Annotated in this window: 106 protein-coding genes, 1 tRNA gene and 1 pseudogene; 45 read left to right on the forward strand and 63 right to left on the reverse strand. The window is 71.0% G+C overall.

The genetic code is table 11. The features are described from left to right. Positions 1-164 precede the first annotated feature (164 nt). From QSK36_RS33565 to QSK36_RS33580, 4 genes and pseudogenes are all read left to right on the forward strand, one after another. Positions 165-425: a hypothetical protein gene (locus tag QSK36_RS33565; protein ID WP_030509616.1), complete on the forward strand. Its 261-nt coding sequence runs from the start codon at positions 165-167 to the stop codon at positions 423-425. Between the two features lie 496 nt (positions 426-921). Beyond that, on the forward strand, positions 922-1,890 hold the full coding sequence (locus QSK36_RS33570) for a mechanosensitive ion channel family protein (protein ID WP_285785153.1): 969 nt from the start codon (positions 922-924) through the stop codon (positions 1,888-1,890). Positions 1,891-1,942: 52 nt separating this feature from the next. Beyond that, a pseudogene (locus QSK36_RS33575) lies at positions 1,943-2,302 on the forward strand (globin); the annotation flags it as partial. Between the two features lie 36 nt (positions 2,303-2,338). Continuing rightward, positions 2,339-3,889 carry a glycoside hydrolase family 13 protein gene (locus QSK36_RS33580; RefSeq protein ID WP_285785154.1) on the forward strand — a complete coding sequence of 517 codons (1,551 nt, stop codon included), beginning with the start codon at positions 2,339-2,341 and terminating at the stop codon, positions 3,887-3,889. Positions 3,890-3,937: 48 nt separating this feature from the next. Here the strand turns inward: QSK36_RS33580 and QSK36_RS33585 are convergent, their stop codons facing one another. From QSK36_RS33585 to QSK36_RS33635, 11 genes are all read right to left on the reverse strand, one after another. Continuing rightward, complete coding sequence (locus tag QSK36_RS33585; RefSeq protein WP_285785155.1) at positions 3,938-4,375, reverse strand: acyl-CoA thioesterase; 438 nt, start codon at positions 4,373-4,375, stop codon at positions 3,938-3,940. Between the two features lie 85 nt (positions 4,376-4,460). Continuing rightward, positions 4,461-6,125 (reverse strand): energy-dependent translational throttle protein EttA, encoded by a 1,665-nt coding sequence (gene ettA, locus QSK36_RS33590; RefSeq protein WP_139576501.1) that lies wholly within the window; start codon positions 6,123-6,125, stop codon positions 4,461-4,463. A 10-nt stretch (positions 6,126-6,135) separates the two neighbouring features. Further along, positions 6,136-7,437 carry a GGDEF domain-containing protein gene (locus QSK36_RS33595; protein WP_285785156.1) on the reverse strand — a complete coding sequence of 434 codons (1,302 nt, stop codon included), beginning with the start codon at positions 7,435-7,437 and terminating at the stop codon, positions 6,136-6,138. Positions 7,438-7,705: 268 nt separating this feature from the next. Then, a complete protein-coding gene (locus QSK36_RS33600; protein WP_182900139.1) occupies positions 7,706-8,299 on the reverse strand; it encodes a pyridoxamine 5'-phosphate oxidase family protein in 594 nt (197 codons plus the stop codon). Positions 8,300-8,735: 436 nt separating this feature from the next. Continuing rightward, positions 8,736-9,536, reverse strand: coding sequence for a single-stranded DNA-binding protein (locus QSK36_RS33605; protein ID WP_285785157.1), 801 nt, complete (start codon positions 9,534-9,536; stop codon positions 8,736-8,738). Between the two features lie 157 nt (positions 9,537-9,693). Beyond that, entirely contained in the window at positions 9,694-11,325 is a 1,632-nt protein-coding gene (locus QSK36_RS33610; protein WP_285785158.1) for a GTPase, read from the reverse strand. 58 nt (positions 11,326-11,383) lie between these two features. Beyond that, positions 11,384-13,588 carry a dynamin family protein gene (locus tag QSK36_RS33615; protein ID WP_285785159.1) on the reverse strand — a complete coding sequence of 735 codons (2,205 nt, stop codon included), beginning with the start codon at positions 13,586-13,588 and terminating at the stop codon, positions 11,384-11,386. Next, a complete protein-coding gene (gene cobA, locus QSK36_RS33620) occupies positions 13,585-14,817 on the reverse strand; it encodes a uroporphyrinogen-III C-methyltransferase (RefSeq protein ID WP_183544290.1) in 1,233 nt (410 codons plus the stop codon). The genes QSK36_RS33615 and cobA overlap by 4 nt, the downstream gene beginning before the upstream one ends. 126 nt (positions 14,818-14,943) lie before the next feature. Next, positions 14,944-16,029: a nicotinate-nucleotide--dimethylbenzimidazole phosphoribosyltransferase gene (cobT, locus tag QSK36_RS33625; protein WP_285785160.1), complete on the reverse strand. Its 1,086-nt coding sequence runs from the start codon at positions 16,027-16,029 to the stop codon at positions 14,944-14,946. 36 nt (positions 16,030-16,065) lie between these two features. Then, positions 16,066-17,259, reverse strand: a complete 1,194-nt coding sequence (locus QSK36_RS33630; protein ID WP_285785161.1) for a sirohydrochlorin chelatase — start codon at positions 17,257-17,259, stop codon at positions 16,066-16,068. Between the two features lie 214 nt (positions 17,260-17,473). Then, positions 17,474-18,562 (reverse strand): GNAT family N-acetyltransferase, encoded by a 1,089-nt coding sequence (locus tag QSK36_RS33635; RefSeq protein ID WP_285785162.1) that lies wholly within the window; start codon positions 18,560-18,562, stop codon positions 17,474-17,476. Between the two features lie 134 nt (positions 18,563-18,696). Between QSK36_RS33635 and QSK36_RS33640 the strand changes: the two genes are divergently transcribed. Both QSK36_RS33640 and QSK36_RS33645 read left to right on the forward strand, forming a co-directional pair. Beyond that, positions 18,697-19,116, forward strand: coding sequence for a DUF2795 domain-containing protein (locus QSK36_RS33640; RefSeq protein ID WP_183544293.1), 420 nt, complete (start codon positions 18,697-18,699; stop codon positions 19,114-19,116). Positions 19,117-19,125: 9 nt separating this feature from the next. After that, positions 19,126-20,199 carry a baeRF2 domain-containing protein gene (locus QSK36_RS33645; protein ID WP_183544294.1) on the forward strand — a complete coding sequence of 358 codons (1,074 nt, stop codon included), beginning with the start codon at positions 19,126-19,128 and terminating at the stop codon, positions 20,197-20,199. Between the two features lie 22 nt (positions 20,200-20,221). Here the strand turns inward: QSK36_RS33645 and QSK36_RS33650 are convergent, their stop codons facing one another. The 3 genes from QSK36_RS33650 to QSK36_RS33660 are packed head-to-tail and all read right to left on the reverse strand — an operon-like array spanning position 20,222 to position 22,979. Further along, positions 20,222-20,833 carry a LutC/YkgG family protein gene (locus QSK36_RS33650; RefSeq protein ID WP_285785163.1) on the reverse strand — a complete coding sequence of 204 codons (612 nt, stop codon included), beginning with the start codon at positions 20,831-20,833 and terminating at the stop codon, positions 20,222-20,224. Beyond that, positions 20,830-22,245 (reverse strand): lactate utilization protein B, encoded by a 1,416-nt coding sequence (locus QSK36_RS33655; RefSeq protein WP_285785164.1) that lies wholly within the window; start codon positions 22,243-22,245, stop codon positions 20,830-20,832. Before QSK36_RS33655 ends, QSK36_RS33650 begins: the two co-directional genes overlap by 4 nt. After that, positions 22,242-22,979, reverse strand: coding sequence for a (Fe-S)-binding protein (locus tag QSK36_RS33660; RefSeq protein WP_285785165.1), 738 nt, complete (start codon positions 22,977-22,979; stop codon positions 22,242-22,244). Before QSK36_RS33660 ends, QSK36_RS33655 begins: the two co-directional genes overlap by 4 nt. 91 nt (positions 22,980-23,070) lie before the next feature. Here QSK36_RS33660 and QSK36_RS33665 point away from each other — a divergent pair, with 91 nt between their 5' ends. Further along, complete coding sequence (locus QSK36_RS33665) at positions 23,071-23,799, forward strand: FadR/GntR family transcriptional regulator (RefSeq protein ID WP_285785166.1); 729 nt, start codon at positions 23,071-23,073, stop codon at positions 23,797-23,799. Between the two features lie 20 nt (positions 23,800-23,819). Next, complete coding sequence (locus QSK36_RS33670; RefSeq protein WP_182900149.1) at positions 23,820-24,833, forward strand: LLM class F420-dependent oxidoreductase; 1,014 nt, start codon at positions 23,820-23,822, stop codon at positions 24,831-24,833. On the opposite strand, the gene QSK36_RS33675 is transcribed toward QSK36_RS33670, so the two are convergent. Then, positions 24,802-25,512 (reverse strand): CTP synthase C-terminal region-related (seleno)protein, encoded by a 711-nt coding sequence (locus QSK36_RS33675; protein WP_285785167.1) that lies wholly within the window; start codon positions 25,510-25,512, stop codon positions 24,802-24,804. The two genes, QSK36_RS33670 and QSK36_RS33675, sit on opposite strands and share 32 nt — an antisense overlap. 75 nt (positions 25,513-25,587) lie before the next feature. Here QSK36_RS33675 and QSK36_RS33680 point away from each other — a divergent pair, with 75 nt between their 5' ends. Beyond that, on the forward strand, positions 25,588-26,430 hold the full coding sequence (locus QSK36_RS33680) for a LysR family transcriptional regulator (protein ID WP_285785168.1): 843 nt from the start codon (positions 25,588-25,590) through the stop codon (positions 26,428-26,430). 111 nt (positions 26,431-26,541) lie between these two features. Here the strand turns inward: QSK36_RS33680 and QSK36_RS33685 are convergent, their stop codons facing one another. Next, on the reverse strand, positions 26,542-27,012 hold the full coding sequence (locus QSK36_RS33685) for a hypothetical protein (protein WP_183544304.1): 471 nt from the start codon (positions 27,010-27,012) through the stop codon (positions 26,542-26,544). A 165-nt stretch (positions 27,013-27,177) separates the two neighbouring features. Here QSK36_RS33685 and QSK36_RS33690 point away from each other — a divergent pair, with 165 nt between their 5' ends. Continuing rightward, on the forward strand, positions 27,178-27,729 hold the full coding sequence (locus tag QSK36_RS33690) for a DUF4760 domain-containing protein (RefSeq protein WP_183544306.1): 552 nt from the start codon (positions 27,178-27,180) through the stop codon (positions 27,727-27,729). Positions 27,730-28,636: 907 nt separating this feature from the next. Here the strand turns inward: QSK36_RS33690 and QSK36_RS33695 are convergent. The 4 genes from QSK36_RS33695 to QSK36_RS33710 all read right to left on the reverse strand — a co-directional run bounded on the left by QSK36_RS33695 (position 28,637) and on the right by QSK36_RS33710 (position 34,688). Next, complete coding sequence (locus QSK36_RS33695) at positions 28,637-32,182, reverse strand: DNA polymerase III subunit alpha (protein ID WP_285785169.1); 3,546 nt, start codon at positions 32,180-32,182, stop codon at positions 28,637-28,639. A gap of 79 nt (positions 32,183-32,261) precedes the next feature. Continuing rightward, positions 32,262-32,528, reverse strand: coding sequence for a DUF6504 family protein (locus QSK36_RS33700; protein ID WP_139576521.1), 267 nt, complete (start codon positions 32,526-32,528; stop codon positions 32,262-32,264). 161 nt (positions 32,529-32,689) lie between these two features. Further along, positions 32,690-33,916, reverse strand: a complete 1,227-nt coding sequence (locus tag QSK36_RS33705; RefSeq protein ID WP_285785170.1) for a hypothetical protein — start codon at positions 33,914-33,916, stop codon at positions 32,690-32,692. 73 nt (positions 33,917-33,989) lie between these two features. Further along, the gene (locus QSK36_RS33710; protein ID WP_183544314.1) at positions 33,990-34,688 is read right to left on the reverse strand and encodes a GntR family transcriptional regulator; all 699 of its coding nucleotides are present in this window, start codon (positions 34,686-34,688) and stop codon (positions 33,990-33,992) included. Positions 34,689-34,876: 188 nt separating this feature from the next. Between QSK36_RS33710 and QSK36_RS33715 the strand changes: the two genes are divergently transcribed. Genes QSK36_RS33715 through QSK36_RS33735 form a run of 5 tightly spaced genes read left to right on the forward strand, consistent with a single transcriptional unit; the run spans position 34,877 to position 39,255 of the window. Then, entirely contained in the window at positions 34,877-36,118 is a 1,242-nt protein-coding gene (locus QSK36_RS33715; protein WP_502883385.1) for an NRAMP family divalent metal transporter, read from the forward strand. 16 nt (positions 36,119-36,134) lie between these two features. Next, the gene (locus QSK36_RS33720) at positions 36,135-36,902 is read left to right on the forward strand and encodes a LamB/YcsF family protein (protein ID WP_183544625.1); all 768 of its coding nucleotides are present in this window, start codon (positions 36,135-36,137) and stop codon (positions 36,900-36,902) included. Next, positions 36,899-37,513 carry a 5-oxoprolinase subunit B family protein gene (locus QSK36_RS33725; protein ID WP_285785171.1) on the forward strand — a complete coding sequence of 205 codons (615 nt, stop codon included), beginning with the start codon at positions 36,899-36,901 and terminating at the stop codon, positions 37,511-37,513. Before QSK36_RS33720 ends, QSK36_RS33725 begins: the two co-directional genes overlap by 4 nt. A 39-nt stretch (positions 37,514-37,552) precedes the next feature. Then, positions 37,553-38,470 (forward strand): 5-oxoprolinase subunit C family protein, encoded by a 918-nt coding sequence (locus QSK36_RS33730; protein WP_285785172.1) that lies wholly within the window; start codon positions 37,553-37,555, stop codon positions 38,468-38,470. Next, positions 38,470-39,255 (forward strand): putative hydro-lyase, encoded by a 786-nt coding sequence (locus QSK36_RS33735; protein ID WP_285785173.1) that lies wholly within the window; start codon positions 38,470-38,472, stop codon positions 39,253-39,255. The genes QSK36_RS33730 and QSK36_RS33735 overlap by 1 nt, the downstream gene beginning before the upstream one ends. A gap of 26 nt (positions 39,256-39,281) precedes the next feature. Here the strand turns inward: QSK36_RS33735 and QSK36_RS33740 are convergent, their stop codons facing one another. Continuing rightward, a complete protein-coding gene (locus tag QSK36_RS33740) occupies positions 39,282-40,019 on the reverse strand; it encodes a GntR family transcriptional regulator (RefSeq protein WP_183544322.1) in 738 nt (245 codons plus the stop codon). A 112-nt stretch (positions 40,020-40,131) separates the two neighbouring features. Between QSK36_RS33740 and QSK36_RS33745 the strand changes: the two genes are divergently transcribed. From QSK36_RS33745 to QSK36_RS33780, 8 genes are all read left to right on the forward strand, one after another. After that, positions 40,132-41,283, forward strand: coding sequence for an ABC transporter substrate-binding protein (locus tag QSK36_RS33745; protein ID WP_285785174.1), 1,152 nt, complete (start codon positions 40,132-40,134; stop codon positions 41,281-41,283). Positions 41,284-41,287: 4 nt separating this feature from the next. Further along, positions 41,288-42,124, forward strand: coding sequence for an ABC transporter permease (locus QSK36_RS33750; RefSeq protein WP_285785175.1), 837 nt, complete (start codon positions 41,288-41,290; stop codon positions 42,122-42,124). Next, complete coding sequence (locus QSK36_RS33755; protein ID WP_285785176.1) at positions 42,112-42,990, forward strand: ABC transporter permease; 879 nt, start codon at positions 42,112-42,114, stop codon at positions 42,988-42,990. Before QSK36_RS33750 ends, QSK36_RS33755 begins: the two co-directional genes overlap by 13 nt. Then, positions 42,987-44,081: an ABC transporter ATP-binding protein gene (locus QSK36_RS33760; protein WP_285785177.1), complete on the forward strand. Its 1,095-nt coding sequence runs from the start codon at positions 42,987-42,989 to the stop codon at positions 44,079-44,081. The genes QSK36_RS33755 and QSK36_RS33760 overlap by 4 nt, the downstream gene beginning before the upstream one ends. After that, complete coding sequence (locus tag QSK36_RS33765; RefSeq protein ID WP_285785178.1) at positions 44,071-44,754, forward strand: HAD family hydrolase; 684 nt, start codon at positions 44,071-44,073, stop codon at positions 44,752-44,754. Before QSK36_RS33760 ends, QSK36_RS33765 begins: the two co-directional genes overlap by 11 nt. A 24-nt stretch (positions 44,755-44,778) precedes the next feature. Further along, positions 44,779-45,141 (forward strand): winged helix-turn-helix transcriptional regulator, encoded by a 363-nt coding sequence (locus QSK36_RS33770; RefSeq protein ID WP_285785179.1) that lies wholly within the window; start codon positions 44,779-44,781, stop codon positions 45,139-45,141. A 137-nt stretch (positions 45,142-45,278) separates the two neighbouring features. Then, positions 45,279-46,313 carry a zinc-binding alcohol dehydrogenase family protein gene (locus QSK36_RS33775; protein WP_285785180.1) on the forward strand — a complete coding sequence of 345 codons (1,035 nt, stop codon included), beginning with the start codon at positions 45,279-45,281 and terminating at the stop codon, positions 46,311-46,313. An 88-nt stretch (positions 46,314-46,401) separates the two neighbouring features. Beyond that, positions 46,402-47,364, forward strand: coding sequence for a quinone oxidoreductase family protein (locus tag QSK36_RS33780; RefSeq protein WP_285785181.1), 963 nt, complete (start codon positions 46,402-46,404; stop codon positions 47,362-47,364). 49 nt (positions 47,365-47,413) lie between these two features. On the opposite strand, the gene QSK36_RS33785 is transcribed toward QSK36_RS33780, so the two are convergent. The 8 genes from QSK36_RS33785 to QSK36_RS33820 all read right to left on the reverse strand — a co-directional run bounded on the left by QSK36_RS33785 (position 47,414) and on the right by QSK36_RS33820 (position 53,989). Next, positions 47,414-48,625, reverse strand: coding sequence for a glycosyltransferase (locus QSK36_RS33785; protein ID WP_285785182.1), 1,212 nt, complete (start codon positions 48,623-48,625; stop codon positions 47,414-47,416). A 176-nt stretch (positions 48,626-48,801) separates the two neighbouring features. Further along, complete coding sequence (locus QSK36_RS33790) at positions 48,802-49,854, reverse strand: PucR family transcriptional regulator (protein WP_183544328.1); 1,053 nt, start codon at positions 49,852-49,854, stop codon at positions 48,802-48,804. Further along, positions 49,854-50,654, reverse strand: a complete 801-nt coding sequence (locus QSK36_RS33795; RefSeq protein ID WP_285785183.1) for an ABC transporter permease subunit — start codon at positions 50,652-50,654, stop codon at positions 49,854-49,856. Before QSK36_RS33795 ends, QSK36_RS33790 begins: the two co-directional genes overlap by 1 nt. Further along, complete coding sequence (locus QSK36_RS33800) at positions 50,635-51,543, reverse strand: ABC transporter ATP-binding protein (RefSeq protein WP_182900166.1); 909 nt, start codon at positions 51,541-51,543, stop codon at positions 50,635-50,637. Before QSK36_RS33800 ends, QSK36_RS33795 begins: the two co-directional genes overlap by 20 nt. Positions 51,544-51,635: 92 nt before the next feature. After that, entirely contained in the window at positions 51,636-52,019 is a 384-nt protein-coding gene (locus tag QSK36_RS33805) for a thiol-disulfide oxidoreductase DCC family protein (RefSeq protein ID WP_285785184.1), read from the reverse strand. 10 nt (positions 52,020-52,029) lie between these two features. After that, a complete protein-coding gene (locus QSK36_RS33810) occupies positions 52,030-52,176 on the reverse strand; it encodes a hypothetical protein (RefSeq protein ID WP_285785185.1) in 147 nt (48 codons plus the stop codon). Beyond that, on the reverse strand, positions 52,173-53,129 hold the full coding sequence (locus tag QSK36_RS33815) for a cobalamin biosynthesis protein (protein WP_285785259.1): 957 nt from the start codon (positions 53,127-53,129) through the stop codon (positions 52,173-52,175). The genes QSK36_RS33810 and QSK36_RS33815 overlap by 4 nt, the downstream gene beginning before the upstream one ends. A gap of 41 nt (positions 53,130-53,170) precedes the next feature. Further along, a complete protein-coding gene (locus QSK36_RS33820) occupies positions 53,171-53,989 on the reverse strand; it encodes a phosphotransferase (protein ID WP_285785186.1) in 819 nt (272 codons plus the stop codon). Positions 53,990-54,309: 320 nt separating this feature from the next. Between QSK36_RS33820 and QSK36_RS33825 the strand changes: the two genes are divergently transcribed. Beyond that, positions 54,310-54,383 (forward strand) — tRNA-Arg (locus QSK36_RS33825). A 656-nt stretch (positions 54,384-55,039) separates the two neighbouring features. On the opposite strand, the gene QSK36_RS33830 is transcribed toward QSK36_RS33825, so the two are convergent. After that, entirely contained in the window at positions 55,040-55,660 is a 621-nt protein-coding gene (locus QSK36_RS33830; RefSeq protein ID WP_352241376.1) for an amidohydrolase family protein, read from the reverse strand. Between the two features lie 443 nt (positions 55,661-56,103). Further along, the gene (locus tag QSK36_RS33835; protein ID WP_285785187.1) at positions 56,104-56,973 is read right to left on the reverse strand and encodes an NmrA family NAD(P)-binding protein; all 870 of its coding nucleotides are present in this window, start codon (positions 56,971-56,973) and stop codon (positions 56,104-56,106) included. A gap of 77 nt (positions 56,974-57,050) precedes the next feature. Between QSK36_RS33835 and QSK36_RS33840 the strand changes: the two genes are divergently transcribed. Beyond that, positions 57,051-57,674 (forward strand): TetR/AcrR family transcriptional regulator, encoded by a 624-nt coding sequence (locus QSK36_RS33840; protein WP_183544356.1) that lies wholly within the window; start codon positions 57,051-57,053, stop codon positions 57,672-57,674. A 106-nt stretch (positions 57,675-57,780) separates the two neighbouring features. Here QSK36_RS33840 and QSK36_RS33845 read toward each other — a convergent pair whose 3' ends face one another. The 6 genes from QSK36_RS33845 to QSK36_RS33870 all read right to left on the reverse strand — a co-directional run bounded on the left by QSK36_RS33845 (position 57,781) and on the right by QSK36_RS33870 (position 65,621). Continuing rightward, positions 57,781-59,073, reverse strand: a complete 1,293-nt coding sequence (locus tag QSK36_RS33845; protein ID WP_285785188.1) for a ricin-type beta-trefoil lectin domain protein — start codon at positions 59,071-59,073, stop codon at positions 57,781-57,783. Positions 59,074-59,595: 522 nt separating this feature from the next. Next, positions 59,596-60,543, reverse strand: a complete 948-nt coding sequence (locus QSK36_RS33850; RefSeq protein WP_285785189.1) for a PaaX family transcriptional regulator — start codon at positions 60,541-60,543, stop codon at positions 59,596-59,598. Between the two features lie 200 nt (positions 60,544-60,743). Beyond that, complete coding sequence (locus QSK36_RS33855; protein ID WP_285785190.1) at positions 60,744-62,471, reverse strand: IlvD/Edd family dehydratase; 1,728 nt, start codon at positions 62,469-62,471, stop codon at positions 60,744-60,746. A gap of 49 nt (positions 62,472-62,520) precedes the next feature. Continuing rightward, positions 62,521-63,402: a carbohydrate ABC transporter permease gene (locus QSK36_RS33860; protein WP_182900181.1), complete on the reverse strand. Its 882-nt coding sequence runs from the start codon at positions 63,400-63,402 to the stop codon at positions 62,521-62,523. Further along, positions 63,402-64,343, reverse strand: coding sequence for a carbohydrate ABC transporter permease (locus QSK36_RS33865; RefSeq protein WP_183544363.1), 942 nt, complete (start codon positions 64,341-64,343; stop codon positions 63,402-63,404). Before QSK36_RS33865 ends, QSK36_RS33860 begins: the two co-directional genes overlap by 1 nt. 72 nt (positions 64,344-64,415) lie before the next feature. After that, on the reverse strand, positions 64,416-65,621 hold the full coding sequence (locus tag QSK36_RS33870; RefSeq protein ID WP_221264557.1) for an ABC transporter substrate-binding protein: 1,206 nt from the start codon (positions 65,619-65,621) through the stop codon (positions 64,416-64,418). A 16-nt stretch (positions 65,622-65,637) separates the two neighbouring features. Between QSK36_RS33870 and QSK36_RS33875 the strand changes: the two genes are divergently transcribed. Then, on the forward strand, positions 65,638-65,865 hold the full coding sequence (locus tag QSK36_RS33875; RefSeq protein ID WP_221264558.1) for a hypothetical protein: 228 nt from the start codon (positions 65,638-65,640) through the stop codon (positions 65,863-65,865). 136 nt (positions 65,866-66,001) lie between these two features. Here the strand turns inward: QSK36_RS33875 and QSK36_RS33880 are convergent, their stop codons facing one another. The 3 genes from QSK36_RS33880 to QSK36_RS33890 all read right to left on the reverse strand — a co-directional run bounded on the left by QSK36_RS33880 (position 66,002) and on the right by QSK36_RS33890 (position 71,850). After that, entirely contained in the window at positions 66,002-68,185 is a 2,184-nt protein-coding gene (locus QSK36_RS33880) for an alpha/beta hydrolase (protein ID WP_285785191.1), read from the reverse strand. Positions 68,186-68,343: 158 nt separating this feature from the next. After that, complete coding sequence (locus QSK36_RS33885) at positions 68,344-69,366, reverse strand: LacI family DNA-binding transcriptional regulator (RefSeq protein ID WP_183544366.1); 1,023 nt, start codon at positions 69,364-69,366, stop codon at positions 68,344-68,346. 135 nt (positions 69,367-69,501) lie between these two features. Then, a complete protein-coding gene (locus tag QSK36_RS33890) occupies positions 69,502-71,850 on the reverse strand; it encodes a glycoside hydrolase family 3 N-terminal domain-containing protein (protein ID WP_285785192.1) in 2,349 nt (782 codons plus the stop codon). Between the two features lie 424 nt (positions 71,851-72,274). On the opposite strand from QSK36_RS33890, the gene QSK36_RS33895 reads away from it, so the two are divergent. The 5 genes from QSK36_RS33895 to QSK36_RS33915 all read left to right on the forward strand — a co-directional run bounded on the left by QSK36_RS33895 (position 72,275) and on the right by QSK36_RS33915 (position 76,153). Further along, complete coding sequence (locus QSK36_RS33895; protein ID WP_285785193.1) at positions 72,275-73,144, forward strand: fumarylacetoacetate hydrolase family protein; 870 nt, start codon at positions 72,275-72,277, stop codon at positions 73,142-73,144. 37 nt (positions 73,145-73,181) lie between these two features. Continuing rightward, positions 73,182-73,475, forward strand: coding sequence for a hypothetical protein (locus tag QSK36_RS33900; RefSeq protein WP_285785194.1), 294 nt, complete (start codon positions 73,182-73,184; stop codon positions 73,473-73,475). A gap of 140 nt (positions 73,476-73,615) precedes the next feature. After that, a complete protein-coding gene (locus QSK36_RS33905; RefSeq protein ID WP_285785195.1) occupies positions 73,616-74,872 on the forward strand; it encodes a low temperature requirement protein A in 1,257 nt (418 codons plus the stop codon). A 94-nt stretch (positions 74,873-74,966) separates the two neighbouring features. Beyond that, the gene (locus QSK36_RS33910; protein ID WP_285785196.1) at positions 74,967-75,722 is read left to right on the forward strand and encodes an SDR family oxidoreductase; all 756 of its coding nucleotides are present in this window, start codon (positions 74,967-74,969) and stop codon (positions 75,720-75,722) included. 200 nt (positions 75,723-75,922) lie between these two features. Then, positions 75,923-76,153: a hypothetical protein gene (locus tag QSK36_RS33915; protein ID WP_183544376.1), complete on the forward strand. Its 231-nt coding sequence runs from the start codon at positions 75,923-75,925 to the stop codon at positions 76,151-76,153. Positions 76,154-76,159: 6 nt separating this feature from the next. On the opposite strand, the gene QSK36_RS33920 is transcribed toward QSK36_RS33915, so the two are convergent. After that, positions 76,160-76,819 (reverse strand): sigma-70 family RNA polymerase sigma factor, encoded by a 660-nt coding sequence (locus QSK36_RS33920; protein WP_183544643.1) that lies wholly within the window; start codon positions 76,817-76,819, stop codon positions 76,160-76,162. 357 nt (positions 76,820-77,176) lie between these two features. On the opposite strand from QSK36_RS33920, the gene QSK36_RS33925 reads away from it, so the two are divergent. The 3 genes from QSK36_RS33925 to QSK36_RS33935 all read left to right on the forward strand — a co-directional run bounded on the left by QSK36_RS33925 (position 77,177) and on the right by QSK36_RS33935 (position 82,533). Beyond that, a complete protein-coding gene (locus QSK36_RS33925; RefSeq protein WP_285785197.1) occupies positions 77,177-79,948 on the forward strand; it encodes an ATP-binding protein in 2,772 nt (923 codons plus the stop codon). A gap of 212 nt (positions 79,949-80,160) precedes the next feature. Then, entirely contained in the window at positions 80,161-81,267 is a 1,107-nt protein-coding gene (locus tag QSK36_RS33930) for a cytochrome P450 (RefSeq protein ID WP_183544380.1), read from the forward strand. 270 nt (positions 81,268-81,537) lie between these two features. Next, positions 81,538-82,533, forward strand: coding sequence for a ferritin-like domain-containing protein (locus tag QSK36_RS33935; protein WP_285785198.1), 996 nt, complete (start codon positions 81,538-81,540; stop codon positions 82,531-82,533). Here the strand turns inward: QSK36_RS33935 and QSK36_RS33940 are convergent. The 3 genes from QSK36_RS33940 to QSK36_RS33950 form a co-directional block, all read right to left on the reverse strand. Next, on the reverse strand, positions 82,528-85,296 hold the full coding sequence (locus tag QSK36_RS33940) for an AAA family ATPase (RefSeq protein WP_285785199.1): 2,769 nt from the start codon (positions 85,294-85,296) through the stop codon (positions 82,528-82,530). The two genes, QSK36_RS33935 and QSK36_RS33940, sit on opposite strands and share 6 nt — an antisense overlap. A 152-nt stretch (positions 85,297-85,448) precedes the next feature. Then, positions 85,449-85,775, reverse strand: coding sequence for a cupin domain-containing protein (locus QSK36_RS33945; RefSeq protein ID WP_182900191.1), 327 nt, complete (start codon positions 85,773-85,775; stop codon positions 85,449-85,451). Then, on the reverse strand, positions 85,772-86,212 hold the full coding sequence (locus QSK36_RS33950; RefSeq protein WP_182900192.1) for a cupin domain-containing protein: 441 nt from the start codon (positions 86,210-86,212) through the stop codon (positions 85,772-85,774). The genes QSK36_RS33945 and QSK36_RS33950 overlap by 4 nt, the downstream gene beginning before the upstream one ends. Before the next feature lie 394 nt (positions 86,213-86,606). Between QSK36_RS33950 and QSK36_RS33955 the strand changes: the two genes are divergently transcribed. Next, entirely contained in the window at positions 86,607-87,002 is a 396-nt protein-coding gene (locus QSK36_RS33955) for an FAD-dependent oxidoreductase (RefSeq protein ID WP_285785200.1), read from the forward strand. 91 nt (positions 87,003-87,093) lie between these two features. Here QSK36_RS33955 and QSK36_RS33960 read toward each other — a convergent pair whose 3' ends face one another. The 4 genes from QSK36_RS33960 to QSK36_RS33975 form a co-directional block, all read right to left on the reverse strand. Next, a complete protein-coding gene (locus QSK36_RS33960; protein WP_285785201.1) occupies positions 87,094-87,939 on the reverse strand; it encodes a MerR family transcriptional regulator in 846 nt (281 codons plus the stop codon). 59 nt (positions 87,940-87,998) lie between these two features. After that, the gene (locus QSK36_RS33965) at positions 87,999-88,490 is read right to left on the reverse strand and encodes a VOC family protein (RefSeq protein ID WP_285785202.1); all 492 of its coding nucleotides are present in this window, start codon (positions 88,488-88,490) and stop codon (positions 87,999-88,001) included. 167 nt (positions 88,491-88,657) lie between these two features. Beyond that, positions 88,658-89,185 carry a hypothetical protein gene (locus QSK36_RS33970; protein WP_285785203.1) on the reverse strand — a complete coding sequence of 176 codons (528 nt, stop codon included), beginning with the start codon at positions 89,183-89,185 and terminating at the stop codon, positions 88,658-88,660. 366 nt (positions 89,186-89,551) lie between these two features. Further along, positions 89,552-90,466, reverse strand: a complete 915-nt coding sequence (locus QSK36_RS33975; protein WP_285785204.1) for a DNA-3-methyladenine glycosylase family protein — start codon at positions 90,464-90,466, stop codon at positions 89,552-89,554. Positions 90,467-90,592: 126 nt separating this feature from the next. Here QSK36_RS33975 and QSK36_RS33980 point away from each other — a divergent pair, with 126 nt between their 5' ends. Together QSK36_RS33980 and QSK36_RS33985 are read left to right on the forward strand one after the other, a co-directional pair. Next, entirely contained in the window at positions 90,593-90,862 is a 270-nt protein-coding gene (locus QSK36_RS33980; RefSeq protein WP_183544397.1) for a DUF6191 domain-containing protein, read from the forward strand. A 237-nt stretch (positions 90,863-91,099) separates the two neighbouring features. Continuing rightward, positions 91,100-92,512 carry a condensation domain-containing protein gene (locus QSK36_RS33985; RefSeq protein ID WP_285785205.1) on the forward strand — a complete coding sequence of 471 codons (1,413 nt, stop codon included), beginning with the start codon at positions 91,100-91,102 and terminating at the stop codon, positions 92,510-92,512. Here the strand turns inward: QSK36_RS33985 and QSK36_RS33990 are convergent. Continuing rightward, positions 92,472-93,104 (reverse strand): LysE family translocator, encoded by a 633-nt coding sequence (locus QSK36_RS33990; protein WP_183544401.1) that lies wholly within the window; start codon positions 93,102-93,104, stop codon positions 92,472-92,474. The two genes, QSK36_RS33985 and QSK36_RS33990, sit on opposite strands and share 41 nt — an antisense overlap. 69 nt (positions 93,105-93,173) lie before the next feature. Between QSK36_RS33990 and QSK36_RS33995 the strand changes: the two genes are divergently transcribed. Further along, entirely contained in the window at positions 93,174-93,728 is a 555-nt protein-coding gene (locus tag QSK36_RS33995) for a PM0498 family protein (protein ID WP_285785206.1), read from the forward strand. A 173-nt stretch (positions 93,729-93,901) separates the two neighbouring features. Next, complete coding sequence (locus tag QSK36_RS34000) at positions 93,902-94,099, forward strand: hypothetical protein (RefSeq protein WP_182900201.1); 198 nt, start codon at positions 93,902-93,904, stop codon at positions 94,097-94,099. A gap of 7 nt (positions 94,100-94,106) precedes the next feature. On the opposite strand, the gene QSK36_RS34005 is transcribed toward QSK36_RS34000, so the two are convergent. From QSK36_RS34005 to QSK36_RS34020, 4 genes are all read right to left on the reverse strand, one after another. After that, positions 94,107-94,961 (reverse strand): sulfotransferase family protein, encoded by an 855-nt coding sequence (locus tag QSK36_RS34005; RefSeq protein WP_285785207.1) that lies wholly within the window; start codon positions 94,959-94,961, stop codon positions 94,107-94,109. A gap of 94 nt (positions 94,962-95,055) precedes the next feature. After that, positions 95,056-95,580 carry a hypothetical protein gene (locus QSK36_RS34010; RefSeq protein WP_285785208.1) on the reverse strand — a complete coding sequence of 175 codons (525 nt, stop codon included), beginning with the start codon at positions 95,578-95,580 and terminating at the stop codon, positions 95,056-95,058. Positions 95,581-95,706: 126 nt separating this feature from the next. Further along, positions 95,707-96,507 carry an IclR family transcriptional regulator gene (locus QSK36_RS34015; protein WP_221264565.1) on the reverse strand — a complete coding sequence of 267 codons (801 nt, stop codon included), beginning with the start codon at positions 96,505-96,507 and terminating at the stop codon, positions 95,707-95,709. Between the two features lie 99 nt (positions 96,508-96,606). Continuing rightward, a complete protein-coding gene (locus QSK36_RS34020) occupies positions 96,607-96,966 on the reverse strand; it encodes an ArsR/SmtB family transcription factor (protein WP_183544413.1) in 360 nt (119 codons plus the stop codon). Between the two features lie 51 nt (positions 96,967-97,017). Between QSK36_RS34020 and QSK36_RS34025 the strand changes: the two genes are divergently transcribed. Continuing rightward, complete coding sequence (locus QSK36_RS34025) at positions 97,018-97,785, forward strand: SDR family NAD(P)-dependent oxidoreductase (protein ID WP_502883389.1); 768 nt, start codon at positions 97,018-97,020, stop codon at positions 97,783-97,785. 57 nt (positions 97,786-97,842) lie between these two features. On the opposite strand, the gene QSK36_RS34030 is transcribed toward QSK36_RS34025, so the two are convergent. The 6 genes from QSK36_RS34030 to QSK36_RS34055 all read right to left on the reverse strand — a co-directional run bounded on the left by QSK36_RS34030 (position 97,843) and on the right by QSK36_RS34055 (position 106,227). After that, positions 97,843-99,174 carry a family 2B encapsulin nanocompartment shell protein gene (locus tag QSK36_RS34030; RefSeq protein WP_285785210.1) on the reverse strand — a complete coding sequence of 444 codons (1,332 nt, stop codon included), beginning with the start codon at positions 99,172-99,174 and terminating at the stop codon, positions 97,843-97,845. Further along, positions 99,171-101,474, reverse strand: coding sequence for a terpene synthase family protein (locus QSK36_RS34035; protein WP_285785211.1), 2,304 nt, complete (start codon positions 101,472-101,474; stop codon positions 99,171-99,173). Before QSK36_RS34035 ends, QSK36_RS34030 begins: the two co-directional genes overlap by 4 nt. Next, positions 101,474-102,847: a family 2B encapsulin nanocompartment shell protein gene (locus QSK36_RS34040; protein WP_182900397.1), complete on the reverse strand. Its 1,374-nt coding sequence runs from the start codon at positions 102,845-102,847 to the stop codon at positions 101,474-101,476. The genes QSK36_RS34035 and QSK36_RS34040 overlap by 1 nt, the downstream gene beginning before the upstream one ends. A gap of 279 nt (positions 102,848-103,126) precedes the next feature. Then, a complete protein-coding gene (locus QSK36_RS34045; protein ID WP_285785213.1) occupies positions 103,127-104,239 on the reverse strand; it encodes a polyprenyl synthetase family protein in 1,113 nt (370 codons plus the stop codon). A 150-nt stretch (positions 104,240-104,389) separates the two neighbouring features. Beyond that, on the reverse strand, positions 104,390-105,244 hold the full coding sequence (locus QSK36_RS34050; protein WP_139576674.1) for an ABC transporter permease: 855 nt from the start codon (positions 105,242-105,244) through the stop codon (positions 104,390-104,392). Continuing rightward, on the reverse strand, positions 105,241-106,227 hold the full coding sequence (locus QSK36_RS34055; protein ID WP_285785214.1) for an ATP-binding cassette domain-containing protein: 987 nt from the start codon (positions 106,225-106,227) through the stop codon (positions 105,241-105,243). The genes QSK36_RS34050 and QSK36_RS34055 overlap by 4 nt, the downstream gene beginning before the upstream one ends. A 72-nt stretch (positions 106,228-106,299) precedes the next feature. Between QSK36_RS34055 and QSK36_RS34060 the strand changes: the two genes are divergently transcribed. Next, entirely contained in the window at positions 106,300-106,935 is a 636-nt protein-coding gene (locus QSK36_RS34060; protein ID WP_183544419.1) for a TetR/AcrR family transcriptional regulator, read from the forward strand. Positions 106,936-106,937: 2 nt separating this feature from the next. Here QSK36_RS34060 and QSK36_RS34065 read toward each other — a convergent pair whose 3' ends face one another. Continuing rightward, entirely contained in the window at positions 106,938-108,260 is a 1,323-nt protein-coding gene (locus QSK36_RS34065; RefSeq protein WP_285785215.1) for an MFS transporter, read from the reverse strand. A 177-nt stretch (positions 108,261-108,437) separates the two neighbouring features. Between QSK36_RS34065 and QSK36_RS34070 the strand changes: the two genes are divergently transcribed. The 3 genes from QSK36_RS34070 (at position 108,438) to QSK36_RS34080 (ending at position 110,573) form a co-directional block, all read left to right on the forward strand. After that, a complete protein-coding gene (locus QSK36_RS34070; RefSeq protein ID WP_183544423.1) occupies positions 108,438-108,950 on the forward strand; it encodes a VOC family protein in 513 nt (170 codons plus the stop codon). A 76-nt stretch (positions 108,951-109,026) separates the two neighbouring features. Then, on the forward strand, positions 109,027-109,449 hold the full coding sequence (locus tag QSK36_RS34075) for a Zn-ribbon domain-containing OB-fold protein (RefSeq protein ID WP_285785216.1): 423 nt from the start codon (positions 109,027-109,029) through the stop codon (positions 109,447-109,449). After that, positions 109,446-110,573 carry a thiolase C-terminal domain-containing protein gene (locus QSK36_RS34080; RefSeq protein ID WP_139576680.1) on the forward strand — a complete coding sequence of 376 codons (1,128 nt, stop codon included), beginning with the start codon at positions 109,446-109,448 and terminating at the stop codon, positions 110,571-110,573. Before QSK36_RS34075 ends, QSK36_RS34080 begins: the two co-directional genes overlap by 4 nt. A gap of 157 nt (positions 110,574-110,730) precedes the next feature. Here QSK36_RS34080 and QSK36_RS34085 read toward each other — a convergent pair whose 3' ends face one another. Beyond that, positions 110,731-110,976 (reverse strand): hypothetical protein, encoded by a 246-nt coding sequence (locus QSK36_RS34085; protein ID WP_285785217.1) that lies wholly within the window; start codon positions 110,974-110,976, stop codon positions 110,731-110,733. Continuing rightward, positions 110,973-111,278: a DUF6247 family protein gene (locus tag QSK36_RS34090; RefSeq protein WP_285785218.1), complete on the reverse strand. Its 306-nt coding sequence runs from the start codon at positions 111,276-111,278 to the stop codon at positions 110,973-110,975. Before QSK36_RS34090 ends, QSK36_RS34085 begins: the two co-directional genes overlap by 4 nt. Before the next feature lie 178 nt (positions 111,279-111,456). Here QSK36_RS34090 and QSK36_RS34095 point away from each other — a divergent pair, with 178 nt between their 5' ends. Next, complete coding sequence (locus tag QSK36_RS34095) at positions 111,457-112,083, forward strand: Uma2 family endonuclease (protein ID WP_285785219.1); 627 nt, start codon at positions 111,457-111,459, stop codon at positions 112,081-112,083. Between the two features lie 342 nt (positions 112,084-112,425). Here the strand turns inward: QSK36_RS34095 and QSK36_RS34100 are convergent, their stop codons facing one another. Next, positions 112,426-112,818 carry a cellulose binding domain-containing protein gene (locus QSK36_RS34100; protein ID WP_183544432.1) on the reverse strand — a complete coding sequence of 131 codons (393 nt, stop codon included), beginning with the start codon at positions 112,816-112,818 and terminating at the stop codon, positions 112,426-112,428. Positions 112,819-112,859 lie beyond the last annotated feature (41 nt).

Genomic DNA, 112,859 nt, shown 5'->3' on the forward strand with positions numbered 1-112,859 from the left:
ATAGGGGTTTTCTTTCAACCGACATGGGTTTTCCTCCACCACGGCCGCTTCTCGCCCTCGTTGACCCGAGCACTTCCGTGAGCCATCTTGGGCGCACCAGAGTGAACAGACGGGAACGCAAAGTACACATTCCGCCCGCGAACGGAAATGAAGGAGGACCTACGGTGGGGGAGGACGATTTCCGGCGCCTGGAACATTTGGTGGCCGAACTCGACGCGCGGGGTCTACTCGCGCGAGTCGTGCGCACCCCGTCGGGCCGCGCCTACGTACGCGTGATCAACCCCGACGCGACGAGCCTCACGGAGAACGTGGTCTGCCAGGCGGCCGACTACTGGTGGTCCTGGGGCGAGCGGATGCACCGGGCGGACGACCCCGCCGGAGCGGCCACGAAGGTGGCCCGCGTGCTTGCCGCGGTGAGCGAGTAGGGGAAGGCGGCGGCCCGGGTGAGAGTGCAGTCGCCGTGGGCCGCCGCATCCACCGCGGCCTCAGGGGGCGGGCAGGACGCCCGGTGCGGAGCGTGGCCGTCGCGCCGCCCCGGCGCGACGGCCACGCTGCGGCGTCCCGCCCGCCCCGACCCCGTCCGAATCTCGCGGCCGACCGGCTCGCCGGTCGTCATTGACCGCCGTCCGGCCCTGTCGAGCAGGTGGGGCCGGACGGTGATCGAGGGGGATCCCCGCTTGGAGAACGGCGCCGGGCGCGCTTCCGGGTGCGCGCCCGCGCCCTGCCACACCGTCACTGGAGCGAGTCCGGTCCGCCCTCCGCGGCCCCGGACGGGACACGCTTCCGTCTTCCCCGGCGATGTGACGGAGGCCGGATCAGTCGGCAGTATTGGCTACGTTCAAGAACTGCCGTTGATCCGATCCGGGGGGGATCCACCTCGTGTTACCGCTGTCACCCGCGACGCCCAGCCCAGAGCCGACCGTGCCGGATCTCGATGTGATCGGCCAGCAGGTGGCGAAGGCGTGCGACAACAACGACGGCATCTTCTGCACTGTCTTGAACAGCGCCTTCCCGGAGAAGGACTTCCCCGCCTGGGTGCAACTCGTGGCGGGCATCGTGGACGTGCTGCTGCTGATCGCCCTCATCCTGGCCGGAGCGCTGATCGTCCGGAACGTCGTGCACCGGCTGATCACCCGGCTCACCGTACGAGCCAGCGTCGGCGTGCTGCCGGAGCGGCTACGCGGCAAGTCCGTGCTGACCAGCACGGAAGCCGCTGCGGCGATCATGACGGAGCGCCGCAGGGCACGCGCCGAGACGATGGGCTCGGTGCTGCGGAGCCTCGCGTCCGTCGTGATCCTCGGCACCGCGGCGTTGATGATCTTCGCGAAGCTCGGGGTCGAGCTGGCGCCGCTGCTCACGAGCGTCGGCATCATCGGTGTGGCGGTCGGCTTCGGCGCCCAGGAGCTGGTCAAGGACTTCATCGCCGGCATGTTCATGCTCCTGGAGGACCAGTACGGCGTGGGCGACGTGATCGACACCGGAGTGGCCGTCGGCACGGTGGAGGCCGTCACGCTCCGCATCACCCGCCTGCGCGACGCCGACGGCAAGGTCTGGTACGTGCGCAACGGCACGATCACCCGGATCGGCAACGAGTCGCAGGGCTGGTCGAGGGCCCTGGTGGACGTGCCGGTGCCGTACGACAGCGACGTGGCGACGGTCCGCGAGCTGCTCAACGGCCTCGCACACGACCTGTGGGAGGACCCGGAGTACCGGGACACGGTCATCGTCGAGGAGCCGCAGGTCTTCGGCCTGGAGTCGGTCTCGGGCTCGTCCGTCATCTTCCGGATCAGCGCGAAGACCGTGCCGGCGCGGCACCTGGAGGTCGCCCGTGAGCTGCGCCTTCGGGTGAAGCGGGCCTTCGACGAGAAGAGCCTCGCCTTCGCCGCCTGACCTTACCGATCGGTAGCTGACTTAGGCTGAAACCGTGACCAGCGAGCAGACCCTGTCCTTCTACGAGGCGATCGGCGGTGAGGAGGCCTTCGAGCGCCTCGTCCGCCGGTTCTACGAGGGCGTCGCGGAAGACCCCCTACTGCGCCCGATGTACCCCGAAGAGGACCTCACCGGCGCGGAGGAGCGGCTGCGCCTGTTCCTCATCCAGTACTGGGGCGGCCCGAGGACCTACAGCGAGCAACGCGGCCACCCCCGGCTGCGGATGCGGCACGTGCCGTTCGTCATCGACGAGGCGGCACGAGATGCCTGGCTCAGGCACATGGGCGACGCCGTGCGTTCCCTCGGCCTGCCGGCCGAGCGCGAGAAGGAGCTGTGGGACTACCTCGTCTACGCCGCCCACAGCATGGTCAACGCATAAGTAACGGAAGCAGCGGGCAGCCAAAGACTCATGGAAACAACCCCCTGGTGGCGTGATGCCGTTGTCTATGAGATCTACGTCCGCAGTTTCGCCGACGCCTCCGGCGACGGTACGGGCGACCTGGCGGGAATCCGCGACCGCCTGCCGTACCTCGCCGAGCTCGGCGTCGACGCGATCTGGCTGACCCCCTTCTATCCCTCCCCCATGGCCGACGGCGGCTACGACGTGGCGGACTACCGCGACGTCGATTCGTTGTTCGGGTCGCTGGCCGACTTCGACGACCTGGTCGCCGACGCGCACGCGCACGGCCTGCGGCTGATGGTGGACATCGTGCCGAACCACAGCTCGTCGGCCCACCCCTGGTTCCAGAAGGCCCTGGCGTCCCCCAGGGGCTCCCAGGAGCGCGAGCGGTACATGTTCAGGGACGGCGGTCCCGAGGGCGGCGGAAGCGGCCATGGAGAGCCGAACAACTGGCTGTCGACCTTCGGGGGCCCGGCGTGGACCCAGGTGCCCGACGGGCAGTGGTACCTCCACCTGTTCGCGCCCGAGCAGCCCGACTTCAACTGGCGCAACCCCGAGGTGCGGGAGGAGTTCCTCGACGTCCTGCGGTTCTGGCTCGACCGGGGGGTGGACGGCTTCCGGATCGACGTCGCGATGGGCCTGATCAAGGCGGAAGGGCTGCCCGACACCGATCCGGGCTTCACCTCGAGGTCGCCGATCTGGAGTCAGCCGGAGGTGCACGACATCTATCGCGACTGGCGGCGGGTGCTCGACTCCTATCCCGGCACCCGTGTCGCCATCGGCGAGGTCTGGACCGACTCGGCCGAGGACCTCGCGTTGTACGTGCGGCCCGACGAACTGCACCAGAGCTTCAACTTCGCCTGGCTGGAGGCCCCCTGGTCGGCCACGGCCTTCAGGAAGGTCGTCGACGACACCCTCAAGGCCGTCACCTCGCCGACCTGGGTGCTGTCCAACCACGACGTCGTGCGGCACGTGACCCGCTACGGCCAGGGGTCGCTCGACCCGGAGGCCGGTCTGGCCCGGGCCCGCGCGGCGTTGCTCGCCATGCTCGCCCTGCCGGGGTCGGCCTACCTGTACCAAGGTGAGGAGCTCGGGCTGCCCGAGGTCACCGACCTGCCTCCGGAGGCGCGGCAGGACCCGATCTTCGCGCGGTCGAACGGCGAGCTGCCGGGCCGCGACGGTTGCCGGGTGCCGCTGCCCTGGTCGGGCACCGAGCCGCCGTACGGCTTCGGGTCCGGCGGGTCGTGGCTGCCGCAGCCGGCGAACTGGGCGGACCTCACGGCCGAACGGCAGGCGGCCGACCCGTCCTCGACGCTGTGGTTCTACCGCCGGGTGCTGCAGACGCGGCGGGAGCTGCGCGGCACGCTGCCCGACGCGATCACCTGGCTGGAGTCGCCGGAGGAGACGCTGTTCTTCCAGCGGGGCCGGCTGCTCTGCGTGATCAACTGCGGCGAGGGCGCGGTGGCGCTCCCGCCCCACGACCAGGTGCTGATCACCAGCGGCCCGCTCGACGGCACCGCTCTTCCCGCCGACACTGCGGCCTGGCTGCTCACCGGCTGACCTCGCCCCGCCTCCGGACCGGCCGCCGGCTCCGGCCGTCGCGGCCGGTCACGGAGCGAGGGCGGAGAACCGCTTGAGGTACGCGAGCTCGTCCTCGTCGAGCCTGCGGGGGCGGGCCGCCGCGGCGTCGTAGGCGACCATGACCGTGCGCGCCTCGACGTAGAGCGTCTCGTCGTCGCGAATCTCGTACGCGAGGGTGAAGCGGACCCTGGAGATCTCGGTGACCCACACCTCGACGCGGACGGGATCGGAGCGGAAGGTCAGGGGCCGCCGATAGTCGATCTCATGTCGCGCGACCACCAGGTCCTGCCGGCGGCCGGTGATCTCACGCGGCCGCTCCCACAGCATGGACACCCGCGCGTCCTCGAGGTAGTCGAGGAAGCGGACGTTGTTGACGTGGCCGAAGCTGTCGATGTCGGCGAAGCGCACCTTGCGCTCAAAGATGAAGCGGGTCAGCCGCTCTGGAGGATGGCGTAGCTCGGTCACCGGTCAAACCTAACGGGCCCCCGTCCCCCGCCCGGCGGCGGGGGACGCAGGCGGCAGGCCCGCGAACAGCGGAAGGGGACCCGGCTCAGTCGCGGGTGAGCTTGCGGTAGGTGACGCGGTGCGGGCGGGCGGCGTCCGCGCCCAGCCGCTCGATCTTGTTCTTCTCGTAGTCGGCGTAGTTGCCCTCGAACCAGAACCAGTTCGAGCCCTCTTCCCACGCCAGGATGTGGGTGGCGATGCGGTCGAGGAACCACCGGTCGTGCGAGGTGATCACGGCACAGCCCGGGAAGTCGAGCAGCGCGTTCTCCAGGCTCGACAGCGTCTCGGTGTCGAGGTCGTTGGTGGGCTCGTCCAGCAGCAGCACGTTGCCGCCCTGCTTGAGGGTGAGCGCGAGGTTGAGCCGGTTGCGCTCGCCGCCGGACAGGACGCCCGCGAGCTTCTGCTGGTCGGGGCCCTTGAAGCCGAACGCGGCGACGTACGCCCGCGAGGGCATCTCGACGTTGCCGACCTTGATGTGGTCGAGCCCGTCGGAGACGACCTGCCAGACGTTCTTGTTCGGCTCGATGCCGGCCCTGCTCTGGTCCACGTAGGAGATCTTGACGGTCTCGCCGACCGTGATGGACCCGGTGTCCGGATTCTCGGACCCGGTGATCATCCGGAACAGCGTGGTCTTGCCGACGCCGTTCGGGCCGATGATGCCGACGATGCCGTTGCGCGGCAGGTCGAAGGACAGCTCGTCCATGAGCAGCCGGTCGGCGAAGCCCTTGCTCAGCTTCTCGGCCCGGATGACCGTCGTGCCCAGGCGCGGACCCGGCGGGATCTGGATCTCCTCGAAGTCGAGCTTGCGGTACTTGTCGGCTTCGGCGGCCATCTCCTCGTAGCGCTGGAGACGGGCGCGGCTCTTGGTCTGGCGGGCGCGCGCGTTGGAGCGCACCCACTCCAGCTCCTCCTCCAGGCGCTTCTTGCGCTTGACGTCCTTCTGGCCCTCGACCTTCAGACGCGCGGCCTTGGCCTCGAGATAGGTGGAGTAGTTGCCCTCGTAGGCGTAGCACCGGCCGCGGTCGAGCTCCAGGATCCAGCCGGCCACGTTGTCGAGGAAGTAACGGTCGTGGGTGACGGCCAGGACGGTGCCGGGATACTTCTCCAGGTGCTGCTCCAGCCACTGGACGCTCTCGGCGTCGAGGTGGTTGGTGGGCTCGTCGAGCAGCAGCAGGTCGGGCTGCTCCAGCAGCAGCTTGCACAGCGCGACCCGGCGCCGCTCGCCACCGCTGAGCTTGGTCACCTCGGCGTCGGGCGGCGGGCAGCGCAGCGCGTCCATGGCCTGTTCGAGCTGGCTGTCGAGGTCCCACGCGTTGCGGTGGTCGAGCGCGTCCTGCAGACGGCCCATCTCCTCCAGCAGCTCGTCGCTGTAGTCGGTGGCCATCTGCTCGGCGATCTCGTTGAACCGGTCGAGCATCGCCTTGGTCTCGGCGACGCCCTCCTCGACGTTCCCGAGCACGGTCTTCGACTCGTTGAGCGACGGCTCCTGCAGCAGGATGCCGACCGTGAAGCCGGGCATCAGCCGGGCCTCGCCGTTGGACGGCTGCTCCAGCCCCGCCATCATCTTGAGCAGCGTCGACTTGCCCGTGCCGTTCGGGCCCAGGACACCGATCTTGGCCCCCGGCAGGAACGACAGCGTGACGTCGTCAAGGACCACCTTGTCACCGTGCGCTTTGCGCACGCGCTGCAACGTGTAGATGTACTCCGGCATACCTTCAAGCCTAGGGGATCGCACCGGCAGCGCCGTCCGCGCTGCGGGGAGGTGGGGCCACTGGGGCGGCGGGGAGACAGACCCTGTCCCTGCCGAGCTCCTTGGCACGGTAGAGCGCGAGGTCGGCTGCCGCCAGCAGCTCGATCAGGTCCTCACCGTGAACGTTCATGATGGCCACCCCGGCGGAGACCGTGACCGTGACCGTCGCCTGCTCGGCGGGGACCACCATCCGGCCGACCCGGGTGCGCAGCCGCTCGGCCACCCGCCTCGCCTCGTGCGCGTCGGCGCCGGGCAGCAGCACGACGAACTCCTCGCCGCCGAACCGCCCCACCACGTCGTACTCGCGCAGCTGCGTACGGAGGGTGGCCGCCACCTGGGCGAGGACCTGGTCGCCCACCAGGTGGCCGTAGGTGTCGTTGACCTTCTTGAAGTGGTCGATGTCCACCAGGACCAGCGCGAGGGCGTCCCCCGTCCGCTGGGCCCTGACGATCTCCGTGTCCGCCTCCCGCTGCCAGGCGGCCGCGTTCAGCAGGCCCGTCTTCGGGTCCGTGCGGGCCGCGGCCTGGAGCTGGGCGTGCAGCAGGCTCCGCTGGAGCAGCACGACGGGCGGCAGCACGAGCAGCAGCAGCGCCAGGTTGAGGCCGCAGACGACCGCGACGAGGACGCCGAGGCAGAGCTCGACCGCGTCGAGCAGAACGCGTTCGCGGTCCCACAGAACCTCGCCCCAGCGGCCCTCCGGGTCGGACGCGTGCGCCGCGACCGCGATCAGCGCGGTGTTGAGCACCGTGAACAGCACCGCGCAGGCCGCCGCGACCGCGATCGGCTCGCCCTCCCCCGCGGACAGGTGCACGGGGACGGGGACCCAGCGATGGAAGACGGCCGAGGCGGAGGCCGCCGCGAGCCCGATCGCCGCCGCGCTGAACACGCGGCGATACAGCACGGTCGCCCGGACCCTGAGCTGCAGCAGGATCTGCATCGGTATGGGCGCGAGCAGGGCATAGACCGGCGGAAGCAGGAACGCCACCGGCAACCACCAGGCGGACAGCAGGTCACGGGACACACCGGCGGGCATGCCGAGGCGACGGGTCGCCTCGATGCACACCGCACCGCACACGGTGAGCGCCCCGAACATGGCGAGGTGGTGGGTGTGGAACGCGGTCGACTTCGCCAGCACCGCGATCAGGACCGCGTCGAACGCCACGATCGCGCACACGTAGGACACGAGGGCGGGCGGCTGGGCGAGCAGCGGCCAGCGACTTCGCGAGTAGATCGCGCTTCGCGGCCTGGCCGAGGTCTGACCGGTAGCCGTCATCCCGCCCCCCAGTAGCCGAAGCCCATCTCACGATGCGTAACACAATAGTTGCGGAGTGTGCGATGCGCGACGGGAACCGCTACCTTGGCACGATGGCCATCTGTATCTGATGGGCTAAGGAGGCATCTGCGGCGGATTGCCCGACCCGGGATTCACGCAGCTCCCGCCGAGCCCGTGGTGTCGCTCGGAGGGGTAGTCGCCCGGGGGGTAGTCGCCCGGGGGGGTAGTCGCCCGGGGGGAGAGCAGGCCGGCTCCACCCGGCCGGGTGTCATGCGGTGTGTGGAAGCGGCGGCAGCGGCAGCGGCAGACCTGGCAGGCCGTCGATACTGGTCGCGACGTGCTCCTTCTTGTGGAAGTACGCGTCGAGCGACTCGTCGGTCTCGCGTTCGAACCGCGAGCCGTGCAGCGGGCGGTCCTCTTCATAGGTCATGAACGGGACGGCGTACCCGCACGTATCACGGATCTTCTCGGCGGTCACGACGATGATCGCGCGCAGGCCGTGCCGGGTCGGGTCGATGTCCGGGAAGTAGCGCATCAGGCCGGCCCAGCGTGGATCGTCGCGGAAGACAGGCTCTCCGCGACCGTGCACGCGCACGATGTTGGGAGGGCCGTCGAAGGCGCACCACATCAGGGTGATGCGGCCGTTCTCGCGCAGGTGGGCGATCGTCTCGGCGTTGCTGCCGGCGAAATCCAGGTAGGCCACGGTGAGTTCGTCGATCACGGCGAACGAGCCGGTCAGGCCCTTGGGTGAAAGGTTGACGGTGCCCTCGCCGTCCAGCGGCGCGGTCGCGGTGAAGAAGATGTGCTGCGCCTCGATGAAAGCACGCAATCTACCGTCTATCCGCTCATAGCTCTTCCCCATGACCTGATTATGACCGGGGTGATCCGGCAGGGCAGGAGCGGGGATGGGGCAGCGGGAGCGGGGACGGCGCAGCGGGAGCGGGGGACGGCACAGCGGGAGCGGCGCAGCGGGAGCGGCGCGCGGCGACCCGTCGGGTGGCGGGCCGTTCAGCGGCGGGCCCGCAGGCAGGCTCTGCGCGCCTCGACGAGCTGCTCACGGATGTTGTGCACGTTCGCTCCCGGCACGTTGGCCGGGTTCTGCCCTTTGGCGCGCCGGGGCCCATTCTGCCCTTTGGCCCGCTGGGTCCCGGCGGGCCAAAGGGGCGAACAGCTCAGCGGCGAACATCTTCAGCCGCTGCCGGACATGCGTGAGTCGTTCGGGGATCACGCCCGCATCGCACCGCTACCTGTCCGAACCGAGTACCTGTCCGAACCGAGTACCTGTCCGAACCGAGCTGCTAAGCCGCCAGTGCGGGCGGGAGCCAGGCGGCGTCGCCGCTTTCCCGCAGGCCGCGCTCCGGGTCCGTCGCCTTGTCCTTCGCCCCGTCCGGCGCCCCGTCCGGCGCCCCGTCCGTCGTGCTTTCCGTTGTGCCTTCCTCCGTGCCGGTCTCGTCCGTGCCGCCGGTCTGCGGTGTCTCGTCGCCCTGCCACGCTCGGCCGGCGTGGCGGGCGCCCGCGGTCGCCCGCGCTCCGGCGACCGGCGGAGCAGCGTCGTTCGTGCCTCGTTCGCCGACGAGGGCGTCGAACGCCTCGTCGTCGCCCCCAGTGACGCCCCCAATGACGCCTCCGTCGACGACGGACTCCGCACCGGGGCCGGTGGGACCGGTCAGCTCCCATTCCCGCGTCGCGTCTTCCATCGCCTGGCGCTCGTCGTCACTCGGCGCGCCCGCCGAGTAGGCCCGGACCGGCTTCTCGAACGTGGCGATGCCCCACTTGAGGTCATGGCCCACCGAGCCGGCCTCGATCTCCGCCCAGAACCGCTGCTCGCCGTCACGCTCGAACTGCTTGATCCGCAGCTTGCCGTACACCACGACCGGGTGGCCCTTGCGGATCGACTGCTGCACGTTGTCCGCCAGGCCGCGATAGCAGCGCACGGTGTAGTAGGTGGTGTCCCTGGTCTGCCAGGTGTTGGTCTGCTGGTCGAGGACGCGCCTGTTGACGGCCATCCGCATCGAGGTGACACGCGAGCCGTCGCGGAACCGGTACTGCCGGGGGTCGTCGGTGACGTTCCCGCTCAGCGTGACGTAGATGTCGTTCATCGAAGTGCCTCCCCGGCCCGGTCACTCGCCGGGCTCGGGGGACAGACTGGCCGCGCGCCCCGCCGCCCCACGGGCCAGAAACCCGTTCTGTGGACGAAGCCACGCCTGTGGACAACGCTCCGGTCGCCTGCTCGTGCGCAGTCGGGCGGCGGGCCGTTCAGCGCCGGGCGGCCGCCATCGCGCCGAAATACTCGTTGTAGCGGGTCAGCTCGCGCTCGACCGGCTGGACGACCATGTCCTGCGCCAGGACGCCCACCCGGCGTCTCATGTCGTGCTCCAGCCGGTCGCGTTCCTTGCCCGCGGCGAGCACCACGAAGTTCCTGCTCGCCATGGCCGAGAACAGGCCGAGCCCGAGGACGCTGATCGTCATCAGCCCCACCCATGGCAGTACGGCCACGTCGCCGAGGACCTCGGCCGGCGGACGGCCAGCCTTGAACACGCCGTACGCCAGGATCGCGCCCGCCCAGGCGAGGCTCGCGACGAACATGACCACCAGGAGGTACTGCCAGATCTTCAGGAGCCACCACCAGACGGGCACCCGGTCGAGCGGCGGAGCCACCTCAGACAGCTCGTCAGACAGCGCCTCGGGAAGCTCGTCCACCCGTGAGCGGGCCGCCTCGCGCACGCCGTCGCGCCACACCTCCGGCATGCCGGCCGTCAGCCCGTCGGCGAGCGCCTGCACCGCGTTGTCCACCTCGGCGGGCTGAGCGGTGACCGAACTCGCGACAAGGCCGCGGATGTCGTCCTTCACGGCCCCCAGACGCAGGCTCTTGAGCGGGTCGGGCCGCAGCCGGGCCGCCCAGCGCGCGTACGGCCACCCGACCCAGTCGGCGGACCGGACGGCGTACACGTTCTCGAGGGCCTCGCCGAGAGCGGAGACGCCGATGGCGTCGCACAGCGCGTCGACCAGCCCCGCGCGCCGCGCGCCGTCCAGCGTGGGCTCCACCCGCAGCAACTCCGGCACGTCCTTCACCAGGCGCAGCACCAGCCGGTCGAGGTCGGCCTCCAGGCGCTGGTAGGCCGCACGCCGGGCGGCCACGGACTCGGCCAGGACGGCCTTCAGGCTGTCGACGCCCCTGCCGGTGGTGGCGGACGTCGCGACCACCCGGGGATGGGCGACGCCCTCACGCCGGAGAAGGTCCTCCAGGTCGGCCACGCACTCCGCCTGCTCCTCCGGGGTGAGCCGGTCGGACTGGTTCAGCACGAAGACCGTCACCGCGTCGTGCCCGGTCAGCTCGGTCACGTAACGCCGGTGCACCGAGGCGTCGGCGTACTTCTGCGGGTCGAGCACCCACACGATGAGGTCGGCCATCTGGATCAGCCGGTGAGCCTCGTGGTCGGTGAGCGCGCGGATCGAGTCGTGGTCGGGCAGGTCGAGCAGGATCAGCCCGTGCAGCTGGCTCTCGCCCTTGTCGAGGGCGCTGGCGCGGGCGAACCGGTGCCGCCACTGGATCTGCAGCCAGTCGAGCAGCGGGCCCGCGCCGTCGATGCCCCACACGCAGGCGTGGGTGCGTGCCGTGGTCGGCCTGCGTACGCCGATGGGCGAAAGCTCCAGCCCGGAGACGGCGTTGAACAGGGACGACTTGCCGCTGCCCGTGCCACCGGCCAGCGCGACGACCGTGTGGTCGGACGACAGCTTGAGCCGGTCGCCCGCGCGCAGCAGGAGCTGGGCGGCCTCCGTGACCAGCGCCGGGTCGAGCCGGCCCTGTCCCAGCTCGACGATCTTGGCCAGGGCGGCGAGCCTGGGGCCGAGCCCGTGCTGCGTTTCGGCGGTGCTGACAGCCGTCATGGATTCCTCACCGTGGTGCCGTAGACGTACCCGGGCGTGATCTGCCGGATCGGCTGCGTCATCGTGCGACCTCGAGGTTGTACGTTGCCTGGTAGAGCCGCGTCGCCGCGGCCTCGTCCGGGATGCCGGCGCTGTCGAGCGCGTCGACATACCGGAGGGTCTCCTCGTCGAAGAGCAGGCCGACGCGGGCGCGCAGGTCGCTGCGGGCCTTGGCGCTGATGTTGCGCAGCGACTCGGCGCCCAGCAGGCCGCGCAGCAGCCGCTGGGGCAGCGCGCCGGCGCCCGCGCCCGCCGGCGCGTCCGTGGCGCCGTAGCCGAGCAGGCCGATCATGAAGATCAGCGAGAGCGACTCCACGTCGAAGGAGATCAGCTTGGCCACCGACCGCTTGGTCACGCCCTCGGTGCGGATCAGCTCGGTGACGTGGTCCTGCCAGGCGGTGATGGTCCTGGTGGTCCTGCGGGCGATCTCCTCCGCCGGGCGGCCGAGCCCCGGAGTCGCGGCCAGGCGGTCGCCCGCGCCCGCCCGCTGCCGCCAGCGCGCCACGGCCTCCTCGGCGGCCTGCTGGACGGCCGAGTTGACCAGCGCTTCGAGGCCCGCCCGCAGGGCGGCCCTCAGCCCGCGCACCCGCTCGGGGCCCTGCTGGTGGCCCTTGACGCCGCGGCGCAACCGGAGGGTGCGCATGAGGTCGCCCGAGCCGGCGAAGTCCTGCCACCGGGCGAGCACCTCCCCGCGCAGCAGCGAGCCGTCCCTGGTCGCCTCGTCGATCCGCGCCAGGGCGCCCATGTAGGCCGCGTCGACGTCGGAGCGCAGATCGGCGCGCAGGGCGACCTGGGTCTCGAGATGCCGGGCGAGCGCGGGCAGCCGGGTGCGGAAGCTGTTCAGCACGCCGTTCAGCGTCGCCTTGACCGCCGCGTCCCGCCGCTCGTCGTCGACGGACAACGCGGACAGCCACATGCGGAGATCCGCGATCTCGATCTCGGGCAGCCGCCCGCCCTGTACGGACGTCTCCTTGATGACGAAGCGTTCGACCTCGCCCAGGCCGTACTCGTGCAGCATCCGGCCGAAGTGCTTCACGACGACCTCGCGGGACCTCGGCGGCACGCGGGACAGCACGATGACCAGGCGCGCCCCGCGTTCCTTGGCCCGGCGCAGCAGGCTCCAGGACGGCGCGTCGGCGTACCGGGACGCCGTGGTGACGAACACCCACAGGTCGGCGGCGTCCAGCATGCGGTGCGCGATCTCGTGGTGCTCCTCCACGACCGAGTCGATGTCGGGCGTGTCGAGCAGCGCGAGTCCCCGGGGCAGGGACGGGCTCGACGTCAGCACCACGCTGCCGGGCGGGGCGTCCCGCGTGGGTTCTTCGAGCCTTTGCACACCTCCGAGGAGGTCGCCCCGCGCATACCACTCGTGGTCGTCGGGGTGGCAGACGATCACGGGCGTCGCCGTGGTCGGGCGGCGCACTCCCGTGGCCGAGACCTTCCCTCCGGCGAGCGAGTTGACGATGGTGGACTTGCCCGCCCCCGTCGAACCGGCCACGGCGATCAGCGCGGGTGCGGTGCTCATGTGGACGCGCGGGATGACGTAGTCGTCGAGCTGCGCCAGGACCGCCGCCTGTGCCTTGCGCGCCTCCTCGGAGCCCGGCACGTCGAGACCGAAGTGCAGGCCCTTCACCGCCGTGCGGAGCTGGTTGAGCGCCTCGGTCAGCGCCGCCGAGACCGGCTCCGGCATCGGGAACGAACGGGCCCGATCGCCGTCAAGCTCGTCGGCGGCGTCCTCCGTGCCCTCCGTGCCTTCGGTGTGCTCGGTGTGCTCGGCGTGCTCGGCGTGCTCCGCGTCTTCAGCGCCCTTCGAGTCGTCCTCAGCGTCCGCCGAGTCCTCAAGGTCCTCCGCGTCCTCGGCGTCTGCTGAGTCTTCGGCGTCTGCGGCGTCTGCCGCGCCCTGTTCGCCGTCGCCGTCCGCCGGCCCGGCCTCGGTCTTATCGGTCTTATCGGTCTCCTCGGCCGCCGCGTCGTGCGAGGCCCCGTCGGGCTCGGCGGACCGCACGGGGTCGTCCGCGGCGGACCCGGCGGACGGGCGCCCGCCCGAGCCCGAGGGAGACGAAGCGGGCTCCGGCGCGGGCTCGTCGTCGCGGATCGGGCGGAACGCGATGGTCTGCTCCCCCGGCGACTCCGGGTGCTCCTCGATGTCCGGCTCCTCGGTCACGGCGTCGCCGGAACCCGCACCGGTCCCGTGGTCGGGCGTGTTCCTGGCTGCCGATCTCACGGGATCCGCTCCGCTCGCACCATTTCGATCTCCTGGCCGACCTTGACGACCTCACCGACGATCACGATCGCCGGAGGCCGCACTCCGGCCGCGGTCACCCGTTCCGCCACGGTCGACAACGTCGCGGCAACGGCTCGCTGGGTCGGAAGAGTACCGTCCTGTACCACCATCACGGGAGTTTCCGGTGAACGTCCGTCTCGAACCAGCGTTTCGGCGATCTCCTTGATCCGTTCGACCGCCATGAGAAGTATCAGGGTTCCCGTCGATCTCGCCAATCCGGGCCAGTCGACGGTGGACGCGGGGTCGCCGGGCGCGACGTGCACGGAGATGACGTGGAACTCCTGGCTCACCCCGCGATGGGTGACCGGGACTCCGGCCGCCCCGGGCACCGCGACCGCGCTGGTGATCCCGGGCACCACGGTCACCGGGATGCCCGCCCGGGCACAGGCGATCATCTCCTCGCCGCCCCGGCCGAAGACGAACGGATCGCCGCCCTTCAGCCGTACGACGAATCTGCCCTTGCGGGCGTGCTCGATGAGCAGTTCGTTGATCTTCTCCTGGGGCAGCGACCGGCCGTACGGCACCTTCGCCGCGTCGATCAGCTCGACGTCGGGCGACAGCTCGTCCAGGAGCGCGCGCGGCGCGAGGCGGTCGGCCACGACCACGTCGGCCTGGGCCAGGAGCTGGCGCCCCCGCACGGTGATCAGGCCGGGGTCGCCGGGACCGCCGCCCACCAGCGCGACGCCGACCGGCTTGGTGCGGTGCCGCCGGGCGTCCACGGTGCCGTCGCGCAGCGCGCCCACGATCGCGTCACGGATGCCGGCCGCCCGGCGGGGGTCGCCACCGGCGGTGACCGCCACGCCGACCTCGTCCACCCGCCCGCTGGCGGGGGTCCAGGCCGCGGAGGCGTCCTTGTCGTCGGCCCGCACGCACCAGATGCGCTTGGCCTCGGCCTCGGCGGCGACCGCGGTGTTGACGTCGCGGTGGTCGGTGCAGGCGTGCACCAGCCAGGCGCCGTCGCAGTCGCCGACCTGGTAGGGCCGCCGCTCCCAGGTCACCCGGCCCGTGGCGATGAGGTCGTCCAGCGCCGGGGTGACACTGGGCGAGACCAGGGTGACGGAGGCTCCGGCGTCGAGCAGTGCGGGGACCCGTCGCTGAGCGACGCGTCCGCCTCCGACCACGAGCACACGCCGCCCGTCGAGGCGGAGGCCGAGCAGGTAGGGCGCCATGACCCCTGTCTCCCTATTGCGTCAAGCGTGCATTGTTAGGAGGCAAACCTACCCGCTGGGCTCGGGCGACATTCACAGGATGAGACTTGTGAGTCCACGGGGCGGTCGCCCGCGGGCCCGCGCGGCTCATTCGCCCTTGTCCGCCACGCCCGCGGAGTCGAAGGTGGCGACCTCGTGCATGACCCGCGCCGCCGCGCTGACCAGAGGGTGGGCGAGCAGCCCGCCGGTTCCCTCTCCGAGGCGCAGCCGCAGGTCGACGAGCGGGTCGAGGCCCAGGTGGGCCAGCGCGGCCGCGTGGCCGGGCTCGGCCGAGCGGTGCCCGGCCAGGCAGTAGCCGATCGCGTCGGGCGCGAGCGCGCCGGCCACCAGGGCCGCGGCTCCGGCGATCACCCCGTCGAGGATGACGGGCACCCGGGCCGCGGCGGCGCCGAGCACGAAACCGGCGATCGCCGCGTGCTCCAGGCCGCCGACCGCCGCGAGCACGCGCAGCGCCTCGTCGGGCCCGCCGGGTACGGCTTCCGCCTCGGTGATCCCGTTGGCCCGCAGGCCCCGCCGTACAATTTCGATCTTGTGCTCGTAGGTGGCGTCGTCGACGCCGGTCCCCCGGCCGGTGACCCCGGCGGCGGGCCTGCCGGTGAAGGCGCAGATCAGGGCGGCCGACGCGGTGGTGTTCGCGATGCCCATGTCGCCGGTGACCAGGCAGCGCCCGCCCGCGTCCACCAGCTCGCGGGCGACCTCGATCCCGGCCGTCAGGGCGGCGGTGGCCTGCTCCTGCGTCATCGCGGGCCCCTGCGACAGGTCGGCCGTGCCGTACGCGACCTTGCGGGCGAGCAGCCGGGGCGCGGGCGGCAGGTCGGCCGCGACGCCCACGTCCACCACGGTCACCGACGCGCCCACCTCGGCGGCGAAGGCGTTGGCGACCGCTCCTCCCGCCGTGAAGTTGGCCACCATCTGCGCGGTGACCTCCTGCGGCCAGGGGCTCACCCCTTGCGCGTGCACGCCGTGGTCGGCGGCGAAGATCGCCAGGGCGGCCGGGACCGGGAGCGGCGGCGGGCACGTCCCGGCGATGCCGGCGAGCCGCACCGCGACGTCCTCGAGCACCCCGAGCGAGCCGCTCGGCTTGGTGAGCCTGTCCTGGTGGGCCCTGGCCTCCGCCATGGGGCCGGGCTCGACCGGGCGGATGGCGCCGATCGTCTCGCCGAGGGACGTCATGCTTTCTCCTTCTGCGCGGCGGCTACACCACGCTGGCTACACCACGCTGGCGACTCCGGGCTGGGCGAGCGGCCCGTCCGGCGCATCGCCGCGGGGCTCCTCCCCCGCCTCGCCGCGGCCGGCCACGCCGATCATGCTATCGGCCTCGATCTCGCCTTCCGTTTCCGGTTCCAGGGTCTCGGCGTCGAGCGCCTCCACGTCGAAGGCGTCCACGTCGAGCGATTCCAGCTCCAGGGACGCGGGGTTCAGAGGCTCAGGGCTCAGCGGCTCGGCGTCGGCGTCCCGGGTCGTGTTCAGCCGCGCGGCGAGGGCGGTCACGAGGCCGGCGCCGTTCTCGGCGCCCGGGCCCATGTCCGGCGTACTCCTGGCGGGGAACGGCCGGGTCACCGGCAGCACCGTGGACGGGCGGCGCGCGGCCGGCGCCGAGGACTGGCCGCCCCCGGCGAGCGCCTCCTCATACCTGTCGATCACCACGTCGGCGAGGCCCTCGCAGTCGCCGATCACCTCGGCGCAGCGGATGTCGAGGCCCTCGTGGTTGGCGCCGTACGCCAGCGCCTGCGCCCAGATGCGTTCGAGGACTCCGCCGGCGAACAGGACGTACGGCAGGACGATCACGCGCTTGGCGCCGAGCCTGCGGCAGCGCTCCAGGCCGCCCGGCACGCCGGGGCGGGTGTGTGACACGTACGCGGTCTCCACGGTCAGCAGGTCGGCGGCGTGGGTCTCCCAGAACAGCCGCGAGACCCGGTGGACCTCGGCGTTGACGGCGGGGTCGGTGGAGCCGTGCCCGACCAGGACGACCGCGGTCTCGCCGGGCGCGATCTCGGCGGGCGGTTCGTCGGTCACGAACCGCGGCATCTCGGCGCGGGCGTCGGCGAGCCGCTCCGCGAGCAGCTTGAGCACCCGCGAGTCGGGCCCGAGGGGGCGGCCGAGGTCGTATTCGAGCGTGGGGTGCCGCTCCTGCTCCAGGGCCATGGTGCCGGGGATGTCCCCGAGCGCGCGCCGGTCGCCGGTCAGACTGAGCGGCACCGCGATCAGGTGGTGATGCCCCCGGGCCACGAGAGAGGCGATGGAGTCGCCGAGCGGGGGGCGGGCGTTCGTGATGAAGCCGCCGCTCACCTCGGCGGGAAGCCCGTCGAGGCGGCAGCGAAGGCGGTGAACGAACCTGCCGAACTCGGCGACGCCGGTCTCATCGTGGGTGCCGTGGCCGATGAGCAGCAGCGGCGGTTTCATCTAGCTGATCTCCCCTGCAGTTGACCTGCGTGTCGTTCACAATCCCCCGCCCGTCGGGCCGGCGCCGCCCGTGCGCATGCGGGGACCGGGTCTCCCGCTTCTGGACGCGCGCTCACCGGCCGGCGGGAGGCTCACGGCTGGCGAGGATAGCCTTCCGGCCCCCAATCATGGTGGCCACTTGACCGGTGGCACAGCGACTAGGGGGATTCTTTACCTAATGCCAGGAAATTTCCCCGTTGAGCATGCCGAACAGGACGGCGTCGGCCCAGCCCCCCGGGATCGGCAGCGCCTGCCGCATGATGCCCTCCTCGATGAACCCGGCCTTCCTCGCGACCGCCTGGCTGGCGCGGTTGCCCGTCGCCACCAGCAGGTGGACCCGGTGGAAGCCGAGGTCGAACAGGTAGGCCGTGGCCAGTTGCGTGGCCTCCACCGCGTACCCCCTGCGGCGGGCCCACGGCGCGATCCAGTACCCCAGTTCGGCGTCCCCGCGTTCGTGGTCCTCACGCTGCACGCCGATGGCTCCGGCGAGCCGTTCCCCGTCCTTCGGCTGTATCGCGAAGTTGCCACCATAGCCGGGGCCGTTCGCGTGCGCGAGCCGGGTGCACCACTCCAGCGCGCGCTCCAGCGTGTAGCCCTCGGCCCACGGCATCCAGCGGGCGATCTCGGAGTCGCCCTTCACCGCGTCGACGACGTCGAAGGCGTCCTGCCGGGCGAACGGCCGCAGGACCAGCCGCTCGCTCTCGATCCTGCGGCGCGGAACCCACCGATCGTCGCCGCGCAGCCGGCCGAAGACCACCAGGTCGTGCGGGCCGTCGTCTTCGAATCCCGCGCCGCGGAGCAGTCCCTCACGGGTGAAGCCCGCCTTCTCCGCGACCCTGATCGACGCGAGGTTGTCGGCGTTGGCCCGCAGTTCGATCCGCCTCAGCGGGCCCTCCCCGAGCAGGCGGCCGACGAGCCCGCGGACCGCCTCGGTCGCGTATCCCCGGCGGCGGTAGGCGGGGTGCACGCCGTATCCCACCTCGGCGGTGCCCACGCCCCACTGGGCCTTGAAGACGCTGATCGACCCGACCACGCCGTCCCGCGCGTGCATCGCGAGGTGGATCCCCTGGCCCGAGCGCCACAGCTCGTGCACGCCGTGCGACAGCCACTGCGCGATCCCGGACGCGTGCCCGGGCGCGCCCGGCGGCAGCGCGGTGGAATGCGCGCCGTCCTCGATGACGGCCCGCACCTGGCCCGCGTCCCCGGGGCCGAACGGCCGCAGGATCAGCCGTTCGGTGTTGATCGTCAGCCGCTCGTCGAACAATGCGTCACTCCATCACATAAGCGGATTTTTCGGCCGCCGCAGATTATGTGGGACACGGCCTCATCGCTCCCGATGTTTGGGGCAGGCGGTCCGGGTACGAGGCACGACAGTGACCCTAATCGGGAGGTGAGGTCATGAGTATCCAACGCGGCAGCGACAAGCACGGCCGCCGGCTCGACGAGCAGCAGAAGCACGAGACGCAAGGCCTCGTGCAGGGCACCGGAACCACCCGGGCGGAGGAGTGGCGCGAGCCCGAGCCGACGCAGCAGCCCGAGGAGGACATGTCGCCGCCGCGCCGGCAGCCGCCCGGCCGCGAACCCGGGACGCCGCTCGGCATCACCCCCGCCGACGTGGAGCGCCGCAGCCACCTCGCCACCTGGCTCAGCGACGCCGGTTTCCCCGCCGACCCGGCCAAACTGCTCGCCCACGCGGAACGCAAGAACGCCCCCGACGCCGTGATCGACGCCGTACGGCGACTGCCCGAGATGAGGTTCCACAACATCGGGGAGGTGGCGGAGGCACTCGGACTCGGAGTGGAACGGCAGCGCTGGTAGGGAGGGCCCGTGAGACTGGACTTCATTCGCCGGCTGTACGAGCGGGGCGGCCCGTATGCCTCCGTATATGTGGATACCGACCGGTCGTCCGAGGGCGCGGCCAACGTCATCCAGCGGCGGTGGGCCCATCTCAGGGAGCGGCTCACCGAGGAAGGAGCGCCCGCCTCGGCCCTCGATCCCATCGGCGAGCTGATGCTCGACCCCGGGTGGGTCGCGCCCGGACGCGCCGCCTTCGCCAGGGAGGGCGAGGTCGTGTTCACCGAGCCGCTCACCCACCGGCCGCGCCGCCAGACCGCGCGGTGGTCGCCGCTCCCCCACGTGGTGCCGCTGCTCGCGCAGCGCGGCGAGCACGTCCCACATATCGAGGTGCTGGCCGACCGGGCCGGGGGCGACGTCGCCGTCGTGGCCGACGGGCGGCGGCGCGAGCTGACGGTGGAGGTGGCGGACCCGGACCGGTCGCTCCAGAAGACCGGCCAGGGCGGCTGGTCGCAGGCCAACTTCGACCGGGAGGTCGAGGAGGGCTGGCGCCGCAACGCCGTGGCCGTCGCCGAGGTGGTGGAGAAGGAGGCGCACGGCATCGGCGCGGAGGTCGTGGTGCTGGCCGGCGATCCCAAGGCCCGCGCGCTCGTGACCGACTACCTCGCCAAGGACGTCGTACGGCGGCTGACGGTTGCCGAGCACGGCAGCCGCGCCCCGGGCGCCGACCTGGACCACTTCCGGCAGGAGGTCGAAGGGGCCTGCCGCGCCTGGACCGATCGGCGCTGCGAGGAGCTGCTGAACACGTACGCGGCGGGCAACGCCGTGGCGGGCCTGGCGGAGACGGCACGCGCGCTGCGCGACCGGCGGGTGGGCGCGGTGCTGATGCACGACGACCCGTCCTCCACGGCCATGATGTGGATCGGCCCCGAGCCCACGCAGTTGTCCACCGACCCGGCGGAGCTGGCCGCCTGGGGGGTGGAGGAGCCCATGCGGGAACGCGCGGACGCCGCCCTCGCGCGGGCGGTGGCCGCGACCGACGCCGAGCTGTGGTTCGTCCCGCGCCTCGATTCGCCCGACGGCATCGGCGCGCTGCTGCGCTTCTGACGCGCAGGAATCGGGATGGGGTTCAGACCACGATCAGCACTTCGAGCGTGCGGGGGCCGTGGACGCCCTCGACCCGGTTCAGCTCGATGTCGCTGGTCGCCGAGGGGCCGCTGATCCAGGTCAGGGGCCGCGCGGGGGCGAGCCGGGCGACGGCGTCCGGCACCCCCGCGACGACCTGGGCGGCCCGCACCACGCACAGGTGGTGATCGGGCACCAGAGTGAGCGCCCGCCGGCCCTGGCCCGGCCCGGTGTCGAGGACGATCGTGCCGGTCTCCGCGATCGCGACCGCGCAGGTGGTGAGCACGCCGTCCACGGCGTCGAGGTCGGCGGCGCTCAGCGGCGGGTCGTCGGCGACCGCCTCCACGTCCGCGGCGGCGAGCCATCGCGCGGGGAACCCGGCGGGCACGACGACCCGCCGCGCCCCGCGCCCGGCGAGAGACAGCGCGACGCGCTCCGCCACGCCCGCCTCGTCCACGAGGTGGACCACGGCGCGGTAATCGCGGACCCGCTCCTCGAACAGGCGGATCTCGCCCGGCGTCTGCGAAGGCCCGCGGTAGCCGCGGGTGATCTCGACGTCGGGCACGCCCGCCAGGGCGCGGCGGACCCGGGCGAGGATCAGGTCGCGGGAGCTCATCGGCGTCCTCCGTCCGTGCGGTCCCACCATGCGCGGAACGACTCTTCCGGCACCTCGGGGAGGTCCCTTGTGTCGGTCCAGCCGCCGAGAGGCCCGGGCAGCCGGCGGGGCACGAGCCGGCGCAGCCGGCCCCCGGCCCGCTGCAGGCGCGCCAGCCGTCCCGACCGCTCGAACACCCATCCGGCCGCCGCCATCCCGGCGCGCTCCGGCCAGGGGTGGCGGGCCCGGGCCCGCAGGTCCAGCAGTACGGACGGGATGTCGATGGCCACCGGGCAGACCTCGTAGCAGGCCCCGCACAGCGAGGAGGCGTACGGCAACGAGCGGTCGAGCTCGGAGCCCATGCCGCGGAGCTGTGGCGTAAGGATCGCCCCGATCGGCCCGGGATAGACCGACCCGTACGCGTGGCCGCCCGCCCGTTCGTACACGGGGCAGACGTTGAGGCAGGCCGAGCAGCGGATGCAGCGCAGGGCCTGCCGCCCCACCTCGTCGGCGAGGACGCGGGTGCGGCCGTTGTCGAGCAGCACGAGGTGGAACTCCTGACCCTCGGCGGCGCCGGTCCACGTCGAGGTGTAGGGGTTCATCCGCTCCCCGGTGGAGCTGCGGGGCAGCAACTGCAGGAAGACCTCCAGGTCGCGCCAGGTCGGCAGCACCTTCTCCACGCCGACCACGCTGATCAGGGTGCGCGGCAGGGTGAGGCACATGCGGCCGTTGCCCTCGGACTCCAGCACGACCATCGTGCCGGTCTCGGCGATCGCGAAGTTGGCGCCGGAGATCGCCACCTTGGTCTTCAGGAAGCGCTCGCGCAGATGGAGCCTGGCCGCCTCGGCCAGCGCCTCGGGGTCGTCGGTCAGGTCCTCGGGGGCGGGCCTGCCCCAGCCGGACATGTGCTCGGCGAAGATCTCCCGGATCTCCGCGCGGTTGCGGTGGATCGCCGGGACGAGGATGTGCGAGGGCCGGTCGTCGCCCAGTTGCACGATGAGCTCGGCGAGGTCGGTCTCGTACGCGGTGATGCCGTGCTCCAGCAGCGCCTCGTTGAGCCCGATCTCCTGGGTGGCCATCGACTTGACCTTGACGACCTCGGTCTCGCCCGTGGCCTTCACCAGCCCGGCGACGATCCGGTTGGCCTCGGCCGCGTCGGCGGCCCAGTGCACCTGGCCTCCGGCCGCCGTGACGGCCTCCTCCAGCTGCACCAGGTATCTGTCCAGGTTGCGGAGCGTGTGCTCCTTGATCGTCCGGCCGGCCTCGCGCAGCTCGGCCCAGTCGGGCGCCTCCGCGACGACGCTCGCCCGCCTGGCCCTGATCGTCCGAGTCGCCTTGCGCAGGTTGAACCGCAGCTGCGAGTCCCGCAGGGCTCTCGCGGCGTTGCGGGAGAAGGACCGGGTCGCCGGCATGCCGAGGAAGGTGACGCTCATCGGACCCCCGCCGTCTCGGTCGAGCAGAGGATCTCGGCCAGGTGCGTCACCCGCACACCCGACCTCTGCCGGCCGAGCATGCCGCCGATGTGCATCAGGCACGAGTTGTCGGCCGCGCACAGCACCTCGGCACCGGTGTCGAGGACGGCCCGCACCTTGTCGGCGCACATCGCCGCCGACACCTCGGCGTTCTTCAGCGCGAAGGTGCCGCCGAAGCCGCAGCACTCCTCCGCGCCCGGCAGTGGCACCAGTTCGAGCCCCTTGACGTGGCGTAACAGCGTCAGCGGGCGGTCGCCCAGGCGGATGCCGCGCAGGGAGTGGCACGTCGGGTGGTAGGTGACCCGGTGCGGGAAGTAGGCCCCCACGTCGGTCACCCCCAGCACGTCGACCAGGAACTCGGTCAGCTCGTACGTCTTCGGCACGACCTGCGCCACCGCGTCGGCGAAAGGTCCGGACGACCCGGCCAGCTTCGGGTACTGCTCACGGATCATGGCCGCGCACGAGCCCGAGGGGACGACGACCGCGTCGTAGCCGCGCAGCGCCGCCACGCTCCGCCGGGCCAGCCGTACGGCCTCGTCCCGGTAGCCGGTGTTGGCGTGCATCTGGCCGCAGCAGGTCTGGGCGCGGGGGAAGTCGGCCTCGACGCCGAGGCGGCGCAGCAGGCGCACGACCGCCCGGCCGGTGTCCGGGAAGAGCGTGTCGTTGACGCAGGTGACGAACAGGGCTACCCGCACATGCCCTCCCGGCGTGTATGGTCAGACCAAATATGGTCAGACCATACATCCTGGTTCGCCCCCGGCGACACCGGCATCGGGAGGAGCCGCGGTGACCACCGAAGAACGCCGGCGTCCGGACGCCCGCCCGCGCGCCTTCGAGGAGGTGCTCGCCCGCATCGAGGAACGGATCGCGGCCGACGGCCTGACCGTGGGCGACCGGCTGCCGGGGGAACGGCAGCTCGCCGAGCAGCTCGGCGTGGGCCGGTCGTCGGTCAGGGAGGCGCTGCGCGTGCTGGAGACCCTCGGGGTGGTCGCGTCGCAGGCCGGGCGGGGCCCGGACGCCGGGGCGGTGCTCACCTCCCGCCCGGGAAACGCGCTCACCGACCTGCTCCGGCTGCATCTCGGCCTCGCGACGCTCTCGATGCGCGAGGTGATCGACACCCGGCTGATGATCGAGCAGTGGGCCGCGGCCCGCGCGGCGGCGGCTTCCACGCCGGCGGCTTCCGCGCGCACGGCGACGGCGCGGATGGCGGAGGCGATCGCGGCCATGGACGCCGCCGGCGATCCCGCCGAGTTCGTCGAGCACGACATCGCGTTCCACCTGGCCCTCGCGGAGGCGGCGGGCAACCGGCTGATCGTGGCGGTCATGCGGGCGCTGCGCGACGCCCTGCGCCGCTACGCCGTGGACGCGGTCGTACGGCTCGGCGACACCGGCGGCCTGCAGGACGACCACCGGCGCATCCACCGGGCGATCGAGGACGGCGACGCCGGGGCGGCGGCGGCCGCGGTCGCCGAGCACCTTGCCCGCGCCTATCCGGACTCTGGCCGGGATTCATAGAACGTGTTCTAATCACGCCTGTGGCCGATGATCTGAGACTCGGGCTGAACCTCGGGTACTGGCAGCGGAACGCCGACGACGCGACCGAGGTCGTGCAAGCCGCCGAACGGCTGGGCTACGAGTCGGTGTGGACCGCCGAGGCGTACGGCAGCGACGCGTTCACCCCGCTGGCCTGGTATGGCGCCAGGACCAGCCGCATCAAGCTCGGCACCAGCGTCGCCCAGCTGTCCGCCCGGCCCCCGGTGACGACCGCGATGACCGCGATGACGCTCGACCACCTGACCGGCGGGCGGCTGCTGCTCGGCGTCGGCGCCTCGGGCCCGCAGGTCGTCGAGGGCTGGTATGGCCAGCCGTTCGCCGCGCCGCTCGCCCGCACCCGCGAGTACGTCGAGATCATGCGCAGGGTGTGGCGGCGGGAGGAGCCGGTGACCAACCCCGGCCCGCACTATCCGCTGCCGCTGCCCGGCGGCCTCGGCAAGCCGCTCAAGCTGATCACCCGTCCACTCCGGCCCGACATCCCGGTCTACCTGGGCGCGGAGGGCCCGAAGAACGTCGCGCTCGCCGCCGGGATCGGGCAGGGCTGGCTGCCGCTGTTCGCCTTCCCCGAGAAGATCGAGGCGATGTACGGCGACGCGCTGTCCGGCGCGAAACCGGGGTTCGACGTCGCCGCCATGGTCATGGTGGTCGTCACCGACGACCTGCGGGCCGCGCTCGACGGCGTGAAGATGATGCTGACGCTCTACATCGGCGGCATGGGGGCCAGGACCCGCAACTTCCACGCGGACATCATCGGCCGCATGGGCTACGCCGAGCAGGCCCGCCGCATCCAGGAGCTGTATCTGGCCGGCCGCCGCGACGAGGCGTTCGCCGCCATTCCCGACGAGCTGGCCGACGGCATCGCGCTCCTCGGGCCGCTCGGCCGCATCCGGGAGCGGCTGGAGCTGTGGCGCCGCAGCCCGGTCACCACGCTGCTCGTCATGGGTCCCCGCGACGAGCCCACGCTCAGAGCCGTACGGGATCTGGTCCTCGGCTGAGCGCCGCCCGGTCGGCGGCAGCGGCGGCGAACGCGCGCACGAGCGGATGGGGCCGGCTCTCGGCCAGCTCGGGCTGGAACAGCGTGACCAGATAGAAGGGGTGGCCGGGCAGTTCGGCCACCCGCGTCTCCCCCTCCTCGTCGTGGCCGGTGAAGCGCAGGCCGTGGGCCTCCAGGGTCTCCAGATAGGCGGGATCGGGGCCGTAGGAGCAGAAGTACCGCTCCACGGTCCGGTCGGCGCCGACGATCCGCTCGGCGAGCGAGCCGGGGACGAGCCGCACCGCCGCCTCGTGACCGGCGAGGGAGCAGGCGAGCTGCCTGATCAGCGGGTTCGGGGCGTCCGGGTCGTTCTCCGCGTGGCTCACGCTCAGCCCGCACACGTGGCGGGCGTACTCCAGCAGGGCGTGCTGGAAGCCGGCGCAGGTGCCGAGCAGCGGGATCGCGTTCTCCCTGGCGGTCCGCGCGGCCGTGATCGCGCCCTGCTCGCTGCGGTAGGGGCTGCCGGGCAGGATCCAGACGCCGTCGAACCCGCCGAGATCGGCGACCTCGTCGGTCCTGATCCAGTAGGCGTCGAGGTCCAGCCCCTCGCGCTCGCGCAGCGCGTCGAGGATGAGCGGGATGCGGGTGTGGGAGCGGACGGCGGGTGACCGGTCGCCCACCAGCGCGATGCGGGGTCTCATGACCTCCATGCTGGAGACGTGCGAACTTAATGACAAATGATGATTTCTGAGGTCTGCATAAGCGATGCTGATGTCGTGGACCCTCATCTGCTGCGCACGTTCGTGACCGTGGTCGCCGAGGGGTCGTTCTCGGCCGCCGCGGATCGGCTCGGCTACACCCAGCCCGCGGTGTCCCAGCAGATCGCGGCGCTGGAGGCCGACCTCGGGGTGCCGCTGCTCACCCGCCGTCCCGTACGGCCGACCAGGGCGGGCGAGCGCCTGCTGGAGCACGCGGGTCCGCTGCTGCTGCGGCTGCGGGCCGCGCGGGCGGACGTGGCGCGGCTGGCCGCGCAGCCGCGGACCCTCACCGTCGCCGCCGGCCCGCTCGCCCTCACGGCGGGTACGGCGGCGGCGCTGGCGGGGGTGACGACGCTGCGCATCGCCGGCGCGGCGGCGGCCGTGGCGCTGGTGGCCTCGGGCGAGGCCGACCTCGCGCTGGCCGACGGCCCGGCCGCGCCCTCCGACCCGCTGAACCTCCCCGAGGCGGGGCCGCTCACCACCGTCGGCGTACGGGAGGAGGAACTGGTCGTCGTGCTGCCGGAGGGGCATCCGCTGGCGGGCCGGACCGGTCTGCGGCTGGACGACCTGGCCGACGCCCTGTGGGTGGACGCCCCGGAGGTGATGCCGCTCGACCGCCTGCGCGCGGTTGCGCGGCTCGACGGGCTGCGGCCCGGCATCCGTTACGAGGGCCACGACCCGGCCGTCGCGGCGCGCCTGGCCGCGGCCGGGCACGGCCTGACCCTGCTGCCCGCGTCCGCCGCGCCGTGCGGGGTGCGGGTGCCGCTGGTCGCGCCGAGGATCGTGCACCGGGTCGAACTGGTGCACGCGGCCCTCCCGCCGGGCCCCGCCGCCGAGGTCGTCCGCGCGCTCACGTCCTGAGCCCCTCCAGACCGCCGGCGGCAGGACGGAGAAGACGCCGCGGACACCGGACAGCCGCTGTCCGGTGTCCGCGCCCGAGAACGCGGAGAAGTGCTCGCGTGGCAACGGATATCAACCGGACAGGTCGCCCACCGCGTCGGCGTAGTAATCCGACCCGCCGAGGTGGAAGGCGACCTGGCGGAGCGTCCAGCCCTCCCCCGGCGAGTGGTCGAGCTGCTCCGGGGTCAGCACCTCCAGGCGGGCCGTCCAGATCCGGGCGAGCCGGGTGAGCCTGCTGCGGGCCTCGTCGAGGTCCTGCTCGGTGAACGGGGCGAGGTCGGCCGCAGTAGTGATCATCGACGCGTGCCAGTGGTCCGGCAGGGGCATGCGACCGGCCAGCCGGTCCTCGACCTCCGCCAGGTGGTCCACGAGATGGTCGGCCACCCGGCGGATCGCCTTGTGCGGGGTGTAGATCCGGTCGCCCGACGGCACCGGACGGCCGTCCCAGGCGGTCCAGGTCGCCGCCAGGCGGAGAACGTGGTCGATCATCTCGGTCACGACCCGCGCGGGCTCGCGGTCGTCGGTCAGCGGGGTGTCGGTCATGTGCGGCCTCCGGGGTGCGAGGGGATGTGCCGCGCAGGCTAGACCCCCGGCGTTTCGACGCCCGCCGAAACGTCCCGTCGAGCGTTTTCCGGAAATGAGCGAACCATTCGGAGAACCCGGGCGTTGGCATCGGATGAAGGGTCCCGAATATCACCGAGGAGATCGATGGACCTGTCCGATATCGCCGCGTTGGCGGTCTCCCTGCTCGCGCTCGTCGTGTCCGTCATCACGGCCCTGCGGCAGACGACGATGATGCGGCACTCGAATCAGCTCCCCGTTCTGGTCGAGCTTTTTCAAGAATTCCGGTCGACGGAATGGCAGCGCGCCGAGGCCTACGTCCTGGGACGCCTCCGGGCCGAGCACGACCCGGAGATCGGCTGCTCAGCCCTGCCGGACGAGGCGAGGATCGCCGTCAACAAGGTGATCGGGTACTTCAGCGGATTCGGCTACTTCGTCTACAAGAAAATGGCGGCCGAAAGTCTCGTCGTCCCGCTGATCGGATATCGCGCGAGCAGGGCGTGGGACGCCGTAGAGCCGTTCGTCCGGCGCGAGCGCGAGATTCGCGGATCCGACGACCGATACGCGGGCATGTTCGAGGATTTCGTGGGGCGAGTCCGCGCGCACATGCCGCTGCACACCAGTTATGGACTCCGTCTCAAAACTCTCCCAGTGACACCGAATCAGGTACGAGCTGAAGAAAAGCCGCAAATGCCCTGAACCATCCTTCCCCGCCGGGTGGTCCCGGACCGGATTAGCGCGATCGCGGACGGGATAAGAGTGAGGCAGGTCACACACCCGGCGCGGGGGGAGAACACATGCGGTCCACGTCGTCAGCGGTGAGCCGGGCGGCCGCCGGCGTGTACGCGGCCCTCGCCGCCCAGGTCGTCTCGGTGGCCGCGCTCGCCGTGTTCGAGGAGACCCGGGGCAGGCGGCTGGCCACGCAGATCGCGGCCTTCGGCGGCGATCCCGCCTCTCCCGCCGCCCGGACCGTCAGCGGCGCGGCGACGGCGTTCGCCGTGCTGGTCCTGGTGATGATCGGCGCCACCGTGGCGTGCGCCGCCGCCTACCTGTCCTGGCTGCGGCGGGTGCGCCCGGCCACGCCGCCCGTCGCGCTCGTGGCGGCGTGCCTCGTGCCCGGAGTCAACCTCGTGGTCCCGCCGTTCCTCGCCGACCTGGCCTGGCGCGAGGGCCCGGCGGGCCGCACCCGTCGAAGCGGTGGCCCCGCGCGAAGCGGCATCGTGCGAAGCGGCGGCACCATGCGGAGCGAGCCGTACGGCGGCTGGGACCGGACGCGGTGGCTGATCGTCCTCGCCTGCTGGTGGGTGAGCTGGCTGGCCGCGCTCGGGCTGGTGTTCGCCGACCGGGCCCGGGACGGGCTGACCGGCCTCGGCACGCCACAGGCCGCCGCGGTCGCCGTCGCGGCGCTCCTGTGCGCCTCGGCCGTCCACGAGGTCACCGCCCGGCACACCGGCGCCGGACGGAAGCGGGCGGCGCGGCCCGCCGTCCGGCCGCAGGTCCGCCTCGGCCACGGCGAACGGCCGTCCGGCATGCCTTCGTCCGGCACCCCTGATACGGCATCGGTGGGTAGCCAGGCAGCCGCCCTCACGGACGGCGGCGGGGAGGATCACCGGCCGGGCGGCGGTCCCGAACTGCCGGAGCTGGCGTGCCAGAGCCGCCGCTGGGGCGCGGACGGATGGCCGGGGAACCGCCCCTCGCGTACGGCCGGCGGGGCGCCGTTGTCGGAGTAGGGCGACACCCGGAAGCCGTTGCCGTACTCGATGGGCCGTCCGCCCACCCCCGCGCCGGGCGCGGGGACCTCGCTGATCACGGCGCGTACGGCGTCGAGTCCCTGGTCGCGCCACACGCGGTCGAGGTCGGCGAGGTTCCAGCAGTGGACGGCGCGCAGCGAGACCGCCCTGGCCCCGGTGCGCCGCACCACTCCCCTGGCGGCGAGCAGCCACGACCCGAACACGGTCGCGGCCGTGTGCGCCTGCACCGACTCGAAGAACGTCAGGTCGATCGGGCCGGTGGAGTCGTCCAGGGTGGTGAAGATGACCCGCTGTCCCGACCGCACGGCGGGCGTCTGGGTGGCGACCTTCACTCCCGCGACCAGGATCTCCGCACCGTTGCGCTGCCGGACCAGATCCCTGGCCCGCGTCACGCCGAGCGCGTCGAGCAGGTCGCGGTAGAAGTCCATGACGTGGTGGCTCACGTCCATGCCGAGGATCTCCAGCTCGGCCTCGACGGCCTCGGCCTCGGTCATCTCCGGCAGTTCGCCTGGCGTGACCCGATCGGTGAACCCCATCGGAAGCTGCCCGGCCGCACCCACGGGAGAGCCGCGGTCGAGCGCGCCGACCTGGGCGATCAGGTCGCGCCTGGTCAGCCGTCCCGGCCGCCAGCGCGGCTCCCCCGGCCGCAGGCCGTGCAGCGCGTCGAACCCGCCGACCTCCACGATCCGTTCGGTGATCGGTCGTGAGGGCCGGGCCCGCTCCCAGAAGTCGGCCAGCGAGGTGTAGGGCCGGGCCGCGACCATGCGGTCCACCTCGGCCTCGCTCACCCCCCGGACGGCCGAGAACGGCACCCGCAGGCCGTACCCGCGGCCGAACTCCCCGGGACCGCCCTCCACCGGACCCGTACGCTCGACCAGCCAGGTCTTCCCCGAGCGGTTGACGTCGAGGGGCAGGACGTCCACCCCGCACTGGCGGGCCTCGTCGAGGATGACCCGGCTCGGGTACATGCCGGGGTCGTGGGTGAGCACGCCCGCGAGGAACGCGGCCGTGTGGTGCCGCTTCAGCCAGGCCGACTGGTAGGTGGGCAGCGCGAACGCCGCCGCGTGCGCCTTGCAGAACCCGAACCCGCCGAACGCGTCGAGCACCTTCCACGCCCGCTCGACGACGTCGGGGGCGTAGCCGTTCCCCCTGGCGAGCGGCACGAACCAGGCGCGTACGGCCTCGCGGCCCTCCGGCGTCCCGAGGGCGCGGCGGGCCCGGTCGGCCTCCGACAGCCCCGAACCGGTCATGATGTCGATGACCTTCATGACCTGCTCGTGGAAGACGACCACCCCGTTGGTCTCCCTGAGCGCGTCGCGCAGCGACTCGTGCGGGTAGCGCGCCTCACGGAAGCCGTGCCTGGTCTCCAGATAGGGCGTGACCATGTCGGAGTTGACCGGTCCCGGGCGGAACAGCGAGATGTCCACGATCAGGTCGTGCATCGTGCGCGGCTCCAGCTTCGCGACCAGTTCGCGCTGCCCCGGCGACTCGATCTGGAAGCAGCCGATCGTGCGGCTGAGGCGGATCATGTCGTAGGTCTCCCGGTCGTCGCGCGGGACGGCGTCCAGGTCGATCCGCCGCCCCTCGACCCGCTCGACCTCCTGGAGGGCGTACGCCAGGGCGGACTGCATGCGCACGCCGAGCACGTCGAGCTTGAGCAGGCCCGCCTCCTCGACGTCGTCCTTGTCGAACTGCGACATCGGGAACTCCAGCAGGCTGCGCTCGACCGGCGTGCGGTCGCGCAGCGTGGAGTTGCCGATCAGCACGCCGCAGGGGTGCAGCGCGATGTGCCGGGGCAGCCCGTCGAGCCGCTCCGCCAGGCGGAACACGGTCTCCAGCGACCGGTCGTTGAGCCCGCTGTCGCGCAGCTCCGGCAGGTCGGACAGCGCGGCCCTGATCTGCCTGGCCCGCACCTGCGGGAACGCCTTGGCGATGACGTCGATCTCGTGCGGCGGCAGGCCCATGGCGGCGCCGACGTCCCTGATCGCGCTGCGGGCGCGGTAGGTCTCCATCATCGACACGCAGGCCACCCGCTCCTCGCCGTACCTGTCGAGGATCGCGCGGTAGCAGTCGAGGCGGCGGGCCGACTCCACGTCGATGTCGATGTCGGGCAGGCCCTTGCGGCCCTCCGACAGGAAGCGCTCCATCAGCAGGCCGTGTTCGAGCGGATCCACCTCACCGATGCCGATCAGGTAGTTGACCAGGCTGCCCGCCCCCGAGCCGCGGATCGCGCACCGCACGCCCATCGTCCGGATCATGTCCGTGATGCCGGCGACGGACGTGAAATAGCCCGACAGCCGCTTCTTCTCGATGACGCGGAGTTCGGCGGCGAGCCGGTCGCGGGCTTCGGCCGAGCGCTCCAGGCCCCGCCGGGCCAGCCCCTCCTCGCAGCGGCGCCGCAGCAGGGGCACCGGGTCCTCGCCGACCTCGGGCAGGTGGAGCCGGGGCCGCTCGGGTTCGAGCAGGGGCACGACCTCGACGGGGTCGAGCACGCACCTGCCGGCCACGCGGCGCGTCTCGGCCAGCAGCCGCGCGGCCCGGCCGGTGTCGCCGCCGCAGATCCGCGCGGCCACCCGCGCCATCTCGGCGCCGTCCTTCAGGTACGCGTGAGCCGTGGGGTCGTCGAGGTGCCGCCCGTCGAGGGGCACCAGCTTGCGCGCCGCGTCGAGCACGTTGCCGATCTGGTGATCGGCGGCGTCCAGGTAGCGGACCGCGTTGGTCAGCACGACCGGCACGCCCATCGAGTCGGCCAGCCCGATCATGCGGGCGGCGGTGTTCGCGTCGCGGTAGCCGTACAGGTCGGACACCTCGACGACCAGGTCGGGGACCACCGCGCGCCAGGCGGCCAGCAGGGCCCTGGCCTGGTCGTCGCGCCGCTCGGCCACCGCGCGGCCGACGCCCGAGCGGGGCCCGAGCAGCACGGTCAGCCGCGGCCCGCCGTCCGGGCCGGTCGCGTGCTCGGCCACCATCCCCGGCGTGACGTACGGCGCGCCGCGCTCCCCCACCTGGTGGGCGGCCGTGACCAGGCGGCACAGCGAGGCCCAGCCGTCCGAGCGCGCGAGTACGACGACCCGCGCCGGCTCGGCCGCCGTCCCCCGGCCACGCCCGTGCCCGTGCCCGTGCCCGGTGCGGCGGCCGGACGGCAGGCCGCCTCCGAACAGGTCGTCCGACGTGGAAGAACCTTGGTCGAGGGCGAGATCGACCCCGACGACCGGGCGGACGCCCTGCTCATGGCAGGCGATGACGTGCTTGATCGCGCCGTAGAGGCCGTCGCGGTCGGTCAGCGCCAGCGTGTCCATGCCGTGCTCGGCGGCCCGCCGGACGAGGGCGGCCGGGAACGCGGTGCCGTACCGCAGCGAGAAGGCGGACGCCACGTGCAGGTGGGCGAAGGCGTGCGTCATAGGCGCGCCCCCGTCCGTCCCCCGGTCCGTCCTCCAGCGGCCCGTCCCCCGGTCGTCGTGGGGAGCTGGAGCGTTCCCATCAGTCCCAGGCCCTCAGCAGGAGCCAGCCGCCGCTGGCGGTGTCGAAGCGCAGTTCATAGGTCCCGACCTCCTTGCCGGCCGCGGCCCCCACTCGCCAGAAACGCCGCTCGCCGGGATCGGCGTCCGAGGTCTTCCACCATTCCCTGGCGACCACCCAGTGGTCCTGGATCTCGCGGACGGTGTAGAGCCGGTCACGCCAGACGAACTGAGCAGGGTGCCCGCCCCGGACCCACACCTCGATCGGATCGCCGTAAAGTCTGCTCAAGACTCCTTCTCCCTGTGGCTTCGTGGCCACCCGGGGGAAGACGGGCGGATGATTCGGGCAGAATCGCCGCTACTTCGAACATACGTTCCCAGCGGAGTGAACGCAAGTCGGCACGGCCCGTTTCCGGGAACAAAACCCCAGGAAGCGCGTCCGCCGGCGGATCACTCGCCGAGCCAGATCCCGCCGCCCCGGTAGGGCGGCTCCTCTCGTTCGGTGGCGTCCGCCACCGCCGCCCAGACGCGCGCCGTCCCCGGCCCCCTGACGACGGCCGCCACCCGGGTGTGCCCGAGCGGACCCGCCGGAAACGTCCCGTGCGTCCACTGGCCGCCCGACAGGTGACCGAACGCCGTGCTCCACTCGTTCTTCGCGTAGAACAGCCAGAACCCGCCCCGGCCGTCGGCCTCCAGCCGCAGGTGGGGGTCGAGCTCGGGCTCGCCAGGCAGGCTGTAGCTCCACCGTCCGTTCTCCCGCCGCAGGAACAGCGTGCGGCCGCAGTAGGTCACGTCCTCCTCCTCGGTGCCGCAGACCCATGCGACCCAGCCGACGGCCGCCACTCCGCCCGACTCGTCCACCGCGAGGTCCACGAGCTCGGAGAGCTGCCCCCGGTGTAGCGCGGGGACCGCGGGGAGCGGGACCGTGCTCCAAGACCAGCCGTTCCATCGGGCGACGGCGGCCCGGCCACGGCTGGAACCGGCCGCCCAGACCTCACCGCCGGGCAGGCCGTCCACGCCCTTGACGACCAGCGGCGGCCGTGCCGTGCGCCAGCCCGTGCCGTCCCAGTGCCGCAGATCCGACCAGGAGCTCCAGGGCTCCTCGGCTCCCCCTGCCCCGTCAAGGAAGTTCGCGTTGAGGATCGCCCAGACGTCGCCGGGGGCCGCCGCGTGCACCCGCTTCGGCTCCGCGCCCGGGCTCGGCGCCGCGGTCCACCTCCGCCCGTTCCAGCGCGCGGCGGTCTTCTCGCCAAACAGCCACACGTCGCGGTCGGAGGAGGCGGCCACGGCGCGCGGCTCGGACAGCGGCGGGGCCGGAGCCTCGCGCCACCGCCCGCCGTCCCCGCGCAGCAGCAGCGGCGCGTTCGTCTCGGGCCCGCACGGCTCGGGCACGCGCGTGCCGGCCGCCCACACGGTCCCCTCGCGGGTCACGGCCAGGCCGGTGATGCGGTCACGGTAGTCGTAGTAGGCGACGCGCCACCCGCCGCCCCGGACCGGGCTCGGTTCCGGCGTGGGCAAGCCGGTCAGACAGGAGGGCGAAGGCCGCTCCCGCGCGGTGGCCGTGGCGGCCGCGGCGTCGGTCTCGTTCCAGGTCTCGAGATCGCGAGGCGTGGTCGACGCGCACGCCGCCGGCAGCACCATCGCGGCCAGCGCCGCCGTCACACCCAGAATCCGCATCCGCATATCCGTAGGACGCGGCGGGCCGGCATCCGGTTCTGCCGAGCCCGCCTGCCGGCCGTGCCCCCTGGGCTCAGACGGCGCGTTCCGCGTAGGCGGCCAGCAGCTGGGCCTCCGCGGTGTCGAAGTACGCGAGCAGCTCCCGCTCGGCCCGCTCGTGGTCGCCGTCGATCAGCAGCGTGGCGATGCGCGCGTTGTCTTCCAGATAGGGCTCGTGGAAGGTCCTGAGCTCGCCCATCACGTGGAAGGCCAGCCGCAGCTCGGCGAGCAGGCGCGCCATGGTCTTGTCCACACGGGGACTGGCGAGCAGCGCGGCGATCGCGCGGTGGAACCACATGTTCGCGGTGCCGACGGCCGCCCAGTCGCCGTTCTCCGCCGCCGTCTGACCCTCCTCGACGTGGCGCCGCACCTCGCCCACGGCCTCGGGCGGGGCCGTGACGACCGCCCGTACGCCCGCCGTCTCGAGGATGCGCCGCATCGCGTAGATGTCCGCCACGTCGGCCGCGGCGAGCTTGCGGACGAAGACACCGCGGTGCAGCTCGTGCACCAGCAGGTTCTCGTGCGACAGCAGCCTGAACGCCTCTCGGAGCGTGTTGCGGGAGACGCCGAGCAGGTTGCCGATCGTCTCCTCCGACAGGCGGGTGCCCGGGGGCAGGGAGCCGTCGATGACGTTCTCCCGCAGGACGTCGGCGACCAGTTCGGCGGCGCTGGCCCGATCGAGCACCGGCCGAGCCGCGCTCAACCGTGCCGCCCAGTCCGCCATAGCCGTCATCGCCGCAACCCCTTCTCGACCGCCCGATCACTCCCAGCTTAGGCCGCGGGACGTCGCCGGAATCCAGCGATCACCATCGGGCTTCGCGCGATCACACCCGGTTGTAGCGGAGAAGTAACCTACAAGAGTCTTGATGAATCGTTGAACAATCCTCTAACTTCCAGGGGAGGTGAGCAAAGGAGTCTCGCATGAACCGACCCCCCGACACCCAGACGGCTTCATCCGCGGGCATCACGAGCGGAGGGCGGCGCTCGGCGCTGCTCGGCGCGATGTTCCTCATGGCCACAAGTGCCATCGGCCCCGGCTTCATCACTCAGACGACGACGTTCACGGCGCGGCTCGGCGCGGCGTTCGCGTTCGTGATCGTCGCTTCGATCCTCGTCGACATCGCCGTCCAGCTGAACGTCTGGCGGGTGATCGGCGTCTCGGGGATGCGCGCCCAGACGCTGGGCAACCGGGTGCTGCCCGGTTCGGGATATCTCCTGGCCGTCCTCGTGGCCTTCGGCGGCCTGGTGTTCAACATCGGCAACGTCGGCGGCGCGGCGCTCGGCCTGAACGCCCTCGCGGGGATCGACGTCAAGATCGGTGGCACGGTGTCCGCCCTGATCGCCGTCGCCATCTTCCTCAGCAGGCGGGCCGGGGTGGCCGTCGACCGGATCGTCGTCGTCCTCGGCGTCGTGATGGTGGCGCTGACGCTGTACGTGGCGATCGTCTCCCACCCGCCGGTGGGCGAGGCCCTGCGGCAGACGGTCCTGCCGGACACGGTCGACTTCCTCGCCGTCACGACGCTGATCGGCGGCACGGTCGGGGGTTACATCACCTACGCGGGGGCGCACCGGCTCATCGACGCGGGCGTGACCGGGCCGCGGAACGCCGGGCAGATAACCCGCGGCTCGGTCACCGGCATCCTCGTCACCGGAGTCATGCGGGTGATCCTCTTCCTCGCCTCGCTCGGCGTGGTGGCCGGAGGATTCCGGCTCGCCGCGGACTCGGCGAACCCGGCCGCCGACATCTTCCTGAGCGCGGCGGGCGAGCTGGGCCTGAGGTTGTTCGGAGTCGTCCTGTGGGCCGCGGCCATCACCTCGGTCATCGGCGCCTCGTACACGTCGGTGTCGTTCCTCGCCAGCTTCTCGCCCCGGACGGACCGCTACCGCTCGTGGATCACGGTGGCCTTCATCGTGGTCTCGACCGCGGTCTTCCTCCTCCTCGGCAAGGCTCCGGCCAACCTCCTGATCCTCGCCGGAGCACTCAACGGCCTCATCCTGCCCGTCGGTCTGGCGGTGATCCTCTGGGTCGCCGCACGCCGTCGTGATCTCATGGGCGGGTACCGCTACCCTGTCTGGCTGCTCGGCATCGGTGTGCTCGCCTGGGCGCTGACCATCTACCTCGGCTGGAACTCCCTCAGTGGGATCAGCGCGCTCTGGAGCTGACGTGCCCTACCCGACCATGTGCATCGACCTCAACTCCGACCTGGGCGAGGGCTTCGGCCAGTGGACGCTCGGCGACGACGACGCGCTGCTGTCGATCGTCACGAGCGCCAACGTCGCCTGCGGGTTCCACGCGGGAGATCCGGTGATCATGCGGCGCACCTGCGAGACCGCGGCCGCGCGCGGCGTGGTGATCGGCGCCCAGGTCGGCTACCGCGACCTGGCGGGCTTCGGGCGGCGCTTCGTCGACGTGCCGCCCGTCGAACTCGCCGACGACGTCATCTACCAGATCGGCGCTCTGGACGCCTTCGCGCGGGTGGCGGGCACCAGGGTCAGGTACGTCAAGCCGCACGGCGCGCTCTACAACGCGATCGTGCACCACGAGGCGCAGGCCGCCGCGGTGGTCGCGGCCGTGCGGGCCTACGACCCCGGCCTGCCCGTGCTCGGCCTCCCCGGCTCTGCGTGGCTGCGCCAGGCCTGCCGGGCCGGCCTCACCACGGTCGCCGAATGCTTCGCCGACCGCGCCTACACCCGCGAGGGCAGGCTGGTGCCGCGCGGCGTGCCCGGCGCCGTCCTGCACGACCCCGCCCGGGTCGCCGAGCGCAGCGTGCGCATGGCCAGGGGCGAGCCGGTCGAGGCCGTCGACGGGACGCCGCTCACCATCACGGCGGACTCGATCTGCGTGCACGGCGACAGCCCCGGCGCCGTGACCATGGCGCTCGAGGTCCGCGACGCGCTCAAGGAGAACGGCATCGGCCTGGCGCCGTTCGTCGAGGACAAGCCGTGAACGCACGGCTGCACCGCTGTGGCGAGCACGCGGTCCTGGTCGAGCTCGACCGTCTCGAGGAGGTGGTCGCCCTCTACGACGCCCTCGCGGCCGACCCCCCACGGGGCATCGTCGACATCGTCCCCGCGGCGCGCACGCTGCTCGTCCGGTTCGAGCCGCCGGCACGCCACAATGAGGTGGAGTCCGCCGTCCTGGCCGTACGGCCGGCCGCAGGCCGCCTCGCGACGAGCGAGGAGGTGGTGATCCCGGTGGAGTACGACGGCGACGACCTCGCCGACGTGGCCCGGCTGACCGGGCTCACCGAACGCGAGGTCGTGGCGGCCCACACCGGGACAGCGTGGACGGTCGCCTTCTGCGGGTTCGCCCCCGGCTTCGGCTATCTGATCGGCGGCGACCCCCGGCTGGCCGTGCCCCGGCGGCCGGAGTCGCGCGTGCGCGTGCCCACCGGCTCCGTGGGGCTCGCCGGGGAGTTCAGCGGCGTCTACCCGCGCGAGTCGCCGGGCGGCTGGCAGCTGATCGGGCGTACCGAGACCGTGGTGTGGGACATCGCGGCCGACCCGCCCGCCCTGCTGCGCCCGGGGGTGCGGGTGCGATTCGCGGAGGCACTGTGAACGAGGCGACTCTGAGCGAGGCACTGTGAGCGAGGCACTGTGAGCGGGCTTCGGCGGGCGCTGGTGGTGCTGGCTCCCGGTCCCCTCACCACGGTGCAGGACCTCGGGCGGCGCCGGCACAGTCATCTCGGCGTCGGGCGCTCCGGCGCCGCCGACCGGGGCGCGCTGCGGCTGGCCAACCGCCTGCTGGCCAATCCCGAGGACGCCGCCTGCCTGGAGGTCACCCTGGGCGGGCTGAAGGTGCGCGCCACCGGCGACCTGCTCGTGACGCTCACCGGCGCGCCGTGCCCCGCCACCGTCACCTACCCCGACGGGCGCACGGGCGGCATCGGGCACGCGTCGGTCGAGCGCCTGCCCGACGGGGCGACGCTGCGGCTCGGCGTGCCGCCCCGCGGGCTGCGGACCTACCTCGCGGTCCGCGGCGGGATCGACGTCCCCGAGGTGCTGGGGTCACGGGCCACCGATCTGCTCTCGGGACTCGGCCCGGAACGTCCGGCGCCCGGATCGGTGCTCCCGGTGGGGCCGGCGCCTGCGGAGTTTCCCGCGGCCGATCTCGCGCCGGTGCCCGAGCCGGAGTCGGGCGTCCTCATGCTGGACGTGCTGCCGGGACCACGCCACGACTGGTTCGCGCCCGGGGCGCTGACGGCCCTGGGCGCGGAGCCGTACGAGGTCACCGCGCAGAGCGACCGGGTCGGCATGCGGCTGCGCGGGCCGCGCCTCGAACGCGCGCGCGACGGGGAGCTGCCGAGCGAGGGCATGGTCCCCGGCGCGCTGCAGGTGCCGCCGTCCGGACAGCCGACGCTCTTCCTCGCGGATCACCCCGTGACCGGTGGATATCCCGTCATCGCGGTGGTGCGCGATCACCACATCGACCGGGCGGCGCAGGCCCGCCCCGGGCAGCGCATCCGTTTCCGGGTGGCCGGCGACCACCGGCCCATTCGTCCGAGGAGGTTCTGATGGAACTCGACCCCGCACGTCTGACCCCCCGCGAGGCGCGGGCGCTGTTCCGGGGTGGGCTCGTCACGCCCACGTCCGGCTGGGCGGCGGGATGGGCGCAGGCCAACCTGATCGCGCTGCCGATGGACCGGGCGTACGACTTCCTGGTGTTCGCGCAGCGCAACCCGCGCCCCTGCCCCGTGCTCGCCGTCACCGAGCCGGGTGAGCCGTTCGCGTCGATCTTCGACGGCGACCTGCGCACCGACCTGCCCGCCTACCGCGTCTACCGGGACGGCGAGCAGGTCGCCGAGGTCACCGATGTGACGTCCTACTGGCGCGACGACCTCGTGGGCTTCCTCATCGGCTGCAGTTTCACGTTCGAGGCCGCGTTGCTGGAGGCCGGCGTCCCGATCCGCCACATCGAGGCGGGCACGAACGTGCCGATGTACCTGACCGACCGGCCGTGCGTCCCGGCGGGCGAGCTTTCCGGCCCCCTCGTGGTGTCGATGCGCCCGATCCCCGCCGAGCTGGTGCCGGTCGCCGTACGGGTCACCTCGCGCTATCCGGCCGTGCACGGCGCACCGGTGCACGTCGGCGACCCCGCCGCGCTCGGCATCGCCGACCTCGGCACGCCCGACTTCGGCGACCCGGTCGAGGTGCGCGACGGCGAGCTGCCGGTCTTCTGGGCCTGCGGGGTGACGCCGCAGGCCGCGGTGATGCGGTCGCGCCCGCCGTTCGCCATTGGCCACGCGCCCGGCCACATGGCGATCACCGACGCCCGCGACAGCGCCTACCTGGTCCCCTGAGCCAGCGCTTGCCTGATCTGGCGGAGTCATTCGCCGGCGCGGCGGACGAGGGGGTTGGCGGCGGTGGAGTTGCGGATGCTGAAGGTCACGCTCCCGGCGCGGTAGCGGTCGTCGGAGCACTCGACGGGCCGGCCCTCCTGGGTGGTGGTGACGCGGCGCTGGCGCAGCAGAGGGCTGCCCCGCCGCACGCCGAGCAGCCGGGCGTCCTCGCTGCCGGCCGCCACCGCGTCGATCAGGTGCTCGCCGTACGCGAAGACCAGGCCGACGGACTCGTAGAGCTCCTGGGTCACCGACTCGCAGTCGGGGTCGAGCCGCTCGACGGCGGGGGCGATCCAGCCGGCGTAGACCGTGCGCTCGACCAGCACCGGTTCGCCGTCGAGCCGCCGCAGCCGCAGCACGTCGAGCACCTCCTCCCCCGGGTCCAGCGACAGCCGTACGGCCTCGGAGGGCGAGCACGGGCGGCGCCGGGAGGACAGCACGGTGCCGCTGGCGCGGTAGCCCATCGACCGGGCCCACTGGGCGAAGCTGTGCAACTCGGCGAAGCTCTGGCTGCGCTCGCTGCCGAGCACGATGCGCCGCGCGCCCTGCCGGGACCCGACCAGCCCCTCGGCGGCGAGCAGGGCGACGGCCTGGCGAACGGTCCCGCGCGCCGCCGAATAGCGTAAGGCCAGCTCAGCCTCGGAGGGGAGCTGAGCGCCTATCGGATAGTCCCCCCGGACGATGGCATCCCGCAAGTCACTCGCGATCTGTTCGTAGCGCGCCATCGTGCTGAGCCCTTCCGTTCACGCGACCGACATCGATATGCGACTTACTAGCTCTGGCTTGTTTGTACAAGTTCGCCTAAGTTCGATCCACGCACCACAGTGGGAGGGACCGTTGTCCACACGTACCGCCGGCCTCGTGGCCGCGCTCACGATAACCACCTCAGTGATCGCGGCGTGCGGCGCCGCCCCCACGACCGCCGGCGGCGGCTCGGGATCCGGTGACTCCAAGGCGGCCACCGCGACCTCGGCCCAGGACTTCGGCGGGCTGGACAAGCTGGTGGAGGCCGCCAAGAAGGAGGGCCAGCTCAACACCATCGCGCTGCCGCCGGACTGGGCCAACTACGGCGAGGTCATCAAGGCGTTCGAGGCCAAGTACGGCATCAAGATCACCAATGACAACCCCGACGGCTCCAGCCAGGACGAGATCAACGCGGTCAAGACCCTCAAGGGCCAGGGCCGCGCTCCCGACGTGCTCGACCTCGGCAGCGCCTTCGCGCTCAGCGGCGCCCAGGAGGGCCTGTTCGCGCCCTACAAGGTGCAGAGCTGGGACAAGATCCCCGACGGGCAGAAGGAGACCGGCGGCGCCTGGTACTACGACTACGGCGGCTACATCTCCATCGGCTGCGACGCCAAGCGGGTCAAGACCTGTCCCCAGACGTTCGCCGACCTGCTCAAGCCCGAATACAAGGGCATGGTCGCGCTGAACGGCGACCCGACCAAGGCCGGCGCCGCCTTCGCCGGCGTGTACGCCGCCTCGCTCGCCAACCAGGGCTCGTTCGACGACATCCAGCCCGGCATCGACTTCTTCAAGAAGCTCAAGGGGAACGGCAACTTCAACCCGGTCGAGGCCACCCCCGCCACGGTGGAGAAGGGCGAGACCCCGATCACCCTCGACTGGGACTACCTGCAGGCCAGCTACGCCAAGGAGTTCTCCTCCAAGGGCGTGGACTGGAAGATCGCCATCCCCGCTGACGGCCAGTACGCCAACTTCTACGCCCAGGCGATCAACAAGTGGGCGCCGCACCCCGCCGCCGCCCGCCTCTGGCAGGAGTTCCTCTACAGCGCCGAGGGCCAGAACCTGTGGCTGAAGGGCTACGCCCGCCCGGTGCTGCTGCCCTCCATGCAGCAGGACGGCAGCGCGGACGCGGCCATGGTGGCCCAGCTCCCCAAGGTCGAGGGCACCCCGACGTTCCCCACGCCCGACCAGGTCAACAAGGCCAAGGAGGTCCTGGCGAGCGGGTGGGGCGCGGCGGTCTCGGGCTGAGATCGTGCGCGACAGCCGTACGCGATCGAAGAGCCGGTGGGCGGCCGTGCCGCTGCTGGTCTTCGTCGTCATCGTCTTCGGCGTGCCGATGCTGGTCCTCCTCGGTGGCACGTTCACCAAGGAGGGCACGTTCAGCACCGCCAACCTCACCGAGTCGCTCCAGGGCGCGTACCTGACCGCCCTGCTCGGGAGCGTCAAGATCTCGGCGCTCGTGGCGGTGCTGGGCGGGGTGCTCGGCACCTTCCTCGCCCAGGCCGTGGTGACCTCCAGGTCCCGCACGCTGCGCGAGGCGGTGCTGACCGCCTCCGGGGTGCTGGCCAACTTCGGCGGCGTGCCGCTGGCCTTCGCCTGGATCGCCACGCTCGGCAACGCGGGCGTCGTCACCACCACGCTCGGTCTCGGCGGCCACGGATGGAGCCTGTACAACTTCTGGGGCCTCACCCTGGTCTACCTGTACTTCTCCATCCCCCTCCAAGTGCTCACGGTCGTGCCCGCGCTCGACGGGCTGCGCCCGCAGTGGCGTGAGGCCGCGCAGAACAACGGCGCGAGCACCTGGCAGTTCTGGCGGTACGTCGGGATTCCGGTGCTGACCCCGGCGCTGCTCGGCGGGGTCGTGCTGCTGTTCGGCGGCGCGTTCTCGGCCTACGCCACGGCGCAGGCCATGGTCGGGTCCACCGTCCCGCTGGTCACGCTGAAGATCGCCGACGCGCTCACCGGCAACGTCCTGATCGGCCACGAGAACGTCGCGCTGGCCCTCAGCCTCGACATGATCGTGGTCGCGGGCCTGGTCATGGCCGTCTACCTCCCGCTGCAGCGAAGGAGCGCCCGATGGCTTCGCTGACCCCTCAGGTGACGCCCGGGACGGTGCCCGGCGCCGCCCCGGCCCCCGCACCCTCCCGGCCGCGGCGTCCCCGGGTGTGGCGCGGGGCGGTCCTCGTGCTCGCCGCCGTCTACTTCCTCGTCCCGCTGATCGCGTCGTTCGTCTTCACGGTGAAGGTGCCGGGCCAGGGCTTCTCGCTCGACGCGTACGGCCAGATCTTCTCGGCCGAGGGCTTCGGCGGCAGCCTCCTGCTGTCGCTCGGGCTCGGCGTCGCCACGATCGTGCTGGTCCTGCTGCTGACGCTGCCCGCCGCGGTGGCCGTACGGCTCGGCGCGCCGCGGCTGCGGCCGGTGCTCGAGGTGGTCTGCACGCTGCCGCTGGTCGTTCCCCCGATCACGTTCGTGGCCGGGATCAGCACCGTGCTGCGGTGGGGGCCCGACTACCTGGCGAGCACGCCCTTCTACCAGACGATGATCGCGGTGCAGAACCCGGACTTCCCGGTGGTGCTCGTGCTCGCCTACGTCGTGCTGGCGCTGCCGTTCGCCTACCGCTCGCTCGACGCGGGCCTGGGCGCGATCGACGTGCGCACGCTGTCTGAGGCGGCCAGGAACCTCGGGGCTTCGTGGCCCCACGTGCTGCTGCGGGTGATCATCCCCAACATGCGGTCGGCGATGGCGAGCGCGTCGTTCCTCACGCTGGCGCTGGTGCTCGGGGAGTTCACGATCGCCCGGCTGCTCAGCTTCGAGACCTTCCCCAACTGGATCTACCGGATCTCCGGCTCACAGGCGCAGGTGTCGGTGGCCGTCTCGGTGTTCAGCCTGCTGATCACCTGGCTGCTGCTGCTCGCCCTGTCGTCCGCCGGCGCGAGGCAAAGGAGTGGATCATGAACGGCGCCCGGGTCGAGTTCCGCGGCCTGCGGCGGCGGTTCGGCAGCACGGTCGCGCTGGACGGGCTCGACCTCACGGTGGAGCCCGGCGAGCTGATCGCGCTGCTCGGCCCGTCGGGGTGCGGCAAGACCACCGCGCTGCGCTGCCTCGCCGGCTTCGAGCAGCCCGACGAGGGCGAGGTGCTGGTGGACGGCGCCGACATCACGCGCGTGCCGGCCAACCGGCGCGACGCCGGCATGGTCTTCCAGTCCTACAGCCTCTTCCCCAACCTCAACGCGCGGGACAACGTGGGCTTCGGCATGCGGGTGCGCAAGGTGCCCGCCGCCAAGCGGCATGCCCGCGCGCAGGAGCTGCTTGAGCTGGTCGGCCTGCCCTCGGTCGGCGACCGATACCCCCACCAGTTGTCCGGCGGCCAGCAGCAGCGCGTGGCGCTGGCCCGCGCGCTCGCCCTGGAGCCCAGGGTGCTGCTGCTGGACGAGCCGCTGTCGGCGCTCGACGCCAAGGTGCGGGTCACGCTGCGCGAGGAGATCCGCCGCCTGCAACTCTCCCTCGGCATCACGACGATCTTCGTGACGCACGACCAGGAGGAGGCGCTGTCGATGGCCGACCGGGTCGCCGTGCTGCGCGACGGCCGCCTGGAGCAGGTCGCCGACCCCGCCACCCTGTACGACCGGCCGGCGACCCCGTTCGTCGCCGAGTTCGTCGGCGCGATGAACCACCTGCCCGGCCTGGTGTCGGACGACCGGGTCACCGTCCTCGGGCAGACACTGCCCGTGGAGGGCCGGGCGCCGGGCACGGCGCAGGCGGATGTGCTGGTGCGGCCCGAGGCCGTGGTGGTCACGCCGGTCGACGCGTCCGGCGCCGAGGGCGCCGGGATCGTCATGGTGTCGTCGTTCCGCGGCTCCACCACCCGCCTGCGGGTCCGCCTGGGCGACGGCACCGAGGTGCTGGCCGACGTCCCCGGCCACGACTCGGCGCGCTTCGCGCCCGGCACCGCCGTACGGATCGGGCTGGTCGAGCGGCCGGTGCTCGTGTCGGCGCGTTCGGAGACCGGAGCCGCGGCGGCGGTCCCCGAACCCGATGTCGTCTAGGGAGAGCCCGGCGGCGGTCCTGTTCGACATGGACGGCACGCTGGTGGACACCGAGGACCTGTGGTGGGACGCCTGCGTGGAGGTCGCGGACGGCCTGGGCTCCCCTCTCGGGGAGGCCGACCGGGAGGCGCTGTTCGGCCTGTCGGTCGAGGACGCCGCCCTGCACATCACAGCCGCCCTGGACTCCACCGGGGGTCCCGGGGCACGGGCCGTCGAGACCATGCTGACGGACGCGTTCACCGGCCGGCTGGAGAACGGGGTGACCACGCTTCCCGGCGCGGTCGCGCTGCTGGAGGCCCTGCGCGCGGCCGGGATCCCGGCCGGGCTGGTCAGCGCGTCCCCCCGGCCGGTCGTGGACCTGGTGCTCGAGACCGTCGGCGAGCACCGCTTCCGGCTGTCGGTGGCCGCCGGGGACAGCGCCAGGAACAAGCCCGCGCCCGATCCGTACCTGGCCGCCGCCGCGCGGCTCGGCGTCGACCCGGCCGCGTGCGTGGCGATCGAGGACAGCCCGACCGGCGTCGCCTCGGCCCGGTCCGCCGGGTGCGCCGTCATCGCGGTCGGCCCCTCAGTCGCTGTCGACGGTGTGACGGCGGTGCCGACGCTGGAGAGCGTCGACCTGCCGCTGCTGCGCCGGCTCGTCTCCGCCCCCGGGGCGGTCACTCCTCGAACCTAAGTTCCTTCTGGGTATCGTCGCAGCATGAACGCTACGAAGACGGTTTGCGACGACCCCAAGGACGTCTACTCGGCCGCCTGCCCGTGCCGCAACATGCTCGACCTGCTGGCCAACAAATGGAGCGCGCTGGCCCTCGGCGCCCTGGAGGACGGGCCTCAGCGCTTCGGTGCGCTGCGCGCACGTCTCCAGGGCGTCAGCCCCAAGGTGCTCACCCAGACCCTGCGCCGCCTGGAGGACCACGGTCTCGTCGACCGCGACGTGTATCCCGAGGTGCCGCTGCGCGTGGAATACAGCCTCACCCCGCTCGGCCGCGACGCCAACGTCCCGCTCGCCCACCTGCGGACGTGGGTGGAGCGCAACATCGACCGCTTCCCCGACCCGGACTAGCCCGCTGACCTCGATGGTTCCCGATGGGTAGTCGTGTCCCTTGCGGGTAACCAGGCGTCGGTGGATACCGTGCGGGTCATGCCGCCGAGCCGTACGACCGGCTTCGGCACGGGATCCATGAAGCGCAGGGGACAGACATGACTGAGAACCAGAACGGGACCATGCCCGCCGTCGCCTTCCGGCGCAGCCTCCCCGTCGACGACCCGGAAAGCCTCCTTGACGTGGAGCTGCCGGTGCCGCACCCCGGCCCGCGCGATCTGCTGGTCCGGGTGGAGGCGGTCGCCGTGAACCCGGTGGACTACAAGGTCCGGCGGAACAGCGATCCGGGCGGCGAGCCCAAGGTGCTCGGCTGGGACGCCGCCGGCACCGTGGTCGCCGTGGGAGACGAGGTGGAGCTGTTCGAGGTCGGCGACGAGGTCTACTACGCCGGCGCGATCGACCGGCCCGGCGCGAACTGCCGCTTCCATGTGGTGGACGAGCGCATCGTCGGCCGCAAGCCCGCCACGTTGTCCTTCACCGAGGCCGCCGCGCTGCCGCTGACCTCCCTCACGGCCTGGGAGGGCCTGTTCGAGCGGCTGGGCCTGCGCGGCGACGCCCTCGACCAGACCGGAACGCTGCTGGTGACCGCGGCCGCGGGCGGCGTCGGCTCCATCGTCGTGCAGCTCGCACGCGCCCTGACCGGGCTCACCGTGATCGGCACGGCCTCCCGCCCCGAGACGGTGGAGTTCGCCCGCCGGATGGGCGCCCACCACGTCGTGGACCACCGGGGACCGCTGGCGAAGCAACTGGCCGAGGTCGCGCCCGACGGCGTGGACTACGTCTTCAGCACGACCGGCACCGACCGCAACCTCGCGGCCTACGCCGAGGCGCTCACCCCCTTCGGTCAGATCGTCGCCATCGACGACCACGACTCCCTCGACATCGGCGTGCTCAAGTCGAAGAGCATCTCGTTCCACTGGGAGCTCATGTTCACCCACTCGCTGTTCCGGACCCCGCACCAGGTGAACCAGCACCGCATCCTCGACCGGGTCGCACGGCTCGTGGACGCGGGAGTCGTCACCACCACCGCCACCCGCGACCTCGGCCCGGTCAACGCCGCCAACCTCCGCGAGGCCCACCGGATCCTCGAATCGGGCACCGCGATCGGCAAGATCACTCTTACGGGCTTCTGAGGCCCGCCCCACCGGGCCGGGGAACAACGGGTACGGCCCGGCCGGTTGGGGACCACAGGAACCGAGCCGAAGACAACAGGAGTCGCGCATGCATGCCATCGTCATCCCCGCTTACGGTGATTCCTCGGTGCTGGAGTACGCCGAGCGGCCCGACCCCGAGCCCGGTCCCGGTGAGGTGCTGGTCGAGGTCGCGGCGACAGGCGTCAACTTCATCGACGTCTACCACCGCGAGGGCCGCTACCCGCTGCCGCTCCCGCTGATCCCGGGCTCGGAGACGGCCGGGACCGTCACGGCGGTCGGGCCCGGCGTGACCGACGTCGTGCCAGGCGACCGGGTCGCCTCCGCCTCCGCGATCGGCGCGTACGCGACCAAGGCCGTGGTCCCGGCGGAGAAGGTGGTCCGGCTGCCCGAGGGGCTGTCACCGGACCTCGCGGCGGCCGTGCTGCTGCAGGGGCTGACCGCGCACTACCTGACCCACTCCACGTACGCGGTCCGGTCGGGCGACGACGTGCTCGTGCACGCGGCGGCCGGCGGCATGGGCCTGCTGCTCGTCCAGATGGCCAAGCTCCGCGGCGCCCGCGTGATCGGCACGGTCTCCAGCGCCGAGAAGGAGAAGCTCGCCCGGCAGGCGGGCGCCGACGAGATCGTCGGCTACGAGGGCTTCCCCGAGGCCGTCAAGGAGATCACCGACGGCGCCGGTGTGCACGTCGTCTACGACGGGGTCGGCGCCGCCACGTTCGAGGGGTCGCTCGCGTCGCTGCGGCCGCGCGGCTTGATGGCGCTGTACGGCGCGGCCAGCGGCCCCGTCCCGCCGTTCGACCCGCAGCGGCTCAACGCGGGCGGCTCGCTGTTCCTGACCCGGCCCACGCTCGCGCACTACACGGCCACCCGCGAGGAGCTGCTGTCGCGGGCGAACGACCTGCTCGGCTGGGTCGCCTCCGGCGCGCTGAAGGTGCACGTCTCCCAGCGCTACCCGCTCGCCGAGGCCCGGCGCGCCCACGACGACCTGGAAGGCAGGCGGACGACCGGCAAGCTGCTGCTGATCCCCTGAACCGCTGATCTCCTGAGCCGCTGATCTCCTGAGCCGTGGGGAACCGTCCTCAGGCCGCCATGGCGACCAGCCGCCGCGCGGCGGCCGCGGCGCCGTCGGTGCGCACCTCGCCCGCGACGGCCGCGGCACGGGCCGCTACGTCGGGGTGGAGGACCCGGTCGAGAGCCGTGGCCGGCGACTCGGCGGCCGGCGCGGCGGGCGGGTGCGCGATCCCGATCCCGAGATCGGCGACCCGCCCTGCCCAGTAGTGCTGGTCGTAGTGCTGCGGCAGGACGACCTGGGGTGCCCCGGCCAGCGCGGCGGCGGTCGTGGTGCCCGCGCCGCCGTGGTGGACGACGGCGGCGACCCGGGGGAACAGCGCCTGCTGGTTGACCTCGTCGATCGACAGGCAATCGGGTCCGCCGTCCGCCGGGGACAGGCCGGCCCAGCCGCGGAGCACGATCACGCGGCGTCCGAGCGCGCGGGCCGCCTCCACCGTGGTCTGGGCGATGTCCCGGGGAGCGCGGACGCTGCCGAAGCCGACGCAGACGGGCGGCTCGCCGTCGTCGAGGAACTTCTCCAGTTCCGGTGGCAGCGGGCGCCGGTCCGGCAGGATCCAGGCGCCCGTCTGCACGACGCCGACGTCCGCGGGCTCGGGCCAGGGCCCCAGCGTCGGGTCGGCGGCCAGCCAGGGCCGGTCGGTGAACATGTGACCTCGCGTGTCCGCCACCGGAGCCAGGCCGGCCGCGGCCCGGTGGGCGTTGAGCGCGGCGCCGACGGTGCCGTTCCAGCGCCGCGCGTCCTCGGCCCAGCGCGCGCGGTTGCCGGCCGTCGCGTCCGCCGGGGGCTGCCCCCAGACGGGTACGGGCGCGTGATGCGGCGACGGCAGCGTGACGGGGCAGTAGCTCACGTAGACGTAGCCGATCCCCAGTTGCTCCGCCACCGAGTGGGCGGCCATCGACATGGCTCCGCCTCCCACGATGACGTCGCAGCCCTCGGCCGCCGCGGTGATGGTGGCGAACTGGACGGCGACCGTGCCCTCGATCATCCGCCGGCGTTGCTCGGGCGTGGGCGGTGCCTGGACCCGTGGGGCGGCCGACGCGGTCGGGCGCAGCTCCGGCCCGATGGGCACGACGGGGAATCCGAGGCCCTCGACCCAGTCGCGGAAGTCGGGAGGCACGCACAGGCGGGCCTCCTGCCCAAGTCCCCGCAACGCCATGGCCAGTGCCACCATCGGCTGGACTTCCCCCCGCGTTCCGATCGTGGACAACAGCACGCGCATGTGCACTCCCTGTGACGGCCCCTGTGACGGCATGGTGAACGTGAGCGTGCTCGCGGCTCGGTACGGCGTCCACCGTGGGCCGGCCCGGCTCACGGCCCCCGATTGTGCGCCGTCACCGGGGCCTTGCCGCAAGTCCCCCCGTGGCCTATACGTTGAAAGTGGCGGGGATGCCTCGATCAGGCCAGCGGGTGGGCCGGCCACTCCAGGAGGCGGGCCCCGAGCACGGCCGTCTCCAGCGTGAACCGCTGTGTGGGGTCGCTCGGCGAGAAGCCGGTCAGCCTCCTGATCCGCTCCAGCCGGTAGGTGATCGCCCGGGTGCTGACGCCGAGCCGGCGCGCCGCCGCCGTGTGGTTGCCCTGGGAGGCGAAGATCGCCTCCAGCGTCTCCAGCAGCGGCTCGGGGCCGCCGCGGGCGGAGGTCAGCGGCCCGAGCACCGTGGAGACGAGGTCCACGATCGCCTCCCTGTCCCGCAGCAGCACCGGGAAGACCAGCAGGTCGGCCGCCTTCAGCACCTGGGCCCGCAGGCCGAGCCGCTCGCCGAGGTCGATCGCGTTGACCGCTTCCCGATAGGAGGTGACGATGCCGCCGGGGCCCTGGTGGGGGCGGCCCACCCCGGCCCGCCAGTCCGTGAGCGCGGAGCGTACGTGGTGGGTGAACTCCCCGCTCGCGGCGGTCAGCCCGCCCGGGGACACGCACACCAGAAGGCCGTCGCGGACGGCGACCAGGATGTTGTGCGAGCCGAATCTCGCCACCAGCGCCTGCTCGATCCTCCCGGCCAGCGGGTCGCCCGCCGTCACCGGGGTGCCGGGCCTCGCCACGGTCACGACGTACGCCCCGGCGAGCCGCAGGCCGAAGTGCTCGGCCCGCTCGGCGTCCGCCCTGCCCTGCAGCAGGTCGTCGACGAACAGGCGGCGGGCCTCCTCCTCCTGCCGGAGGGCGGCCCGCTGGGCCTCCTCGTATCCCTCGATGTAGGCGGCCATGCCGCGGCGTACGGCGCCGAAGGCCCCGCCGGCGGTGATCTCGGCGGCGTGCAGGCAGGCGTCGGCGAGCACCCGCAGCGGGATGCCGCGTTCGGCGGCGAGGGCGCCGCACTCACGCAGGCCGTCCATGTCGGCGCGGCCGGGCAGCCTGCCGGTGGCGGCCGACGCGGCCAGAACCGACAGGAACCCGCCGAGTAAGTCGGCGGGCACCCCGGTCGCCTCGCTCACGCGAGCGAGAACGCTGTCCATCAGACTCCTACGTCACGCCGTTCGAAAGCGAGCAGCGCCGTCATGAGGAGGACGGCCGTCGCACCCAGCAGCACAAGGTAGTCGCCGTACGGCCAGCCCTGATAGAGCGGCCTGCCGTCGAGGTAGTAGTGGACGGGCGAGATCCAGCGCAGCCAGGAGATCGCGTCGATGCTCCTGCCCATGGTCTCCACGATGTACCCGGCGACGCCCCAGACGCCGACCACGGCGAGCGCGATCTGCTTGCGCCCGAAGGCCGCGCCCACACACAGCGTCAGCGTCCCGAAGAACAGCACGAGCAGGAACAGCCCGGTGTGCGCGGCGAGAATGCTGCCGAACGGCACGTCCATGTCGGCGGCGGACGAGGCCCCGGCGGCGACGGCCAGCGTCACCAGCGCCACCCCGAGCAGGCCGAGCGTCAGCGCGGCCCAGCGCTCCAGGAGCAGCCGCCTGCGGTCGATCGGCAGCGTCAGCGTGAGCTCCAGCGTCTTGGCCTCCTCCGGACCGGCGATGGCTCGGTTGCCGAGGATCGCGGCGCACATGGTGAACAGCAGCGGGCCGAGGAGCTGGTAGGCGACCGCCTGCAGGTAGCCGCGCCCGGTCGCGATGTCGGTCATGCCGCCCATCAGGTCCCTGAACGCGCCGGGATACTTGGCGATGGCCTGTTTGCTGAACGTCTCGGGGTCCTTCATCATGCTCGCGTAGATCGAGATGTACATCCCGAGGAACGCGCACAGCCCGACCGTCCACCCGATGAGGGCGCGGCGGTACTCTCCGAGGCTCTTACGCACCAGCGTGGGCATGACGGCCCTCCTCCTCGCTGTAGTAGGTCAGGAAGATCTCTTCGAGGTCCGGCTCCGCGCTGACCATGTGGACCACGGTGTAGCGGGCCGCCGCCTTGATCAGCGCGTCCGGCCTGCCGTCGATCGTGCAGCGCAGGCTCGCCCCCTGGACGACCACGTCGCGTACGCCCGGGAGCCCGTCGAACGACTCCTTGGGGACCGGCGCGTCGAAGTGGAGCTCCACGTGCCGTACGGCCCGCTCGCGCAGGGCGGCGATGTCCTCGACCGCGACGAGGCGGCCCGCGCGCACGATGCCCACCCGGTCGGCCACGTGCTCCACCTCGGCGAGCACGTGCGACGACATCAGGATGGTGTGGCCGGCCGTGCGCGCCTCCCGGACCATGGCCAGGAACTCCTGCTGCACCAGCGGGTCGAGCCCGCTCGTCGGCTCGTCCAGGATGAGCAGCTCGGGCTCGTGCATGAACGCCTGGATGAGGCCGACCTTCTGCTTGTTGCCCTTCGACAGTTCACCCATCCTGACGGACAGGTCGGCGTCGAGCCGCTCGGCCAGTTCGTCGATCCTGCCGCGGCTCACCCCGCCGCGCACGTCGGCGAGGAACTGCAGGTAGTCGCGGGCCCGCTCCCTGCCCTCCAGGGCCAGCTCGCCCGGGAGGTAGCCGATCCGGGCGCGTACGCGCGGATCGCGGGTGTCGGCGCCGAGGACGGTCGCCCGGCCGGACGTCGGCCGGATCACGTCGAGGAGCAGCCGGATCGTCGTCGTCTTGCCGGCGCCGTTGGGGCCCAGATAGCCGAAGACCTCGCCCGGCCGGATTTCGAGGGTGAGGTCCTCGAGGCCCCGTCTCGTACCGTAGAACTTCGTCAGTCCTTCGGTCTCCACCACTGCTGTCATGCCGCAATGGTGGCGCTCCCGTCAGGCGCGGGGTATGCCCGCTTCCGGACACTTCCCGGTCGTGTTTGTTCGCACCTTCGGCAAAGCGGAGGTCAAGACGTGCCGCAGGTGGTGGAGCCGGGCAGCAGGTGGCGGTAGCGCGAGACCAGCCGGTAGCCCGCCTCCGCGAGCCAGCTCACCGGCGGGGTCAGCATCGCCCGGCCGGCCGCGCGCCAGGCCGCGCTCGGCTGCAGCGCGAGGAGCAGTGCGACGGCGCGCGCGCCGTGGGCGCGCAGCCCATCCGGGCCCAGGAGCTGCACGGACGTCGCGACCTCCTCGCGCGTCAGGCCCACCGCGCCGAGGTCGAGGCCCTGCCACGCCCGCACGGCGGGCATGTACGGCAGGAGCCGATGCCCAGTGTTCACGCACGTCTGGCAGAAGGCGCAGTCGCCGTCGAAGACCAGCAGGACCCGGTTCTCTTCGCTTTCTCCGCCCATACCGTCGAACCTACCAATCCTGGGACGGATCATTCCGGTCTCGTGGTGGCGGCGCCGGCCGCCGTGACGCGCGCATGATCAGCACGGCGACCACGATCACCGCGACCGCGACGCTGAAGACGACCGCGAAGACCAGCAGCAGGACGAGTGCACTCATCGTCGATCCCTTCGGCGGTTCCGGGTGAGGGCGAGCCGGGCGGCGACGGCCAGGCCGACCGACGCGTACGACACCGCGCGCGCCAGCCGTACGGACCTGGGGATGTCGGAGACGGCCGGGCGGGGACCGTCGCCCAGCTCCGGGCGGTGCTCCACCCTGCCGCCGTAGTCGTTGGCCCCGCCGAGGCGTACGCCGAGGGCGCCAGCGAAGGCCGCCTCGCAACGTCCGGAGTTGGGGCTGGGATGGCGGTGGCCGTCCCGCACGAGGACGGCCGCCGCGCGGCGCGGGGAACCGCCCGCCAGACCGGCGAGGCCCACGGTGAGCAGGGCCGTCAGCCGGGCCGGCACGTAGTTGGCCACGTCGTCCAGCCGGGCCGAGGCCCAGCCGAACCTCGCGTAGCGCGGCGACCGGTGGCCCACCATCGCGTCGAGCGTGTTCACCGCGCGGTAGCCGAGCAGGCCGGGCACACCGAAGAGCGCGCCCCACACGAGCGGGGCGACGACGGCGTCCGAGGTGTTCTCCGCGATGGACTCGACCGTGCCCCGCGCGAGCTCCGCGGCGTCCAGCCCCGACGGGTCGCGCCCACACAGGTGCGGAAGGCGTGCGCGGGCGGCGGCCAGGTCGCCCTCCTTCAACGAGTGGGCCATCAGCGCGCCCTCCCTGCCCAGTGTCGTGCCGCCGAGCACCGCCCACGTGGCGGCGGCGGTGACCGCGGCCCGCGCGATCGGGCTCGACCTGGTCATTCGCTCGGCGAGCAGCCCCGCGGCCGTCGCCACGCCGACACAGAGGGTGGTGTAGGCCAGGCCCGCCAACCGCGAATCACGATATATGCGCTTTTCGAGGGCGGCGGCCCGGCTGCCGAACACCGCGACGGGATGACCCCGCCGGGGATCCCCCACCGCGGCGTCGATCGCGGCCCCGGCGAGCAGCCCCGCCGCCGTGGCACCGTCCATGATCCGGGTCACGCACGCATTCTGCCGTACGTGCGCATTTGTCACGCGATGGGCTCGTCGCCGAGGAGACGGCGCTGGATCGCGTCCTCGTTCGCGTCGAGCCAGGCCGCGGCGCGCCTGATCCGTCCGCCCGCGCCGCCGTCCCACATGCGCGCCCAGCCGCCGCCGAGCGTCCTGGCCCGGTCCCGCATGAGCGCGTAGGAGCGGCCGAACCGCACCCTGGCCGTCTCCACCAGCATGAGCCGGTCCCGCGCCGGCAGGCCGTACGCGTCGCAGAACGACCGCACCCGGGCCGCCGCGTCCAGGGACCGCTGCAGCGGGTCGCGGTCCAGCGGATCGGCGAGCGGGGCCCAGTGCCGCAACGTGGTGACCACGTCGAACAGCCGCGTGGTCGGCCTGGCCATGTCGAAGTCGATCAGCGCGTACGGCAGGAGTCCCGAGCCGGGCCGCTCGCGGAAGACGACGTTGGCCGGGGTGACGTCGCAGTGGCCCACGAGCTCGGCAGGGCCCTCCGGCGCCGAGCCGTCCTCCCAGACGGCGCCGGGAGGCGCGCTGAACGAGGCCGCCGCGTCGTGGAAGCGCCGCAGCAGCCGGGCCAGCGCGGTCAGCGCCTCGTCGCCCACCGCGTACGCCGGCAGGGGATGTGCGGGCACCACGCCCTCGACGTACGTGAGGATCGCCCTGCCCCGCTCGTCGATCCCGAGAACCCGCGGCGCCCGGTCGAACCCGGCGGACTCCAGGTGCCGCAGCAGCGCGTGGACCGACGGCGACGTGGGCCGCATCGGCCGCCGCACCGTCGCCCCCACCCGTACGACCCCCTCGGAGACGTCTCCGATGAGCGGGATCTCGCGTACGGACATGGCGATGCAGTGTAGCCGCGCGATCACTCGACCGCAGTCGCGCGGACGACTTCCCTATCGTTCCCCTGACGGGCTTCTCAGAGCCTCGTATGGCGGCCGGCGGCGCCGGACGCGACACGATCGGAACATCGGGGACGCCCTCGCGCGCAGGGTCCTGGACGAGGGCCTGAGCGAGGGCCTGAGCGACGTCGGCGCAGGCCGACCGGCCATCTCCGACGAGCACGGACACCGGTATCGGGGCCCGTGCGAGGCGCGGTCCGGCCCATGTCCGGGAAACCGGGTGTGTACCCGGTCCCCGGATCATGCAGAATTAGGCACGAGCGCCCTTAGCTCAGCTGGATAGAGCATCGGACTTCTAATCCGACGGTCGGGGGTTCGAATCCCTCAGGGCGCGCTCCCCCATCCAGCCCAGATGCCCTCTGAGCTGGCCCTTCTCTTGATCGGCCTGTCGCCGAGGATGCAGCCGGACGCCGCCAGATGCAGCCCCAGGCGCCCACTCCCGGAACATATCCGAAATGATCTTGGCCACGTTTTCCCAGGTCGGCGCAGAGATTCCGCACGCGTCCGGAATGATTCCGAGCTTCCCCGGGTATGGCGAAGGGCCCCCGGCGTGAACCGAGGCGCGAAGAAACGCCTCACGGCCCCACCCGTCAGCAGGTCGCCTTACCGGCTACGCGCTGACGCGGCATCGCTCGGCGGGCGAAGACGTGCGCTCCGTCTGCCAGGCCTCCCCCCACTGCCGCTGGCCTTCTTACGGGCCACGGCGGACAATCCTTGCGAGAGGATTCCTTCTGCATTGTGGGGGTCGAGTGTGATCACGAGTAGACGTGGCGTCTCGACCTTAGGCGTACTCATCATGCTGGCCGCCGGGTGCTCGGCGGGTGGACCGACGCCAGGGGCACAAGGCACCGGGCGGTCGTCCGGCGCATGCGTTTCCACCGTCACCCGGGACGCGCTGCCCACCTGGGCGAGGGCGGGGTTCAGCGATGACGGATCGGGCGCCCCCCACGTGTTCAGCGAGCACGGCGACATCATCGCTGTGCTGTTCAACTATCCGCCGGTGGCCTCCCCCGAGCCTGACGTCTCGAACAAGATTCTCTGGGTCTCGCGGCTGCCGCAGCAGCCGATGCGGCCGTTGACGATCGAAGCCGTGCTGGACGGGACGACTACGTCGGTGGTCCGCGAGATCGCCGGCGGCCCCGGGCCCTCGTCCGTCAACCTGCCCAAGGCGGGATGCTGGCACCTGAGGTTGAGCTGGTCCGGGCACACCGATGCCATGACACTCAGGTTCACCTGACTACCGCCGTGCGGCGGCGGAGGGAGGGCATCAGGAGACGGGCGTTGACTCCAGCGGCACCCGGAATCTGCACTTCCCTTCCCGCTTGTGGTAGTCGTCACGGCATCGTCGAGGAACCCGGCACCGGGGCGCCCCAGGATCAGGACCCCGCGCAGGCCGAGGTCGGTCACGGCGCGGTCGAGCTCGTCCACGGCGGCGGCCGGCTGTTGCCACGGCAATGCCGCCATCCCCTGGAGCCGATCGGGGTGGGCGGTGACCGCCTTCGAGAGCCTGTCATTGGCCGACCGGCACAGGGCGATCGCCTTGTCGTCGGGGACCAGTTGTATCGGACTGGTCCAGGAGACGATCTGCATGTCGATGCCGTGCTCGTCCATCCGCCGGATGCGTTCCCACCCGAGGTCGGCCCCGAGTCGGAGCGCTTCCTCGATGTCGACGGCGGGCCGTCGACCAGGCCCTGGGTGCACAGGGGAGGAGCTGGAGCTCTGCATGCGCATGTACGGTGCCTCACGGGCGAGGACCGGGTTGGCCGCTTCGGCGATCGACTGATCGATCGCATGCTCTTCGATACAGATCAGTGTCATGATCTTCCCTGATACGAGTCGAATGTGAACTCCGCCGTACCGTTTATTTCCTGGACAGCAAGGTGAGAGGCGAGCAGCCGCGCAGCACGTCCGCCGGACGGTCGCGCGGGACATCCGTGATCACGGGTCAGCGAGCCGGTTCCCTTGCCCTGCGTCAGGGACCAGTCGTGGGGCAACGGGCGGGGTCACTGCGCTTCCGGCCGTACGGCGGAGCGCTGGGACGCCGACGGCGCCGCTCATTCGGCCACTGCCGGCTTGATGGCTTCTTCGGCGAACTCGCGGAAGGTGGTGGGCGTGGTGGACTCAGCGGTGCGCGGCGTGGCGTTGTTGATGCCGCGTTCGCCGGCGAGGTCCATATCCATCATGGACTGGGCCATCGCCTCGGAGAAGCCACGGCTGACGAGGAACTGTCTGACGGCAGCGCGGTCTCCGAACTCGAACCGGACGGGTGTGCCGAGAACGTCGGTCAGGATTTCGGCGATGTCGTGGTACGAGAGGTCCTCACCGCCGAGGACCTCGACCGAGTCCTGCCCGGTCCAGGTGTGGTCGAGAAGGTACTTGGCGGCGAGCGCCGCGATGTCCTTCGTCGCGATCCACGGCATCGTGAAATCGGCTGGGAGAGTGCCCGAGATGACCCCGTTCTTGATCGTGGCTGTCTGCCGGAGGATGTTGTCCATGAAGGTGGGCAGAGCCAGAGCGCGCACGTGCGCGCCGGTGCTGCGGAAGAGGTCCTCCATCGCGTGCGATGCGGAGACATGGCCGGCATAGATCTGTGATCCGCGCCCGAGCGCGGAGATGATCACGACGCGCGGAACCGCGTGGCGCACGACGGCATCCGCGCCCGGGACGGAGGCAGTGACGTACGCCTCGTAGGGGCTGCTCGCCGTCGCGTCCGCCGGCATGAGCCAGAACAGCGCGTCTGCGCCCTCGAGCGCGCGGTCCAGGACGTCGCGATCCCGGTGCGATCCGACGACGATCTCGGCTCGCTCTCGCACCTCGGCGGGGAGCTTGCCGGGGTCCCGGGTGATGAGGCGGACCGGCTCGCTCTGCTGGAGCAGCGTGGCGACGAGCTTGCTGCCGATTTGCCCGGTCGGGGCGGTAATCACAATCATGGATGATGACTCCAATCAGCACTGAGGGCGAAGTAAACTCTACTGTACCGTATACTTTAAGGTGAGTGCCAATGGCCCGACGCGGGCAAGAGTTGCGCGAGCACATCCTCGACACGGCGAAGCTCGCGTTCCTGGAGGACGGCTTCGAGCGGACCTCCATGGATGCGATCGCGGCGCGCGCGGAAACGTCGAAGCGTTCCCTGTATGCGCACTTCCCGACCAAGGACGCGCTGTTCCTCGCGGTCGTCGAGCGCATCCGTGTCCTGTTCGGTGCCCGGATGCGCACACCCGCCGAGTACTCCGGGCAACCGTCGGAAGCGGTCGTGCAGTACTGCGGGCGCTTCGTACAGCTGTTGCGGTGGTCCTCGGTTGCCCGGATGCTCCGTCTCGGCATCGCCGAGGCCGACCGACTACCGGATCTGGCAGCGGGCCTCTACGACGTCCTCTTCGGGATCACGGTCCGCGATCTCGCCTCACATTTGGCGACAGCCCTGGGGCTCGCGGCTGACAAGGCCGAGGTCGTGGCGAACGAACTGATCGGCCTCGTCATCCACCCGACGCTCCCCCGCCTGCTGTTCGGAGTCGAACCCCTCGTGGACGAGATGCCAGAGGAGGCCCGGCTGGCGACCGACGTCGACCTTGACAGAATTCGGCGACTCCTCCACATCGTCATGCCGCCGCCGACTGCAGCGTGACACGCCATGGTCGTCGACGAACGTGAGCCCCTGACCTGCGACAACGCAGGTCAGGGGCTCTTCTTTGGTCCGGTGGTGTTCGGCTGACACCGGCCCCGGGCGCGGGCTATCCGTTCCAGGCCCACTTCTGGTTGGTGCCGCCCCAGCAGGAGTAAAGCTGGATCTTGGTGCCGTTGCCGGTGCCGGCTCCGGCGGCGTCGAGGCACAACCCGGACTGGACGCCCTGGATGGTGCCGTCGGAGTTCACCCGCCACTTCTGGTTGTCGCCGCCCCAGCAGGAGTAGATCTGGACCTTGGCGCCGTTGCCGGTGCCGGCCGCGTCGAGGCACTTGTTGCCGTACACCCGGAGCTCGCCCGCGGAGGTGGAGGTCCAGGTCTGGTTGGTGCCGCCGTTGCAGTCCCACAGCTGCACCTGGGTGCCGTCGGCGGTGCTCGCGCCGGGCACGTCCAGGCAGCGGCCGGAGGCCGCCCCCTTGATCGACCCACTACCACCACCGGAGGTAGGAGTCACGGTCGGGCTGGGGGACGGGCTGGGGGACGGAGACGAGGTACCGCCGTCGAGCGTGAGGTTCTTCTGCTGGACCTGCCACTGGGTGTTGCACAGGCCGCAGTTGGGGCCGACGAAGTTGGCGCCGGCCGTCGTGTCGCCCTTCAGCCGCCACTTGAGGTACAGCACCGCCACTCGGCCGAACTCTCCGCCGTTGGTCTGGTCGTAGGTGCCGCCGTGTCCGACGTTCAGATTGCCCATGAACGCGGGCAGCCCCGCCGGCAACTTGCCCCAGTCGTCGATGGCGTTCGGGTAGGCGATGTCACTCGGCCCGCCGATGAAGTAGGCGATCGGCTTCGTCAGCCGGCGGAGCTGGTAGTCGTCGGAGTCGTTCAACAAGCCGCTACTGAAGATGGTGGTCGTGCTGATACGTGAGTCGTTGGAGACGGCGTAGGCCTCCAGCCCTCCACAGGACCAGCCCCCTACAGCGATCTTGCTGGTGTCGAGCCTGCCGTTGTATTTGCTGCCCTGGCGGCTGTTCTCCGCGACCGCCCAGTCGATGGACTGGGTGAGCATCTGGGACGTCGTCGAACCAGAGCCGTTCGGGCTGCCGCTGGCGATGACCAGGAACCCGTACGAGGCGATCTCGCGGAGGAAGTTCAGCTGCCCCGTCCCGTTGGCGGAGCAGCCTCCGTTGCCCCATACGAAAATGGGGAGCTTCTCGGACGGGAGGGTTCCGGGCCGGTAGATGGTGTGATTGGGCAGGCCGGTGGAGGTCTCGTAATCGGCCGGGTAGGGGCCCGAGCCGCCGACCGCCGCGGCGGCCGGCGTCGTGGTCAGCGCCACTATTCCGGCGCAGAGTGGGGCGACCGCGGCCGCCAGCACTGCGCTGATAATCGAGCGTTTTCTCATTTCGCCCTCCGAGGTGTCACGACGGCGCTCTATGTCGGATGTGGCATGCGCGGCGCACGCCGACGGAGCCCGACAACGGCGCAACAACTCCCACCACAGTCGGGCTGGTCGGCGCCAACCGAATTTCGAGATCGATATGGCGGACCATCGACTGCGAGTTTGCGCCCGTACCGGGCGGAACGAGCCGATGCAGAACAGCGTGCAGTTACTATCACTGCGGTAATAAAAAGTGTCAAGGGACCACACTCGGCACGTAAAGTGCTGCGCGTAGACCGGAATCGCCCCTGACGCACTCGGGTCCGGGCGTAGACCGGCCAACCTCCGGGCCGGCGCCGCCGGCCCCCTGTCCGGCGCCGCGGGGACGGGCCGGCGCAGACGGCTCCGGCGCAGGTCACAATGCCTGGCAGGCCCGACGCTCCGGTGGGATCTCGCGGGCGGCGGCCAGTCGGGGAGCTACGCGCCGCAGCGGTCGCGAGACGCGCCCCGGCGGCCAGGCGGTCGTTCGAGTGCGTGAAAGTTTCTTCAGCCGTCCCCGCCGGCCGGGGCCGAAACGGAATTCTCCGATGCCTGGAAATGGGTGATCCAGGACGCGGCGTCCGGCCAGTACGGTGTCGCGACCTGGATGAGCCGCGCCTCGGCGAGCGAGCCGAGAGCGGAATGGATCTCCAACATGAGGTCCCTGGCAGCCTGGCGGGGCCACGGCGCCGGCAGGAGGTGCTCGGGAAGGTTCGGGTCGATGTCCGGGAACTTCCGCCAGGAATCCATGACAGAGGTCCGGGCCACCAGCGCCCGTGTCGCGTCGATCTCCCCGTCGCGGACGGCCACCCGCAGGTCCGAGTACTGCGCGATGAAAGCCTCGTAGGCCGAGGCGAGGCCGGCCAGATCGTAGGCGGCGGCCGGACCATGCGGGCCGGCCTCCTCGTCGAACCGCGTGTGCATGACCGACCATCGACCACCGTCGACGTCGTCCAGGACGTCACACAGCGCCCGAGTCACCGGACCGGAGTCGGATCCAGGCCGGATCCACACGCTGTCGTACAGCCGCGCGAATCCCAGCGACCCCAGAGCCTTGCGGACCGCGTGCCGTGTGGCCTGGCCTGACTGGGGAACCGAGAAGGAGACGGTCACCCAGTCTCCCGTCCATCGCGGCGGGCGTGCGCCGAAGCTCAGGAAATGATCCATCCGGGAGCGGTGCCTGGCGACCGCCTGAGGCGTGAGGTGGTACACGGGCGGCCGTCCAGATCCCCGTACGGCGATCAGGCCTCGCTTGGTCAGCCGGGACAACGCGGCCCGTGCGCTGGACTCGCTGATGCCGAACTCCCCGAGCATCGCGACCACCGCCATGGAGGGAAGGCCCGCATCCGAGGAGTCGAGGTACTCACCGAGCAAGGTCGTCAGCAGGTGCTGCGGGTTGGGGCCGACCTGCGCCCGTGGGGCTCCGACATCGTCCGAAGGTACATGGACACTCACGTCATCAGCCTGCCTCACGACAACGCCTTCGCCGCACGACTCCGGGCAGAAGGGCCTCGGCGTGGACCGAGACCCTTCGTCGACGCGTGCTCGTGCGGCCTCATACGGCGAGCGCCTGGCCGGCCCGCTCGGCGGCTTTCGGCGCGTGGACCTCTGCGTTCAGCCACAACGAGACGGCCCGCGTGGCGCAGGTCGTACGCTCAGTGCGAGTGGCGGGGCGGGGCGCTGCCGCTGCCGCCGATGAGGAAGTCCAGGTCCGCGCCCTTGTCGGCTTGCAGCACGTGCTCGGTGTACAGCCGTACCCATCCCCGGTCGGCGGCCGGTTGCGGAGGCTGCCAGGCGGCGCGACGGCGCTCGAGTTCCGCGTGGTCGACCAGCAGGTCCAGACGCCGTGTCGGGACGTCGAGCCGAATCACATCGCCGGTACGCACGAGTGCGAGGGGGCCGCCCACCGACGCCTCCGGGGCCACGTGGAGGATGCAGGTGCCGTATCCCGTGCCGCTCATGCGGGCGTCGGAGATCCGCACCATGTCGGTGACCCCGTCGGTGAGCAGCCGTCGCGGCATCGGCATGTTGCCCACCTCAGGGAAGCCGGGGTAGCCGCGCGGTCCGGCGTTCTGCACCACGATGATCGTGTCAGCGGTGACGTCCAGGTCCGGGTCGTCGGCCGCGGCGATGTAGTCCTCGATCCGGTCGAACACGAGCGCCTGTCCGGTGTGCTGGAGCAGGTGGGGCGAGGCGGCGGAGACCTTCAGCACGGCCCCGGACGGCGCGAGCGACCCGCGCAGCACGACGGTCCCCGACCCGGCGGGCTGGAACGGCTCCTCCATCGTGCCGATGACCTCTCGGTTCCAGCACTCGGCACCGCTGATGTTGTCGGCCACGCTCTTCCCGCTGACGGTGACTTGGTCCAGGTGCAGCAGGGAGGCGATCTCCTTCATCACCACCGGGAGTCCGCCCGCGTACGCGAAATCCTCCATCAGGTGCGTGCCGGAGGGCATCAGGTTCACCAGCATGGGCACATCGGCGGTGAGCGTGTCGAAGTCCTCCAGCGACAGGGGGACGCCGAGGCGTCCGGCGATCGCGAGCAGGTGCACCACGGCGTTGGTGGAGCCGCCGATCGCGGCGTTGACCCGGATGGCGTTCTCGAAGGCCTCCCGGGTGAGCACTGTGGACAGCCGCTGGTCCTCTTCGACCATGGCCACGATCCGGCGCCCGGCGGCGTGCGCGAGCGCGTATCGGCGGGAGTCGACCGCGGGTACGGCGGCGGCCCCCGGCAACTGGACGCCGAGCGCCTCGGTCACACAGGCCATCGTGGAGGCGGTCCCCATGGTCATGCAGTGCCCGCGGCTGCGGGACATGCAGACTTCCGCCTCGGCGCAGTCGGCCGCGGTCATCCGGCCGGCGCGCTGTTCCTCGGTGAAGCGCCACACATCGGTGCCCGACCCGATGTCCCGCCCACGGAATTTGCCGTTGAGCATAGGACCGCCGGTGATCATCAGAGTCGGCAGGTCGACACTGGCCGCGCCCATGAGCAGCCCGGGCGTGGTCTTGTCACAGCCGGACAGCAGCACCACCCCGTCGAGCGGGTTGGCCCGGATCAGTTCCTCCGCCTCCATCGCCAGCAGATTGCGGTAGAGCATGGTCGTCGGCCGCATCAGCGGCTCCCCCAGGCTCATCGCCGGGAACTCCAGCGGCAGGCCACCGCTCTCCCACACGCCGCGCTTCACCGACTCGGCCAGGTCGTGCAGGTGGGCGTTGCACGGCGTCAGCTCCGACCACGTCGTGGCGATGCCGACCACCGGCCGGCCGTCGAAGACGTCGTCCGCGAATCCCTGGTTGCGCATCCACGATCGGTGGATGAACCCGTTGCGGCCCTCCGCTCCGAACCACTGCTGGCTGCGCAGCGGGCGATTCGTCATCGACATCGGCACACCTCTCTGTCATTTTGATCGACTGCTGGACGACCGGCCGCGGCTACCTCAGGCCTCCGACGGACAGTCCGCCGCGCCAGTGTCGCTGGAGAGTGAAAAAGGCGATGATGAGCGGGACCACCGACACGAGCGCGCCCAGGATGATGAGGCTCCAAAGGGAGGTACTGCCCGCGTTGTTCGCCGAGGCGATGCCCTGCCAGAGGCCGAGCCCGACGGTGACGGGGAAAAGGCGGTTGTCGGAGAGCATGGCGAGGGGCAGGAAGTAGTTGTTCCAGGACGCCACGGCGGACAGGAGCAGCACTGTGACCACCGCCGGTCGCATCAGCGGGAAGGCGACCTGGAGGAACGTCCGCACTTCACCCGCGCCGTCGACCCGCGCCGCGTCCAGGATCTCGTCGGGAACCGCGTCACGCGCGTACACGTGCATCAGGTAGACGCCGAACGGGTTGAGCAGTGACGGGAGGATCACCGCCCAGATCGTGTTCGTCAGGCCGAGCCCGGAGAACATCATGAAGGTGGGAATCACCAGGGCGGTCGCGGGCACCATCAACGCGCCGAGCAGGATCGAGAAGCTGAAGCGTCTGCCGGCGAACCGGTATTTGGCGAATCCGTAGCCGGCCATGACGGCCAGGATCGTGGCGCCGATCCCGCCTGCGAACGCGTACAGCGTGGAGTTGAGGATCCACCTGCCGTAGATGCCGCCGTCGTAGGTGAACAGCCGCTGGAGATTCCCGAAATAGTCGACCCGATCGGCGAACCACAGCGTGTTGCCGCCGCCGAACAGGCCGGGGGCGTCTTTGGAACTGTTGACGGTGACCCACCAGAACGGCACGAGGAAGTACACGACCAGGAACCCGAGGAAAATCTGCAGGGGGAGGTGGCGTTGGGGACGGCGGCGTGCGCCGGCGCCGGAGCTGCCGGTCATCAGAAGAAGCTCCTCCGCTTGCGGGTGAAGAACAGGAAGGCGTAGACGCAGACGAACACGATCCCGCCGAGAGCGAAGGAGATCGCCGATCCGTAGTTGAAGTTCGCGAGCCCGAACGCCTGCTGGTACGCGTACATGTTGGGGGTGAATCCCGGTGCGATCGTGCCGGCCGCGAGGTATCGCAGAATCTGTGGTTCGTTGAAGAACTGCAGGGTGCCGATGAGTGAGAAGACCAGGATCAGGAGCAGCGCGGGGGCGATCAGCGGGATTTTGATCCGAAGCGCGATCTGCCATTTGCCGGCGCCGTCCATGCGGGCGGCCTCGTAAAGTGTCGGGTCGATGCCCTGGAGCGCCGCATACAGAATGATCATGTAGTAGCCGGCCCACTGCCAGGTGACGACGTTGATCAGACCGTAGAAAATCAGATTGCTGCTGAAGAAGTCGGGCGCGGTGGCGCCGAACAACCCGAAGATGTCGGAGAGCGGCCCGAAGCTCTTGCTGTACAGGAATCCCCACATGACCGCCCCGATGACCGTGGGAATGGCATAGGGGAGGAAAATCATGAGACGGGAGAAGCGGGTGAACAGCGAGGTCACCGCGTCCAGGATGAGGGCCATCGCGAGCGCGATGAGGATCTGCAGCGGGATGGCGACGAGCGAGAAGCGGATGACGAACCACGCCCCGGAGAGGAAAGTCGGGTCGGTGAACGCCTTCACGTAGTTGCCGAGGAAGACGAAGCTGGTGCCGCCGATCAGCTTCTTCTGCCAGAGGCTGAGGTAGAACGCGTACGCGAGCGGCGCGATGAGAAGCGCCAGGAAGACGATCCCGAATGGCCCGACGAAGAGCCACCCCATCAGGTGCTCACGGAGGCGCACCTTGCCGCGGACCTTGTGCGCTTTCTCTTGGGTGCTCGCCGCACTCTTCTCGGTCAGGAGGGTCATCTTGGGCTCCGCAAAGTCGATGCCGGGGGTCACGGGTGGGCCGGCCGGGGACGGACCGGCCCACCCGTGTTGTCACTGAACGGTGAACCCTTGCTCCTTGGCGTAGCCCACCACGTCCTCCTGAATTCGGTCAGCGGCCTGCGCACCGGTGACGGAGCCCTCGATGAGGGCACTGACCTGCTTCGTCATGGCGTCGAAGTAGTACTGGCCGAACGGGCTGTAGGTCATGCCCTTGTAGGCGTTCGCCGCGGGGACGTAGACCTCCTTGTTCGCCTGCTGGCCGTCGAAGAACGACACCTTCAGGTCCACGAACTTGGGATCGTTGAGCGCCTTGAGGTTCAGCGGGAAGATGATCTGGTTGGTCCAGCCGTCGGTGAGCGACTCGTCGTCGGCGTAGAGGCCGTACGCCGCCTTCGCCGCGAGTTCGGGGTTCTTGGCCTGGCTCGTCACCGAGAAGGCCGACCCGCCCCAGTTCACCTGCACCGGGTTGTTGGGATCCCACTGCGGGAGCGGCGCCACCGCGAACTTGCCGGTGTCCTTGCCCTTGCCCACGCCGGCGCCGGTGAGGTATCCGGGCGCCCAGGCCGCCGAGACGTACGTCGCGTACTTACCGTTGACCACACCGGCGATGTACTCCGGCGTGAACTGGTCCTGCGTCCCGACCAGGCCCTTCTTGGCGAGGCGCCCCCAGTAGTCGAGCACATCCTTGGATGCCTGGTCGTTCAGCTTGATACCGATCGACTCCGGCCGCGCCGGATCGTAGGTGAACGGATTCGCGCCCTTCTGGATCTGCAGCGCCATCGTGACGGCCGACACGTTCGCGCCCAGGTCGCCGAACAGCGGGCCCCCCGCGTCCTTCACCTTCTGCGCCGCCTGCTCGTACTCGGCCCACGTCTTCGGCGGCGTGATGTCGTACTTGTCGAAGATGTCCTTCCGGTAGATCATCGCCATCGGTCCGCCGTCGACCGGCACGCCGTAGACCGCGCCACCGATCGAGACGTCCTTCCACGCGCCCGGGCCGTAGTTGTCCTTGACGGCGTCATAGCCGTAGTTCTTGATGTCGACGAGCGCCTTCTGGATCTGGAAGGTCGGGATCCGGTCCGCCTCGATCATGATCACGTCGGGAGCACCGGTGCCCGCCGAGATGGCCGTCTGGAACTTGTCGTACTCGTCACCGCCCTGGCCGACGTTGGTCCAGCAGACCTGCACCTCGTTGTTCTGCTTGTTGAAGTTGTCGACGACGAGCTGCATGTTGGGGTACCAGCCCCAGAAGGTCACGACCGGCAGGTCCTTCTTGCTGATCGTGTTCGTGCAGTTGCTCGCCTTGTTTCCGGTCGCATCGTTTCCGCTGTTACCGCTGTTGCCCGCACTCGCGTTGCTTTCGCTTCCCGCGGTGGAGGAGCAGGCGGCAAGCACGCACGCGGCGGCGAGCATGGATGCGGTGGCGAATAGTCTTTTCGTCTTCATTGACATGATTTCCCTTCCGGGATCGCTGCGCACAAGGGTCATGCGCCGCCGCTGAGGCCGAGCGATCGGCCGGGACAGAGCGCGGATGACGCGTTCCGCGCCCTGTCCTTCGTGCCGATCCTCATTTGTGAACGTTCACATGACTTCGCTGCCTGGCGAGTACGGCCGGGGTGCCGCCTCGACGGGCCTGCCTAGCGCTTGAACAGGCGCGGAGCCAGGTCGATGAGGTTCTTCTGCCACACGTCCCAGCCGTGCGGTCCGGGGGTGACCCCGTCGAACTCGTAGTGGACGCCGAGGTTGTCCATCGTGGTCAGTCCCGCCATGAACGACGGGTTCACGAAGTCGGTCACATCGCCGACGTACATGCGCAACAGCTTGGTCCCGCTGTTGATCGCCGCCACGTCGACGCCGGTGCCGCCGCCGAACCCGGCCGAGAACGCCGCGATGTAGGCGAACTCCCCCGGGTACGCCTTGAGCACCCCGATCGTCTGTCCACCGCCCATCGAGAGCCCGGCGAGGGCCTGCTGCGACGGGTCGCTGGAGATGTTGTAGCGGGCGCGGGCCGCCGGAACGATGTTCTCCAGCAGCTCCTTGTTGAAGTTGGACGTGTTGCCGTTGCCCATCACGACCACCATCGGCACCAGCTTGCCGTCCAGGGACTCGTGGTCGAGGATCTGCTTGGCGCGGCCCATCTCGACCCAGTCGGTGTAGTTCTGGCCACCACCGTGCTGGAGGTAGAAGACGGGATACGGCTGCGCGCGGTTCGGGTCGTATCCGGGCGGGGTCCACACCAACGCGGTCCGGTCCGCATTCGCCACGTTGCTCCGGTAGGTCAGGCTCTCGACCTTTCCGCCCTGACCGGCGGGAACGTCCGAAAGCAGGCGCGACCTCTCACCGGAGACGAGGAAGGTGCTCCACGTCGGCTCGGTGGTCACCTTCGTCGGGTTCGACGCGTCCTTGACCGAGACCCGGTCGACGATGAACTTGTAGTAGTAGAACCACGGGTCCAGCGGACCCACGGTCGCCCGCCACTGGTCGCCGTCACGGGACAGCGGAACGCGCAGCCAGCTCCCGCCGGGAGCGTCGTTCGCCCACACCGTGACGTGCTTGGCGTCCTTGAAGTCCGTCGTGGTCTCGAAGGTGACGAAGCCGCCCTCGGACACGAACGGCGTCGGAGTGGTGCCGGCTGCGGGCGGAGTGAACTCGCCCTTCAGTTGCCCGTGACCGGCGCTCGGACCGTGATTCGCCACCTTGTGGAACAGCCGGGGCACGAAATCGATCAGGTTCTCCTGCCAGGCGGTCCAGTTCGCCCCGGCGTCGGGGTTGACCCCGTCGAACTCGTACCTGACACGGGCGCGGTCCAGCGCCTTCGTCAGGCGGACGGTCGCGTTGTAGGCGGGATCGGTCACGTTCCCGGTGTACAGACGCACCAGCTTGGCACCCGGGTTCGGCCTGGGACCGGGTCCCCCACCGGCGATCTCCGTGAGGAGACCCGAGAACGAGCCGGCGTAGGCGAACTGGCCCGGGCCGGTCAGCGCGGCGCGCAACGCCTGCGACCCGCCCTCGGACACACCGGCGATCGCCTGGTGCTCCCGATCGCGATGGACGCGGTAGGCGTCCCCGACCGCCTTACGGAGGTCCTTGAGGTCCTTGTCGTCGTCCGGTCCGCGACCGTCGGTGATCACGACCACCATCGGCTCCATGGCGCCCTGAGCCGACAGGTTGTCGAGGATCTGCCTGGCACGGCCGAGGTCGAGCCAGTCGGTGGCGCTCCTGTCCGTGCCGGACTGCAGGAACAGCACCGGATACGGCTTGCCACCCTTGGCCGAATACCCAGCCGGGGTCCAGACCAGAGCCGACCGCTCCTCGTTCTTGACCCGATAGGTGAGGGTCTCGACCTTGCCGCCCTGCCCCTCAGGCACGTCCGCCAGCAGACGCGCCGAGTCGCCCGAAACGAGGAAGGTGCTCCAGAGGGGCTTGGACGCCACGGTGGTGCCGTTCGTCGGGTCCTTCAGACCCTTGGTGTCGTCGCCCGTCACCTGGTAGTAGTACAGCCCCGGCTTGAGCGGGCCGAGGATCCCCGACCAGACGTCTCCCCTGCGGGTCAGGCCGAACTCCGCCCAGGCGGAGGAGGGGCCGAAGTTCCCCTCGATGACGACCTGGGACACCTGGCCCACGTTGGCCTGGACGTCTGCCGCCGGGACGGTGAACGACGCGTAGCCGTCCTCGGAGACACTCAGCCACGGCGTGTCCGCCGCCGCCGGCCGCGGCGGGAGCAACACCGCCGCGAGCGCCATGACTCCGGCGACGATCACCGCCGAGAGCCGTCGTACGCCCATGGGGCGCACGCTGCCGTGATATAATGACAATGTCATACCGAACTCCTTCATGGTCGACAGCGGATTGGGCCCGACTGTTCGACTGATTCATCGGTGGATGTGTCGTGGACTCTGTTCCTGCACCTCCGTCCGTAACGGGTTCGCTTTGATTGACCTGACGTCAGGTACGGCCGAATACCGCGCCTGTGGGTGTGTCAGGGCCTTGTTGTGGTCCTCGGCGGTGCGGTGCTGCCGCGGACCACCAAGCGCGTCGGGAGCAGTATCTGGCGGGGGCCCTCCCACTCACCGGTCACCAGCGACTTCAGCATGTGCGCGGCCTCGTATCCGAGTCGGTACATCGACTGGTCCACTGTGGTCAGCCCCGGCTCCGCCAACGCGGACTCCGGAATGTTGTCGAATCCGGCCACCGACAGGTCGCCGGGAACGCTGAGCCCCAGCTCCTTCGCGACCTCCAGAACCTTCAGGGCCATCCCGTCGCTCGCCGCGAAGATCGCCGTCGGACGGTCCGCCCTTTCCAGCAACTCGCGTGCCAACGGGCCCGCGGACTCGGGATTGAAATCTCCCCTGCCGATCAAGGCCGGGTCGACCGGCACACCGGCTTCGGTCAGCGCCCTCCGGTAACCCTCCTCTCGCGACCATGCGGCCGCGAGACTGGAACGGCCCGCGATGAATCCGATACGCCGATGACCAAGACCCAGCAGATGCTCGACCACTGTGATGGCGCCCGAGAGGTTGTCCGCCGTCACCGACGGCACTGTCGAATCCCGCACCGGATCGATGACCACGACCGGAGTGCTGCTGCGCACCTCGCCCCAGGGCGTGACGACGATGCACCCGTCCGTGAGCGTGCCCGACAGGCGGGTCAGATGCCGCTGCTCCCAGCCCTCCGAATACGTCCCATAGAGATCGCTGTTGGCGTAGATGATCAGATCGAAGCTCGACTGGGTCAACGCCTCCATCACACCCTTGAGCACCTCGGCCGTATAGGACTGGAAGCTGTGGGTGACCAGACCCAGGACATTGGTACGGCTGCGGCGCAGGCTCGTCGCCACCAGACTCGACTCGTAGCCCAGCCGCTCGATGGCCGAACGGACCTGCGCGATGGTGCCGGCGCTGACGCCGTAGCGTCCGTTGACCACCCGCGAGACCGTTGCGGTGGAGACACCCGCCAGTCGCGCGACATCGCTCATTGTCACCGGCGCACCGCCTTCGGCCATGCCGTCCTCTTACACTGCAATCGTTATCGGTTACGTTTCCAGCGCTTAACGTAAGCGATAACGATTGCCAACACAAGCCTCATTTCGGTCTCTTAGTACGCGGTTCCCACGCACATAGGGGATGCGGCGGCGGGGTTACCGGTCTCCGTCCCAGCGGGCGCCGTGAGGTCGTCGTGGCAGCTCACCGACATCGGCCGTGCCCGTGTAGACCTTCTGGGCCTGCGGCCGGTCGGCGTCGCCCGTGATGGTGAACGCACCCACGTGGGTGTGAGCGTCGGAGGAGAATCCGACGTAAACCTCGATATGCCCGGTTTCTACCGTGTAGTTCATATCTCGGCCATAGAAGCCGAGTTGGCCCGTAGGCACGTGGAAACGTACGGCCGCGCGCTGACCGGGAGCGACGGACACACGGGCGAAACCCTTCAACTCGAGCACGGGCCGGGTGACCGTTGCCTCGGGGTCGCGGATATAGAGCTGGACGACTTCCTCACCGGCTCGATCACCGGTGTTGGCCACGGTGACCTCCACCGCGACGCCGTCCCCGGCGGTCACTTCGGTCCGGTCCAGCGTGGCCTGTTCGATGACGAACGGGGCGTATCCAAGACCGTGACCGAAGCAGTAGCGCGGGCTGACGGGCGAGTCGACGTAGTCGCCGTGCCAGTGTGACCGTCCGCCGGACACCTTGTGCCCGTAGAAGACGGGTATCTGGCCCACGGAGCGCGGGTAGGAGATGGGCAGCTTCCCGCTCGGGTTCACCTCGCCGAGCAGAACCTCGGCGATCGCCTGTGCCCCGGTCTGCCCGGGCAGCCAGGCCATCAGCACCGCGGCGCATTCCTCGTGCAGGAAGTCGCCGCCGACCGGGCGACCGGCGACGAGCACCGCCACCACGGGGGTGCCGGTGGCGACGACGGCACGCACCAGGTCCTCCTGGACACCGGGGAGCTCCAGGCTGGACCGGTCCCGCGACTCTCCCGTGGTGGCCTGGGTCGTCAACCCCGAACGATCCCCCAGAACCAGCACCGCCACGTCGGCCGCCGCGGCGGCCGCGACCGCCTCGTCGAAACCGTCCTTCGACGTGTCGATCACGTCGCAGCCACGCGCGTAACGGACCCGATCCCCCAGGCGGGCCATGAGCGCGTCACGCACCGAAGGCAGCCCGTCCGTACTCTCCTCGATTTCAAGGTCGTCCGGGATCGTCATCATCTGGCCGAGCAGGCCCTGCCGCTCGCGCGCCTGCATCAACGACTCGACATGCGCCGCGAAGGAGTAGTCACCGAGCAGGTGCCGCGCGTCGTCGGCATTCGGCCCGATGAGAGCGACCGTTCCGGCGCCCGGCCGCAGCGGCAGGACGCCGTCGTTCTTGAGCAGGACGAGGCTGCGCCGGGCTGTCTCGAGCGCCACCTCCTGGTGCCGCTCGGCGTTCACCGTCACCGCGACCGCGGCCTCGTCGACGTAAGGGTTCTCGAACAGGCCGAGCTCGAACTTGTGCCGGAGAACCCGTGAAACCGCTTCGTCCAGTTCCCCTTCGCCGACCTCGCCGGCGTCCAGGGCGTCCGCCAGGGGATCCGCGTACGCATCCGTCGCCGGCAGTTCGACGTCGGTACCCGCGGTGAGTGCCAGAGCCGCCGCTCGCCGCTTGTCCTGCGCGAAGTGGTGATACGAGTGGAGATCGTCGACGGCGAAGTAGTCCGACACGACGGTGCCGGTGAAGCCCCACTCCCCACGGAGGACATCGCTGAGGAGCTCACCGTTGGCGTGGCAGGGAATCCCGTCCAGCTCGTGGTAGCCGGCCATCACCGACTGAAGGCCCGCCTCGCGGACCGCCGTCTCGAACGGATACAGATACACCTCCCGCAGCAGACGAGGCGGCAGATGCGCCGGCGCCCAGTTCAACCCCCCCTCGGACGCCCCGTACCCGACGAAGTGCTTGGCCGTCGCGATGACGCCCTGCGCCAGAGAATCGCCCTGGAGGCCACGGACGAACGCCGCGCCCATGCGTGCCACCAGGTAGGGGTCCTCCCCGTAGGTCTCCTCCGTCCGGCCCCACCGCGGGTCCCGTACCACGTCAAGCACCGGTGAGAGCCCCTGATGGCTTCCCATCGCGCGCATCTGCGTGCGAACGGCATCCGCCAGCAGCCGGTTGAGTTCCGGCTCCCAGGTGCTCGCGACGCCGATCGCCTGCGGGAAGACGGTCGCCTCCCGTGCCATCACCCCTGAGCACACTTCCTCGTGCACGATCGCGGGAATCCCCAGCCGGGTCTCGGTCACCAGAAAGCGCTGGATCGCGTTCGCCACCCGCGCCACCTGTGCCGCCTTCAGGCTGGTGGCCCCCGCGACGCGAGTCACGTGCCCCAAGCCGTGCCGGAGGACCGTCCGCGCCCGCTCCGCCGAGTACTGGCCACCCTCGATCAGTGAGAACGCCCAAGCGCTCCCCAACTGCGCGAGCTTCTCCTCCCGGGTCATCCGGGCCAGCAGATCCGCCACGCGCTCCCCTACAGGCGCGGCCGGATCGATGTAAATCGCTTCGGATTCCCGCCTCACCGTGGTCACTCGATCACCCCAATCACCACTACAGCCCCATTTCCGGCGTCATCGATGACATCGCCAGTCGCCTCTGAACAGACCAGGCAGATCACCTCGCCCCGGTCCCTGCCTCGTGCCGCCGATTCCCCAGATGCGCCGGGGCGACGGCGTCCGGGTGGCCTCGCCACCGGCCCCTGGCGACGTCCATCACATGCGTCCGGCCCTTGCGTAAACGTAATCGGTAACGTTTACGATGCAACCGTCGCCGATCACGTCCGGTTTGTCCATAGCCCGCACCACAGCTGCCAGGCCGGCCGTTCGGCTGAACGAACCGCCGACACCTCTGCACCTGACATCCACCACTTCACGACAAAGGGGAAATCAAGTGCACATTGTGCGATACCAGCGGCATAACGACCCCCACCCACGCATCGGGGTGGTGAATGACGGCGTCCTGTCCGCCCTGCCGGTCGCCGGTATGTTCGAGCTCCTTCAACATCGGAAAGAGGAAATCGAAGGGATTTGTGCCGACGCCGCCCCCGCCTGCTCGCTCAGCGAGGTGCGTCTGCTCGCCCCCGTGGACGGCGCCATGGAGGTGTGGGCCTCGGGCGTGACCTACCTGCGCTCCCGGGATGCCCGGGCGGAGGAGAGCGCCCTCAAGTCGGTCTACGAGCTGGTCTATGACGCCGAGCGTCCCGAACTGTTCTTCAAGTCGCCCGCCTGGCGGGTGGTCGTCGACGGCGAACCCGTCGGCATCCGCTCCGACTCGGAGCTCAACGTTCCCGAGCCCGAGCTGGCTCTTGTGGTGAACCGCTTCGAGGAGATCGTCGGCTACGTCGTCTGCAATGACATGAGCTCACGATCGGTGGAGGGCGAGAACCCGCTCTACTTACCGCAGGCCAAGCTGTACGCCGGCGCCTGCGCCCTCTCCCCCGGCATCAGGCCCGCGTGGGAGGTCGACGCCTCCGACCTCACCATCCGCCTGACGGTCACGCGCAAGGGCGCCGTCATCTGGGACGGCACGACCTCCACCAGGCAGATCCGTCGCCCGTTCAGCCGGCTGACCGCCTATCTGTTCCACTCGGAGAACCATCCCCACGGGGTCGTGCTCTCCACCGGGACCGGCATCGTGCCCGATCTCGACTTCCGGCTCCATGCGGATGACCTGATCAGCGTGACCATCGACGAGATCGGTGAGCTCCACAATCCGGTTGTCGTAGGCAAGGACCACTTCCACTTCCTGACGACCCCGTGACTCCGAGGTGATCGCTTCGCGGGAAGAAGGGGAGCCGGTGCGTATCGTCGTGTCCGAGAGCCAGGAAGGTGCCGAGGCGGCGGGCGTCGGCCAGGCCGTGGCCGACGTCAGCGTGGGCGTCCCGCTGCGCGGCACCCTGAACATCGCAGGCCCCGAGGTCTTCGCGCTCGACGAGCTGGGCAGGATCACCCTGACCGCCCGCGGCGACCACCGCGCCGTCGTCACCGACGACAGCGCCGGCATGTACGCCGCCGCCTCGGGCTCCGCCCTCGTCGCCAAGGACGGCGCCGTCATCGCCAGGACCACCTATCGGGAGTGGCTCGCGCGCTGACCGGCCGGCACCCCGCCGGCGCCCGTTCCGCGCATTCCTCCAGCCGCGAGCGCGCGGGTCCGGCGCCGCGTTGTCACAGACCTAAACTCTGCCCTGTCTTCGGAGCGGACCGTACGTTGCACAGCGACAGGAGCAGGACCTTGCCACCAGCAGGCACCACGATCCGGATCCGGGTCCGGATGAGCGCCCGTGCCATCGATGAGCCGCACCGCGTTTCGAGTCAGCTCGAACTGCTGTTCGATCTCACCTTCGTGGTCGCGGTCGCGGCCGCCACCGCGCAGTTCGCGCACGACATCGCCGGCGGTCACGGCCTGGCCGGGCTGGTGCCGTTCCTTCAGGTGTTCTTCGCGATCTGGTGGGCGTGGATGAACTTCACGTGGTTCGCCTCATCCTACGACACCGACGACGTCGCCTACCGGTTGCTGACCATGGTGCAGATGGCCGGTGTGCTGGTCCTCGCCGCCGGCGTGCCCGCCGCGGCGAGCCACTCCGCCTACGGGGTCATCACGCTGGGCTACCTCATCATGAGAATCGGGCTCGTCGCCCAATGGCTGCGGGCCGGTCTCGAAGATCCGACGAGGCGCCGCACCGCGTTTCGCTACGCCGGCGGCATCAGCCTCCTGCAGTTGGGCTGGCTGTCGCGGCTCGTCCTCGTGGAGACGGGAGTCCTGCCCTCGTCCTTCGGTCTGCCGTTCTTCGTCTGCCTGGCCGTCCTGGAACTCGCGGTGCCGCGGTGGGCGGAGCGGGCCAGGGCCACCAACTGGCACCCGCACCACATCGCCGAGCGCTACGGCCTGTTCACGATCATCCTGCTCGGTGAGAGCGTGCTGGCCGCGAGCAGAGGGGTCGGAAGAGCGCTCGAGACGGGCGAGGTCGGCGGTCCCTTCGTCGTGATCGCCGGCGCCGGTCTCACCCTGCTGTTCGCTCTTTGGTGGCTGTATTTCCTCGGACCTGCCGGGGACGGTCTCAGCGATCGCCGTCATCGGTCCTACCTGTGGGGATACGGCCACTATGGAATTTTCGCAGCTCTGGCAGCCCTCGGCTCCGGGCTCGAGGTTGCGGTGGAGAAGAGCGGGCACGACGTCGTGGCGTCGTCGCCGGCGCTCGGCTACGCGGTCGCCGTCCCGGTGGGGGTGTATCTCGCCCTGCTGTGGGCGGTGCACGTGCTCGTCGTCACAGAGCCCGTCATGTTCCCCGCCGCGGTTCTGGCGTGCGTCGTCATCGTCCTGTCACTGCCGCTCGCGACGCCCTGGGTCGGCGTGGCCGGCACGGTCGCGGCGATCGCGGCCGTCTGCGTTGTGCTCGTCGCCGTCACGATCTGGTCGGCGGCCACCGGGGCGCGCACGGGAGCACGTCGTCATGACCCGCCCCACGTGACCGGTGACGAGTTGACGTGAACTTCGCGGCTGCCGTCACAACCCCGGAGGCTGTCCGGTCTTAGCTGGCGACCGGGTGGCAACGAGGTGGCCCGGCGGACAGAAAGAGAGCGCGATGAAGATCGTGGTAATCGGCGGCACCGGCCTGATCGGGTCGAAGCTGGTGAAGCAGCTGGGCGAGCACGGTCACGAGGCGGTCGCGGCGTCGCCGAACACCGGCGTCAACACGCTGACCGGCGAAGGGCTGGCCGAGGTGCTGGCGGGCGCGCAGGTGGTGGTCGACGTGTCGAACTCGCCGTCGTTCGAGAGGACCGCGGTGCTGAAGTTCTTCGAGACCTCCACGGGCAACCTGCTCGCGGCGGAGGCGGAGGCGGGCGTGGGTCACCACGTCGCGGTGTCGATCGTGGGAACGGAGCGGATGCCGGAGAACGGCTACTTCGCGGCGAAGATCGCCCAGGAGCAGCTGATCGAGAAGTCGGGGATCCCGTTCTCGCTCGTGCACTCGACCCAGTTCTTCGAGTTCGCCCACGGCATCGCGGACGACGCCATGGAGGACGGCAAGGTGCACATGGCGCCTGTGCTCTTCCAGCCCATCGCGGGCGACGATGTCGCCCAGGCGGTCGGCCGGACCGCGGTGGGGTCGCCGCTGAACGGCAGGGTCGAGATCGCCGGGCCCGAGCAGTCCCGGATGGACGAGTTCTTCCGGCAGGCGCTGTCCGCCTGGGGCGACCCGCGCGAGGTGGTCACCGACCCGCACGCGCGTTATTTCGGCAGCGAGCTGAGCGAGCGGTCGCTCGTTCCGATCGGCGACGCCACCCTCGGCACGATCCGCTACCACGACTGGCTCGAACGCACCGCCACCGGCAAGTAGGCCGACGAGGCCGTTCATCCCTGAGGGCGCGCACGCGATGACCGAGATCACCGGCCACGCCGCTGTCCCGGCCGCACCGCTGTCCCGGCCGCACCGCTGTCCCGGCTGCGCTGCTGTCCCGGCTGCGCTGTGCAGGTCGCCGCGGTCATCGCGTCCCGCCCCCGGCCGAGTCATCCGCACACGACACGGAGAGAGGAACGATGACCGCTCCGAACGACGAGACCGAATTTCTGCACGAGCTCGAAATCGAGGTCGAGGCGGAGGTGATCCGGGTCGAGTCCAGCCGTCCGGAGGACGCCGCCGGCCTGCCGGTCACCGACTGGCTGTTCGACCCGACGGACGCCGAACGCGAGGAGATCGGCCTGCGAGGGCTGCTCGCCGCGGTCGAGGTGCTGGAAGACGACCTCCGGCCCGGCGATCCCGCCGAGTAGAGCGGCCTAGCGGGCGACGCCGGCGGCGAGCAGTTCCTCCAGTTCGGCGAGGTCGCCGGTCTGCGCGGCGGAGAGGAACGTCCGTACGAGGCGCCGGTGCCCGGTGGTGCTCACCGGGTTGCGCCGCTCGCCGGCGAGGTGGTCGCGGGCACGTCGCACGAGTTGCCGCGCGTGGTCTTCGCTCAGGCCGAGGATCTCGGAGATCCGGCGGTAGGGGTAGTCGAAGGCCACGCGCAGGAGATAGACCGCTCGTTCGGCGGGAGTCAGTCTCTCCAGCAGCAACCGGATCGCGGCGTCGACCGCCTCGTGTCGCTCGGCCGCCGTCTCGGGGCCGCCGGAGTGGTCCGTCGGCTCGGGTAACCAGGGGCCGGCGGAGGTCTCGCGGCGCCTGCGGGCGGACTGGGCGACGTTGAGGGCGAGCCTGGTGGTGGTCAGCGCGAGGAACGCGGGCGGATCGACGACGATCGAGCGGTCCGCGCGGGCCCAGCGCAGCCACGTCTCCTGCACCACGTCTTCGGCCTCGCCCACGTCGTGCAGGACGCGCAGGCCGATCGCGAAGAGCCGGGGCGCGACGCCGGCGAACGCCGAAGCGGCTCCGTCCCATCCTCCGATCGATCCTTGGCCGGTCCGCTCCGCGTGGTCTCTGTGCGACTCCAACAGGTTCATGGTCACGACCTCGGCTCCGTTCACACGCGGCATCCGGCGATGCCGCTGTGATCACGGTCGCGTCCGGGGCCCTTTCATCGCGCCCCGGAGAGAGCGTGGTCGACACCCTGGCCCCGATGCCACGGGCGCCTAGGGTCCCCGTGGTAGGCACCCTGGGGCCCGCGCGAGCCGCTTCGCACCGAGGTCGTCGCGCTGGTCGTCACAGGCAGGATCACCCCAACCGCGAATATTGACCAGGCCGGGGTTGATTGCCGGGTTGACACCGGAAAGGTAGGCTGCGCGTCGATCCGAGGGGTAGCGCCGGTAGCCTCCTACGTTCGGCGGTCAACGGGTGAGGGGGGCGGCGGGGCGGTGCCCATGGCAAGCAAAGGTTTCGAGCCGCCGCTTCGTGGGCGGCAGATCGAGTGCGAGACGCTGGACCAGCTCGTGGCGACGGTGCAAGCCGGCCACAGCTCGGTCCTGGTCCTGCGCGGCGAGGCCGGCATCGGCAAGACGGCGCTGCTGGAGTACGCGCGGGGCAGCGCGTCCGGCTGCCGGACGGCCAGAGCGGCGGGCGTCGAGTCCGAGATGGAGCTGGCCTTCGGCGGCCTGCACCAGCTGTGTGCCCCCTTCCTGGATAACCTCGGTCACCTGCCGGGCCCGCAACGCGACGCGCTCGGTACAGCGTTCGGCCTGAGCGCGGGACCCCCGCCGGACCGCTTCCTGGTCGGGCTCGCGGTGCTCAACCTGCTCGCCGAAGTGGCCGGGAAAGGGCCGCTGGTCTGTCTCGTCGATGACGCCCAGTGGCTGGACGAGGTCTCCGCGCAGACCCTCGCCTTCGTCGCGCGACGCCTGCTCGCGGAGCCGATCGGGCTGGTGCTCGCGGTGCGCGAGCCCCACCTCGGACAAGAGCTGAGAGGGCTGCCACAGCTCGACGTAGGACGGTTGAGCGACAGCGACGCCCGCGCTCTGCTCGACTCCGTGACTCCTGGACGACTCGACGAGCAGGTCAGGGACCGGATCGTCGCCGAGACGCAGGGAAACCCGCTGGCCCTGCTCGAAATGCCCCGGGGATTGACGCCGGCGGAGCTGGCGGGTGGATTCGGGCGGCCCGACGCGCGCCCGCTGGCGAGCCAGATCGAGCAGAGCTTCCTGCGGCGGGTCCAGTCGTTGCCGGCCGAGACGCAGCGGCTGCTGCTCATAGCTGCGGCCGAGCCGGTCGGCGATGTGACCTTACTGACTCAGGCGGCGGAGTTGCTGGGCATCGACGCGGCCGCCGCATCGCCGGCCGAAGCGGCGGGGCTGATCACCATCGGGACCCGGGTACGTTTCCGCCATCCCCTCCTGCGTTCGGCGGCCTACCGCGTCGCGGCCCCACAGGACCGGCAGGACGTCCACCGCGCGCTGGCCGACGCGACCGATCCCCAATCGGATCCCGACCGCCGGGCGTGGCATCTCGCCAACGCGGCGGCCGGCCCCGACGAGACGGTGGCCGCCGAGTTGGAGCGCTCGGCCGACCGGGCGCAGGCGCGCGGCGGAGTCGCCGCGGCGGCCGCCTTCCACGAGCGGGCGGCCGAGCTGACCCCCGATCCCGCACGCCGCGGCGCCAGGGCATTGGCGGCGGCACGCGCCAAACATCGGGCCGGTGCGTACGACGCCGCGCTCGAACTGCTGGACGCGGCCGAGCTCAGCCCTCTGAACGAACGCGAACTCGCCCAGGCCGGCCTGCTGCGCGGTCGGATCGCGTTCGCCTCCAGAAGCGCAGGCGCTGCCTTCCCCCTGCTGCTCAGAGCCGGCAAGCGCCTGGCGCCGCTGGACGCCGGGCTGGCCCGCGAGACCTACCGTGACGCGTTGAACGTGGCCATGAACGCGGGCCGTCTGCCGAGGGGCGCTCAGGTGGTGGACATCGCGAAGGCGACGCTCGCCACACCGCCGGGGCCGCCGCCGGAGCGCAACGATCTGCTCCTGAACGGTGTGGCCGTGGCGCTCACCGAGGGTTACGCGGCGGGCGCGCCGATGGTGCTGCGGGCCCTGGACGCCTTCCGGGCCGAGGGGGCCTCCAGGGAAGAGGGCCTGGGCTGGCTCCCGTTCGCGTCCCGCATGGCCCATAACGTCTGGGACTTCGACAACTGGTCCGTGCTCTCCGCGAGGCTGGTCGACCTGGCACGCGAGGCGGGTGCGCTGTCGGTGCTGCCCTCCGCTCTCCACATGCTCGTGTCGAACAGGGTCCTCGCCGGCGAGTTCGCCCTGGCCGATGCGCTGGTCGCCGAGGCGGTGACGATCGGCGAGGTGACGGGCAGCCGCTTCCTGGCCCAGTACGCGGCCCTGGTACTCGAGGCGTGGAGAGGCCGGGAGGCCGCGACACGTCAGGTCAGCGACGCGATCATGCGGGACACGGCCATTCAAGGGGAGGGCAAGGTGCTGACCGCCACCCAATGGGCGAGCGCGGTGCTCTGCAACGGCCTCGGCCGCTACGAGGAGGCGTACGTCGCGGCCGAGCGAGCCTTCGAGCACCCGCAGGAGCTTGGCGGGACGGCCATCAGGTCCACGATCGAACTCGTCGAGGCCGCCGCCCGGAGCGGAAGGCCGGCCCGAGCCGCCGAAGCCGCCCGGCGACTCGACGAGATGGCACGAGCCAGTGGCACCGACTGGGCCCTGGGCACCTCGGCGTGCGCGCGTGCCCAGGTGAGCGACGGATCGGACGCCGACACTCTCTACCGCGAGGCGATCGAGCGGCTCGGCCGGACCGAGGTCCGGACGACGCTCGCCCGCACCCGGCTGCTCTACGGCGAGTGGCTGCGCCGGGAGAACCGCCGCCTCGACGCACGCGAGCAACTGGGCATCGCGTACGAGATGCTCAGCGACATGGGGGCCGAGGCGTTCGCGGAACGCGCCCGGCGTGAGCTCCAGGCCACCGGTGAGACGGTACGCAAGCGCACCGTCGAGACGCGCGCCACTCTCACCGCCCAGGAAGCGCAGATCGCGCGCCTGGCCGGTGACGGTCTGACGAACCCCGAGATCGGCGCGCAGCTCTTCATCAGCCCGCACACCGTCGAATGGCACCTGCGCAAGGTCTTCGCGAAGCTCGGCATCGCGTCCCGCAGGCAGATCAGCACCGCGCTGCTCGCGGGCACCGGGGCCACGGCCTGAGGTCTCGCTGATTCGCCCGTTGACGGGCGGTGCGACATTTCGTACGTTCCGCGTAGGCCGCACCCCGGGCGCCCCCGACGGAAGGGGTTGCAGTGACCACCGAGCCGGATTCGAAGCCGAATGTCGTACCGGATATCGTGCCGGGGCCACTTGCCACGCCCCCACCGGAGTTCGCCCGAAGACGCGAGTCGGGGCCGTTGGAGCCGGCGACCATGCCAAGCGGCGACCGCGTCCCGATGGCCGTCCGGTACGAGGACGTCCGCGCCCTGCTGGCCTCGCCCGCATCCAGCCGCAATCTCCGCCTCCCCGGATTGCCGCGGTTCGTGAGCGGCGTCGGCATCGACGACGACCCGGACGCGCTGATCAATCAGGATCCGCCGGAGCACACGCGCTACCGCCGGATCATGCAGGGCACCTTCACCCCGCGCCAGATCGAACCGTGGCGCCCCCGCATCGCGGGGATCGCCGGAAAACTCCTCGACGGCCTGGGTGACCGCTTCGACGTGGTCCAGGGATACGCGCTGCGGCTACCGGCCCATGTCATCTGTGAAATGCTCGGCGTGCCGATGGACCACTACGAGCGGTTCGTCCAGTGGACGGACATGTTCCTGACCACCTCCACGGCCACCGAGCAGGCGCGTTACGAGAGCTACAACGACTTCATGGCCTACGCCGCGGAACTGGTCGCCCAGCATCGCCTCTCGCCCGGCGAGGACCTCATCGACCTGCTCATCCAGGCCAGGGACTCCGGCGACCGGCTGTCGGAGGGCGAGCTCGTCAACACCGTCTTCTCTCTCATCACGGCCGGTTACGAGACGACCGCCTCGATGATCGCCCGTGGCGTGTTCCGGCTGCTCCTCCATCCGAACCAATGGGACGAACTGGTCGCGGACCCGGCCCTGACGGCTACCGCCGTCGAGGAGATCCTGCGCTTCGACGGACCGCCCGCCAGTGCCTTCATGCGCCGCATCACGGAGGACACCGACCTGCCGAGCGGCTCGCTGAGCGCGGGGACGGTCGTCATGCCGAACCTGAACGCGGCCAACCACGACCCGCAGGCGTTTCCCGAGCCCAGCCGGTTCGACATCCACCGTTTCACCGAACACCCTCCCAACCCGCATGTGGCATTCGGTTACGGTCCGCACCGCTGCCTGGCGGCCAGTCTCGCCAGGGTCGAGCTCACCGAGGCGATCAGGGCCCTGGTCACCCGGCGACCCGCTCTCCGCCTGGCCACCTCGCCCGAGTCGGTGACATGGACCGATGGTCTGGTCCTTCGGCCGGTCGCCCTGCACGTCACCTCGGGGGCGGCAGGCGCCTGACCGAGGCGGGCCGGGCGCGCCTGGTGGCCGGTCGACGGCAGCGCGCGAAGTCGTGACGGCTCCCTTCCGCCAGGCGCGGAGCTCATGGGTCGTGAAGAAGTTCCCGGCGGCTGTCACACGTCCGGCGGCTGTCCGGTCTTAGCCTGCGACCGGTTGCGTCACACCCACAGACACCACTTCTGCCAGTGAGGTAGGACTTCGATGAACGATCTGGAACCGCAGGGGACTGTCGCTGTTCCCGGACCGGCGCCAATCGACACCCTCGACGGTTTGCGTGAGCACCTTCAGTGGGCGGTCGAGCTGGAACACGCGACGTTGCCGCCGTACCTGTGCGCGCTGTACTCCCTGGAGGCGGAGCACAATCCGGAGGCCGCGGAGGTGGTCGGCAGCGTCTTCGCCGAGGAGATGCTGCATCTGGCGCTGGCCGCGAACCTGCTCAACGCCGTCGGCGGCCGGCCGCGCCTCGACATCCCGGAGATGTTGCCGCCGTATCCCCGGCGGCTGCCCCACAGCGATCTGGAGCTGTCGCTGCTCCCGTTCGGCCCGGAGTCCCTGGAGATGTTCCTGCGACTGGAACAGCCGGCCCCACCCGGCGCTCCGGCGGAGGGCGACGGCTACGAGACGATCGGGCAGTTCTACGACGCGATCGAACAGGGACTACGCCACCTGTGCGAGCAGCTCGGCGAGCGGGAGGTCTTCTGCGGCGACCCCGCGCGCCAGGTGAGCGGCAGCCATTTCCGGCACACCGCGGGCTGGTTGTTCGCAGTGGAGGATCTGGAGTCGGCGCTGGGGGCGCTGAAGGAGATCGTCGAACAGGGCGAGGGTACGGCCCGGGGCGAAGTCTGGGACGGCGACCAGGACATCTTCCACCCCGATCGGGACGAGGTCGCCCACTACTACCGCTTCCGGGAACTCCAACTCGGCCGGCGCTACCGGCGCGGCGACACCCCGCAGTCCGGGCCGACCGGCGAGACGATCTCGGTGAACCTGGCCGCCGTGCGCCCGATGCGGCCCAACCCGCGGCTGTCCGATCACGCCCCGGGCAGCGCGATCCGTACCGCGCAGGACGAGTTCAACAGCACCTACTGCACGCTTCTGAACCAGCTGGAGCAGGCCTTCGACGGCGACCCGAAACTGCTCGGGGCCGCCGTCGGCACGATGTACGCGCTCAAGGCCCAGGCCGACGCCCTGTTGCTGATGCCCGATGTGGACGGCACCACGGCCGGCCCCACCTTCGGCTACGTGCCGCCGGAGTCGCGCTCATGAGCGTGTCCGCCGCGGCTCGGAGTCGAGCTCGGCGAGCGCGGTCTTCAGTTCGGCGCGCCCCCTGATGCCGAGCTTCGTGAAGACCTTGCGCAGGTGATACTCGGCGGTGCGCGCGCTGATGAACAACCGCGCGCCGATGTCCCGGTTGGTGAGACCCTCGCGTGCGAGGCGCGCCACGTTGAGCTCCTGCTCGGTGAGCCGCGCCGCCGGCCCGTGCGCGCGCACGCGCGGGGTCTCGCCGCTCGCGCTCAGCCCGCGGGCGGCGCGCTCGGCGAAGCCGTTCAGCCCACAGCCCGACAACGCCTCGTGGGCGGCCCGGAGCTGCTCGCGCGCCTCGGCGTGCCGCCCCGCGCGGCTGAGCACCTCCCCGTACAGCAGGCGGCAGCGCCCCACCATGATCGGAATCCGCTCGTGCTCGAAGCGCTTGACGGCGTCCCGGTACAGGCTTTCCGCCTCGTCGCCCGCGCGCAGTTGCGCCTCCGCCATCGCCAGCACGCCCAACGCGTAGCCGGTGCCCGCCGGACGTGTGACGCTCGCCAGTCGCTCGAACGCCTGCTCGGCGAGCGCGCGCTCACCCGTGTGCACGGCCGCCTCCACGAGCTCGAGCAGCGTGCGCATCGCGTGGCTCAGCTCGTGTGTGTACGGCAGCTCGCGGCGGCCGGAGGCCACCGCGTCGGCGAAGCGCCCGAGGCCGTTGTAGAGGATGGCCTCCGCGAAGTTGACCGCGCTCAGCCCGTAGCCCTCGCCACGTGCGTACGCGTCGGCTCGGATCCGCTCCGCCCAGCGCTCCGTCTCGCCGGCCTGCCCCCGGTAGGCCGCCAGGAAGAGCCGCCCGTACTGCGGCAGCGGGTTCCCGGTGACGTCCTTGATGGCGTCGATCTCGTCACAGGAGGCCTCCGCCGCGTCCAGGTCGCCGTCGACCGTCTGCGCCAGCATCAGCAGGCTCAGCGCGATCGGCAGCACCGTCACGACGCCTTCGGCGCGGGCGAGCTCGACCTGCCGGTCGGCGAGCGCGCGGAGTGTGCGGGTGTCCCACAGGTCCTGGGCGGCGCGGGAGGCGAACCACATCCAGTGCAGCTCGAGCGAGTCCGGGGCCTGCTCGAGGAACGCGCGCTGCGCGCGGCGCAGGGTCGCGATCGCGGCCTCCTGCCCTTTGGCCGCGAGCAACGCCTGGCCGCGCAGGATCAGGTCCCGCGCGCGGTCGGACTCCTCGGCGCCGGGCGTCGCCTCCAGGATCGCGTTCGCTACGGCGGCCACCTGCTCGGCGTCACCGAGGCGGCCGCCGTAAACGGCGGCCGCCAGCGCCTCGATATAGGTGTCGCGGGCGAGCACGGGGTCGAGCCCTTCGAGGCCCTGCGCCGCGGCGAGCAGGAGCCGCGCCCCGCTGCTGTCGCGCCGTAGCGCGTATCCGGCGCGGGCGCGCAACCGGGCGACGAGCGCCTCGTGCAACGCGGTGAGGGGAAGGTCGCGGGCGGTGTCGAGCAGGCGCAGGGCCGCTGCGGGCGCGCCCGCGTCGTGCTTCGCCTCGGCGGCCGCGATCAGTCGCTGCGCGCGGCGGAACGGCGCCGGCGTCAGCTCCGCCGCCCGCTCCAGGAACGCGCCCGCGGCGGCCGCGCCGCCGCGGGTCCGCGCACGCACCGCGGACCGCTCCAGGTCGGCGGCGACCTCCTCGTCCGGGCGCAGCGTCGCGCTGGCCCGATGCCATGCCCGGCGATCCGGGTCGTGGCCGGCGCTGGTGACCTCGGCCAGCGCGGCGTGGACACGCCGCCGGTCCTCCGGTGACGCCGCCCGGTAGACCGCCGACCGTACGAGCGGATGACGAAACCCGACGCGCGTGCCGACCACGAGCGCGTCGGCGTCCGTGGCGGCGTCGACGTCCTCCGGGCCCAATCCCAGCACCTCGCTCGCGCGCCACAGCAGCCCGGGATCACCGGTCGGGTCCGCGGCCGCCAGCAACAGCAACAGGCGCGCCGACTCTGGCAGCGGCTCGAGCTGCGCGACCAGGCTCTGCTCGATGCGGCTCTCCAGCGGCATCGAGCGGGTGAGAGCGAACCCGCCGACGATCTCGGCCGGGCTCAGCGCCCGGGGCAGCTCCCGCAGTGCGAGCGGATTGCCGCGCGCCTCCGCGATCAGCTGGTCGCGCACCCGCCGGTCGAGGCCGCCGGGGACCGCGAGGCGCAGGAGCTCACGCGCGTCGTCGTGGCCCAGTCCTTCGACGACGAGCTGCCGAAGCCCGGCGAACGCGTCGCCCACCGTGCGCATGGCGAGCACGATCGCGACCCCCTCGGCGTCGAGACGCCGGGCCGCGAACGCGACAGCCCGCGCCGACGCCTCGTCGAGCCACTGCGCGTCGTCGACGACGCAGACCAGCGCCCGGTGGCCCGCGGCCTCGGTGAGCAGCCCGAGCAGTGCGAGCCCGACGAGAAAGGGGCTGGGCGCGGATCCCCGGCGCAGGCCGAACGCCGCCTCGATCGCCTCGCGCTGCGGGGCGGGCAGGCGCCCGGCCGAGCTCATCATGTGCCCGCACAACTGGTGCAGACCGGCGTAGGCCAGCTCCATCTCGGACTCCGACGCGACGATGCGCTCGACCCGGACGTCGGTCGCGGCGCGCGCCGCCATGTGGTCCAGGAGCGCGGTCTTGCCGACGCCCGCCTCGCCGGAGACGACCAGCGCACCGCTGTGACCGGCACGGGCGCGGTCCACCAGCGCGTCCAGCTCCGCCGACTCGCGATGCCGTCCCCGCAGCGGCGCGGTCTCGGTCACGGCGTCACCTTCGCTGGGATCTACCGATGCATGCTGTCTTTGGCGGCCAAAATCCTATCTGAGCCATCGGTGACGCATGCGCGGGCACGGCAGGGCCGGTGTGCGCCAAGACTGAAGGCGGGAACCGGATCCGGTTCCCGCCTTCTTCGCTCTCAACGTGTGGTGGTGAACAGGAACGCGCAATCCTGTACGGCCTCCACGCGGTGGCGGCGTTCCGGCATGACCAGCAGATCGCCGGGCAGCCCGTCCCACGAGTCGGGCCCGGCGACAAGCCGCACGCGCCCGTGCAGCACGTGCACCGTGACCTCGCCGGGATGCTCGTGTTCGTGTATGTGCTCGCCCTGTCGCAACGCCATCACGGTCTGCCGCAGCGAACGGTCGTGCCCGCCGTGGACGGTGGTGGCGCTGCGACCGCTGTCCGCCTCGCGGGCGAGTGCGAGCAGATCACGGACGAGTGCGGTCAGCGAAACCTTGGTCATGACCGCGGCGCCCTACGGTCGCGCCGAGCTTCCAGCTCCTCCGGGCTGACCACGGTCAACATCGGCTGCCCGGGCGCGCAGAACATCGTCACCACGAACGCCGACTCCTCGTCGGCGAGATGGTTGCCGTCCTGGTAGTGGATCACGTCCCCGCCGGGCTCCCAGAACGTCTCACCGGCCCGGACGACCCGCGCGGGCTCGCCTTCGAGCTCGAAGTCGATCGCTCCTTTGATCACGAACCCGAACGCGGGCCCGGAGTGCCGGTGAGGCGGCGCACCAGGACTGTTCGGCGGCAACGTGACCAGGATCGTCATCGCCTCGGCCCCCTCCGGCGCAGGCGGGGCCCCCGGCACGGTGCCGACCACGTCGATCTTCGGGGGCGGACCGCTCTTGTCGGGGTTCTCAAGGTGGTGAACGTGGGTGTGATCGGTGCTCATCGGGCTTCCTTCGCGTGACGGTGGCCGGCTCGATCCGGCCGTGCACCAGCTCAGACAAGACAGCGTCCCGATGCGTGACAGCGCCGTCCTCGGCGAGGCTGGTTGTGAACGCCGAAGGCCGGCGGCGCGGGCGCGCTGCACCAGTGCCTGCCGCCCCGCCTGTACGAGCTGTTCACCGCCACGGCCGGGCTGCCCAGCAGGCGGGTCACCGTCGTCGACGAACGCCTGCGGGAACTGCACGGCGTGACGTTCGACGGCGTGTCGGCAGGGGGCGACCCCGCGACCTTCAGCGCTCCGGTCGACCGGATGGTGCTGCGCCAGGTTCTCCTGGCCGGGCTGGACGGCGTGGTCGGTTATGGTGCCGAGTTCACGCACTACGAGCACGAGGGCGAGCGTGTGCGCGTCTGGTTCGCCGACGGCGGCCCCCAACCTGGTGTCCCTGGTGGCCGCCGCCGAGGTGGATCAGACGTTCTGCGTGGCGATCAGGAGCTCCGTCCCCGTCGGGCCCTGGAGACCTTCCAACGTCACCGTGCTGGGCGACGCCGTTCACGCGATGAGCCCGGCCCAGGGCTCGGGGGCCAACTGCGCGTTGCTTGACGCGGCCGTCCTGTGCCGTGCCCTGTCCGGCGCCGTCACGGCGGGCCTGCCGCTCGCAGGCGCGATCGGCGACTACGAACGGCGGATGACCGGCTACGGCTTCGCCGCGGTGCGCGCGTCCGAGCGGGCGGCGATGGCGAGGAGCGGACCTCTGACCAGGGCGATGTCCCGGCTCGGGCGAATGCTCCGCTAGAGCGTTTCCGACCGGAACGAGCTTCGCAGGCTGGTTCGCCGTCAGCGCGTGATCTGGGACCGTTGCGCGACCTGCTCCATGACGCCCGGGTCTACCGCCAGGTCGCGGACTCCGGGTCGACGCCATGCGCCGCGGCATTCGCGCAGATCGTGTCGCGCAGCCAGACGGCCAGGCCCGGCTCGACCGCGTCGTAATGGCCGGCGAACCGGGGATCGGCGGTGAACATCCGCCCGATGCAGGCGTGCATCGAGTGTGTGCAGTCGAAATACCTCGACATCGACGCGCGGTGCCGCTCCGCGAGCGCGTTCGCGCCGGTGGACCCGGGCGTGACGCCGGCGCGTTTCGCCGCGGCGAGGTCGGCGTTCAGGGCATCGGTCTCGGCCGCGATCCTCTTCCAGTCCTCCGGGGTCATCTCGCCGGCCCGCTCGACGTACTGCGCCCACTGCGCGCTGTCACCCCAGCGGTCCTCGGCCTCGTCGGCCCAGGCGGGCTGCCAGTCGTCGCCGAAGATCTCCACCTGCTCCTCCGGGGTCAATCGCATGCCGGTGCTCGACGCACCCAGCATGCGGTCGACCGCGCCGACCATCCTCCGCAGGCGGGAGATGCGCTCCACGAGCAGCGTCCGCTGCCGCCGCAGATGGTCGCGCGCGTCGGCGCCCGGGTCGTCGAGGATCCAGCCGATCTCGGCGAGCGGAAACCCGAGCTCCCTGTAGATGAGGACGCGGTGGATCCGCGCGACGTCGTCGCCCGAGTACACGCGATATCCGGCCCAGGTGCGCCCGCTCGGACGTACGAGGCCGATCGCGTCCCAGTGGTGCAGCGTCTTCACGCTGACCCCGACGAGCGCGGCAGCCCGGCCGACGGTGAGGCCGTCGGAGCCGTCGGAGCCGTCCGGTCCGGTGGTGGCCGGTCGGCATTCGCTGGCGTCGCTCGTCACCGGCCCAGTATCGCCGACCTCGCCGGAGGCCCACGGCCTGAGGCTGGCGTACGGGGTGCTCACTCGGCCGGGATCTCGATGCCCATCGCTCGCAGGTCGTCCGCCCGCGCACTGTGCGGATCGAGCGGCTGAGCGGCCGTCATCACCACCCGGGCGTTCTCGGGCGTGACGACCGTCAGCTCGATGGAGTTCCACGGCATCTCCCTCGGCCCGCTGGTGCAGCCCGGCACGAGTTCCTCGCAGCGGGCGGCGATCTGGTCGATCTGGCTGAGGACGCAGGCGAAGCTGACACTCATCGCCGGGACCTCGCCCACGTGTTCCGCGGGCACGAGCAGGACGTCCTGGAAGGCCCAGCGGCGCAGATGGGTCAGCCGATCCGGCACGGAGAACAGGTCGACGAACCCGAGCCCGCGGGTCCAGAAGTCCTTCGACGCCGCGAGGTCGCGGGTGGGGATGCTGACGAACATCGGCATGCCGTAGTAATCCCGGTAGATGTCGGGGGCGGTCGCGTCGAGCGCGGGCATGGGGACGGGACTGATGTACTCGCTCATGCCCTGATCGTCGAGCCTCCTGCCGCGTCAGGGTCAAGGCCGTGACGACGGCGAACGGCCATGCCTGTGGAGACGGCCGCGGCGGCGATCAGGGACGCGACCCGGTGGGGAAAAGAGGGGGGCGCGTTCCCGCTCCTCGGAACGCGCCCCCGGTCATGGCGTGGACGTCAGGCGACGTTCACCGTGGCGGAGCTCTGCCGCTTGGCCGACGTGCCGGCGAAGTCGGCCTTCCATGTGCCGGTCCCGCCGCTGTTCACCTTCACGCTGTACTGCCCGCGCGACCCCGTACGCGTCGAGGTGACGTACGTGTAGCGGGCGGAGCCGGCCTTGCGGAAGTAGACGGCGATGGTCTGGGCGGCAAGGCCCGACCGGCCGGAGGTCAGCGAGCCCGAGAGTGTCAGCTGCTTGGCACGCCGGTCGTTGCGGGACCGCTTCGCCGTCTCCTCACTCGCCGAGGCGGTGATGGTCAGCGAGGTGGCCGCGACGGAGCGGGAGCCCTTCTCGCCGTCATCCCGCTTGGGGTCCTGCTTGGGGTCCTGCTTCGGGTCCTGCTTCGGGTCCGGCTTGGGGGTCGTGGTGGCCACGGGTCGCGGAGCGCCCGGCTGACCGGTCGCCGCGAAGGCCGACGCCGTCGGGACGAGCACACAGGCGCCGACGGTGGCGGTCAGCAGTCCGGCGATCACTTTTGCACGCATTGGTTCCTCCTCGGGAAAACCACCGGTGCGGGTTTCAATGGACAGAGAGGGTGCCCGCACCGGATTTCGCCTTCGCCGAAGAACGTATCGGCCTTTTTCGCGGCCGAGACGATTCTTAAATATGCACACGACCACGGCGGCCCGCTTACGCCATTCTTATGACGCCAGCTCAGAGCGGGCGCGTGGACGACGATCGACCCAATGCGAAAGAAGCCGCCCGGGCGATGAAGTCTCATCCGATATTCAGCCCGCGTGAGAATCCGATGAGACGACACCCCGGCCCGTTCATCGTCTTCTCAGACGCCGCGAGACGACGGCGCCACGAGGATCGCGCCGCCGTCCACCGCGCTGCCCGCCGCAGAGGGTTCAGCGGCCTCGCGTCGGACGGCTCAGGGGCCGGTCGTCGTCCATGGCTCCGTAGCCGGACGCCCGGAACAGGAAGGAGGCCCAGGACCGGTAGGGCCGCCACGCCTCGGCCACCTTCCGGTACGCGGCAGGCGGGGCGTCCTCCGGCAGCCCGTACGCCTCGCGCAGGATCGCGAACAGGCGTGGTTCGTCGCCCGGGAACGCGTCCGGCGCACCCGCGCCGCGGATCAGGATCAGGCCGGCGGAGAACGGCCCCACGCCGGGCAGAGCGCGGAGCTCTGCCAGCGCCTCCTGAGGGTCGAGCGCGCGCAGGTGCTCGGCGGTGAGCACGCCGTCGAGCGCCGCGCGGGCCAGCCCGCGCAGCCACTCCTCCTTCTGCGTGGGCAGGCCGAGACCGCCGGCCTGCAGGAGCGTCATGGGCGGAGGAAAGGCGGTGTAGGTCTCCCCGTCCACGACGACCTTCGCGCCGTATCGCTCCGCGATGCGCTGTTTGAGCCGGGCGGCGATGAGCATCGACGAACGCTGCACGATCACCGCCCAGCAGGCCGCCTCCCAGGGGCTCCAGAAGCCCAGCGGGCGCAGTCCGGGACTCTTCCGCTGCAGGTCGCCGAGCACCGGGTCGGTCTCGCCGGCCGCGGCGAAGCCGGAGCCGTCCACGTCGAGGGACAGGATGCGCGCCACCTCGCCCCGGATCCGCGGCCCGGCGGCCCGCGTCGTGGCGACGGCGACCCCGTCCGGCGCGGCGGTCACGGTCACGCCGATCGGCAGCCAGTCGGACTCCGCGCAGTAGGCGAAGCGCAGCGCACGCCCGTCGGAGGGCAGGCCGCTGGTGGCCGGCCAGTCCTCGACGAAGCGCAACGTGGCGCCGAAGTCGAACGGGCCCTCTGCCGTGAGCGTGAAACCGTGCCTGGTCATGGGCGACATCGTACGAGGCCGGGCCGACAAACGATCTTTCCGGCCGCATGGGCGTGACCCCCGGGGGCCATACCGGATCTTCGGGAACGAGGACACCCGGAGAGGACGGGAGGTACGGTCGGGATCATGGAGATGCTGGCGTGCGCGCTGATTCTTCTGGCCCTGCTCGAACGCCTGTGGCGATGGGCGGCCAAGGTCCGCAAGTCAGGCCGGTCCATCTCGGCCACCGGATTCGACGAGTTCACGGCGGCCTTCCTCTCCACCAAACGGGTGCAGCTGGAGCAGCGGCAGAGCGAGACGATGCTCCGCGACGACGAGACCGACGGCGCGCCACCCGCCAACCGCATCGACGCCGCCCGCAACAAGATCACGATCGTCGTACCGGACAAGAGGTAGCCCCGCACCTCGGAACGCTCTCCTTCGAAAGCTTTCGGCAGAAGACTTGCGACTTTCACTGTCGCCCTTCCACTCCTGTTGCCTATTCTTCCGTTGCACGGCGACTTCCGGCGTGACCAAACCGGACCAACTGGCATTCCCGTGCCGATCATGGAGTGGCATCGTGTCGAAACTTTTCGGTGACAGCGTGGAGATCGGCCTCGGCGACGAGCCGGCCTCCCAAGGGATGACGGGTTCATGGTGACGGTGGCGTTCAGCGGCAGCCGGGAGGGCCAGGCGCCGCTGACCTGGGGACAGCGACTGATATGGCGGGCGGTCCACCTGATGGGCGACAGCCAGACGTTCCTGAGCTGCCCATGGGTGCTCCCGGTGTACGGCAGGCGCGACCTCGGCAGCGTCCTGGACGCGCTGCGCGTGCTGCTCGAACGCCACGAGAGCCTGCGTACGACCTTCGCTCTCACCCCGGAAGGGCCGGTGCAGCGGGTCCGCCGCGGCGGCGAGCTGACCGTGGATCTGGTGGACGCGGGACAGGAACGGGCGCTGCGGGTCGCCGAGCGGCTCGCGGGCGAGCTGGGCCGGACGCCCTTCGCGCACGACCGGGACCTGCCGCTGCGCTGCGCCGTCGTCGTCAAGAACGGCCGCCCGATGGCGCTGGCGGTCGCCTTCTCCCATCTGGCGGTGGACTTCCAGGCGCTGAACACGCTGTCGGACGAGTGGAAGGCCCTGCTGCGCGGCGAGGAACCGCCGCCCGCCGAGTGGCAGCCGATGGACCAGGCGGCCGCCGAGCGCGCGGAGCCGTACCCCGCCCGCTCGGCCAAGTCCGTCCGATACTGGCACTCCGTGCTGGCGGAGGGGCCGCTCGACGTGTTCGACCATCCGCCGCGTGAGGCGGACGACCCGCGGTTCATCGAGGTCGGCATGGAGTCGGTGGCGCTCGCCACCGCGGCGCAACGGCTGGCCGAGCGCTGGACGATGAGCACGACCAGCGTGCTGCTCGCCGCCTGCGCCACCGTGCTGGCCGTCGTGAGCGGCCGTCCGCGTGCGGTCATGCAGCTCGTGCACAGCAACCGCCGCGACGCGCGCGTCCGCACGATGGTCGGCACCGTGGAGCAGGACGGCCTGTTCGTGCTCGATCTGCCCGCCACGGACTTCGCCGCCGCCTGCCGGGCCGCGCAGCGGGGGGCGCTCAGGGCGTACCGCAACGCGCACTACGACCCGTTCGAGATGCAGGCGATGCGGGAGGAGATCGGCCGCCGCCGCGGCCGGGAGCCGGACCTCGACGCGTTCTTCAACGACAGACGGACCGTCGGCACCTGGCCGGGCCTGCCTCCCGTCGGCCCCGACGAGGACGTGGCCCGCCTCACCGAAAACACCAGGACGTACGTCACGAACGCCTGGCCGGGTGTCCGGTTCAAGGCGTTCTTCACGGTCGTCTCGGCCCCCGACACCGGGAAGCTCAGCCTCATCGTGGACACCGCCTACCTGCCCCCGCACATTGCGGAGGCGATGCTGCGGGGCGTCGAGGCCCTGGTGGTCCGTGCCCTCACCGAGGAGGTCCCGATCGCCGCCGTCCCCGAGGTGTGCGGGGTCGGCCCCTACGACGGGCGGGTCAGGACTGCTGGATCGCCAGGCGCAGACCGAAGCCGATGACGATGAGGCCGGTGAGCCGGTCCAGGCCGCGCTTGACCGCCGGCCTGCGCAGCCAGCCGCGCAGAATCCCGGTGAACCCGATGAGCACGGCACTCCACACCAGCGCCTCGCAGACGTGGACGCCCGCCAGCAGTACGCCCATCACCGCGTGTGGCACGCCTTGGGGCATGAACTGCGGCAGCACCGCGACGTAGAAGGCGCCCACCTTCGGGTTGAGCAGGTTGGTCAGCAGGCCCCGCCGGAACGCCCGTCCCCATCCGGCCTCCAGCGGGCCGGGCGGTGCGACGTCCTCCGTCCGGCTCGTGCGGCTCTGCCAGAGCATCCTGCCGCCCATCCAGACCAGGTACGCGACACCCGCCCACCGCAGCACCTCGTACGCCACCTGGGAGGCGGTGAGGAGAGCGGACAGGCCGGCGGCCGTGAGCAGGCCCCACAGCAGGGTGCCGACCTGGATGCCGAGCACCACGGCCCAGGCCGGTCTCCGGCCGGCGAGCAGCGACGTACGCAGGATCAGCGCCGTGTCCAAGCCGGGCGTGAGCGTGAGCAATGCCACGATGACGGCAAACGAGGCGATCGCACCATAGACGTTCACGACGGCCACCGTAACCCACGCGCACGCACCCGGCTTGACCCTCTTCACATCGACGGGCACCCTGCGGAGGTGATCACCGTCCGGATGAACGACGCCGCGGCCGAGGCCCTGGGGTTCCCGGACAGCGGCCTCATGCCGACGGGAGTCGACGCCGCCGATCCTCAGCGACTCCTGCTGGGCGGCGGCATCGTACGCGACGACAGCGGCGCCCTTTTCGCTCCGGGATACTCGCACGAGCTCTCGCCCCACCGACACACTGACCTCACCGGCGTCGAGTGCGACGCCAACAGCCGGCACCTTGACGACCACCCCGACGTCGCCGTGTCGATCGACCACGCCGGGCGCCCGCGCATCGGCCGTGACCACCGGATTCATATGCTCAGGCAGGGCATCGTCCTGTCTGGCATCGTCCACACCCTCGCGCGTCGCCTGCCCGATCGACCGCCCGTCCGGTGCATCACCGCCACCGATGAGACGAACGGCACCTTCCGCTTTCACCAGATTCGCCCCGGGGAGGAGTGGCTACGACTGGACGATCTGGACGGCTATGCAGACGAGATGATCGTCGTCATCGACGCGGTTCCGCCCGATCGCGATGCGGACCGCGTCCAGCCCAACGGGTGATCGCACGCCCTCGCGCGGCCGGAAAGGGCCGGGGCGCGCGTGTTCCTGGGGGGATTCGAACCCGCATTGTGGTCAGGTGAGGAAAACCGCCGTCATCGGTGTGACGTGACTCGGGCCGCGACAGAGTTTTCGCGGCAGGCCGGGAAAACGATTGGCGGCATAGCATCGAAGGCATGGACGAACCACAGTCGGTCACGCTCCCCAACGGCCGCGATCTGAAATGCGACACGTGCGAGAACGAGCTGTTCGAGCTGCGCCGGTGGAAACTCCAGACCACGGGCATGACATTCATGAATCTCGACTGGGCCAACCGCGACGCCACCTGCTTCGTGTGCAGCAGCTGCCGTCGCATTCACTGGTTCCACTGGTGATCGGAAATCAGAGATAGCGCCAGGCCACTGCGATCTCTCGCAGCGCGTCGGGCACCTCCTCGGGGGCGGGCAGCGGACGGCCCGGCTGGACCCGCCCACTCCGGATCTTGTCGCGCCAGTCGCCGATGCCCTTCACGAAGTCGCCGTGGTCCTTGTCGCCGTACCGGACCATCTCGGGCTCGTACTCCACGCCCAGCCAGGCGCAGAGCCGGCGCAGCTCGCCTTCCGTGTCGTCGACGAGCCGCTCGTACCGGACGTCGACTCCTTCGAGACGGCGCCTGGCCTCCTCAAGGTGGCGCATGTACTGCAGCGTGTGCCGCACGGCCTCGCCCATGGGCCGCGCCCGCGGATCGGCCTCGTGCCAGGACCGGGCGATCGACGCGGGGTGGCGCAGGAGGAAGACGAATCGGGCATCCGGCCAGCACGTCGTGATGCGACGGTAGGCGAAGACGTTGCTGGGCGTCTTGTCCACGATGACCTCCTTGCCGCTCCTGACCAGCTCCCGATGCAGCAGGCGGTCCCACAGGATGTGCTCGACGTCGCTCGTACGGTGGCCGGCCGCCGCCATGGCCTGCCGTACGGGATCGGTGGTGAGGGTCACGGCGATCCGCCGGACGTGCAGTTCGTGCGGCGCGTGGATCCTGCTGTGGCTGTTCAGCAGCACGCGCAGGAGCGTGGAGCCGGACCTGACCGGTGAGAGCACGAAAACAGGCGCGCGCAGCAGGCGGTCGGCGGCGGGATCGGCGGGCGGGCGCGGCTCGTCTCGTGCCTCCGGAGCCGGTACGGTCCGTGGCCTGGCTCGGGTGATGACGTAACCGGTCATCTCTTCGACGGCGGCGTTGACCCTGCTCTTCCATGCCATGGCCGCGACCGTAGGGAGGCGTGGTGGCCTCGCGGTTAACGCAGGCTGGGGATTTCCGAAGTCGAGACGGCCAAGCCGGGCGCGCCGGTTGTGGTCACCCCGGCGACAGGACCAGGACCGCGTGGTCGGGCGCCACGCTCGCGAGCCGCAGGCGGATGTCGCCGATCCTGCCGGGCCGTCCCAGGGCCAGCGTCAGCCCGCCCTCCGTCCGGCAGCGGCCGTTGACGCAGTCCTGGCTGACGCTGGTGTTCATGCCCTCGACGTGGAAGGCACCCGCACCCGCTTCGAAGCCCAGCCGCAACTCGCCCGGGTCGAGTGAGACGATCGTGATCGCGTCGAGGCCGGTCTTCCGGTCGAGTCGCAACCGGTCACCAGGATGGACCGCCACCTCGCAGTCGGCGTTCCGGCACGCCTCCGGATGGTCCGCGGCCGAGACGACCGACGGGCTGGGCGAGGGCGACGCGGCGGGGACCGCGGTGGACACCGGGCCGCCCGTGGCCACGGGCCGCGGCCGCATCTGCGGCTCCGGGGTCCCGCACGCCGTGAGCAGCACGGTCACCGGAACGGCGACGAGGCCGGCCCGGCCGATCAGGCGGGACGCGTACGGTCCTCGACGCATGACTCTCCCCGAGACCACGACGGCTACGCCGGTCCGTGGCACCGGCGGCCGGAGCGGCCCAGGCCCCGCCGCTCGGCTCGTTCGAGCCTTCCCCGAGCCCGGCGGCCCCAATCCCCAAAATGGGGATCACAGGAGGAGGGCGCCGGTGATCTGGTGGGCGGTCCTGCGCACGGCCGCACTCAGGCGCGGCAGCGCCGCCGCTCCCACCGGCGCGGCGACCGCGACGGCCATGCACACCCCGCCGTCCGGGCCGCCGAAGACGGGCGCGGCGACGCAGCACACTCCCTCGGCGAACTCCTCCCGCGCGTACCCCACGCCCTCGCCGCGGACGGCCGCGAGCTCGCGTTCCAGCGCGGCCGGCGCGGTCACCGTACGGCCGGTCATCCGCCGCAGGGCCGGGGCGGCGAGGAACGCGGCGCGCAGGCCTGCGTCGTAGGCGAGCAGCACCTTGCCCGTGGCCGTGCAGTGCAGCGGCGCCCGGTCAACGCCGTCCGACGGCGACTTGACCCGGTTGTGCCCGTACAACCGCTCGACGTACGCGACCTCGAATTCGTCCCGCACGGCCAGGTTGACCGTCTGCCGGGTGGCCTCGTACAGCTGGAGCAGGTGCGGCAGGACCGCCCTGCGGGAGCCGGGCAGGCGACGGCCCTGGACCGCCCAGCCGCGCGGCGGCACGAGGTCGGCGAGGCGTCCGCCGACCGTGTAGTCGCCGCCCGTGCGCGTGACCAGGCCCCGCCGCTGCAGGGTCCCGAGCAGGCGATGGGTGGTGGTCTTGGAGAACCCGGTGGACCGGTGCACCTGGGTCAGGTTCATCGGCCTCATGCCGGCGGCGAGGCACAGGAGGATTTCTATCCCGCGTTCCAGGCTGCCCAGGGCGGAGGCCGCCTCCGCCCGGCGGGCGCGATCCAACGGTACGAACAACCTCACCCCGCGACACTCGTGAACCACATCCTGATCGGCCAGCGGTCACCTTAGCCGTGCCGCACGGCGCATGAGGGGCGAACGCGGGGGCGAACGCGCGGCTCCTCAGCCCTGCGGCGCGTGGCCCGAGGACGCCAGCCCGACCTGCCGGCCCACTCCGTCGCACTCCGCCGCGGCCAGCACGGGAGCGAGCAGGCCGGGGAACCGGGTCTCCATGTCGTCCCGGCGCAGCACGACGAAGCAACGGGTGCCCTCCTGACGGGTGCGGGTGATCCCGGCGTCGCGCAGAACCCTGAGGTGATGGCTGAGCGTCGACTTGGCGACCGGGGCCCGCAGCTCCCCCCATCCGCGCTCCCGCCCGTCGGCCAGCAGCCGGACCAGCCCCACCCGGATCGGGTCACTGAGCGCCGCCATGACCGCGGTGAGGGATATCTCGTCCAGTTTGGGGTGGTGCGCCTGCTTCATGGACCGATGGTAGCTTGTTCGATGTTTCGCGAACATCGAACAACGGGAGTCGTGTTGACCGGACAGTCAGCCGGCCGCTTCGCCGGCCGGGTCGTCGTCGTCACCGGTGCGGGCTCGGGCATCGGACGCGCCGCCGCCCTCGCCTTCGCACACGCCGGCGCCCAGGTCCTCGGGATCGGCCGCCGCGCACACGCCCTCGAGGAGACCGCCCGGCAGCACCCGCGCATCGCCGCACTCGCCGCCGATGTCCGCGGCGCGGGCTCGCCCGAGACGATCGCGCGTACGGCCGTCGACCGCTGGGGCCGGTTGGACGTGCTGGTCAACAACGCCGGCGCGACCACGGTCATGCCGCTGGCCGAGACGACGGCGGCGCGCGTCGCCGACCTGTTCGACCTCAATGTCACAGCGCCCAGCCTGCTCGCCCGGGCGGCGCTGCCCCACCTGCGGGAAACACGCGGCTCGATCGTCAACATCTCGAGCACCTACGGCCACCGGCCGCTGCCCGGCGGGGCGCACTACGCCGCTTCGAAAGCCGCGATCGAGCACCTCACCCGCAGTTGGGCGCTGGAACTCGCCGGGGATGGGATCCGGGTCAACGCCCTGGCCCCCGGGCCGACCGAGAGTGAGGCACTCACCGCCGCCGGTCTTCCCGAAACCATCGTCGAGCAGACCAAGCAGGACGAGGCCCGCCGCATCCCCCTCGGCAGGCGTGGCGAGCCCGGAGAGGTGGCCGAGTGGATCCTCCACCTCGCCGATCCCGCCGCGACCTGGCTCACCGGCCAGGTCCTCACCCTCGACGGCGGTCTGGAGCTCACCTGACCCGGGGAATCCCATCCGGCCGGGGTGCTCCAGGAGCGCCCCGGCCGGATGCACGCCTCAGTTCACCTCGACGCTTTCCAGTACGCCGAGGGCGTCGGGGACCAGTACGGCCGCCGAGTAGTAGGTGGTCAGCAGGTAGGAGGTGATCGCCTTTTCGTCGATGCCCATGAAGCGCACCGACAGACCGGGCTCGTACTCGTCCGTCAGCCCCGTGCGGCGCAGGCCGACGACGCCCTGTTTCTCTGCCCCGGTGCGCATCACCAGGATCGAGCTGAGCCCGCCCTCGGTGATCGGGATCTTGTCGCAGGGCAGTATCGGCACCCCCCGCCACACCATGACCGTCGCCCCGTTGACCTCGGTGACGTCCGGATACACGCGGCGCCGCGTGCACTGCCGGCCGAAGGCGGCGATGGCCCGGGGATGGGCGAGGAAGTAGTGCGAACTACGCCGGCGGGCGAGCAGTTCGTCGAGGTCGTCGGGGGTGGGCGGGCCGGAACGGGTGTGGAGCCGCTGCTTGAGGTCGGCGTTGTGCAACAGCCCGAAGTCGCGGTTGTTGACCAGCTCGTGCTCCTGACGCTCCCGCAACGCCTCGATCGTCAGCCGCAACTGCTGCTCGGTCTGGTTCATCGGCTCGTTGTACAGATCCGCCACCCGCGAGTGCACCCGCAAAATCGTCTGCGCCACACTCAGCTCGTACTCACGCGGCCCCAGCTCGTAGTCCACGAACGTCCCCGGCAGCGTCGCCTCACCCACATGCCCCGCCGCCAAAGCGATCTCCGCCTCGCCATACCGGTTCACCGGCCGCGCTGCGGGAGGACGGCCGAGATGCTCGCGCAGGCCACCGGCGAGCGCGGTCAGGTTGTCCAGCGCCGACCGGTCGAGGACGAGAACGATGCAGGAGGTGAGGGCCTTGGCGGGCGAGGCCCCCGGGCCGGTGAGGTCCCCCAGGTGGTCTCCGTCGGCCAGGACCTGGAGCAGGGCCTCGCCGCCGTACGCGCCGGCGCCGACGCGTGCGATCTTGCCGTGGGCGACGAGCACCACCTGGCCCGGCGGCACCGGCTCGCCCGGACGCAGGTCGTGCTGGACGAACCGGTCCGCCAGCGCCCCGAGGGTGTCCAGGTCGCCGTAGTCGTGCAGGGACGGCAGTTCGCACAGCTCGGCCGGGATGACCCGCACCCGCGCCCCGGTGGAGACGAAGCTCACCCGCCCGTCCCCCACCGTGCAGGTGAGCCGGCGGTTGAGCCGGTAGACGCCGCCCTGGACCTCCGTCCACGGGAGCACCCGCAGCAGGTGCCGGGGAGTGATCTCCCGCATCTGCGGCGGCGTCTTGGTCGTCGTCGCCAGGTTCCGCGCGGCGGCCGTGCTCAGGGTCAGGCGCGCCGCGGTCATGGCGCCCCCACCGGCAGCGAGTGAGCCGGCACCGCGAGATCGGACGCCGCCAGATCAGACGGCGCGAGAGCAGATGCCGCCAGATCAGACCGCGCCAGAGCGGGCGCCGTCACGGACGACGCCGTGAGCGCCGGCGACCCGTGAGCGGGCGGCGCCAGGGAGAGGATGCGTGCGGTGGCCGTCCCGAGCCCCGTCGGCCCCTGGGACCACCGGGCCGCCGGACCCCTGCGCAACTCCTCCTCGAAGTAGCGCCGGGACCGCTGGTGCCAGCGCAGGATCGCGGCCATCCAGTTGCGCAGGTCGGACACGTATCCCTCGACCGACTCCCGTACGACCTCCTCCGCCTCGATACGGTCGAGCAGGGCGGGCAGATCGACGGTGGTGATGTGCTCGAACTGCCTCATCCGGCTGGTCATGAGCGCGTCCACCACGGTCACCGCCTCGTCGGGCGCGCAGTCGAAGAAGGTGCCCAGCACCACGACGGCGTTGTGCAGCTCACCCTCGAACTGGATCTCCTTCTGGTAGGAGAACAGGTCGTTCAGCAGACACGCGTAGTCCTGCGCGGCATCGGTCATGCCGAGGAACTCGCGGGTCCGATGGATCTCGGTGGGGATGACCCGGCCCGGCGCCAGCCTGGCCAGGCTCATCGTCATCTGCGAGCCGAACGTCCTGCGCCGCATCTCGATGTAGTCGACCGGATCGGGCACGCGGTGCTGGGCCTGGTTGGCCAGCTCCCACACCCAGCTGTCGATCATCTCCTCCACGGTGGCGCGGAAGGCCCGGCGGGAGCCCTCCGGCAGCGGCCCGGCGGTGCGCGGCCACAGGTCGGCCAGCCCGCGTTCCAACCCCGTCATCGGGGTCAGGCGCGGAACGAGGTCCAGCGGCATGAACTCCTTGAGCCGCCGGTTGCCGAGCTTCGCGCCGACCAGGTCGCGCGCCACCCCGTAGACCCGGGGATAGTAGTCGTCGCCGTACGTCCCCCAGGCCAGCCAGTTGGTGGCCAGGATCAATTCGTCGGCCGGGGCGTCCGGGTTGATGCCGGACGCGCACAGGGCGAGGTCGAAGCCGACGAGTTGCGGTTCGTTCCACACGGCGGTCGCCGGGATGCCGGGGACGCCGTCGAAGAAGCCCATGGCGGCACACCATTCGACGTCCGCCGCTCGCGCCGCGTCCAGGTGCGGGTTGTCGCGCACCTCGAACGGCATGTACGGCTGCGGCAGCCGCACCGCGGCCTCGGAGAAGGGCCGGTGGGTGTGATTGCGCAGGCCGCCCGCGCCCGTGAGGTGGGCGCGGGCCACGTTCATCCCGAAGAACCCGGTTTCCCCCGCGGTCTTGGTGTAGCGACTGGAGGCGGTATGCCAGGCGTGTCCGCCCGCCTGCCAGTCCTGCAATCCCTTGACGTAGCTCAGGACCAGCGCCTGCTCGGGCGGCAGGACTCCCTCGTCGGCGAACAGCGCCGGAAGCTCGGTCAGCGCGGTGTGCTCGAACTGGTGCAGCCGGGAGGTGAGCAGGTCGTTGGTGATCTCTACGGCCCGCTCGGTGTCGCAGCCGAAGAAACGCTCACAGACCAGCACACAGTTGGACAGCTCGCCCTCCTGCAGCACCTCCCGCTCGTAGGAGAACAGGTCGTTGCGCAGGTGCACGGAGTCGGCGAACGCCTCGGTCAGCACCCGGATCGGCCGGGAATCCGCGAGCCGGGCGGGCAGTTCCGCGCCGGCCGCGTGCTCCACCAGCGCGGCCGACCACGGGGCGCCGCCGACCTTCCTGCGTTCCTCGATGTACTCGATCGGGTTGGAGACGGCCTCGCGCTCGATGTGGAACAGCTCCCACATCGACTCCTGCAGGAGGTCCCGCGTGACCCGGACGAACCGGCGCCGCCACGCCTCCGACATGGCGGGCACGGTCCGGGGCCAGAGGTCGGCCAGGCCCCGCTCCACGGGGTTCGTCGGCTCGGGCGGGTCGTCCGTCATGAACGCGTCGAGCCGGTCCAGGTAGTCCTGGGCGCCGTCCAGGTCCCTGCTGCGTTTGAAGGTCTCCAGGAAGTGGTCGTCGAAGTAGAAGACCCACACGTACCAGTCCGTGACCAGGTCCAGTTCGGTGGCGGAGCAGTCGGGATGGGTATAGGCGCACATCAGGCCGTAGTCCATCGCGTCGAGCGACTCCTCGGTCCAGATGTCCGGGTCGTCGAGCATGCCCATGTCCGCCGCCCACCCCCGTGTGTGCGCCCGGGCGGTCTCCACGTGCGGGTTCAGCCGGGGCGGATAGGGGAGGTAGAAGTCCGGCAGCCGGTAGGAGGGCATCACAGGACCTCGACGCTCTCCAGGATGCCGAGGGCGTCGGGGACCAGTACGGCCGCCGAGTAGTAGGTGGTCACCAGGTAGGAGATGATCGCCTTTTCGTCGATGCTCATGAAGCGCACCGACAGACCGGGCTCGTACTCGTCCACCAGTCCGGTGCGGCGCAGGCCGACGACGCCCTGGTCCTTCTCCCCCAGGCGCATGACCATGATCGAGCTGATGCCCTTGTCGTTCACCGGGATCTTGTTGCAGGGCAGCATCGGCACCCCGCGCCAGGCCGGGGCCTTCTGGCCGTTGAACTCCACGGTCTGGGGGTAGATGCCCCGGGCGTTGCACTGACGGGCGAAGGCCGCGATCGCCTTGGGGTGGGCGAACATGACGTTCGGGTTCTTCCAGACCGTGGCGAGCAGCTCGTCGAGGTCGTCGGGGGTGGGCGGGCCGGAACGGGTGTGCAGGCGCTGCTTGAGGTCGGCGTTGTGCAACAGCCCGAAGTCGCGGTTGTTGACCAGCTCGTGCTCCTGACGCTCCCGCAACGCCTCGATCGTCAGCCGCAACTGCTGCTCGGTCTGGTTCATCGGCTCGTTGTACAGATCCGCCACCCGCGAGTGCACCCGCAAAATCGTCTGCGCCACACTCAGCTCGTACTCACGCGGCCCCAGCTCGTAGTCCACGAACGTCCCCGGCAGCGTCGCCTCACCCACATGACCCGCCGCCAAAGCGATCTCCGCCTCGCCATACCGGTTCACCGGCCGGTCCGGGTCCTCCCGATAGGCCTGCACGTGCTCACGCAGGCTGTCCGACAGCGTGAGCAGCCGTTCGAACTCCTCCCTGCCGAGGGTGAGCACGGTGCACGACGTCACCGCCTTGACCGTCCACTCCCACCGCGCGTCCGCGTTCACCAGCATCTGCTCGCCGACGTACTCGCCGTCGGCCAGCACCCCGAGCCGCGTCTCGTTGCCGTACGCCCCCTCGCCGAGCCTGTCGACCTTGCCGTGGGCCAGGAGCAGGACCTCGTCCATCGGGGTGCCGGCCTGCGCGATGACCTGGCCGGCCTCGTACTCCCGCTGGGTGAACAGGTCGGCCATGGCGGCGAGCACGTCGGCGTCGCCGAAGCCGCGCAGGGCGGGCAGCTCGCACAGCTCGGCGGAGATGACCCGCACATCCGCCCCGGTCGAGACGAACGTCACCCGCCCGTCGGCCATCTGGTAGGTCAGCCGCCGGTTGACCCGGTAGGCGCCGCCCACCGCCTCGACCCAGGGCAGCACGCGCAGCAGATGACGGGAGGTGATCTCCTGCATCTGCGGCGGGGTCTTGGTCGTCGTGGCCAGGTTGCGCGCGGCCCTGGTGCTGAGGCTCAACCGGTTGTCGGTCGGCATGGTGTTTTCGGTCACGGCACATCACCCCATCTGTGATCGGCACGGCGGCCGGTTGTTCGGTGACTGGACACGCTCGTCGCCGAGCGGCGGAGGGGGAGAGAAAAGATCAGAGTCGTACCGGCCCGGACAGGGCCACACCGCGTGCACCGAATGCACCGGGTACATCACCGCATGCGCCGGGTGCCCGTACGGCCGCACGTGGAGGCGGCCGGAGTGTTCCGGCGGCGGGAGTCAGGAGAGCGGGAGTCGGGAGAGAGACGGGCGTACCGATCGCGCCCCTCACCGGACGCGGCGGGTGAGCCGCTCGGTGAGCACCGCGAGCGCCCGCGCCGCCTCAGGGGCGATCGCGCAGTCGCTCAGCGCGCCGAGCGCCTGCCCGGCCCGCAGGGCGATGAGGTCCTCGACCTCGCCGAGGGCGCCGGTGTCCACGATGATCTGCCTGAGCTCGCCCGCCCGCCGTTCGTCCAGGTCGGGGGCGCCGTGCCAGGTCCGCAGCCGGTCCCGTTCCGGTCCTCGCGCCCGCGCGTACGCGTACGCCATGAGCACGGTCCGCTTTCCCTCACGGAGGTCGTCGAGGACCGGCTTGCCGGTGACGGCGGGGTCGCCGAAGACGCCGAGGACGTCGTCGCGCAGCTGGAACGCCTCACCGAGCGGCAGGCCGAACCGGGAGTACGCCTCCAGCAGGGCGGGCGGGGCTCCGGCGAGCGCCGCGCCGATCTGCAGCGGGCGCTCCACGGTGTATCGGGCCGTCTTGTAGCGGATCACCGTCAGGGCCTGTTCGACGTCCGCGTCCGCGCGGGCGTGCGCCAGGATGTCGAGGTACTGCCCGGTGACGACCTCCGTGCGCATCCGGTTGAACAGCTCGCGCGCCGCCCGCCCCCGCGCGTCGCCGGCGGCGGCGTCCGCGAGCAGCTCGTCGGCCCACGCCTGCGCGAGCACTCCGAGCAGGATGGCGGCGGACTGGCCGAAGGTCTCCGCGCCCGTCCACCGCGGGGCCCCGGCGAGCCCCCTGTGGATGGTCGGGCGCCCGCGGCGCAGCTCGCTGCCGTCCATGACGTCGTCGTGGATCAGCAGACCGGCGTGGTAGAGCTCCAGCGCCGCGCCGGTGATGACGGCCCGGTCCTCGTGCGGCTCCGCGCCGCCCGCGCCCCGCCAGCCCCAGTAGCACAGCAGCGGCCGGATGCGCTTGCCGCCCTCGACGACGAACTCGCGCAGCAGCCGATAGCCCTCGGCGACGTCCGGATCGCCGACCGGGGGACGCCGGGCGTCGAGGAAGCCGGCCAGCAGCTCGTCGACCCGTCCCCGGACGGCGCTCGTGACGGCGGCGATGCCGCCGGTGTCACCGACGCCGGTGATCCCCTTGATGGACGTGTCCACGGTGTCCGCGGTCATGCTCGGCCTCCTCGCTCGGCGAGCCGGTATCCCTTGCGGAAAGTTACTTAATGAACACGCAAAGTAGAACCGGCCGTTCCGATAGTCGGAACTTCTCGCCGAGCCGCACTCGGAGCGCCCAGCTCAGTCGGCTCTGCCGAACCGTGCTGCTTAGTCGGCTCGGCCGAACTGTGCGATCGCGGTCGCGAGCAGGGCGAGCCCGAGGACCGCGAGGACGGCCACCTCGACGGGGATGGGCACGTGCCATCCGCCCCACGTCAGCCCCGGCGCGAGCCGTTCCCGTACGGCGGGCGCCAGGTTCAGATGTGCGAAGACCAGCCGCCTGATGGGATCCACGGCGTACGAGAGCGGGTCGATCCGGTTGAGCGCGGTCAGCCACGCGGGCAGGTTCGAGGCGGGGAACATCGCGCCCGACATGAAGTACAGAGGCATGATCAGCAGCTGGTTGAGCGCCATGAACGACTGCATCTGCCTGACCCGCACGGACATCGCGACCCCGAAGGCCGTGATGGTGAAGGCCAGCAGCACCTGGATGCCGAACACGCCGAGCATCAGGCCCGGCGCGTACGGCACGCCCACGGGACCGGCGATGCAGATGACGACGAGGCCCTGGAAGGCCGCGACGGTGGCCCCGCCCAGGCATTTTCCGAGGACGATGGCCCCGCGGGACACCGGCGCGACCAGCATCTCGCGCAGGAAGCCGAACTCCCGGTCCCAGACGATCGAGGCGGCCGAGGACATGGCGGTGAACAGGACGGCCATGGCGAGGATGCCCGGGTAGAGGAAGGTCCGCAGACCGAGCCCGCCGGTGCCGCCCGAGGTGAGCTGCGACAGGCCGGTGCCGAGGACGAACAGGAACAGGAACGGCTGCACGAGAGAGGTGAGGATGCGCAGCGGGCCGTTGAAGAACCTGATGATCTCGCGCTGCCAGACCACCTTGACGGCGCGCAGCTCGCTCATCGCGCTGCGCCCGGGCACCCGGACCGCCGTGACGGGCACCGTCATCGCCGGCCTCCTCGCGCCGCCGCGAGCGCGGCCGGGCCGCGTGCGCCGCCGGTCGGCTCCGCGTCGCGGATCGACCGGCCGGTGTAGGACATGAACACGTCGTCGAGGCTGGGCCGGGCCACGCTGACGGACCGGATCGGCAGCCCCGACCGGGAGAACAGCTCCGGCACGAACCGCTCCCCCTCGTCCACGTGGAAGACGACCACGTCCCCGGACGCGACGGCCCGGATGCCGAACCGCTCGTCCAGTGCGGCGACGGCCGCCGCGCCGTCGTCGGTCTGGATCTGGACGCGGTCCTTGCCGACACCGGCCTTCAGCGCGGCGGGGGTGTCGAGCGCGATGATCCGGCCGCCGTCCATGATGGCGATGCGGTTGCAGTGCTCGGCCTCGTCCATGTAGTGGGTGGTCAGGAAGACCGTGATGTCCTCGGCATCCTTGAGCTCCCGGATGTAGGACCAGATGGAGCTCCTGGTCTGCGGGTCCAGGCCCACCGTGGGCTCGTCGAGGAACAGCACCCGCGGCGAGTGCAGCAGGCCGCGGGCGATCTCCAGTCTTCGTCTCATGCCGCCCGAGAACGTCGCGACCTTGGCTTCGCGCCTGTCCCACAGCCCCACCATCTCGAGCACTCCGCGCAGCCGTGGACCGACGTCCGCGCGGGGCACGCCGTACAGCTCGGCGTGGAAACGCAGGTTGCGCTCGGCCGTCAGATAGCCGTCCAGCGTCGGGTCCTGGAACACCAGCCCGATCGAGCGCCGCACCCTGTCGCGTTCGCGCACCACGTCGTGTCCACCCACGCGCGCCTCGCCGGCCGTGGGCGTGGTCAGGGTGCAGAGCATGCTGATCGTCGTGGACTTCCCGGCGCCGTTCGGGCCGAGGAAGCCGAAGATCTCCCCTCTTCGCACGGTCAGGTCGATGCCGCGTACGGCCTCGACGTCGCCGTAGTGCTTGGCCAGGCCGGTGGTTTCCACCGCCGGATGCGTCATCCCGCCCCCCATTCATTACACTTGGTGTAACAGTACACCAGGTGTAACCAAGGAGGCCGATACGCTGTGCCCATGAGTGCGGGCGGACTGCGGGAGCTGAAGAAGAACCAGACCCGGCAGCTCATCGCCGACACCGCGAACGCGCTCTTCCGGGCCCGGGGGTTCGACGAGGTCACCGTGGACGAGATCGCGGCGGCCGCGCAGGTGTCGAAGAAGACGGTGTTCAACCACTTCCCGACCAAGGAGGACCTGGTCTTCTACCGGGCCGAGGACCGGGAGGCCATGTCGCTGGCGGCGGTCACCGACCGCCCGGCCGGAGTCTCCATCCTCGACTCCTTCCGCGCGCTGTGCCTGGCGCAGACCAGGTTCGTCCCGGGCATGCGGCGCGACCTCGTCCATCCGCGCAGCTTCTTCGACCTCGTCAGCGGCAACCCCTCGTTGCAGCGGAAGATGCACGAGGTCAACGAGCGGATCACCCGGGTGCTCGCCGACGCGCTCGCGGCCGAGGCGGGCGCCGAGCCCGGCGATCCGCTGCCCCGCATCGTCGCCTCGACGCTGGTCGGCGCGCAGCGGGCGCTCTACCGGCGGCTGCGGCAGCGGGTGCGGGAGGGCGGGCCCGACGAGGAGATCGAGCGCGCCCACCGCGCGGACGTCGAACGGGTCTTCGACCTGCTCGGCAAGGGCCTGGGCGGTTATCCGCCGGCCTGACTCTATTCGGCCACCGCGACCCTGGCCTCCTGGCCGTCCACGGCCTCGGCGCGCTCGCGCCGCCAGGGACCGTGGAACAGGAAGACGGCGGGCGCGAACAGCGCCAGGCACACCAGGGAGACCACCAGCCAGGTCTGCCAGCTCGTGGCCTCGACCACGTGCGGGATGACCAGCAGGCCGACCACGGCGATCGCCTTGGTGAGGAAGCCGAACAACCCCCATGCCGTGCCCTGCAGCCGGGGGTCGACGTCCTCGGCGTCCTCGGAGTAGTTCGCCATCCACGGCCCGTACGCGACGCCGAGCGAGCCGCCGAGCAGCGCGCCGACGATCATGAGCATGCCGCTGGAGACGTCCTGGCCACCGAGGAGCGAGGCCAGGTAGGCGGTGACGAGCACGGCCGCCACGGTGCCGCCCAGCGTGAACGGCTTGCGCAGCTGGGTGCGGTCCGAGAGGCGCCCGGCGACGATCAGGGTGATCAGGTTGAGGCTCCAGAAGCACGCCATGATCGTGGACGCCTCGGCGGCCGTGATGCCGAGCGCGCCGACCAGCATGGTCTGGCCGAACAGCGTGAGCGTGATGTAGAGCACCAGCCACAGCGAGATGCCCACCACGTGGGCCCAGATGTTGCGCCGGACGAACAGCGAGGTGGCCCTGGCCGGCCTGGTCAGGTCGACGACGTCGCTGGCCTGGCGCTCGGTGTGCTGGATCTGCGCGCGCAGCTCGGGCGACAGATCGGCGATGTTGAAGGCGATGACGATCGAGATGACCAGCGAGAAGCAGCCCATGATGACGAACTGCGACCGCCAGGAGTCATCGAAGATCGGCAGCGTCCAGCCCGCGACGGCGGCGGCGAGGAAGTTGGCCCCCACCGGACCCCAGGTCCAGAAGCCGAACGCCTGAGCCCGGCCCAGGCGCGGTGAGAAGTCGCGGACCAGCGGTGCCGTGCTCGCCATCGCCACCCCGTCGACGAATGCGAGCACGATCCTCGCGATCAGCAGGTCCCTCGGGCTGTGGACGAGCGTCATGGCGAAGCAGCACACGGCGGTCAGCAGCATCAGCGGGACCAGCAGGCGCACCCTGCCGATCCGGTCGGTGAGCCTGCCGCCGAGCGCCGACGCGATCGCCCCCGCGACCGCCGCCGCCCCGGACACCGCGCCGTACGTCGCGAGGGACATGTCGAGGTCCTTGAGGAGCAGCGGGACCACGGGGGCGATCTGCGCCTCATAGGAGCCGATGAGGACGGCCAGCACGGCCATCGTGAGGATCTTCATGCGACGGGCACCGGTGGGGTACTCGTCGAGCTCGCGTACGTAGGACAGGCCCATTGACACGCCTTTCTCGTCAGCCCCCGTCCCAGCGATGAGTTCTAGAAGCCAGCTCTAGAATTCATTTCCACGAATGCTCCGCCTCCTCACGGCTGGAGTCAAGGGTTGTGAGCATGGTGTTTCCTGGGAATCGGATGACTAGAATGAGATTCTAGGATTTCGATCGAAGGAGGACGGGTGGACATCGCCGAGGAACTGGCCGGGCTGGACGTGGCCTTCGACCACACCGCCGTCGCCGCGCCGCGCATCAGGGACCTGCTGCCGATCTACCGGGACCTGCTGGGAGGCGCCTACCTCGGCGGGGGCGACAACGTGGTCAACGGCTACCGGACGCTCCAGCTCAGGTACGCCAACGGGAGCAAGATCGAGCTGATGGAGCCGCTGGCCGGATCCTCGTTCTTCGACAGCTTCTTCGACCTCACCCGCGGCAGAGGCGGGGTCCACCACCTCAACTTCCACGTCACCGACATCGAGGCCGCCGTGGCGGCGCTGCGCGGGCGCGGCTACCGGCTGTTCGGCCTCAACCTCGCCGAACCCCGCTGGCGCGAGGTCTTCCTCCACCCGAAGGAGGCGCACGGCGTCCTCGTCCAGCTCGCCCAGCCGGGACCGCGCGACCCCGAGCCGGTGCCGTCCCTCGATGACCTGCTGGCCGGTCGCGGCCGGCGCGGCAACGGCGTCCCGAGTCCCTGACGACGGACCCTCGCCAACTCTAGATTGGAGTTCTAGAATCTGCCTCTAAGACTTCCTCCGCCTTCGTAGGAGAACGATGACCGCATCGCACAAGCCCGTCCCGAAGCCGACGCCGGAGACCCAGCCGTTCTGGGACGGCGCGGCGGATGGACGGCTGCGCATCCAGCGCTGCGACGCCTGCTCGCGGCACTACTTCTATCCACGGCCCGCCTGCCCGCACTGCGGCTCCGACGACGTCACATGGGTGACGGCCGGCGGCAGGGCCACCCTCTACTCGTACGTGATCAGCCATCGCCCGGCGCCCGGGTTCGAGCAGGACGGGCCGTACGCGATCGCGGTCGTGGAGCTGGAGGAGGGCGTGCGGATGATGACGAACATCGTCGGCGTCGAGATCACGCCGGAGAACCTGCCCCTGGACATGGAGCTGCGCGTGGTGTTCGAACAGCGCGGCGACGTGCACGTGCCCCTCTTCGAGCCCGCTGGGGGTCCCGCCCGATGAACATCGTCATCGCGGGCGCGGCCGAGACCGACGAGCTCGGCAAGCTGCCCCACATGTCCACCGCGCAGCTCCACCTCCAGGCCGCGCGCAACGCTCTCGCCGACGCCGGGATGACCAAGGACGACATCGACGGCGTCGCCACCGTCGGGATGCCCGGCCCGATCCAGATCGCCCACGCGCTCGGGATCGCTCCGGCCTGGCTCGACGGCACCGGAGTGGGCGGCTCGTCCTTCCTCTTCCACGTACGGCACGCCGCCGCGGCCATCCGGGCCGGGCTGTGCACGACCGTGCTCATCACCCACGGCGAGTCCGGGCGGTCGCGGGTCGGCGCGCCCCGGCCGGCCCTCGGCCCCGACTCGCTGATCGGCCAGTTCGAACTGCCGTACGGCGTGCTCGGCCCGCCCACCATGTTCACGCTGACGGCGCTGCGCTACATGAAGGAGACCGGGCTCACGCACGAGCAGCTCGCGGAGGTCGCGGTCGCGCAGCGCCGATGGGCGCACCGCAATCCCCGGGCCATGTTCCAGGACCTGATCACCGTCGAGGACGTGCTCGCCTCGCGGATGGTCGCCTATCCCTTCCACCTGCTCGAGTGCTGCCTCGTCACCGACGGCGGCGGGGCGCTGATCGTGACGACCGAGGAGCGCGCCCGCAGGTCGCCGGTCCATCTGCTCGGCTCCGGCGAGTCCGCCGAGTCGCCGATCATCTCCCAGATGGAGGACTTCACCACCTCCGCCGCCTTCCGCCGCTCCGGCGAGGCCGCCTTCGCCGAGGCGGGCATCTCCCACGACGACGTGGACCACCTCATGATCTACGACGCCTTCGCGCACGTGCCCATCTACGGGCTGGAGGACCTCGGCTTCGTCAAGCGCGGCGAGGCCGGGCCGTTCATCGCCGAGGGCCACACCTCCCCCGGCGGCCGCCTGCCGCTCAACACCAACGGCGGCGGCCTCTCCTACACCCACACGGGCATGTACGGAATGTTCGCCATCCAGGAGTCCGTACGGCAACTGCGCGGCGAGGCCGCCGCGCAGGTGCCCGGCGTCGAGGTCGGCGTGGTCCTCGGCAACGGCGGGATGTTCGCCTCCGCCGCCACGCTCGTCCTGTCCAACCACCGCCCCTGACCCGCCCCTGACCCGCCCGTGCCCCTCCGGCCCGGTCCGCCGGAGGGGTAGCGGATACGGGACGTGGGGTTGGCCGGGTCCCGCCGTCCAGTTGTGCGATCGCCGTCAGGAGAGCAGCCGCAGGTCGGCGATATGGAGACCGGTGCTCAGCCCCGGGTCACCCGGCCCATACCAGCGCATAAATGGTGATCAGCTCGACATCGTCGTCGACATGAAAGTGAATCAGTCCGAGATCCCCGAAGGTGGCCTGCCGGTAGTCCCTACGCTCCGGATACAGGACCTGGGCATCCCAAGGCTCCTCGATGAGATCCGCAGTCCGCTCGACCAACGCCGTCAGTGCCGCGTCGGGGAGATTCTTCATGTTGACAAGCACCGACGGAGCAAGGACTACGCGATAGCTCATCGACGCCGTGTCCGGGCCAGGCGCTCCTCCCAGTCGGGAACGGCCTCCTCCAGGGGGACGAACTCGCCGGCTCCTTGGGCAGCCTCACGCGCACGTTGATCATAAGTCGGGTCGGCGAACGCGATCGAGTTCAACCACCACAGGTTGAGGAGTTCCGGGAGCCTGTGGTACTCGCCGGGTTCGCGCGCCGCCTCCCACGCCTCGTGGTACTGAGCGAGGAAGACCGGACGCCACTTCTCCGGTAGCGCCTGAAGAATGGCCTTCGGGTCATACCGAGGATCATGGACGGGCTGTGCGCTCATGAATCCACCGTACCTGGCGGGCGCTGTCGCACCATGAGATCAGCCATGATCGGCAGTCATCTTATGCTCCCGCTGCCACGGAGGCATGACTCCCCCCGACGGCACCGGCGACCCGGCACTTCGGCAGGACAGACCGTAGGCTTGGCTCGTCGAGTGGACGATGGCGAGGAGACGCTGGATGACAGCTCTGCCGGATGACAGTTGGCTTCTCAGCATCCGTCCTCAGCCTGCACGCGTCACCGCGGAGGAATACGACGCGCTTCCCGAGGAGATCGCGAAAGCCATCGAGATCGTCGACGGCTACGTGGTCTACTGCGCGGCTCCCACGCCTGATCACCAGACCGCCGGCAGGAGATTGGCCAACCTGCTGGAGCGGCATGCCCGTGCCGCGATGAGCAAGGGGCATGAATGCCTCACGGTGAACAACGACGTGGATCTACGCCTGAGGGATCTGCCGTTGCTCAACCGCAGGCCCGATGTCGCGCTCTACCGCTGCCTGGACCGCGAGCAGGGTGAGCGTCTTCGTGCCGAGCACGCGCTGCTCGTCGTGGAGATCGTGTCTCCGGGATCGGAGACCCAGGACACGACCGACAAGCTCGGGGAGTACGCCAAGGCCGGCATCCCGGACTACTGGGTCGTCCGGCTCGACCGCACCGGCGTGTCGGCCATCGAACGCTATCGGCTGGACCGGGCGGCGATGCTTTACAAGCACATCGGCACTCTCATGAAGGACGAGCCCGGAGAGGCTCCCGTCGTGAGCAGCCCGATCCCCATCATCATCGACTGGACGGACCTGGAGTTCTGAGCACAACTCAGTGATCCGGTTCCCGACGATGCCTGACTTCGTCGATTCGAGGTTCACTCCCGCGGTCGAGTTGTACGAGGAGACCACCGACGCGCCGTCGTAGTAGAGGTGGGCGACGGCCTCCGGCGGGGAGAGAGTGCCGCTGCTCTGCTCGTAGACGATGGTGAACGGCACGATCACCGGGGCGCCGCCGTACTTGTAACACCGCACCTGCACCGACAGCCCCGGACCGCCGGGACGAGCCCCGCCACCATCATGAGCGTCACGCAGAGCCGGAGAACCGTCTTTCTGATCCGCTACATCTCGTCACCCGTTCGCCGTGGACGCCGAACCGCGCCGCCATCAGTAGGGCCCGTAGGTCACCGCGCAGGGGACGCCGTTGAGCGTGAAGCCGGTGGGGTGGTCGTCGGCCCCATTGGCGTTGAAGCCGATATCGAAGCTCGTGCCAGGAGAGATGCTCGTGTACCAGCTACTGGCGGCCTGGACGCTCGGCGGGGTCTCGGAGAAGGTCGCATTCCATCCTTGCATGATCGTCTGGCTTCCGGGGAAGACGAACTGCAGGATCCAGGGGCTGAACATCCGGGTCCCGGTGTTGCGGATCGTCACTCTGGTCGTGAAACCAGTGACCCACCCGACGCTGGCGTAGGTCACCGCGCAGTCGTAGCCGAGCGGCACGTCCGCGGGTGCCGCCTGGGCGGGAGTCGCGAACAGCGCGGCCAGGAGAATCCCTGCCATACCGATCCCCGATGAAGCCCGCGGAAAACGCATGGATCCTC

This window comes from Microbispora sp. NBRC 16548, from assembly GCF_030268985.1.
Lineage (GTDB): Bacteria > Actinomycetota > Actinomycetes > Streptosporangiales > Streptosporangiaceae > Microbispora > Microbispora catharanthi.

Bases quoted from the DNA above. Each gene is read 5' to 3' on its own strand.
- QSK36_RS34100 (WP_183544432.1), bottom strand. From the start codon at position 112,818: ATGGCAGGGATTCTCCTGGCCGCGCTGTTCGCGACTCCCGCCCAGGCG.
- QSK36_RS33845 (WP_285785188.1), bottom strand. From the start codon at position 59,073: ATGAGAAAACGCTCGATTATCAGCGCAGTGCTGGCGGCCGCGGTCGCC.
- cobT (WP_285785160.1), bottom strand. From the start codon at position 16,029: ATGACGTCCCTCGGCGAGACGATCGGCGCCATCCGCCCGGTCGAGCCC.
- QSK36_RS33630 (WP_285785161.1), bottom strand. From the start codon at position 17,259: ATGAAACCGCCGCTGCTGCTCATCGGCCACGGCACCCACGATGAGACC.
- QSK36_RS34030 (WP_285785210.1), bottom strand. From the start codon at position 99,174: ATGACCGCGGCGCGCCTGACCCTGAGCACGGCCGCCGCGCGGAACCTG.
- cobA (WP_183544290.1), bottom strand. From the start codon at position 14,817: ATGGCGCCCTACCTGCTCGGCCTCCGCCTCGACGGGCGGCGTGTGCTC.
- QSK36_RS33920 (WP_183544643.1), bottom strand. From the start codon at position 76,819: ATGAACCTGTTGGAGTCGCACAGAGACCACGCGGAGCGGACCGGCCAA.
- QSK36_RS33780 (WP_285785181.1), top strand. From the start codon at position 46,402: ATGCATGCCATCGTCATCCCCGCTTACGGTGATTCCTCGGTGCTGGAG.
- QSK36_RS33655 (WP_285785164.1), bottom strand. From the start codon at position 22,245: ATGAGCGTCACCTTCCTCGGCATGCCGGCGACCCGGTCCTTCTCCCGC.
- QSK36_RS33975 (WP_285785204.1), bottom strand. From the start codon at position 90,466: ATGACCAGGCACGGTTTCACGCTCACGGCAGAGGGCCCGTTCGACTTC.
- QSK36_RS33865 (WP_183544363.1), bottom strand. From the start codon at position 64,343: ATGACCCTCCTGACCGAGAAGAGTGCGGCGAGCACCCAAGAGAAAGCG.
- QSK36_RS33820 (WP_285785186.1), bottom strand. From the start codon at position 53,989: ATGTCCGTACGCGAGATCCCGCTCATCGGAGACGTCTCCGAGGGGGTC.
- QSK36_RS33815 (WP_285785259.1), bottom strand. From the start codon at position 53,129: ATGGACGGTGCCACGGCGGCGGGGCTGCTCGCCGGGGCCGCGATCGAC.
- QSK36_RS33880 (WP_285785191.1), bottom strand. From the start codon at position 68,185: ATGACATTGTCATTATATCACGGCAGCGTGCGCCCCATGGGCGTACGA.
- QSK36_RS33710 (WP_183544314.1), bottom strand. From the start codon at position 34,688: ATGACGGCTATGGCGGACTGGGCGGCACGGTTGAGCGCGGCTCGGCCG.
- QSK36_RS33685 (WP_183544304.1), bottom strand. From the start codon at position 27,012: ATGACCGACACCCCGCTGACCGACGACCGCGAGCCCGCGCGGGTCGTG.
- QSK36_RS33720 (WP_183544625.1), top strand. From the start codon at position 36,135: ATGTGCATCGACCTCAACTCCGACCTGGGCGAGGGCTTCGGCCAGTGG.
- QSK36_RS34075 (WP_285785216.1), top strand. From the start codon at position 109,027: ATGACCGCATCGCACAAGCCCGTCCCGAAGCCGACGCCGGAGACCCAG.
- ettA (WP_139576501.1), bottom strand. From the start codon at position 6,125: ATGCCGGAGTACATCTACACGTTGCAGCGCGTGCGCAAAGCGCACGGT.
- QSK36_RS33970 (WP_285785203.1), bottom strand. From the start codon at position 89,185: ATGCGTGCAAAAGTGATCGCCGGACTGCTGACCGCCACCGTCGGCGCC.
- QSK36_RS33930 (WP_183544380.1), top strand. From the start codon at position 80,161: ATGCCAAGCGGCGACCGCGTCCCGATGGCCGTCCGGTACGAGGACGTC.
- QSK36_RS34085 (WP_285785217.1), bottom strand. From the start codon at position 110,976: ATGAGCTATCGCGTAGTCCTTGCTCCGTCGGTGCTTGTCAACATGAAG.
- QSK36_RS33760 (WP_285785177.1), top strand. From the start codon at position 42,987: ATGAACGGCGCCCGGGTCGAGTTCCGCGGCCTGCGGCGGCGGTTCGGC.
- QSK36_RS33805 (WP_285785184.1), bottom strand. From the start codon at position 52,019: ATGGGCGGAGAAAGCGAAGAGAACCGGGTCCTGCTGGTCTTCGACGGC.
- QSK36_RS33860 (WP_182900181.1), bottom strand. From the start codon at position 63,402: ATGACCGGCAGCTCCGGCGCCGGCGCACGCCGCCGTCCCCAACGCCAC.
- QSK36_RS33775 (WP_285785180.1), top strand. From the start codon at position 45,279: ATGACTGAGAACCAGAACGGGACCATGCCCGCCGTCGCCTTCCGGCGC.
- QSK36_RS33740 (WP_183544322.1), bottom strand. From the start codon at position 40,019: ATGGCGCGCTACGAACAGATCGCGAGTGACTTGCGGGATGCCATCGTC.
- QSK36_RS34065 (WP_285785215.1), bottom strand. From the start codon at position 108,260: ATGGGCCTGTCCTACGTACGCGAGCTCGACGAGTACCCCACCGGTGCC.
- QSK36_RS34040 (WP_182900397.1), bottom strand. From the start codon at position 102,847: ATGCCGACCGACAACCGGTTGAGCCTCAGCACCAGGGCCGCGCGCAAC.
- QSK36_RS34060 (WP_183544419.1), top strand. From the start codon at position 106,300: ATGAGTGCGGGCGGACTGCGGGAGCTGAAGAAGAACCAGACCCGGCAG.
- QSK36_RS34000 (WP_182900201.1), top strand. From the start codon at position 93,902: ATGGACGAACCACAGTCGGTCACGCTCCCCAACGGCCGCGATCTGAAA.
- QSK36_RS34045 (WP_285785213.1), bottom strand. From the start codon at position 104,239: ATGACCGCGGACACCGTGGACACGTCCATCAAGGGGATCACCGGCGTC.
- QSK36_RS33675 (WP_285785167.1), bottom strand. From the start codon at position 25,512: ATGAGACCCCGCATCGCGCTGGTGGGCGACCGGTCACCCGCCGTCCGC.
- QSK36_RS33855 (WP_285785190.1), bottom strand. From the start codon at position 62,471: ATGTCGATGACGAATCGCCCGCTGCGCAGCCAGCAGTGGTTCGGAGCG.
- QSK36_RS33695 (WP_285785169.1), bottom strand. From the start codon at position 32,182: ATGACGCACGCCTTCGCCCACCTGCACGTGGCGTCCGCCTTCTCGCTG.
- QSK36_RS33965 (WP_285785202.1), bottom strand. From the start codon at position 88,490: ATGAGCGAGTACATCAGTCCCGTCCCCATGCCCGCGCTCGACGCGACC.
- QSK36_RS33580 (WP_285785154.1), top strand. From the start codon at position 2,339: ATGGAAACAACCCCCTGGTGGCGTGATGCCGTTGTCTATGAGATCTAC.
- QSK36_RS33910 (WP_285785196.1), top strand. From the start codon at position 74,967: ATGAAGATCGTGGTAATCGGCGGCACCGGCCTGATCGGGTCGAAGCTG.
- QSK36_RS33705 (WP_285785170.1), bottom strand. From the start codon at position 33,916: ATGCGGATTCTGGGTGTGACGGCGGCGCTGGCCGCGATGGTGCTGCCG.
- QSK36_RS34020 (WP_183544413.1), bottom strand. From the start codon at position 96,966: ATGAAGCAGGCGCACCACCCCAAACTGGACGAGATATCCCTCACCGCG.
- QSK36_RS34080 (WP_139576680.1), top strand. From the start codon at position 109,446: ATGAACATCGTCATCGCGGGCGCGGCCGAGACCGACGAGCTCGGCAAG.
- QSK36_RS34055 (WP_285785214.1), bottom strand. From the start codon at position 106,227: ATGACGCATCCGGCGGTGGAAACCACCGGCCTGGCCAAGCACTACGGC.
- QSK36_RS33795 (WP_285785183.1), bottom strand. From the start codon at position 50,654: ATGCCCACGCTGGTGCGTAAGAGCCTCGGAGAGTACCGCCGCGCCCTC.
- QSK36_RS33595 (WP_285785156.1), bottom strand. From the start codon at position 7,437: ATGACGGCTACCGGTCAGACCTCGGCCAGGCCGCGAAGCGCGATCTAC.
- QSK36_RS33785 (WP_285785182.1), bottom strand. From the start codon at position 48,625: ATGCGCGTGCTGTTGTCCACGATCGGAACGCGGGGGGAAGTCCAGCCG.
- QSK36_RS33950 (WP_182900192.1), bottom strand. From the start codon at position 86,212: ATGAGCACCGATCACACCCACGTTCACCACCTTGAGAACCCCGACAAG.
- QSK36_RS33715 (WP_502883385.1), top strand. From the start codon at position 34,877: ATGAACCGACCCCCCGACACCCAGACGGCTTCATCCGCGGGCATCACG.
- QSK36_RS33765 (WP_285785178.1), top strand. From the start codon at position 44,071: ATGTCGTCTAGGGAGAGCCCGGCGGCGGTCCTGTTCGACATGGACGGC.
- QSK36_RS33925 (WP_285785197.1), top strand. From the start codon at position 77,177: ATGGCAAGCAAAGGTTTCGAGCCGCCGCTTCGTGGGCGGCAGATCGAG.
- QSK36_RS33640 (WP_183544293.1), top strand. From the start codon at position 18,697: ATGAGTATCCAACGCGGCAGCGACAAGCACGGCCGCCGGCTCGACGAG.
- QSK36_RS34095 (WP_285785219.1), top strand. From the start codon at position 111,457: ATGACAGCTCTGCCGGATGACAGTTGGCTTCTCAGCATCCGTCCTCAG.
- QSK36_RS33770 (WP_285785179.1), top strand. From the start codon at position 44,779: ATGAACGCTACGAAGACGGTTTGCGACGACCCCAAGGACGTCTACTCG.
- QSK36_RS33790 (WP_183544328.1), bottom strand. From the start codon at position 49,854: ATGGACAGCGTTCTCGCTCGCGTGAGCGAGGCGACCGGGGTGCCCGCC.
- QSK36_RS33605 (WP_285785157.1), bottom strand. From the start codon at position 9,536: ATGAACGACATCTACGTCACGCTGAGCGGGAACGTCACCGACGACCCC.
- QSK36_RS33690 (WP_183544306.1), top strand. From the start codon at position 27,178: ATGGACCTGTCCGATATCGCCGCGTTGGCGGTCTCCCTGCTCGCGCTC.
- QSK36_RS34010 (WP_285785208.1), bottom strand. From the start codon at position 95,580: ATGCGTCGAGGACCGTACGCGTCCCGCCTGATCGGCCGGGCCGGCCTC.
- QSK36_RS33610 (WP_285785158.1), bottom strand. From the start codon at position 11,325: ATGACGGCTGTCAGCACCGCCGAAACGCAGCACGGGCTCGGCCCCAGG.
- QSK36_RS33810 (WP_285785185.1), bottom strand. From the start codon at position 52,176: ATGAGTGCACTCGTCCTGCTGCTGGTCTTCGCGGTCGTCTTCAGCGTC.
- QSK36_RS34005 (WP_285785207.1), bottom strand. From the start codon at position 94,961: ATGGCATGGAAGAGCAGGGTCAACGCCGCCGTCGAAGAGATGACCGGT.
- QSK36_RS33985 (WP_285785205.1), top strand. From the start codon at position 91,100: ATGGTGACGGTGGCGTTCAGCGGCAGCCGGGAGGGCCAGGCGCCGCTG.
- QSK36_RS33830 (WP_352241376.1), bottom strand. From the start codon at position 55,660: ATGGACGAGCACGGCATCGACATGCAGATCGTCTCCTGGACCAGTCCG.
- QSK36_RS33915 (WP_183544376.1), top strand. From the start codon at position 75,923: ATGACCGCTCCGAACGACGAGACCGAATTTCTGCACGAGCTCGAAATC.
- QSK36_RS33600 (WP_182900139.1), bottom strand. From the start codon at position 8,299: ATGGGGAAGAGCTATGAGCGGATAGACGGTAGATTGCGTGCTTTCATC.
- QSK36_RS33840 (WP_183544356.1), top strand. From the start codon at position 57,051: ATGGCCCGACGCGGGCAAGAGTTGCGCGAGCACATCCTCGACACGGCG.
- QSK36_RS34090 (WP_285785218.1), bottom strand. From the start codon at position 111,278: ATGAGCGCACAGCCCGTCCATGATCCTCGGTATGACCCGAAGGCCATT.
- QSK36_RS33885 (WP_183544366.1), bottom strand. From the start codon at position 69,366: ATGGCCGAAGGCGGTGCGCCGGTGACAATGAGCGATGTCGCGCGACTG.
- QSK36_RS33980 (WP_183544397.1), top strand. From the start codon at position 90,593: ATGGAGATGCTGGCGTGCGCGCTGATTCTTCTGGCCCTGCTCGAACGC.
- QSK36_RS33755 (WP_285785176.1), top strand. From the start codon at position 42,112: ATGGCTTCGCTGACCCCTCAGGTGACGCCCGGGACGGTGCCCGGCGCC.
- QSK36_RS34050 (WP_139576674.1), bottom strand. From the start codon at position 105,244: ATGACGGTGCCCGTCACGGCGGTCCGGGTGCCCGGGCGCAGCGCGATG.
- QSK36_RS33800 (WP_182900166.1), bottom strand. From the start codon at position 51,543: ATGACAGCAGTGGTGGAGACCGAAGGACTGACGAAGTTCTACGGTACG.
- QSK36_RS33650 (WP_285785163.1), bottom strand. From the start codon at position 20,833: ATGAGCTCCCGCGACCTGATCCTCGCCCGGGTCCGCCGCGCCCTGGCG.
- QSK36_RS34035 (WP_285785211.1), bottom strand. From the start codon at position 101,474: ATGCCCTCCTACCGGCTGCCGGACTTCTACCTCCCCTATCCGCCCCGG.
- QSK36_RS33945 (WP_182900191.1), bottom strand. From the start codon at position 85,775: ATGACCAAGGTTTCGCTGACCGCACTCGTCCGTGATCTGCTCGCACTC.
- QSK36_RS33735 (WP_285785173.1), top strand. From the start codon at position 38,470: ATGGAACTCGACCCCGCACGTCTGACCCCCCGCGAGGCGCGGGCGCTG.